Source organism: Mesorhizobium sp. WSM1343 (genome assembly GCF_055901535.1).
Window position 1 is genome coordinate 1123762 of record NZ_CM148370.1, and the last position, 113485, is coordinate 1237246.

Consider the following 113485-nt stretch of genomic DNA (forward strand, 5'->3'; position numbering starts at 1 on the left):
CTGCGCCGCGAACAGGACCGGCTCGATGCCTGGCTGGCGGAGCACTGAAACAGCGGCGGCCACAAGCCGGAACATCGGAAGGTCCGGTGCATTGCTAGTGAACGCCAACTCAACGCCTGCGGTACCGAAGTGCGACCCTCATTTGCAGATTCATGGCACCTGGTGCGTGAAAGCGTCGTCGGTTTCATCGACGACAATGCGCTCAGCCATGGTGCGGCGATGGCCTTTTATGCCGCCACCTCGCTGGCGCCGATCTTGCTGATCGTGGTTGCGATTGCTGGTCTCGTCTTCGGCCACGATGCCGCACAATTGGCCTTGTCCGCGCAGATATCAGGGCTGATGGGACCGGAAAGCGCCGATCTCCTCAAGACTGCGCTGGAAAGTGCATCCGGCAGGCTGTACGGCACCTGGGCCGCGATCATAGGGCTGGTCACCTTGCTGGTGGCCGCGTCTGGCGTCTTCGGCGAAATGCAGCAGTCGTTGAACACAATCTGGAAGATCGAACCGCAAGGCAATTCCCTGTCGCGTCTGGTGAGGGCACGGGCCGCCAGTCTGGGGTTGGTGGCCGCACTCGGGTTCCTGTTGCTGGTCTCTCTCATCGCAAGCGCCGCGATTTCGGCACTGGGCGCTTTCATCAACGCCCATCTGCCGTTCGGAACGATCATACTCAGCGGGATCAACGGCGTCGTTTCGTTTGCGCTTATCGCCGTGATGTTTGCCGCCATTTACAAGGTTTTGCCCGATCGAACCCTGGAATGGCGCGATGTGGCAATCGGCGCTGTCGGGACCGCGGCCCTGTTCACATTGGGAAAATCGCTTATCGGCTGGTATATCGGCACCAGCGCGATTGCGTCGTCGTATGGCGCCGCCGGCGGACTGCTCGTGATTTTGCTCTGGGTTTACTACTCGTCGGAGATTTTCCTCCTCGGCGCCGAGTTCACGCGCGCCTATTCCGTTCGCCACGGCAGCCGGTCCGATCTGAAAACCTTGGTTCACAGCCCTCTGCCCGCGCAGCACGACTCATTTCGCGCAGGGCAAAAATCCAACTCTGCCGGCGTTGTCGTGCTCGTGGCGGTGGCGTGCGCGAGCGCAACCTTGACCGCGCTTTTGCGAAGTGTTCGCCGGCCCTGATCTGACGTCGCCGGTATTCTACGCTCGATAGGCACGGGCGACTGTGCAAATGCACAGTCGCCCGTGCGCTTTGACCCGTATCGGCTCGTCGGGACCGCGCCTACGCTCTGCCCCAACAAGAAGACTGTATCGGGAAGCGCTCATGCCATTCGTCACCATGCGGAGTAGCACGGCTGTTCGCGCCGGGAGCCGATGATGTCGGTGCCGGCGCGTGCGCGTCATTCCGGTTTCGACGACGTCGTCGGCGATGCGACCATTGAGATGGTGGCGAGCGGCTTCGGCTTCCTCGAAGGGCCGGTCTGGCATCCCTATGAGAAATGGCTGGTCTTCTCCGACATTCCGGAAAGCCGGATGTATCGCCGCAGTGCCGAGGGCGAGATCGAGCTGTTCCGCGAGCCGAGCCACAAGGCCAATGGCAACACGCTGGACCGCCAGGGGCGGCTGGTCACCTGCGAGCACGCAACGAGCCGCGTGACCCGCGCCGAGCCCAACGGCAGCGTGACCGTGCTGGCTACGCATCATCAGGGCAAGCAGCTCAACAGCCCGAACGATATCGTCGTTGCCACCGGCGGATCGATCTACTTCACCGATCCGGCCTATGGCCGGAGGGAGTTCTATGGCGTGCCACGCCCGCAGGAGCTGCCGTTCCAGGGCGTCTACCGCATCGATGGCGACGGCGCCCGGCTGACATTGCTGGCCGACGATTTCGGGCAGCCGAACGGGCTGTGCTTTTCGCTGGACGAGTCGCGGCTGTTCATCAACGACACCGAACGCGGGCACATCAGGGTGTTCGGCGTCGAAGCCAATGGCGACCTCAATGGCGGCGCGGTGTGGGCAGTAACCGAGGGCGAGGGGCCGGGAGCGCCCGACGGCATGAAGATCGACAGCCGCGGCAATCTTTACTGTACCGGACCCGGCGGCATCCACATTTTCGACGGGTCGGGCACCATTCTTGGCGTCATCCGGACGCCTGAAGATTGCGCGAATTTCACCTTCGGCGACGACGATTTGCAAAGCCTCTACATTACCGCGTCGACGTCGCTGTACCGGCTCAGGGTGCGCGTGCCGGGATTGAGACTGTTTTGAGCTCGCGACAATCCGTGCTCAAATCAGAGTTGGGAGTGAGGCCGGGGTCAAAGCCGGTGGGAATGCAGCAGTCAACACATCTGGGAGGATAACGACATGAAGAAACTGTTCGTTCTGGGCGCTCTGGCGGCAATGCTCGCTTCGGGCACGGCGCTGGCCGACACCAGTGGCAAGAAGATTGCTTTTTCCAACAATTATGCCGGCAATTCCTGGCGGCAGGCGATGCTCGACAGCTATGGCATCGTCACCAAGAAGGCGGTCGCCGACAAGGTGGTCGGCGCGGCCGACATCTTCACCACCGCCGACAAGGAGGTGCCGACGCAAGCGGCGCAGGTGCAGAACCTGATCCTGCAGGGCTATGACGCGATCGTCATCAACGCTGCCTCGCCGGATGCGCTCAACGGCGCCATCAAGCAGGCCTGCGATGCCGGCATCACCGTCGTCTCCTTCGACGGCACCGTGACCGAGCCTTGCGCCTACCGTGTCGTCGTCGACTTCAAGGACATGGGCAAGCAGGAAGTCGAGCAGATGGCCAAGTTCCAGCCCAAGGGCGGCAATCTGCTTGAAATCCGCGGCCTTGCCGGCACCTCGATCGACGATGCCATCCATGCCGGCATCCTCGAAGGCGTCGCCGCCCATCCTGAGTTCAAGATCGTCGGTTCGGTGACCGGCGACTGGGACCAGACGACGGCGCAGAAGGCGGTGGCGACCATCCTGCCGTCGCTGCCCGACATCGTCGGCGTCGTCGATCAGGGCGGCGACGGTTACGGCGCCGCACAGGCCTTCGCCGCCGCCGGCAAGCCGCGCCCGACCATCATCATGGGCAACCGCCAGGACGAGCTGCAGTGGTGGAAGGAACAGAAGGAGAAGGACGGATACCAGACCTGGTCGGCATCAATCGCGCCCGGCGTGTCATCGCTCGCCTTCTGGGTGGCGCAGCAGGTGCTCGACGGCCGCACCGATATTCCGCACGACCTGCTGGTGCCGTATCTGGCCTTCACGCAGGACGATTTCGAGGCCGAGCTGCCAAAGATCCCCAAGGGCGGCGTCGCCAGCCACGAATACACGCAGGAAGACGCGATCGCGGCCATCAAAGCCAACATCAAGTGAGTGTCGGCCAAGCGTTGCCGTCCGTATCGCCAAGCGAGTATCGTTGAGCATGCCCAGGGGTAACGCTGACATCATCAGACTGAACGGCGCCGAAAAGCATTTCGGCGCCGTTCGCGCGCTGGGTGGCGTGGATTTTCACGTCGGACCCGGCGAATGCGTCGGGCTCGTCGGCCACAATGGCGCCGGCAAATCGACGCTGATGCACATGGTGGCGGGCACGCTGGTGCCCGACAGCGGGCAGATCGGCGTGCATGGCGACATCGAGGACAACTACTCGGTGTCGCGCGCGCAGCAGCTCGGCATACGCTGCGTCTTCCAGGAGCTGTCGCTGTGCCCCAATCTCAATGTCGCCGAGAACACACGCATCAACCACGCTTCGCTGCGTGGCTTCGGCTGGCGGCGCAAGGCGGCCGAGCTGATCGCCGCCAAGCTCGACGAGATCTTTCCGGGCCACAGCATCTCGGCGTCGGACATTGTCGGCGACCTGTCGATCGGCCGTCGCCAGATGGTCGAAGTGGCGCGCGCCTTCACCGTCACGCAGGATCGTCTCGACCTCGTCATCCTCGACGAGCCGACATCGTCGCTCGACGCGCATACGGCGGGCCAGTTGCTGGCCTTCGTGCGCCGCTTCGTCGCCGGCGGCAAAAGCTGCATCCTGATCTCGCATGTGCTGGGCGAGGTGCTGCGCAACGCCGACCGCATCGTGGTGATGCGCGACGGCAAGGTGGTTGTCGCCGACGCCGCCAGCGCCTTCGACCGTAACCGGCTGGTGACGGCGATGGGCGGCGCGGAAGCGCGCCAGAAGATCGCGGCGCAAATCGCTGCCGCCAAGCCCGCCGCCAGTCCGCTGAGGGTCCGGGCGCGGCCCGCCGCGCAGAAGGACGGCACCGACCTCGTCGCCTGCGCCGGGGAGATCATCGGCCTTGCCGGGCTGGCCGGACATGGCCAGACAGACCTGCTGCTGGCGATCTTTAGCGGGGCATCGCGCGCCCGGGCCGGCATCGAGGTGACAGCGCCGGTGGCGCTGGTCGCCGGCGACCGCCAGTCGGATGGCATCTTTCCGCAATGGTCGATTGCTGAGAACATCGGCATCCGCTCGCTGGCGCGGCTGCGCAGCGGGCTGCTGATCTCGCCGCAGCGTGAGGCCGAGCTTGCCGCATTTTGGCAGAAGAAGATCGGCATCCGTACGCCTGATATGAACAACAACATTTTCTCGCTATCGGGCGGCAACCAGCAGAAGGCGCTGTTTGCGCGTGCGCTCGGCTCGGATGCACAGATCGTGCTGATGGACGACCCGATGCGCGGCGTCGACATCGGCACCAAGCTGGAGGTCTACGACCTCGTGCGCGAGGAGGCTGCCCGCGGCCGTACCTTCCTCTGGTACACCACGGAAACCGAAGAGCTCGACAATTGCGACCACATCTATGTCTTCAAGAACGGCCGCATCGTCGCCAATCTGCGTCGCGACGAGTTGACCGAAGAGAAGATCATCCAGTCCTCCTTCGGCGATGCGGCCTGAGATGACGGCCGCCAGCCTCGACACCGCTGCCAGGACTTCCGCCGAGCGTGGCGCGCTGGCCCGCGCCCGCCTGCTGCGAGGACTGCTGCCGGCGCTGTCGCTGGCGCTGGTGCTGCTCGCCATCGCCTGGCTCAACCCGCGCGCCATCAGCTATTTCGGCTTCAGCCTGATGCTCAACCTGGCGATCCCGATCGCGCTGGCGACGATCGCGCAGATGTTCGTCATTGCCGGAAACGAGCTCGACCTGTCGATCGGCACTTTCGTCGGCTTCGTCGGCTGTGTCACCGCGACCTGGCTGAAGGACGCGCCGCTCATCGGCGCCGCCATCCTGCTCGGATCGATCGGCGTCTATGCGCTGCTCGGCGCACTGATCCATCTGCGCAACCTGCCGTCCATCGTGGTGACGCTCGGCATGAGCTTCGTCTGGCAGGGGCTCGCGATTCTCGTCCTGCCCAAACCGGGCGGCAAGGCGCCGGACTGGCTGCTCGGGCTGATGGCGTTCAAGCCGCCTTTTGTGCCGTTCCCGATCATTGCGGCGCTGCTGATCGGCCTCATCGTCCATTTCGGCCTGATGCGCACCTCCTACGGCGTGATCCTGCGCGGCTCGGGCGGCAATCCGGCGGCGCTCGGTCGCGCCGGCTGGTCGCTGCTCCGAACCAAGATCGTGCTGTTTGCGCTCGCCGGCCTGTTCGGCGTGCTGTCCGGTATGGCGCTGATCGGCATCACCACCTCGGCTGATGCCAATATCGGCAATGGCTACACGCTGCTGGCGATCGCCGGCGTCATCCTCGGCGGCGGCGAATTCGTCGGCGGCCGGGTGTCGCCGATCGGTGCGGTGATCGGCGCGCTGACGCTGGCGCTGGCCGCCTCGCCGCTGCTCACCTTCATGCACATCCCGCCCGACTGGCAGGTGGCCGCCAACGGCGCCATCCTGATCATCGTGCTGGCGGCGCGCGTGCTGATCAGCCGCAAGGAGAGGTGAGCGATGACATCGGTGAGACCGCTGCTTACCAAACCCTGGATCTGGTCGTTCCTCGGCGCGCTGCTGGTGTGGCTGGCGACGATCGCCTTCACCGGCGGCTATGGCGGGGGTGGCATGGTGACGGCAGCCCTTTCCCTGGCGGTATTCACCGTCATTGTCGGCGTCGGCCAGATGTTCGTCATCACGCTGGGACCAGGCAATGTCGACCTGTCGCTGCCGGCCAATATCGGCCTTGCCAGCGCCGTCGCGATGAAGGTGATGGACGGCAACGATTCCATGATCGCGGTTGGGCTTTTGGCGGCACTTGCCTGCGGGGCGGCGATCGGCGCCGCCAACTACCTGCTGATCTGGGCGCTGCGCATCCCGCCGATCATCGCCACGCTATCGGCCAGCTTCATCATCCAGTCGATCGACATCAGCTATGGCCGCGGGCTGCAGATCAAGCCGCCGCCGGGCTTCGCCGATTTTGCCAACTGGCAGGTGCTGGGCATTCCGGTGCTGGCGATCCTCACGGTATTGTTCACCGTCGGCGCGGCCATCGCGCTGCAGCGTATGATCTATGGCCGCTCGGTGCTGGCGATCGGCCAGAACATTCGCGCGGCGTGGCTGGCCGGCGTCAATGTCGGCCGCATCCGCTTCCTCACCTACACGCTGTCGGGCGCGCTCGGCGGCATCGACGGCGCGCTGCTCGCCGGCTATTTCCGCGGCGCCAATGTCGACATCGGCAACGAATATCTGCTGGCCTCGATCGCCGTCGTCGTCATTGGCGGCACGTCGGTCGCCGGCGGCAAGGCCAATGTCCCCGGCGTCTGGGGCGCGGCTTTGTTCCTGGTGCTGCTTTTGACCATGCTCAACACGTTTGGGGTGAGCGCCGGGGTGCGGTTGCTGCTGACGGGGCTGATCATCGTCGGGGTGATCACGGCGGCGGGCGGGCAGAAGGCGCTGCGGTAGCCTCCGCCTTCGTCGTCCCAGACACCTTCAAGGCCTGTAATCATTGTGCCAGGCCGACATCCGGTTCCCTTCGACGTTATGGCGCTGTAAATCCCGTTCGCGTGGCCGCGGCCGCTGAATAATGCTGGGAGGTTTGCGTGTCCGATTTTGTGAAGGTCAGCCGCGACGGCGACGTTGCCGTCGTCACCATCGACAATCCGCCGGTCAACGCGCTGAGCTTCCATGTCCGCGAACCGCTGATGCAGGCGCTGGTCGAATTGCGCGACGATGCGTCGGTTGCCGCCATCGTCATTGCATGCGCCGGCCGGACCTTTGTCGCCGGCGCCGACATCACCGAGTTCGGCAAGCCGATGCAGCAGCCCGAACTGCGCGCCATCGTGGCGACGCTGGAAACCATCGCCAAGCCGACGGTCGCAGCCATCCACGGCACCGCGCTCGGCGGCGGGCTGGAGCTGGCGCTGGGCTGCCATTTCCGTGTTGCCGATGCCGGCGCCAAGCTCGGCCTGCCGGAAGTCAAACTCGGCCTGCTGCCGGGTGGCGGTGGCACGGTACGGCTGCCGCGCCTTGTCGGCGCGGTGAAGGCGTTGAAGATGATCGTCTCAGGTGCGCCGATCGGCGCGACCGAGGCGCACGCCGCCGGTCTCGTCGATGCCGTCTTCGAAGGCGTTCTGACCACGCATGCCGTGAACTTCGCTGGGGAAATCGCCCGCAAGGGTGGTCCCTTCACGCCGGTGCGCGATCGCAATGATGGTCTCAAGCAGACTGATCTCGCGGCGTTCGACGCCGGGGCTGCGGATCTTGCCAGGAAAGCGCGCGGCCTCGAGGCGCCGATCGCTTGTGCGCAGTCGGTGCGCAATGCCGTCACGCTGCCGTTCGATGCGGCACTGGCGGCAGAGCGTGCGCTGTTCGTCAAGCTGGTCGCCAGCGACCAATCGCGGGCGCAGCGCCATCTGTTCTTCGCCGAACGTGAGGCGGCAAAGCTTCCAGGAAAAGACGTCGTCAAGCGCAGGATCGCCCGCGTCGGCGTCATCGGTGCCGGTACGATGGGCGGCGGCATTGCCATGGCCTTCGCCAATGGCGGATATCCCGTGACCTTGCTGGAAACCAGCCGTGAGGCATTGCAGCGCGGCTTGGCGACCATCGACAGGAACTACTCGGTTTCCGTCACGCGCGGTTCGCTCAGCGACGACGCCAAGCGGGAGCGGCTCGCCCAGTTCAAGGGCTCCACCGACTATGCCGATCTCGCCGATTGCGACCTGATCGTCGAGGCGGTGTTCGAGGACATGGCGGTCAAGAAGGAAGTGTTCGGCAAGCTCGAAGCCGTGGCGAAGCCCGGCGCGATCCTGGCCACCAACACCTCCTATCTCGACATCAACGAAATCGCTGCCTCGACCTCGCGGCCGCAGGATGTGCTCGGCCTGCATTTCTTTTCGCCGGCCAATGTCATGAAGCTCTTGGAGATCGTGCGCGCCGAGAAGACCGCGCCCGATGCGCTGGCGACATCAGTCGACCTGGCGAGGCGGATCGGCAAGGTGGCCGTCGTGGTCGGCGTCTGCCACGGCTTCGTCGGCAACCGCATGCTTGCCGCGCGGGGCTCGGAATCGGAAGCGCTTCTTCTGGAAGGCGCAACGCCCAGCCAGATCGACCAGGTGTTCACCGATTTCGGCTGGCCGATGGGGCCGTTCCAAATGGGCGATCTCGCCGGTCTCGATATTGGCTGGCGCAACCGCAAGGCACGCGGCCAGAAAGCCGTGATCGCCGACACGCTGTGCGAACAAGGACGCTTCGGCCAGAAGACCGGTCGGGGTTTTTATCTCTATGAGGCTGGCGCGCGCACGCCAGTGCCGGATCCCGAGGTTGAAGCGCTGATCCGCGACAAGGCCGCCGAGAAGGGTCTCGCACCGCGTGCGATCAGTGCGGAGGAAATCGTAGAGCGCACGCTTTACCCCCTGATCAACGAGGGCGCCAAGATCCTGGAGGAAGGCATAGCGGCCCGTGCGTCCGACATCGATGTCGTCTGGGTCAATGGCTACGGCTTTCCCATCGGCAAGGGCGGACCGATGTTCTGGGTTGGCCTTGAAGGTCCGGCCAGGATCATCGAGCGGCTCGAATACTGGCATCAACGGACGGGCAAGGATGTGTTCAAGCCGGCGCCGTTGCTGAAGCGGATGGCCGAGACCGGGTCGTGGGAAGCCGGCGGTTAGAGAGCCTACCGGATCCGTGCATCGATGATCTCGACGAAGCGCGCGAACAGGCCGGCCTGCGACTTGATCTTGAGCTTGCGGTAGATGTTGCGGCGATGGACCTTCACGGTTCCCGGCACGATGCGCATGGCGCGGGCGATCGACTCCGTCGAATGCCCCTGCAACACCAGGTCGACGACATGCTTTTCGCGCGGCGTCAGCGACAGGCTCTGCCAGATATGGGCGCGGTCGAATTCGTTGACCATAGCGGCCGTCTCGTCCTGCTTCGCTTCCGCCGTTTCGTCGGCCGGAAGAGCAGGCCAGCGCAACCTGATGAAGCTGATCACCGCGGGAGCCATGTCGCGCAGCAATCTGGCATCGGCGGTGCCGAAAGGGCCTGAAGCGCGCAGCCGCATCAGCGACAACACCAGCGCATCCTTGCCCGGCAGCGGCACGAAGAAGCCGACCTCCTCGGCCAGCCTGGTCTGGCTGTAATAGGAGCGGAAATACTCGCTGGCATAGAAACGGTCCGGCGCCAGCTCGCGCATGCGCCAGAACCCTTCCTTGCGCTCGACCGCAGCGTGATGGAACGGATCGAGCAGATACGGCCCTTCCTGATAGAGCGCGACGAACACATGGCTCTCGGTGGGCGAGAAGGTCTCGAACAGCAGCGGCGGGCGCGAGGCGCCGCGATAGCCGAAGATCACGCAGTGGTCGAATCTAACGTGCTGCCGCAGCCACTCGACCAGCGCCTGGCCAAAGAGATCGCCGCTGGTCTCCCGCGTCGTCGCGACGAGCGTGGCGAGCCGGCTGTATTCGTCGCTGCGGGACAATCCATACCCCCTTAAACGAGAAAATAGATCAGATATACCACCCGCGAGGTATATACTAGCCGGCATTGGCTCTGATAGCGTCTTGAAATCGCATCGCCCTGTCGCTGGAGCCATCAGCCTTGACCGCAGTGCCCGACATCGAGTTTCGCGGCGTCACCAAGCGCTATGGCGCGGTGACCGCGGTCAGCGGCATCGATCTCGCTGTCCCGCCCTCCGCCTTTGTCGCGCTGCTCGGTCCCTCCGGCTGCGGCAAGACCACCTGCCTGCGCATGATCGGCGGCTTCGAACAGCCGAGCGAAGGCCAGGTGTTCATTCGCGGCCAGGACATGGCCGGCACGCCGCCCTACCGGCGGCCGGTCAACATGGTGTTCCAGCAATACGCGCTGTTTCCGCATCTCGATGTCGAGGACAATGTCGCCTACGGGCTGCGCCAGGCGCGGCCAAGGCTGTCTTCGCGCGAGATCGCCTCGAGGGCGGGCGAGGCGCTCGAAATGGTGCGGCTCGCCGGCTATGGCCGCCGCAAGATCCACGAACTGTCGGGCGGCCAGCAGCAGCGTGTGGCGCTTGCCCGCGCCCTGGTCAACAAGCCGGCGGTGCTCTTGCTCGATGAGCCGCTGGCGGCGCTCGACAAGAAGCTGCGCACCGACATGCAGATCGAGCTGCAGAACCTGCAGCGCGAGATCGGCATCACCTTCGTGCTGGTCACGCACGACCAGGAGGAAGCGCTGTCGATGAGCGATTTCGTCTGCGTCATGAATGGCGGTCGCATCGTCCAGCTCGGGCAGCCGAGCGAGATCTATGACGAACCGGCCGACCTGTTTGTTGCCGATTTCGTCGGCAAGACCAATCTCTTGAGCGGTACTGTCGCCGGGCATTCGGGCGATCTGGTGGAGGTGGCGCTTGCCGACGGCACCGTCATTGCAGCGCGCAAACGGACCGCCCTGCAGCAGGGCGAGGTCGTTTCGGTCAGCCTGCGTCCTGAATCGCTCAGTCTCGGCGCCCAGGCAAGCGGCCCATTCAAGGGCATCGTCCGCAACCGGATATTCCTGGGCTCGACGGCGGAATACGCGATCGAGGTCAAGGGCATCGGAACGCTGCTGGCCAAAGCCGATCACCTGATCGGTCACGGCAATCTCTTCAAGCCGGGTGAACCCGTCGCCATCGGCTTTGCCTCCGGAACGCCGCTGGCGTTTGCGGAGACCAAGAACAACGGGGCCAACCAGAGGGTAGATAAACATGTCGAAATCATATCGTGACGGACTGCCGATAAGCCCCGAGAATTTCGTCGACCAGCTGATGCGTTTGAAGCGCGGCTCGATCGGCCGCCGCGACTTCCTCGGCCTCACTGGCCTTGGCATTGCCACGGCGGTGATGGCGCGCGAGATCGGCATCATGCCGACACCGGCCTTTGCCGCGGAAGGCCTTGGCGATCGCATGTCGATCGCCACCTGGCCGAACTATCATGACCCGGCGACCTTCGAGAACTTCAAGAAGGACACCGGCGTCGCCGTCGAGGTCAACGTGTTCGGCTCCAATGAGGAGATGCTGGCCAAGCTGCAGGCCGGGGCCTCGGGCTGGAGCCTGTTCGTGCCGACCAATTACACGATCTCGACCTACAAGAAGCTCGGCATCATCGAGCCGCTGGAGATGGCGAAGCTGCCGAATTTCGACGGCTCGCAAGAGGATCCGCGCTTCACCTCGGAGGGCACGATCGATGGGACGATCTACGCCGTGCCGAAGAACTGGGGCACCACCGGCTTTGCCGTCAACACCAAGAAGCTGACCAAGCCGATGACGAGCTGGAAGGAGTTCTGGGACACCGCCATGGCCGAAGGCGACAGCCGCACCATGGTGCATGACTACCAGCTGACCACGATCGGCAATGCACTGAAATATTACGGCTACTCGTTCAATTCGCTCAAGCAGGACGAACTGGCCAAGGCGGAGGAACTGCTGCTGAAGGTCAAGCCGCATCTGTTCGCGGTCTCCTCCGACTACCAGCCGGGGATGCGCGCCGGCGACGCGTGGATGACCATGTGCTGGACGAATGACGGCGCGCAGCTGCATCGCGACATTCCCGAGATCGCCTATGTGCTGGGCAAGGAAGGCGGCGAGATCTGGACCGATTTCTATGCCATTCCGAAAGACGCGCCGAACAAGCCCGCCGGTTACGCGCTGCTCAACTACCTGATGAATCCGCAGGTGGCGGTGAAGGAGCATTTGGCCAATGGTGCGCCGTCGACCGATGCGCGCGTCAACAAGCTGCTGCCCAAGGAGGTGCTCGACAACCCGATCCTCTATCCGGCAGCCGACCTGTTGACGCCGCTGGAATTCGGCGCGGCGGCAACGTTGACCGACCCCGGCCGTGCCGAACTGATGGCGCGCTTCAAGTCGGCCTGAGCCAGGCGGCCTCAAATTCGACTCAGATAATTTGACCGGCGGGTTTATGCCCGCCGGCACCGGGGCAATCTTTCCATGCAGGGCAGCCGTCTTCGTAGGAGTTTTCTGACCGCCATGCTGCTCGGTCCGGCGACCGCGTGGCTGGTGGTGTTCCTGGTGCTGCCGTTCATCGCCATCGCCGTGTTCAGCGTCGGCGAACGCGCACCGGAAGGCGGCTATCAGGCCGCCTTTACGCTGGCGCAATATGCCAATCTTCCGGCGCGGGCGACCGCCTTCTGGAACACCATGGTGCTGGCGCCGGTGGGAGCGCTCGCCTGCCTTCTCGTCGCTTATCCCGTTGCCTACTATCTCGCCTTGCGCGCGCCGCAGCGCTGGCGGCTGATCCTGCTGGCGCTGGTCGTCATTCCGTTCTGGACCAGCCTGCTGATGCGGACCTATGCCTGGATGTACATTCTGGGCGGGCGCGGCATTCCGGCGCTGCTCGCCTTTGTCGGCATCGAGGATGTCAGGCTGATCAACACGCCGGGCGCGGTGCTGCTCGGCATCGTCTATGGCTACCTGCCGCTGATGATCCTGCCGGTCTATGTCAGCCTCGAACGGCTTGACCGCAGGCTGCTGGAGGCCTCCGCCGATCTCGGCGCGACACCGCTTTCGACCTTCCTCGGCGTGACACTGAAACTGTCGCTGCCGGGCGTCATGACCGGCTTCTCGCTGGTCATGATCCTGCTGCTCGGCGAATATCTGATCCCGACGCTGCTTGGCGGCGGCAAGGTGTTCTTCATCGGCAATGCGCTGGTCGATCTGTTCCTGCAATCGCGCAACTGGCCGTTCGGATCGGCCATCGCCATCACGCTGGTGCTGGTCTCGGTGGTGGTGCTGATTGCCGCAAACCGCATTTCGACCCGGGTTTCGGGCGCGCGCCGGGTGGATCTGATCTGATGCGGGCTTTCGTCATTGCCGTCTTCGCTTTCCTCTATCTGCCGATCGCGCTGGTGGTGCTGTTTTCTTTCAACGCCGGCCACCATGCCAGCGAGTTCACCGGCTTTTCGGTGCAATGGTACGGCAAGGCACTGGCGAACCCGTTCCTGGTCGAAGCGCTGAAGAACAGCCTGTTCATCGCCACCACCAGCGCTTTGCTGGCGGCGCTGTGCGGCACCGCGGCGGCACTCGGCCTGGCGCGCGTCGGCGTGCGGACCCGCGCGGTCTTCGACGCACTTCTGGGCGCCGCGATCGTCGTTCCGGGCATCGTCATCGGCATTTCGACTCTGGTCGCGCTCGTCCAATTGTTCACCGTCGTCAATCCGTTCCTCGCCTCGATCTGGCCGGACGATCAGCCGCCGCGGCTGGCGCTCGGCTACGGTTCGATCATCGCGGCGCACGGGCTGTTCTCGATGGCGCTGGTGACGATGATCGTCGGCACGCGGCTCGGCAGCCTCGACCGCAATCTGGTCGAGGCGTCGAGCGATCTCTACGCGACGCCGTTGACGACGTTCCGCTCGATCGTGCTGCCGCAGATCATGCCGGCGGTCGTTGCCGGCTTCCTGCTCGCCTTCACCTTTTCCTTCGACGATTTCATCATCGCCTTCTTCGTCGCCGGCGCGCAGACGACGCTGCCGATCTATGTCTTCGCGTCGATCCGGCGCGGCGTGACGCCGGAGATCAACGCCATCGCGACGATCGTGCTCGTCGCTTCCGTGCTGCTCGTGGTGCTTGCCCAATGGCAGTTGCGCCATCGCAAGCCGTCGAACTGAAAGCCGCATCATGATCCTCAAAGACCGCATCGCCGTGGTGACAGGCGCCGGCTCCGGCATCGGGCGCGCCGGCGCCATGATCATGGGCAGGGAAGGCGCGATGGTCGTCATCGCCGACAGGGATCAGGCTGCCGGCGAAGCAACGGCTTCGGACATTCGGGCAGCGGGTGGACGGGCCGAGGCGATCAAGACCGATGTCGCTGATGATGCGGCGGTCGAACAGCTCATTGCCGGCACGCTCGACAGGCATGGGCGCATCGACATCCTGCACAATCACGCCGGCATCCAGATCGGCGGCACGCTGACCGAAGTGGAGGTCGGCGGCATGGATGCCTCGTGGCGGGTCAATGTGCGGGCGCAGTTCCTGGCGGCGAGACAGGTCATGCCCTCGATGATCGCGCAGGGCGGCGGGGTCATCCTCAACACCGCCTCCAATTCGGGCGTGTTCTACGACCGCGAGATGATTGCCTACGCAACTTCCAAACATGCGGTGGTGGCAATGACACGGCAGATGTCGCTCGACTATGCCCGGCACAATGTGCGCGTCAACGCGCTCTGTCCGGGATGGGTCGACACGCCGTTCAACGAACCGTTCATCGCCCAGATGGGCGGACGCGGGGCGATCGAAACCTATGTCCGCACCAAGATCCCGATGGGCCGCTGGGCCAGCGCCGATGAGATCGCCGAAGCGATCCTGTTTCTTGTCTCCGACCGTTCATCCTTCATGACCGGCCAGGCGCTGGTAATCGACGGCGGTGAAAGTATCGGCTGAGCCTTTTGCTTTCGCTATCAACTCCCCTGTTTTCAAAGCTTGTCCGATATACCACGCAAAGACTTTCACCCATGCCGCTGCTTGCCGGCAGGACTATAGTCCTGCCGGCATGGGACTTCAGTGCCATGGCCGTCCAAGAGCGTGAATTTGTGTTTGATATCAGTCAGTTAAGTTTCTGGCCGGGTGCCAGATCGCGTATTGAGACAGCATTTGTCTAAAGTTTACTCTGCACTATTAGCAATTCCTCATAGGACGGTCGCTTAGCGGTCGGGCCAGGGCGACGATTCCCGAGGAGATTACCATGACAAACCGGAAAACTCTGCTGTCGGCGCTTGCCGCATTGGCGCTCCTGGCATCTCCGGCGCTCGCCGGCAATGGGCACGGCGGTGGCGGTGGCAATGCCGGAGGCAACGGGCACGGCAACGGCGGTAGCAATGGCAACGGCGGCAATGGCAAGAGCGGCGCTTCGCACGGCAAGTCGTCGTCGGCCCCCGGCCAGGTGGCCAAAGCGGACGACACCACGGTCGACAAGACCACCAAGGTCTCGTCCGTGCCCAAAGGCAAGAACATCCACGCCAAGCTTGGCCGGGTGAGCTCGCTGAAGCGCAACATCAATGCCTATATGAACTCGAAGAGCAAGAAATTCGCCGCCCTTCAGGCATTCGTGACGCAGTCCGCCAAAGCCAAGGTCGCTCAGGCCGCCGCCGACGCAGCACAGGCTAAGCTGGATGCGCTGACGTCCCTGACACCCGATCAGATTGCCGCGATGTCGCCCGAAGATCAGGCGGCCCTGCCTGGGAAGATAGCTGCTCTGCAGGCCGAGGTCGCTGCCGACAACGCTGCTGCTGCTGCGGCCGCGGTCGGCACCGATGATGCATCGCTCGACGCGGCATTGGCGGATATGGCCAACAAGCCCGTCGACGCTGCGGTCACGTCCTGGGCTCAAGACGTCCTTGCCGGCAAGATCGACCAGACGGCTGCCGCGATGCAGACGGAAACGACGCCGTAACGAACCGCCGCCGAAACGGTAGTGGTCAGTCAAAGGCAATGCCGCCGGGTTTCACTCGGCGGCAATGCCTTTTCCCGCTCATGGTCGGGCTGGCTATCCAGGGATAGCCACCGAGCTGGCGTCAAGGGATAGCCAGGCTCGAAACACTCAGACATGCTTGCGGCCGCCGGTCTCGCGGAACCAGCTGTCGGGATAGGGATACCACCATTCCTGGATCGCAGGCTTGTGGTCGATGATCACCATTTTGGAGCGGCGGAAAGCGTCGAGCCCCTGGCGTCCGAGCTCGCGGCCAAGGCCCGAGGCCTTCCAGCCGCCGAACGGCAGGGCATCATTGTCGATCAGCGGGTTGTTGACCCAGACCATGCCGGCTTCGAGCCGTTCAGCCGCCTCGTGGGCTTCGGCCAGATCCGATGTGAACACCGAAGCGCCGAGCCCGAACGGGCTGTCATTGGCAAGCCGGATCGCCTCGTCGAAATCCCTGACCCGGCAGATGGCGGCGACGGGTCCAAAACACTCTTCGCGCACGATCGCCATATCAGGGGTGACGCCGGTCAGGATCGTCGGTTCGTAGAACCAGCCGACATTGTACGCAGGCGGGATGCGCCCGCCGGTGACTGCGACGGCGCCATGAGCGATCGCATCGTCGACAAGGCGCATGACTTTGGTCCGCGCGCTTTCGCTGACCAGCGGGCCGATCTCGGTCTTGTCCATGCCGTTGCCGATGCGCAGCGCCCGCGTCCTTTCGGCGAACAGCGCGACGAAGCGGTCATGCACGGAATCGACGACGAAGAAGCGCTCGGCCGAAGTGCAGACCTGGCCGGTGAGGTGGAAGGCGGCGGTGACGCTGCCGGCCGCCGCGATCTCGAGCGGGGCATGCTCGCTGATGATCAGCGGGTCGCTGCCGCCGGCTTCGATGACGCACGGCTTCATGCGTTCGGCGCAGGCCACCGCCACCGCCTGGCCTGCGGCGACCGAGCCGGTGAAGGCAACGGCATGGGTGCGGTCGGAGGCGATCAGCGCCTGCGCTGTGGCCGCTCCGCCGGGCAGGCAGGAGACCAGCCCCTCTGGCAGCGAGCGGAACACGGTCATGTAGTCCAGCGTCGACAGCGTCGTCGCCTCGGCCGGCTTGATGATGCAGGCATTGCCGGCGGCGAGCGATGCGGCGACCGTCCAGCACATCAGCAGGATCGGGAAATTGTAGGGCATGATGTGTACGGAGACGCCGTAAGGTTCGTAGCGCGCATACTGGAACGAACCGGCCTGCGTCGTGCCGGCGATCTTGCCGGCATCGTCGCGCGCCATCTCGGCATAGTAGCGGAAGATCGGCGCGCAATTGGCGATCTCGCCGATCGCTTCGGGGTAGGGTTTGCCCATCTCGCGCACCATCAGCTCGGCGCAACGCGTGAAGTCCGCCGCCTCGATGGCGTTGGCGACGGCATGCAGTTGCTTGGCCCGGCTCTTGGCGTCGAGCTTCTTCCAGGCGGCCTGCGCCCTGGTTGCCGCCGTGAGCACAGCGTCGATCTCGCCGTCGCTGGCGGCGGCAATGGCGCCGACGGTTTCCAGCGTCGCCGGATCGATCACCGGTTTTGCCGCGCCGGCCATCGGCCGGTAGTCCGGATTGACGAAGAAGGTTGGCCGGTCAGGAGAGAAATCCATTTTGTCCTTCTCCATTTATGGAGCCTTTTTGAGAATTCGTCCTGCCGAGGCAGATGGCGTGGCTTTCGAGAACCGGAGCGCAGCGGACATTTAGTCCGTGAGCACCGGAAGCGCAGAAAGCCGCGTCAGGTGTCCGGCAGGGCAGAATTATCGAGAAGGCTCAGCGGATCATGTAGACCTTCTTGATTGTCTCATGGACGGTGCAGACGCCCTTCCAGTCCTGCGGGAAGAACGCTGCCGTATCCGGCTCGATCTCGATGACCTCGCCGGATTCATGCACATAGGTGCAGCGCCCTTCGAGGAAGTGGCAGAACTCGTCGCGGGTGACATGGCAGTGCCATTTGCCCGGAGTGCATACCCAAAGCCCGCATTCGGAGCGGCCTTCCGGCCCCTTGTACAGCAGCTTGCCCGAGGTATGGGATTGGCCCTCGATCATGGTCGGGATGACGCCCCAGTCGACGAGGTCGGTAATGCTAAGCGGGGATTTCATGATGGGGGTTGTCATATCGATTCCTTGGAAATGGGTGCTCAGCGGCACATGAAGGCCTTGGTCAGCGTTTGCGTGATGATGGAGATGCCGGTCCAGCCGGCGGGGAAGAATACCAGCGTGCCGGCCTCGACCGCGATCTCCTCGCCGTCGTCATGGACATAGCTGCCGCGTCCCGACAGGAAGTGGCAGAATTCGTCGGCGCCAAAGGTGACCTTGCGCGTGCCCGGCGTGCACGCCCACAGGCCGCATTCGCTCGATCCGTCCGGGTTCTGCGCCAGGATCTTGCCCGAAGCGCGCGGCGAACCGGCGAGCGTGTGGCTGCCCGCGCCCCAGTCTTCCAATTTCACGGCCGAAGCCTTCGGCCAGTGCGGTGTCGACATGTCATCAAGCTCCGTGGTCACGCCAGCATGTAGACGTTGCGCATCGTCTCATGCACGGTGCATTCGCCGCTCCAGCCGGCAGGGAACATGACCACGGTGCCGGTGGAGACTTCTATCACCTCACCGACATCCGACCGGTAGGTCGCGCGGCCGGCGACGAAATGGCACAATTCGTCGCGCGGGATACTGAGGCGCCAGCGGCCTGGCGTGCAGACCCAGATGCCGGATTCCGGCTGGTTGTTTGGCCCTTTGTGCACGAGCCTGCCGGTGGAGCGCGAAGCGCCGTCCAGCGCGTCAGGTTGGACGCCCCAGTCGACGAGGTCGGTTCGGGTGGAGGCCTGGTGGAGGTGTGGGGCGGAGGAGGTCACAGCAACCCCTCCAGCAATCCTGCCGCCTTCTCCGGGCCATTCTGCGCGTGCATCTGCGCCGATGTCTTCGCCAGCTTGGCTTTCATCGCCGGGTCGGTCAGGCAGGTCTCGATCCTGGCAACCAGCTCGGCATCGGTCCAGTCGTAGCGCGGCATGCCGAAGCCGTGGCCAGTTTCCTCGACGCGGGTGGCGTTGTCGTGGCCGTCCCAGACATAGGGCATGATGATGGCCGGTTTGCCGAAATAGAGGCACTCGGTGAACGAGTTGTTGCCGCCATGGTGGATGACGGCATCGACCTGCGGGATGACCGAGGGCTGCGGAAACCAGCTGTCGACAATGACGTTGCCGGGCACGTCCGTGTACTGGTCCTTGTAGCCGCCGACATTGACCAGAGCCCTGTAGCGCGTCTTGCCCAATGTCGCGATGATGCGCTTCAGCAGCTCGACATCGCCGGCGCCCAGGCTGCCGAAGGAGACGTAGAGCAGCGGCCCGTCATTGTTCCTGGAGAAGGTCGGCACCGTGTACGGCTTTTCGTGCCGCACGCAGCCTTCGAGATACTGGAATTTTGCCGGGTCGAGCGGATGGCGGCGCTTGAATTTTGCCGCCTCGGGGTAGAGCAGCAGGTTCAAATGGGGCGAGGCTTCGAAGAACTGGCCGACCGGATAGGGCGCCTCGTGGTTGGCGGTGAGAAAGCCGTTGAAGTCGTCATGGATCGGCTTGATCACCGCATTGAAGTGGTCGCGGTAGCGCTGGTGGCCGGCATGGTCGTTCTCGCCGCAGCCGGAGAGATGGGGCGGGATGTCCTCGTCCTCGATCTCGTTTTCCGAGCAGGAGATGACGCGCACCCACGGCTTGCCGTACTGCTTGATGGCCGGGAACAGGATGACGTTGTCGACGCAGATCACATCCGGCTTGATGGCTGAGAGAACGCGCGGCAGATCCTTCTGCGCCCATTTGGCGCTGTCGACGATCGCCGTCCAGCAATCCTTGACGTAGTTGTCGACCTGGTCGTAGGGCGATTTGCGGAAGTTCGGGATATGGCCGTTGATGAAATCTTCCCAGAATTTCGCCATCTGCTCGGGCGGCATCGGCTCCGACAGGTTCACCGGATGCGCCTCGAAGCCGTAGCCCTTGTAGACATCGACGAAGCCGGGGTCGGACAGGAACACCGCCTTGTGGCCGCGCGCTTCGACTGCCTGGGCGATGCCGACGGAATTGAGCGCCGGGCCGTAGGCGGCTTCTGGAAAAAACGCGATCGTCTTCTGCGCCATCAGGCTTCTCCTGTCATTCTGCGAAAATTCTGACATCGGCGGCATCCCAGCCGAGTTCGACCTGGTCGCCCGACGAGACCGGCCGGCGGTCGGCGGCATCTGCGGTGACGCGCACCAGGAACGGCTTTGGCGACAGGGGCGTGCGGACATGCAGCTGCAGGTCAAGCCCGTGATAGGCCAGCGCGTCGACCGTGCCGGTGATGCGGTTGGCGGTTTCCACCGATGGGAATAGCCGGATGCGCTCAGGGCGCACCGAAGCGACAGCGGATGCGCCGGGCGAGAGCGTTGCCGGAACCTTGCCTGATATGCGTGCGCCATTCGTGGCCACAACGCCATCGGCGGCGGCTTGGCCCGGCACGAAATTCATCACGCCGATGAAGTCGGCGACGAAGCGATCGGCGGGGTGTTCGTAGATCGCGTGCGGCGTGTCGCATTGCAGCAATCTGCCGTCTTTCAGCACCGCCATGCGGTCGGCCATGACGAGCGATTCCTCCTGGTCATGGGTGACGATGACGAAGGTGATGCCGACCTCGTGCTGCAGGCGCTTCAATTCCAGCTGCATGGCGCCGCGCAGTTTCTTGTCGAGCGCGCCGAGCGGCTCGTCGAGCAGCAGCAGGCGAGGCCGCTTGACCAGCGCGCGGGCAAGCGCGACGCGCTGCTTCTGGCCGCCCGACAATTGCTCCGGCTTGCGGTCGGCGAAGGGGACGAGCTCGGTCGTCGCCAGGATGGCATCGACGCGGGAGCGGATTTCAGCTGCCGGCAAACGTTCCATCTCCAGGCCGTAGGAGACATTGGCGCGAACGCTCATATGCGGAAACAGCGCATAGGATTGGAACATGAGATTGACCGGCCGCTTGTTGGGCGGGGTTTTGGCGATGTCGCGTCCGTCGAGCAGGATGCGCCCGTCATTGGGCGTCTCGAAACCGGCCAGCATGCGCAAGAGCGTGGTCTTGCCGCAGCCGGACGGGCCGAGCAAAGCGAAGAACTCGTTCTCGCGGATGTCGAGCGAGATGCCGTCGACAGCCGTCACCCTGCCGAAATTCTTCGACACATGATCGATGGCCAGCAGAGTGCGGGGTTCGCTCATTGGCCGATGATCCCACGGTTGAGCCGCTGCGACAGGGTCAGCGCGGTGATCGAGACCGCCATGACGATGGTCGCCAGCGCGTTGATCTCCGGCGTGATGCCGAAGCGGATCATGGCGTAGATCTGCATCGGCAGCGTCGTCGAGGCGCGGCCGGCGCCAGCGGTGAAGAAGGCGATGATGAACTCGTCGACCGAGAGCGTGAAGGCGAGCAGCGCCCCTGCAATCACCGCCGGCGCGATGACCGGCAATGTCACCCGCCGGAAGGTGGTGAGCGCTGAGGCGCCGAGATCGGCGGAGGCCTCGACGATCGACCAGTCGAAACTCTTCAGCCGCGCGCGCACCACCGAGCAGACGAAGGCGAGGTTGAAGACGACATGGGCGAGGATGATGGTGTGCAGGCCCATCGTCAGGTTGAGCATGGAGAAGAACGAGAGCAGCGCGATCGCCAGCACGATGTCGGGAATGATCATCGGTGCGAAAATCAGCGCTTCGAGGGCCTTGCCGTATTGCCGGCGCATCTCGATGCCGATCGCCAGCAGCGTGCCGAGCAGAGTGGCGATCGCGGTCGAGACCAGCGCCACGATCAGCGTGTTGAGGGCCGCGGACAGGATCGCCGAATTGCCGGCCAGCGAGGCGTACCATTTCAGGGAGAAGCCCGACCACGCTGTCGGCAGCCCGCCTTCGTTGAAAGACAGCGCCACCAGCACGGCGATCGGGATGTAGAGGAAGGCGAAGACGAGGCTGAGCACGAACCAGAGCGTACGCCGCGTGCCGGGAGAGCGCTCAGCCATCGGTGTTACCGCCGGCTTGCGTGACGTGACCCGAGGCGCGATTGGCGGCCAGCGCTTGCGCCGTCAGTACCAGAAGCATGATGGCAATCAGCGCCATCGCCAGTGCCGCCCCGAAAGGCCAGTCGTTGGCGGTCAGGAACTGGTCGTAGACGAGGTTGCCGATCATCTGGAAGCGGCCGCCGCCGAGCAGCGCGGGCGTGACGAAATTACCGATCGACAGCACGAAGACGAAGACCGCGCCGGCGGCGATGCCCGGTACGGTCAGCGGCAGGACGACACGACGGAACGTGGTGGCTGCCGAAGCGCCGAGATCACGCGAGGCCTCGGCGAGTTCCGGGTTGAGACGCGACAACGGTGCGTAGCAGGCGAGGATGACGAAGGGCAGGTAGTTATAGACCAGGCCGGCGATGACGGCGCCTTCGGTGTAGAGCATCGACGGCGGCTCGCCGGTGTAGCCGAACCAGCGCAGCAGCTGGGTAATCAGGCCTTCGCGGTTGAGCAGCACGATCCAGGCATAGGTGCGGATCAGATAGTTGGACCAGAACGGCAGCACGGCGAAGAACAGGAACACTGGCTGCCACCGGCGCGGTGCCGCCGATATCGCGTAGGCGGCAGCATAGCCGATCACCACCGCGATCAGGGTCGCGGTGCCGGCGATGCGCGCCGAATTGAGGAAGATGCCGGCATAGAGCGGGTCGAAGACCAGGCCGAAATTCTCCAGCGTGAAGGTGTATTCGATGCCGCCATAGATGCCACGCCGGAAGAAGGCGAGCGCCAGTACCAGCGCGCACGGCACCACCATCAAGGCCGCGAGCCAGGCCAGCGCCGGGGCCATCAGCAAGGAGGAACGAAGTCTGGTTGAGGACACGATTGGGTACCGCATTCAGCGGCCGACGGCGGAAACCCGCCGTCGGCCGTGGTCTCTGATGTGCCGCCGCTTACTGCGCAGCCTTGATCTCGCTGACGATCTTCGAATAGTCGCGCTGGGCGTCGCCGACGTCACGCAACTGCTCGAATTTGACGAGATCGGCCACCGGCATCGCCATGTTGGGGAATTTTGCCAGAAAATCGGCCGGCAGGCTCTCCATGGCCGGCTTGTTCGGCACCTTGTAGTCGATGTTCTGCGCCGCCCAGGCGTGGTTCTTGGCGTCGAGCATGAAGTTGATGAACTGGAAGGCGGCGTCCTTGTTGGCGGAGGCCTTCATCACCACCATCGTGTCGACCCAGAGGTCCGAACCTTCCTTGGGAATGACGTATTTGATCTCCGGCTTTTCGGCGATGCCGTAATTGCACCAGCCGTCCCAGGCCTGCACCATCAGTGCCTCGCCGGACACCAGCTTGGAATAGAAGGTGGTGTCGTCATAGGCGAGCAGGGTCTTCTTGGCCGAGATCAGCAGATCCTTGACCTCGGCCATCTTGGCCGGGTCGGTTTCGTTGACCGAATAGCCCTTGTCGAGCTGGCCGGCGGCCAGCAGCCAGCGGTCGGTCGCCAGCATGGTGGTCTTGCCCTTCAATTCGTCGGAGGGCGCGAGCAGGTCGCTCCAGCTGGCCGGTGCGACCTTCATCAGATCCGAGCGATAGCAGAGGCCGGTGGTGCCCCAGGTGTAGGGCACCGAGAAGGCATTGCCGACATCGTGCGGCAGCTTGGCTGCTTCCGGATAGAGGTTGGCGAGGTTGGGGATCTTGGCGTGGTCGATCGGCTCGGTCAGGCCGAGCTTGTTCAGCACCTCGGCGAAGGGTGAGGAGACAAAGACCACGTCATAGCCCTTGCCGCCGGCGGCGATCAGCTTGCCCATGATCTCTTCATTGGTGGCATGCACCACCACTTCGCCCGAAACGCCGGTTGCGGTCTTGAAGGCGGCCATGGCGTCGGGTGCCATGTAGCCGTCCCAGTTGGAAATGACGAGGTCGGCAGCCGTCGCCGGCGCGGACAGCGCCAAGGCCAGGCCAAGTGCGATCGAAGATGTTTTCAGCGCACGGCGCCGCAGGCTGGTAGCGGTCATGACAGACTCCCATTCGGTTGATCGTCGAATTTCATTCGCCGGACCAACGCTTGCGACCCTTGCCGCTGCCTCGATCCTGTTCCCTCGGTCTTTTTCTCGCCGATTGTGTTGACAGTACTATTGCAGAAAAAAGTACGTCAATCCATAATTTGTCAAACGACCGAGGAAACTGGCCGATTGCGTCCGTTCGGGCGATCGGTCAAAGCAATGCGGTCATCCGTTTTCCGCTGGACCAGCCATGCAAGCCGCAGCCAGACGACCCCGCACCAACCATCTTGATCTGGCGCAGCGCATCCTGGATGTGGCGCGCCAGCGCGGCTTCGAGCCCGGCGCACGCTTGCCCGAGCAGCAGATCGCGTCGCTGTGCAATGTCTCGCGCACGCCGGTGCGGGCGGCACTCGGTCTGCTCGCGGAACGGGGCGTCGTGCGCTGGGAGGCGGAGTCCGGTTATCATCTGGCCATCGACCTCACCGCGCAGGCTTCGGTCGCCACGGAATTGCCCGCTGCCGAGGAGGACGAGTTGGCCGAGGCGATCCTGCGCGACCGCTCGGCGCGGCGACTGGACCAGACGGTGACCGTCGCGGGATTGATGCGGCGCTACAGTGCCGAGCGCAAGACGGTATTAAAAGCGTTGAACAAACTGACCGAAGAGAATCTGCTGGATCGCGCGCCTGGCCAGTCCTGGCTGTTTCGGCGCACGCCCGACGATCCGGAAGCGCAAGGCGACAGCTACGAGTTCCGCTTGCTGCTCGAGCCCGCGGCCATCCTGACGCCCGGCTTCAGGCTGGACGGCGCGCGGGCGGCGACGTTGCGCCAGGCTATGGAAGCGCTGGTGACGTTGCCGGACGCCGCCTTCGACACACGCGAGTTCCAGCGGCTGGACATCGATTTTCACGGCATGCTCGCCGAGGGCAGCGCCAACCGCTTCATCGCCGACGCGCTCGCCGATCACCTCAGGCTGCGGCGGCTGCCGGGCATCTATGCCGGCATCAACGTCTTCCGATTGCGGCAATCGCTGCGCGAACACCTTGTCATACTCGACCATCTTGAAAGCCTGCAGTATGAGGTGGCTGCCGATCTGCTTCGCATTCATCTGCGGCTCTCCCGCAACCAGCGACCGCAAGCGGCCAGCCGCGGGGCTCCCGCGCTGTTCGGCACGATCAGCCGGCCGGAATGACGAGGATTAATTGACGCGTAAAGCCAGCCCGACCATCGCGCTGTTTCCCGAAGCAAGCTTCGGCGCGGCGTTGAATTGCGTCGGCATCGCGCAGGCTCTGCGTGCGAAAGGCGCCCGGCCCGTCTTCATCTGCCATGCCGGTTTCTCCGGCGTCTTTGCCGATTATGGTTTCCAGGAATACCAGCTGCCAACCGACGAGCCGCTGAGCGAGAGCCAACGCCAGAGCTACTGGCAGGCTTTCGTGCGCCGGCACCTGCCGCATTTCAGGCTGAGCCCGATCGACCAGCTTGAGACCTATGTCGCTCCGACCTGGCAGGCCATCGTCGACACCGCGGTCAATGCCGAGGCGCCGCTGCGCCAATTGCTGGCACGGCTCAAGCCGGATGCCGTGGTGCTCGACAATGTCATCATGTTCCCGGCGATCGCCGCCGCCGGCTGTCCGTGGGTGCGCGTCGTCTCCTGCGCCGAGACCGAGCTGCCGGACGCCAATGTGCCGCCCTATCTGTCGGGGCTTGGCGTGGACGACCCGCAACGCGCGGCGTTCGAGGCCAGGTATCTGGCGGCTTGCGCGCCGGCGCATGACCGCTTCAACCGCTTTCGGGCGGATGCCGGACTGGGGCCGCTGCCGAAGGGTCAGTTCCTCGAGACGTCGCCCGATCTCAACCTGCTGCTGACGCCGACGATCGTGCGCCGCGAGCGTGCCGAGCCGCTCGACCCCGCGCGCTTCGTCTATCTCGAGGGCTGCGTGCGTTCTGAAGGGCCGTTCGAGGTGCCGGTGTTCCCGCGCAATGGCGGGCCGCTGGTCTATGTCAGCTTCGGCAGCCTGGGTGCCATGGATGTCGGCCTGATCGAGCGCATGCTGGTGGTGTTCGACAGGCTGCCGGCGCGCTTCATCGTCAATGCCGGCGGCCTGCGCGACGCTTACCGCGCGGTGCCGGACAATGTCTATCTCGACGCCTGGTTTCCGCAGCCCTCGGTGGTGGCGAAGTCGGATCTGTTCATCCATCACGGCGGCAACAACAGTTTTTGCGAAGCGCTGCGCTTCGGCGTGCCGTCGCTGATCATGCCCTATTGCTGGGATGGACACGACAACGCGCAACGCGCCGAAGAGACCGGCACCGGCGACCATATCGGCCGTGACGGCTGGACCGAAGGAGTGTTGGAGAAAGCCATTCTCGGCCTGCTGGCCGACGATGCCATGCGCGCCCGCCTCAAGCACAATGCAGCCCAAATGGCGCTGAAACCCGGAACGGATGCGGCCGCGCAAGCCATACTCTCTCTGATACGGATTTGAACGAAAATGCCTGACAACAACAAGAACATCTCGCTCTCCAGCGGCAACGATGCCAAGGCCTGGCTGGCCCGGCACGGCATCAACGAAGTCGAGTGCCTGGTGCCCGACATGAACGGCGTCCTGCGCGGCAAGGCCTTGCCGACGGCCAAATTCCTCCAGGCGCTTGAAGACCGCGCGCTCTATCTGCCGAGCAGCGCTTTCCTGGTCAGCATCGACGGCCGCTATTCCGGCTCGATCGACGAGGGTTTTGCCTATTCGGATCCGGACATGCGCATGGTGCCTGATGTATCGACGCTCTGCCTGGCGCCGGGTGCCGCTCCCGGCAAGGCCTATGTCTTTGCCGATGCCTTCCATATGGACGACCGGCCCTGGATGGCCTCGCCGCGCCATGTGCTGCGCGCCGTGCTCGACCTCTACGCCAAGCGCGGCTGGCGGGCAGTGGTGGCGCCCGAGGTGGAATTCTATCTCACCGCGCCCAATCCGGATCCCGACCGTCCGCTGACCGCCCCGGTCGGCGCCAATGGCCGCGCCGAGACCGTGCAGCATCCCTACGATATGGCCGGGCTCGAGGAGTTCGAGCCGGTGATCCGCCGCATTTACGATTATGCGGCGGCGGCCGGCCTGCCGCTCGACACGTTGATCCATGAGTCGGGAACCGCGCAGTTGGAGATCAACTTCCTGCATGGCGATGCGCTGCCGCTGGCCGACAAGGTGCTGCTGTTCAAGCGGCTGACGCGCCAGGCCGCGCAGCAAAGCGGCATGCACGCCACCTTCATGGCCAAGCCGATCGCCGCACAGGCCGGCAGCTCGATGCATCTGCACATGTCGGTCATCGACGAGGCCGGCAGGACTTTGTTTGCCGGCAGCGACGATGCCGACACCGCAATGTTCGGCCACTTCATCGGCGGCCTGCAGAAATATGTCCCCGAAATCATGCCGCTGTTCGCGCCCAACGTGAACTCGTTCCGCCGCATCAGGCCGAACCACAGCGCGCCGGCCAACATCGAATGGTCGCATGACAACCGCTCCTGCGGCCTGCGCGTGCCGGCCGGCGGCCGCGCGGCGCGGCGGGTGGAGAACCGGCTTCCGGGTGCGGATTCCAATCCTTACCTGGCGATCGCCGGCTCGCTGCTTGCCGGCTATCTCGGCGTCGAGCAGAAACTGGCGCGCTCGCCCGAGGCGTCGGGCAATGCCTACAAGATCAAGAGCACGCTGCCGAAGACGATGGAGGAGGCGCTCGATCGTTTCGAGGCTTGCGGCCCGGTGCGGGAACTGCTCGGCGAGGATTTCTTCCAGACTTATCTGCGCGTAAAGAGCGTCGAGCTCGACCTGTTCCAGGGCGTGGTGACGAGCTGGGAACGCGACCACCTTCTGCTGAAGGTGTGATCATGGCTTCCAGTTCAACGGGCTTCAATTCGGGCCTCGATATCGCAAAATCCTATTATGTCGCCACCGCCAATCCGGCGCCGGACCATCCGGCGCTGGTCGGCGACGTCGACACCGACCTGGTTGTCGTCGGCGGCGGCTGCACCGGCCTGTCGGCCGCCCTTCACGCCGCCGAGCGCGGGTTGAAGGTGGTGCTGCTCGAAGGCGGCAAGATCGGCTGGGGCGCATCGGGCCGCAATGGCGGCCAGATGATCCCCGGCTTGCGCAAGGGCGCCAAGGGCCTGGTCAAGCTCTACGGGCCGGAGCGGGCAAAGGTGCTGTTCGATCTTGCGTTCGAGGCGCGCGGGCTGGTGCTCGACATCATCGAGCGCCATGCCATCGATTGCGATCTCAAGCTGACCGGTCATCTGGTCGGCGCGGTCAACGGTTCCGACCTCAAGGATCTCGAGGAAGAGGCCAAGTGCCTTGAAAGCGTGATGAAATTCCGCGATGTCGAGATCCTGTCGGCGGCGCAGGCCCGAGCCAAGGTCGACACATTATATCATGGCGCGATGTATGAGCCGCTCGGCGGCCACATGCATCCGCTGAACTACACGCTCGGCCTTGCCCGCGCGGCGACTGCTGCCGGCGTCGTCATCCATGAGAATTCGGTGGCGGTGAAGCTGGAGCGTGAGCCTTCGATCCGGATCTCGACGGCAAAGGGATCGGTGCGTGCAAAACATGTCGTGCTGGCCGGTGACGCTCTGCTCGATGGGCTGGAGCCGCGCGTCAACAGCCGCATCATGCCGGTCGGCAACTACATCGTCGCCACCGAGCCGCTGGAGGGCAAGCGCAATGTCATCCCGGCCAATGTCGCGGTGTCCGACACACGCTTTGTCGTCAACTATTACCGGATGTCGGCGGACGGCCGGCTGCTGTTCGGCGGCGGCGAGCGCTACACGCCGTCACCGCCGGCCGATATCGCCGGCTTCGTGCGGCCGCATATGGAAGCCACCTTCCCGCAACTTCAGGGCTGCCGCATCGATCACGCCTGGGGCGGGCTGGTGTCGGTGACGACATCCAGGCTGCCGCATGTCGGGCACTATGGCGAAGTCTATTTCGCGCATGGCTATTCCGGCAAGGGCGTCATCCTGTCGACGTTGTCCGGCAAGCTCCTGGCCGAAGCGATCACCGGCGACGCCTCGCGGCTCGATTTGTTCTCGACGCTGACCCCGATGCCATTCCCCGGCGGCACGGCGCTGCGCGGTCCGCTCTATGTGCTGGGCATGCTGTGGTATGCCATGCGGGATCGCATCAAGCATTGAGGGTCGGCGGGGCGGCGGCGAATTGCAAAACGCCGCGATCCTTCGCGCCCCCCTCAGTCCTGCCGGACATCCCCCTCAAGGGGGGAGATTGGCAGATTGGTGGCTTCGCCCATTCCTGCGTCGTTGGAGATTGGCGAAAGCCGGCGTGACGTCCGATCTCCCCCCAAGAGGGGGGATGCCCGGCAGGGCAGAGGGGGGCGCTGTCCCGCCGACGGTGAAGGTTGTTGGAGAAGGCCTCTTAAACCACAAAAAAATCTTCAATCCGCTGCCTGGCCTCCAGCAACACCGGCAGAATCTCCCGTTCCATCTCCGCGACCGAAAACCGCGCCGACTGCGTCGAGACGTTGATGGCCGCGACCGTGCGTTCTGCGCGGTCGCGGATCGGCACGGCGATCGAGCGCAGGCCGAGTTCCAGTTCCTCGTCGACGATGGCAAAGCCGTCCGCTTTCGCCTTGCCGATGGCGTTGGCTAACAAACGCCTGTCGGTGATCGTCTTCGGCGTCCGTCTCTCGATCGTCGCCTGGCCGAGGAATGCGTCCAATTCCTGAGGCGTCAGACCGGCAAGCAGGATGCGTCCCATCGAGGTGCAATAGGCCGGCAGCCTGGTGCCGACATCGAGCGACACGCTGAGGATGCGGCGGCCGGGAATACGGGCGACATAGACGACATCGGCACCCGACAGGATCGCCGCCGAACAGGCCTCGTTCAGCTGTGCGGCGACAGCGCGCATGATGGGTGCGGCGAAGGCCCAGAGCGAGGCGCCGCCGAGCCAGGTGCGGGCGATCGTCAGCAAGCGTGGCGACAGCGAGAACACGCGGCCGGCTTGCGTTGCATAGCCGGTGGCGGTGAGCGTCAGCAGAAAGCGGCGGGCGCCGGCGCGGGTCAGGCCCGCTTCCTCGGCCATTTCGGTCAGCGTCATGCCCGAGGGATGCCGAGCCAGGATCTCCATGACGGCAAGGCCGCGCTCGAGCGAGCCGACATGATCACGGGAAGCGGCTTCTTCGTCCATCTCAACTCCGCGGGAACGGCATCGACGCCAGGATTGACTCCTCGCCCTCCCCCAGCGTAGAAAGTATCGCATATAAAACATATGTTCGCAATACGAACTTTTTGAACCCGGAGCCGATGCGATGGTCAAGTTCCTGCCGCTCAAACAGGCCGTTGCGGAGAATTTGAACGATGATGACACGGTCGCCTTCGAGGGTTTCACCCATCTGATCCCGACGGCGGCGGCGCATGAGGCGATCCGTCAGGGTTTTCGCGACCTGACCCTGGTCCGCATGACGCCGGACCTGATCTACGACCAGATGATCGGTATGGGCATGGCGAAGAAAATTGTCTTCTCCTATGTCGGCAATCCCGGCGTCGGCCTGCTGCGGCGCGCCCGCGACGCCATCGAGAACGGTTTCCCCAGATCGATCGAGATCGAGGAGCACAGCCATGCCGGCATGGCCAATGCCTATGAGGCGGGCGCGGCCGGTCTGCCCTGCGCGGTGTTTCGCGGCTATCGCGGTGCTGGCCTCGCGGCGGTCAATCCGAACATCAAGTCTGTCACCTGTCCGTTCACCGGCGAGGTGCTGGCGGCTGTTCCTTCGATCAGGCCTGACGTCACCTTCATCCATGCGCAGAAGGCCGACAGACAAGGCAATGTGCTGGTCGAAGGCATCATCGGCATCCAGAAGGAAGCGGTGCTGGCGGCCAAGCGAGCGGTGGTGACGGTGGAGGAAGTGGTCGATAATTTCGACGATCTGCACCCCAATCTGACCGTGCTGCCGCGCTGGACGATCGCGGCGATATCCGTCGTGCCAGGCGGCTCGCACCCGTCCTACGCACATGGCTATTATGCGCGTGACAATGCGGCCTATCTGGAATGGGACGAGATCGCCGCCGACCGTGACAAATTCCAGGCGTGGATGCAGGCCAATGTCTTGGAGAAGAGCGCCGGCGATTTCGCGGCCCGGGTCGAGCATTTGAGGAAAGCGGCATGAGCGACAATCCATTGGGTTTCACCCCCAACGAGATGATGACGATCGCTGCCAGCAGGGCGCTCAGGAATGACGATGTCTGCTTCGTCGGCATCGGCGCACCGTCCGCGGCCTGCAATGTGGCGCGGCTGACGCATGCGCCTGACATCACGCTGATCTACGAGAGCGGCACGATCGGCACCGCGCCCGACGTGCTGCCGCTGTCGATCGGCGATGGCGAATTGTGCGAGACCGCCGTCACCACCGTCGCGGTGCCGGAGATGTTCCGCTACTGGCTGCAGGGCGGCCGCATCTCGATCGGTTTTTTGGGGGCGGCGCAGCTCGACAAGTTCGGCAACATCAACACCACGGTCATCGGCGACTATTTCCATCCCAAGACCAGGCTGCCCGGCGGCGGCGGCGCGCCGGAGATCGCGACCTCGTCGAAGCAGATCTACATCACAATGGCGCAGACCAAGCGCGGCATGGTCGAGAAGATCGACTTCTTCACCTCCTTCGGCCATGGCGAGGGTGGCGATCATCGCAAGCGGCTTGGCATCGACACATCAGGTCCGACCTTGCTCATCACCGATCTCGCCATCTGGAAGCCGGATCCGGTGACCAAGGAATTCACCGTCGTGTCGTTGCATCCGGGCGTCACCCGCCAGCAGGTGCAGGAGAGCTGTGGCTGGGTGGTAAAGTTCGCGGAGGCGCTTGACGAAACACCGGCGCCAAGCGAACTCGAATTGAAGACATTGCGCGACCTGCAGGCCCGCACCAAGGCGGCGCATGAGGGAACCGGAAAAGCAAAGGCTGCATGACATGGCCGAGGCCTATATCTGCGACTACATCCGCACGCCGATCGGCCGCTTCGGTGGCTCGCTGTCTTCGGTGCGATCGGACGATCTTGGCGCGATACCGCTGAGGGCGCTGGCCGAGCGCAATCCGGGCATCGACTGGCAGGCGATCGACGATGTCGTCTATGGCTGCGCCAACCAGGCCGGCGAGGACAATCGCAACGTAGCGCGCATGGCGCTGCTGCTGGCCGGGCTGCCAAAGGAGGTCCCGGGCTCGACCGTCAATCGCCTGTGCGGCTCCGGCATGGATGCGCTGACCATTGCCGCCCGAGCCATCAAGGCCGGCGAGGCGGAGCTGATGATCGCGGGCGGCGTCGAATCGATGAGCCGGGCACCCTTCGTCATGCCCAAGGCCGACACGGCGTTCTCGCGCAATGCCGAGATTTACGACACCACCATCGGCTGGCGCTTCGTCAACCCGCTGATGAAGAAGCAGTATGGCGTCGATTCCATGCCGGAAACCGGCGAGAACGTCGCCGAGGATTTTTCGGTGTCGCGGGCCGACCAGGACGCCTTCGCAGTGCGCAGCCAGAACAAGGCCGTCGCCGCACAAGCCAATGGAAGATTGGCGAAGGAGATCACCCCAGTGACCATCCTGCAGCGCAAGGGCGATGCGCTCATTGTCAGCAAGGATGAACACCCCCGCGCAGGCTCAACGGTCGAGGCGCTGGCCAAGCTGCCGACGCCGTTCCGGCAGGGCGGCACGGTGACGGCCGGCAATGCTTCCGGCGTCAATGACGGCGCGGCGGCGCTGATCGTTGCCTCCGAGGCGGCGGTGAAAAAGTATGGGCTGACGCCGATCGCCCGCATCCTCGGCGTGGCTGCCGCCGGCGTGGCGCCGCGCATCATGGGCATCGGCCCGCTGCCGGCGACGCAAAAACTCTGCGCGCGGCTTGGCCTGACGCCAAAACAGTTCGACGTCATCGAGCTCAACGAGGCCTTTGCCTCGCAAGGCATCGCCGTGCTGCGCCAGCTCGGCATTGCCGAGGACGCCGAACACGTCAACCCGAATGGCGGCGCCATCGCGCTCGGCCATCCCCTGGGCATGTCGGGCGCCCGCATATCCGGCACGGCGGCGCTGGAGCTTCGCGAGCGCGGCGGCCGGTATGCGCTTGCCACCATGTGCATCGGCGTCGGCCAGGGCATCGCGATCGCACTGGAACGGGTCTGATCGGCAAGTCTCTCCGGCTGACTTCGAGAATCCGGTGCGGTCAAATTTGACCACGTGGACAAAAGTCCGGACCCGTTCCATAGTTCCTCGTCTGATTTTTAGAACAGCCGGCTCGACACGGCTGTCGAACAGAGGGGAATGCAATGGAAAACCGAAAGAACAGATTTCAATCCGCACGCGAAGGGCTTTCGCGACGCAATGTGCTGGAGTTGGGCGCGCTTGGCCTGGCTGCGGCAGTGCTGCCGGGTGCAGCCTTCGGCAAGGACAAGAAACTGAAGGTGGCGGCGATCTTCGCCACGCCGATCGAGGAGCCATGGGACAACCAGATCCATGTCGCCCTGCAGAAGGCCGAGAAGGAACTCGGCATCGAATACAAATGGTCGGAGAAGGTGCAGACCGCCGATTTCAGCCGCGTCATGCGCGAATACGCGCAAGGCGGCTACCAGCTGGTGCTGGGTGATGCCTTCGCCGCCGAGCGTGAATCGCGCCGCACCGCCAAGCAGTTCCCGAAGACCGCCTGGCTGTTCGGCTCCGGTGCTGGGCCCGCAGAACCGAATTTCGGCGTGTTCGACAACTGGATCCACGAGCCCGCCTATCTCTCCGGCATGATCGCCGGCAAGATGTCGAAGTCGGGCACGATCGGCGCCGTCGCGGCGATGGGCATTCCGGAAGTGAACCGGCTGGTCAACGCCTTCTTCGCCGGCGCCAAGGAGGTCAACCCGAACATCAAGAAGAAGGTCGCCTTCATCGGCTCGTTCTTCGATCCGCCCAAGGCCAAGGAAGCGGCGGTCGCGCAGATCGACGCCGGTGTCGACGTCATCTATGCCGAGCGCTTCGGTGTCATCGAAGCGGCGGTCGACAAGAAGATCCTTGCCATCTCCAACATGTCCGACCAATCGAGTCTCGGCCCGGATACGGTCATCACCGGCCCGGTCTGGGACATGTATCCGACGGTCGAACAGGCGATCAAGCTGGTCAAGGCCGGCGTCTTCACCGCGCAGGACTATGGCGACTTCTCGCGCATGGCCAAGGGCGGCTCGCATCTGGCGCCTTACCACAAGTTCGACAAGACGCTGCCGGCTGATGTGAAGGAGCTGGTCGAAAAGAAGAAAGCCGAGATCCTCGAAGGCAATTTCCGCGTCGACGTGGACGAGAACACGCCGGTTTCGGATTGAGTTCTGGTTTGAGGGGCTGGCGCTAGGCGCCCCCCTCTGTCCTGCCGGACATCTCCCCCTCAAGGAGGGAGATTAGCAGTTTCGGCGACGCGCTGTTCTTTCAAGAAAATTGGCGAAAGCCGATATGACATCCAATTTCCCCCTTGAGGGGGAGATGGCCGGCAGGCCAGAGGGGGGTGCAGCGTATTCCTCTCAATCAAAGCTGAATCGCAAAGCCCGTCCGTTCAGGAGCCCCCTTGTCCGCCCCCCTCATCGAAATGCGCGGCATCACCAAGAGCTTCGGCGTCGTCAAGGCGAACGAGGCCGTTGATCTCAGCGTCGCGCCCGGCGAAATCCTCGGGTTGCTGGGCGAGAACGGCGCCGGCAAGACGACGCTGATGAATGTGCTGTTCGGCGCCTATGCGCCCGACGCCGGCGAGATTCTCATCCAGGGCAGGCCGGTGCGGATCACAAGTTCCGCCGATGCGCTAGCCGCCGGCATCGGTATGGTGCACCAGCATTTTCATCTGGCGCCAAGGCTGACGGTGCTGGAGAACCTGCTGATAGGCATTCCCGGCAAGACAGGGCGGATCGACCGCGCCGGCGGGCTGGCGCGGCTGGCCGAGATCGGCCGCCAGCATGGGCTGACGCTTGATCCCGATCTTCCGGTCTCGGCGCTGTCGGTCGGCGAGCAGCAGCGGCTCGAAATCGTCAAGGCACTGTTTCGCGGCGCCAGGCTCTTGATCCTCGACGAGCCGACGGCGGTGCTGGCGCCGAGCGAGGTCGACGGGCTGTTTTCGGCGTTGCGGTCGATGGCGGCGCAAGGGCTCGGCATCATCTTCATCTCGCACAAGCTCAACGAGGTGCGGGCACTGACGCATCGCTGCACCGTGCTGCGGCATGGGCGCGTCGCCGGCCGCGTCGACGATCCCGCCAACACGACATCGTCCGCAATGGCGCAACTGATGTGCGGCCATGAGATCGTGCCGCCGGCGCGGGGACCATCGACGCCGGGTGCCGCTGTGCTCACCCTCAATGGCATTTCCACCTCGCGTCATTCGGGTACGGCGCTGCGCGACGTGTCGCTTGCCGTGCGTGCAGGCGAAATCCTCGGCATTGCCGGCGTGTCGGGCAATGGCCAGCGCGCGCTGGCGGAGGTCATCTCCGGCGTGCGCGTACCTGACGCCGGCCGGATGACGATCGCCGGCCAGAAAGTCTCACGCTTTTCGCCGCGCGAAGTGCAGGCGCTCGGTCTTGGCCGCATCCCGGAAGACCGTATGACGACGGGGCTGGTTACCAACCTGCCGCTTGCCGATTCGATGGTGTTGCCGCGCATCGGCACCGCGGCGTTCAGCAGCAAGGGCCTGCTCAAGCCGGATGCGATCCGCGCCTTCGCGGAAGAGCAGATCAAGGCCTATGATATCAGGTGCCCCGGGCCGATGACCCGCGCGGGAGCGCTGTCCGGCGGCAATCTGCAGAAGGCCCTTCTGGCGCGCGAACTCGCTTTCGACCCGAAGGTTCTGATCGTCTCGCAGCCGACGCGCGGCCTCGATATCGGCGCGGCGCGTTTCATCCACGAAAAGTTCCTCGACATGCGGGCCAAGGGCTGCGGCATCATCGTCATCGGCGAGGATCTGGAAGAGCTGCTGGTGCTCTGCGATCGCATCGCGGTGATGTATGAGGGCCGCATTGTCGGCACGCTCGACAGCGCCGATGCAACGATCGCACAGCTCGGCCTGATGATGACCGGGGCGGAGGGACACGCCTGATGTTTCGCCTGGAAGTCCGCACCTCGACGCCCGCCTGGTTCAACCTCGCTTTACCGCTGCTGGCTATCGGCGCGACGCTCGTCCTGTGCAGCGGTCTGATCGCGCTGGCCGGCGCCGGCGTGCTCAATGCGTATGGCGTGATGTTCACGGCCTCGCTGGGCGACAGCTATGCGATCACCGAAACGATGGTGCGCGCCGCGCCGATGATCTTCACCGGACTGGCGGTGGCGGTCGCCTTCCGGGCAAAATTCTGGAACATCGGCGCCGAGGGTCAATTGCTGGCCGGCGCGGTGGCCAGCTGCTTTGTCGGCGCCATCCCGATGCCGGGACCGCTCGCCATGGTGTTGATGGCGGTCGCAGGCGCTGCGGCCGGGGCCGCGGTCGCGCTGGTGCCGGCGACCCTCAGGGTAAAATTCAAGGTCGACGATGTCGTCAGTTCGCTGCTGCTCAACTCGGTCATCTACTACGCGCTGATGGCGCTGATCGAAGGACCGTGGAAGGACTCCTTCAGCGGCTATCCGATCTCGCCGCCGATAGAGGATTCGGCCAATTTCCCTGTGCTGATCGAAGGTACAAGGCTGCATCTCGGCGTTATCGTGGCGCTGCTGGCGGCACCGCTGATCTGGTTCCTGATCGTGCGCACCACGCTCGGCTTCAGGATAAGGGTCACCGGCGAAAACCCGGAAGCGGCCAGATATGGCGGCATCCATGTCGAGCGCGTGCTGATCTCGACAGCGCTGCTGTCCGGCGCGCTGGCCGGACTGGCCGGCGTCGGCGAGGTCGGCGGCGTGCATTTCCAGGTGATGAGCGACATCTCGCCGGGCTACGGCTATTCCGGCATCGTCGTTGCCATGCTGGCGCGGCTCAACCCGCTTGGCGTCGTGCCGGCGGCGATCTTCCTTGCCGCCGTGATGACCGGCGCCGAGGCGATGTCGCGGGCGACCGGCGTGCCGGCCTTCCTCAGCGATGTCATCCAGGGCACTGCACTGCTCGCCATGCTGGTGGCGCTGCTGTTCACCGCCTATCGCATCCGCCGCGTCGGGGTTGCCCGATGAGCGCGGTGTTCGAACAGATCTTCCAGGTCGGTTTTCTGGCCGCGATCATTCGTATCGCCACGCCGCTGGCTTTTGCAACGCTGGGCGAAATGTTCTCGGAACGGGCCGGCGTGCTCAATCTCGGCATCGAAGGCATCATGCTTTTGTCGGCGATGACAGGCTTCACCGCTGCCAGCCTCAGCGGCAGCCTGTGGCTCGGCGTGCTGGCGGCGGTGCTGACCGGCATGCTGATGGGTGCGCTGCATGCGTTGTTCACGGTGGTGCTCGGCCTCAGCCAGCATGTCTGCGGCATCGGCGTGACGCTGTTCTCGTCGGGCCTTGCCTATTTCCTCTACCGGCTGATCTTCGGCCAGCAGTCTGTGCCGCCCAACATCAATGGTTTTCAGACGCTGCCGATCCCGATCCTGGCCGACATTCCGGTGCTCGGGCCGGCGGTGTTCAACCAGTTCGCGCTGGTCTACATGGCGATCCTGGCCATTCCCTTGGCCGCTTTCATGCTCTACCGCACGCCATGGGGCCTGTCGGTGCGCATGGTCGGTGAAAATCCGCGTGCCGCGGATTCGGCCGGTGTCAGTGTCATCGCCACACGCTTTCAGGCGGTTGTCCTCGGCGGCGCGCTGATGGGGCTGGCCGGCGCCTTCCTGTCGATGGCGCAGTTCAACGCCTTCACCTTCGGCGTGGTGTCGGGGCGCGGCTGGGTGGCCATCGCGCTGGTCGTCTTCGGCCGCTGGGATCCATGGCGCTCGGCGGGTGCGGCACTTCTGTTCGCCTTCGTCGATGCCTTGCAGCTGCGCATGCAGGCGAGCGGGCTCGGACACATCCCCTACGAGGCGTTCCTGATGCTGCCGTTCATCTTCACCATCGTCGCCATGGCTGTGATGTCGCGCAACGCGGTGGCACCGTCGGCGCTGCTCAAGCCATTTAGACGGGAAGAGCGCTGACAGCCGGGCGGCTGTCGGCGTAGCTGTTCACATCGCGGTAAAACCGTTGTCGACGAACAGATGCGTGCCGTTGACGAAGCTCGACTCGTCGCTGGCGAGGTAAAGCGCCGCCCTCGCCACCTCTTCCGGCTCGCCGATGCGGCCCTGCTGCGCGGCCAGCGCTGCGTCCGAGACATCGATGCCGAGCCTGCCGAGGTCGGCAACCTCGCGCAGGCCGTGCGGCGTGCGGATGAAGCCCGGGCAGACGGCGTTGCAGCGGATGTTGCGGTCGCGGAACTCGACGGCGATGGCGCGGGCGAACATGTGGCAAGCGCCCTTGGTGGTGTCGTAGAGCACTTCGTTGGGAGTAGCCGCCACCGCCGAGATCGACGAGGTGCAGACGATCGAGCCGCCGCCCGCCGCAATCATGCCGGGCAAAACGGCGCGCGTCATCAGGAACATCGAGCGCACATTGACGGCATGCAGCCAATCCCATTCCTGCACCGTGGTCTCCAGGAAGGGCTTTATCACGATGGTGCCGGCGTGGTTGAACAGCACGGTGATGGGCCCGAGTTTTTCGATAGCACCCTTCACGGCGGCTTCGACCTGTGCCTCGTCGGAGACGTCGGCGACAAAATGCTCGGCGACATGGCCGCGTGCCCTGATTGTCGCTGCGGTTGCGGCGGCCGCCTCGCCGTTGCGGTCGATGATCGCCACCTTGGCGCCTTCGGCGGCGAACAGCTCCGAGGCTGCTCCACCCATTCCCGTCGCGCCGCCCGAAATGATGGCGACCTTGCCGGCCAGTCTCGTGCCCATTTTTTCTGCCCCTATGTGACGATTTCGCTTTGCTGGTTGGGCGATGCTACCGCGCCGGCGACGGGCGGCCAATCCACGAATTGAATGCCGCGAGGGCAAGGCCATAGGTCCATTCGGACGCAGACCCGAAAACGGACGCGCCATACGGATCGGCCGCCCGAGTGCCCCTGTAAGCAAGTGGCTACCAACTTCCCATCACCTAGGAGAAAATTATTCTAGATTCGACCGAAAAATAGCAATCGACAAAGTCTACAAGTTTTATAGATTAACCGACGAGACGGAGGTCGATATGTCCTATATCCAGAACGCCCAGACGGATCGCAGTGGTCAGCGGGCGGCCAATGCCCAGACCTTCCGCCCGGCCTATGCCGGGGCTTTCGCCTATCTCGTCTTTGCCCTTGCGTTCGTGTTCACCGGGGCCGTTGTTCTGGGTCTTATTCCCTGAGTCGTCAGATCGACCGGGGTTAGCCGCCCCCACCGCTTACAAGCAATCGGAGTTGAATGAACCGAATCCTCGGCGTGCTTTCGCGCGCCCGACACCACGGAGGACATGGCAATGCCGATCGAGTTCACGCATATTCCCGGCAAGACCGCCGATGCCGCGGTTCCCTTTTTCTACGACTTTGCCGAGACCGCGACCAAGCTCGGGCTGATCGAGGACGGCGGCTTCCGCAAGATCGTCGTCGACGATTCGGCCGGACTGCTGACCAACATGGATCTTGCGGCCCAGGTGCTCGATCGCACCTCGTCACTGGAAGTCGTGCTCACCCATTGGGCGGGCGTGGTCGAACCGACCGTGGCGGCCCGCCAACTGGCGTCGATCGACAGGCAAAGCGGCGGACGCCTGGCGCTGAGAATGATCAGCGAGCCGCTGAGCGATGCCGACGCCGAAACACGGCCGGTCGGGCACACCGTCATCTGGCAGCGAATAGACGAATATCTGGTGCTGCTGAAGCGGCTGTGGTCGAACGACCGGCCCTTCGACCACGAAGGAACGTTCTACAGCATCAAGGGCGGCTACGTGCCGCGCAAGGGACCGCACGGCGCCGACCTGGTCATCCGCATGGGCGGGCAGTCCGGAACGGCGCTCAAGGTGGCCGGCCGACATGCCGATGTCTTTGAACTGGCGCCGGGCTCGATCGACGAGATCCGGCAATTGATGGAGCGGGTGCGCCGCTCCGCCGCCGAACATGGCCGGGCCGGCAAGCTGCGCTTCGCGCTTCCGGTCGGGATTCACCAAGGTGCTTCCGCCTCCGGTCACAAGGCGGTCGATGTTGCCGGGCCGCCAGCCCAGGCCGCCCTGTCGCTGCTTGCCTATGCAGCCCTCGGGATCGATGAATTCATGATTGTCGGTGTCGACACGCCACGCGAGATCGCAACGCTCGGCCGGGAAACGATCGCCCTGCTGCGCAATTCGCTGGCGCGTCGCGAACACGAGGCATTCCAGCCTGGGGCATATGCGTCTCGTGCAGGATTGGAGACGCGCGCAACGGGCTGAAGTCCTTCAGCCTTTTGTTGCCTCTGGCCTGTCGCCAAGCCGCGACAGGCCTTCAATGACAGCGCCCGAATCCGCCAGCGCGCCGAAGACGCCATCTTCGACCGTCACCATATGAAGCGCGGCCTCGTGGGCTTGTTTGTCGCCGCTGGCGCAGGCGTCGGAAATCGTCAGGCATTGAAAGTTGCGGTCGCAGGCTTCGCGCAGCGTGGTGTGGACGCAGACATCCGTCGTGCATCCGGAAAACATGAGATGCGTGATGCCTTGCGCGCGGAGCACAAGCTCGAAATCCGTATAAATGAAGGCGCTGTTGCAGGTCTTGTCGACGATGATGTCGTGCGGTGCCACGTCGATCTCCGGAACGATCTGGAACCCCGTGCCCGAGCGCAGCAGGATATCGGTGCCGTCGAGACCGGAGCGCTTGCGGCGCCATTTTTCGTAAGGCGTCATATCGGCCATGTCGGCCCTATAGCCCTGCCTGGTATGGATGACCCTGACGCCGGCCTTGCGCGCGGCCGCGATCAGCCGGCTCACCGTCGGCAGGATCGCTCTCAGAGGCGACGGATCATAGCCCTGCCTGGCGAAGTAGCCCGTCGTCGACAGGAAATCCTGCTGCAGGTCGATGACGATCAGCGCGGTGTTTTCGGCCACCAGCCTGCCGTCAAAGGGAAAGTCGAAGGGCGTTGCCTTGATCATCCGGGGGCTCCCTGCTTGGCCGCTACCATAGTGGATCAACGCGATGACACCAGATGCTGGGCGTCGTGCAGGCGTCGATAGATGCCGCCGGCACGGATCAGTTCGCTGTGCGACCCCTGCTCGACGACGCCCGACTCCGAGACGACGACGATGCGGTCGGCGCCGCGGATCGTGGCCAGCCGGTGTGCGATGACCAGCGTGGTTCGGCCTTCGGCAAGTTCGGCCAGCGATTTCTGGATTTCGCGCTCGGTCTCGGTGTCGAGCGCCGACGTCGCCTCGTCGAGGATCAGGATCGGCGGGTTCTTCAAGAACATACGGGCAATCGCCAGCCGCTGCTTCTGGCCGCCGGACAGTTTTACGCCGCGCTCGCCGATGATCGTGTCGTAACCGGCCGGCAGGCCTGATATCATGCCGTCGAGCTGCGCCCGCCGCGCGGCATCGGCGATGGCGTCGTCGGAGGCGCCGAGACGGCCATAGGCAATGTTTTCGCGGATCGAGCCGCCGAACAGGAAGACATCCTGCTGGACGATGCCGATCTGGCCGCGCAGCGAAGCGAGCGTCATGTCCCTGATATCGATGCCGTCGATGCTGATCCGCCCGGCGCTGACTTCGTAGAACCGCGGCAGCAGCGAGCATATGGTGGTCTTGCCGGCACCTGACGGCCCGACGAAGGCGATGGTTTCGCCGGCGCGGATGGTGAGATCGATATCCTTCAGCACCGGCTTGCCGTCGCCGTAGCCGAAGCTCACACCGCGATATTCGATGGAGCCCTTGAGGCCGCTGGCGGTAACGGCACCGGGCCGGTCGGCGATGTCGGGTTCGGTGTCGAGCAACTCTGTGTAGCGGCGGAAGCCGGCAATGCCTTTTGGATAGGTCTCGATCACCGAATTGATCTTCTCGATCGGCCGCACGAAGACGCCGACCAAAAGCAGGAAGCCGACGAAGCCGCCATTGCTCAGGCCTCCCGTGATGACGAGGTAGCTGCCGGCAATCATGACCACGAGCTGGATCAGCCTTATACCCATGTAGTTCAGCGAATTGCTGGCCGACATGATGCGGTAGGCGTCGAGCTTGGTCTGGCGGTAGCGCTGGTTGTCATGCGCGAACAGCGTGCGCTCATGCTCCTCGTTGGCGAAGGCCTGGACGACGCGCATGCCGCCGACATTCTCCTCGATGCGGACGTTGAAATCGCCGACACGCCGGTAGAGCGCCTGCCAGTTGCGCTCCATGCGGTCGCCGTAGCGCATCGTCACCCAGGCGATCAGAGGCACGATCACCGCCGTGATCAGCGCCAGATGCATGTTGACCGTGAACATCAGCACGAAGGCGCCGGCGAACGTCATGATGGCGATGAACAGGTCCTCGGGGCCATGATGCGCGATCTCGCCGATCTCCTCGAGATCCTTGGTGACGCGACCGACGAGATGGCCGGTCTTGTGGTTGTCGTAGAAGCGGAACGACAGTTTCTGCAGATGATCGAAGCTCTTGCGCCGCATCTCGGTCTCGATGTTGATGCCAAGCATGTGGCCCCAATAGGTGACGACCGCCATCAGCACCGTGTTGAGCAGATAGATTACCAGCAGCCCGGACGAGGCGATGATGATCAGCGTCCAGTCCTGCCGTGGCAGGAGCTGGTCGACGAAGGTGCGGACCGCCATGGGAAAGCCGAGTTCGAGCAGGCCGGCCAGCACCGCGCAGGAGAAGTCGAGCGCGAACAGCCCCTTCCAGGGCGCGTAATAGGACAGGAAACGTCTGATCATCGAGGTGAACCGCAAGCTGTCTTGATGGACGCGGCGAGGGCACCGGCCGCCATCGATGGGCGCTGCTTACAATCGGCAGGGCAGGGCCGGCAATATGCCAGGGCCGACTTCATTGCCTGCTTTTCCACATCAGCGCCATGAAATAGGGACCGCCGACGAAGGCGGCGATGAGCCCGGCCGGCACCTGCCAGGGAAAGATCAGCGTCCGGCCTGCCCAGTCGGCGGCAACGAGGATCAGCCCGCCTGTCATGGCCGAGGCCAGAAGCTGCGGCACGGCACGGCGGAAGCCGAGCATGCGCGCGAGATGCGGCGCCATCAGGCCGACGAAGCTCAGCGGGCCGATGACCAATGTCGCGGTTGCGGTGGCCAGCGCGGTAAGTGCCAGCAGAATGGCGCGAACCCGTCCAAGCCGCAGGCCAAGGCCACGCGCGGCAGTTTCGCCGAGCGGCACTATATCGAGCCAGCGCGCCGTCAGCGGCGCCAGCGCGAGGACGGCGACCGCGACCGCAGCGGCAGTGAAGGCATCATTGGGCGTTGCGCGATAGGTCGATCCCGATAGCCAGGCGAGCAGGAAGCCCGTGCGCGGATCGCCGCTGGCCAGAAGCAGCGCGGCGAAGGCCGACGCGACCGTCGCCACGGCGACGCCGGCAAGCAGCAGCCGCGCCGGCGACAGTGCATTGCGCCGCCCGACCAGCACGACGATCGTCAGCGCCAGCAAGGCGCCCGCGAGTGCGGCGCCGAGCATTGCCGCGCGGTCGAAGCCGTCGCTGAGCAACAGCAGCGCCAGCACGCCGAAAGAGGCGCCGCCGGAAATGCCGAGCACTTCGGGTGCTGCCATCGGGTTGCCGGTCATGCGCTGCATCAGCGTGCCAGCGACCGCGAGCAGGACGCCCGCCGACAGGGCTACGACGACGCGAGGCGCGCGCAGGGCAAGCAGCTCGGTCAAATCCTCGGATGCGATCCAGTGCCAACCGCCTGCGCCACGGCCAAAGCCGATGGCGAGGACAACCGCGAGGATGAGCGCCAGCAGGCCCGCGATCAACGGCAGGCCGTTTGTCGGCAGGCGTATCGACGACACCATGTCGGCCTGCCTTTCGGGGGTGGTTCGCATTCGCGGCAACAGGAACAGCAGCAGCGGCGCGCCGAGCAAAGCGGTCGCGGTGCCGGCGGGGATTTCGCCGGCGAACGGCAGATGCTGCACCAGACGGTCGGTGAACCAGAGCAGGGCGCCGCCGACCAGCGGCGACCAGACCAGGCGGCGGCCAAGCGTGCGCGCTCCGGCCAGCCGCGCCAGCGCCGGGGCAGCGAGCGCCACGAACCCGATGACGCCGACCTCGGCGACGACCAACGCGCCAAGCGAGACGGCGACAGCCATGCCGGCAAGGCGGATGACGGCCGGGCGGGTGCCGAGCGATGCCGCGCCGTCGTCGCTGAGATCGAGCAGGCGTAGCGGTCGCCAGAGCAGGAACGCGGCGCAGATGCCGGCCAGCAGCCACGGCGCCAGAGCAACGACGGCCGCATCGCCATTCTGCACCAGCGAGCCGCTCTGCCAGATGAACAGCTCCTCGGTGTATTCGCGGTTGAGCGCCATCAGCAGCGCGCCGGCCGAACCGAAACTGAGGCTGACGACGAGGCCGGCGATGATGATCGACACTGGCGAAAAGCTGCGCCCGCGCGCCAGTGCGAAAACGGCTGATGTGGCGAGAGCGCCGCCAGCCAGCGCCACCCCTTCACGGCCGCCTTCCAGCAGCCATGGTGCGTAGAGGGTGGCGGCCGCCAAAGCGAGGCTTGCTCCGGCATTGGTGCCGATCGTGGTCGGCTCGGCCAGCGGGTTGCGCAGCACATGCTGCATGACGACACCGGCGAGACCGAGCGCCGCGCCGGCCAGCACGCTGACGGCGACACGTGGCAGGAAAGCATAGCGATACAGCAACTGCACTGGATCGGATGTGTCGGGGGCGGTGAGCGCCTGCCACCACAGGTGCGCCGGCAGAAGGTGGATGAGATCGATGACGCTCAGCACCAGCGCCAGACCCGCGGGCACGGCCACCAGCAGGATGAGCGCGCCGATGCCGTCGCGCTGTCGCGGCAGGGACATTGCCTGAGCGATCATGCCGCTGCCACGAATTCGGCGAAACGCGCGGCGGCAGTAAGACCGCCGAACGGCCAGACCGGCGGAATGGTCCGCACCTGGCCGTTCCGGACGCAGGGCAGATTGGCCCAGAGCGAGTTGCGGGCGATCCTGATCCTGACGTGCGGCGGGATCGGATCGAGCGAGATCAGTTGCGCCTCGCCGACGGCGACCAGTTCCTCGATGCCGACCGTCGAAAAACCCCATTCATTGGTGGCGCCAGTCCAGGCATTGACGAGGCCGAGCCGGTCGAGGACGTTCTGCAGCAGGCTGCCGGCGCCGTAGACGCGGACATGGCGATCGTCGAACATGCTGACGACGCAGACCGGTTTTTGCGCCGCCCGCTCCAGCCTGGCACGCGCTTGGGCGATCGAGGCTTCGGTGCGCCCGACAAGGTTTTCTGCTTCCGTCCCACGGCCAAGCATGTCGCCAAGCTGCAGCGTCACCTGCTGCGCCTGCGCGTAAGGTGGAGCCTTGCCGCTGTAGAACGGCACATTGAAGGTCGGCGCCAATCTGGTGAAGCTGTTCTCGTCCAAGCCATAGCCATAGGCGCCGACGATCAGGTCGGGCCGCAATTCCCGAAGCAGTTCGAGATTGGGCTCGCTGCGCGATCCCAGGTCGATGGTGGCCTGCGGCAGCGCCGGGCCCTGGACCCAGTCGCCATAACCCCTGGTGTCGCCGACGGCGAGCGGCGACACGCCGAGCGAGACCACCATTTCGGCCGATGTCCATTCCAGGCAGACGACGCGGGCAGGTGCCGCGCGTGCCGTGCCGCCCGGCAAAGCGAGGCCGGTCGCGGCGAGGCCGGCAAGATACTGGCGCCGTGTCAGCGCCGCCATTTTGGGCCGGCCCGCCACATTGCTTCTACCATGTGTATTTCACCGAACCGTTGATCCTGCGGCCCTCGCCGTAGAAGCAGCCGAAGCCCGAGGAGAAGCAGGAGGCGACGTAGCGTTTGTCGAACAGATTGCTGGCATTGAGGCTGAGCGTGGCGTTCTGCCAGGCGTAATGCACCGCCGCGTCGGCGAGCACGACCGACGGAACCTTGAAGCTGTTGGCGTCGTCGCCATAGGTCGAGCCGACATAGCGGACACCGGCGCCCAGGCCGAGACCTTCGAGCTTGCCGCTCATGAAGGTGTAATTGGCCCAAAGCGATGCGGAATGGGCCGGCACGCCGAAGGGCGTGTTGCCCTCGTTGCTGACCCAGACGCCGTTGACGTCTTCGACAGCGGTCGCCCTGGTGATCTTCGTGTCGAGATAGGTGTAGGCCGCTCTCAGGTCGAAGCCGGAATCGAGGCTGGCAACGGCCTCGAATTCCACGCCGCGCGAACGGATCTCACCGGTCTGGAACAGATCGTTGGGTGAGCCCTCATTACCGGAACGCACGACATTCTGTCGGGTCAGGTCGAAAACCGATGCCGTAATGAAGGAATTCCAGCCAGTCGGCTGGTACTTCAGGCCGATCTCGTACTGCCTGCCGGTCTCGGGCACGAACAGATTGCCGTCGCTATCGGCGCCGGCCACCGGCTGGAACGACTCGGAATAGCTGACATAGGGTGCCAGGCCGTTGTCTGCGAGATAGACCAGGCCGGCGCGGCTGGTGAAGGCGTTGTCCTTCTGCTCGGGAATGTAGCCGCCGGCCAGATTGCCGTAGACCTTGGCATCCGACCAATCCTGGCGGCCGCCAAGGGTCAGCCGCCAGTTGCCGAACTTGACCTGGTCCTGGGCATAGAGACCGACCTGCTGCTGGGTGGTGTCGGTATCGGTGTAGGGCGTCAGATCGGTGATCGGGTACCCGTAAACCGGATCGAAGATGTTGAAACCGTCCTCGACGGTCCCTTCCGAGGCATAGTCGCGGTAAGTGTAGCGTTTGTAGTCGAGGCCGACGAGCAGCGTGTGGGCAAGCGGCCCGGTGTCGAAATCGGCTTGTGCCTGGTTGTCGATGGTGACGCCGCTGAGTTTGGTGCCGCCGGCATCTGCGTAACGGTAGTAGTCGCCGCTTGAAGGTTCCAGGCCGTTCGAGTCCGTCAGTCCGCCACCAAAGACGCCCTCCTCGGTGTGGGTGAGGTGGACGTAGCGGGCATGCTGTCGCACCTGCCAAGTTTCGTTGAAACGGTGATCGAATTCGTAGCCGATCGAGGCCTGGTCGTTGTTGTAGGAATCGAAGCCGGGTTCGCCGACGAACATGCTGTTCGGCAGGTACTTGCCGTCCTTGCCCGGTATGACCGTGCCGTAGGCAGGCAGGTACTGCATCGCCCATCCCGAGCGGTCGCGCTGATAGTTGGCGAGGATGGTCAGGCTGGTGTCGGCATCGGGCTGCCAGGTGATCGCCGGCGCGATGAAGATGCGATCGTCCTTGACGAAATTGGTCTGCGTGTCGCCCATGTGAGCGGCACCGGTGAGGCGAAACAGCAGCGACTTGTCGGCGTTCACGGCACCGCTGAAATCGAACTTGCCTTCATAGCGATTGAAGCTGCCGCCACCGAGTTCGATCTCGCGCAGGTTTTCCTCGGTCGGCCGCTTGCTGACATAGTTGATGATGCCGCCGGGGCTAGCCTGGCCGTAGAGCACCGACGCTGGTCCGCGCAGCACCTCGTAGCGTTCCGCGCCATAGGAATCGAGTGCGGTGAACAGGGTGAAATTGCTCTCCTTGAGCTGCAGCCCGTCCCTGTAGAAGACGCCGTTGGCGTTCGAAATGCCGCGCAATTGCAGGCCGAGGCCGCGATTGTCGGTGCCGTAGAGATCGCCGGTGGCGCCGGGCGTGTAGCGCAGAACGCCGCCGAGGTTGTCGATCGCCTGTGCTTCCATCTGGTCCTTGGTGATCACCGATATCGACTGGGGCGTCTCGATCAGCGGCGTGTCGGTCTTGGTGCCGGTGGAGCCCTTGGTGGCCACGTAGCCCTTGACCGGCCCGAAGGCGCTTTCGACACGTTCCTGGACGTTGATCGGGTCCAGGGTGGTGGTGACCGTCTCCTGGGCCAGGGCATGGCCGCAGCCAAGCAGGGCCGGCACCGACACCGCTGCCATCAGCAAGCGCTTTCGCGCCATCCGGTCCTGCCAAATCAGTCCACGTCCCGAGATCATCCTGCCCCCCTTTTCCAAATTTCATGTCGATATTGCCGGTCGCGACGATTTGTTGATCGTTGCAGTCATCTTCAATGTTGACTAGTAAGGTCATGTTTCATAGTCAACCGGGCATGAGCCGTTGAAAGCCGGAATCTGGAAATGCGGGCGGCCGCACTGGAGAAAAGCCATGAGCATGGCTGGAATTGATGCCCAGACTGCCTTCCATATCGACGCGGTGCGCTTTGCCGTCGGCGAGCGGACGCTGCTCGGTCCGGTCTCGCTCGAACTGCAGCGCTCGCGGGTCTATGGGCTGATCGGCCACAATGGTTCGGGCAAGTCGACGCTGATCAAGCTCATGGCGCGCCAGCAGCCGGCGAGTTCAGGCGCCATCACTTTCGCCAAGCGTCCGCTGCCGCAATGGGGCGCCCGCGAATTTGCCCGCGCGCTTGCCTATCTGCCGCAGACGACACCGGCGGCGACTGGCCTGACCGTGCGCGAACTGGCGACGTTGGGACGCTATCCCTGGCACGGCGCGCTTGGCCGTTTCCGCGCGCAGGACAGGCAGCATGTCGAGGAGGCGCTGGCCCTGACCGACATGGAAGGTTTTGCCGACCGGCTGGTGGACGAATTGTCGGGCGGCGAGCGCCAGCGCGCCTGGCTCGCCATGCTGGTGGCGCAGAACGCCGGCGTCATGCTGCTCGACGAGCCGATCTCGGCACTCGACATCGCCCATCAGGTCGAGGTGCTCGGGCTGGTCAAGGAGCTCAGCCGCAAACGCGACCTGTGCGTCGTCGTCGTGCTGCACGATCCCAACATGGCGGCGCGCTACTGCGACGAGCTGATCGCGCTCAAGGACGGCAAGCTGCTGACGCGCGGCACACCCGGCGAGATCATGCGCAGCGATGTGCTGAAAGGCATTTTCGGCGTGGAGATGGGCGTGTTCGCGCACCCCGTCACCGGCCAGCCTGTCGGCTATGTGCAGTGACGAGATCTGGTGCGGCGGCGGGAAATAGAAGGCGGCTGGCCGCTGTGAGAACAAGGAAGAAGCTGTTGTCGAGAACTGGTTTGTTGGCGGCGTTGGTCGCATCCGTCATCCTGTCGGCCGGCAGCGCGATGGCCCAGGAGCAACCGGCCGGTGCCGCGCCGGCGATTGATGCCCCCACCCCGGTTGCTCCCACGGCCCCAGCGCCGATTGCGCCGGCGCCCGCCGCACCGGCAGTCGCTCCGCCGGCCACGATGGCGCCTTCGCAGCCGGGCACCCAGCCGAACACGGCCGCGCCAGCCGAGGCCGGACCTTCGACGGCGATGGAATTGACCTTGCCGCATGACCTGTCGCCATGGGGCATGTTCATGGCGGCCGATATCGTCGTCAAGGCGGTGATGATCGGGCTGGCCTTTGCCTCCCTCGTCACCTGGACGATATGGCTGGCCAAGTCGCTGGAGCTTTTCGGCGGCAAGCTGCGCATCCGTCGCGCCGTGCGGGCGATCGGCAAGGCCGCCACGCTGAAGCAGGCCAGCAGTACCCTCGACCGCAGCGGCGGCCCGGGCGCGCTGCTGGTGCGGGCGGCCGAGGAGGAGACCGCACTCTCAGCCGGCGCCCTCGATCATGTCTCAGGCGATGGCCTCAAGGAACGGGTTACGTCGCGCCTGTCGCGCATCGAGGCGGCGGCGGCGCGGCGCATGTCACGCGGCACCGGCGTGCTGGCGACGATCGGCTCGACGGCGCCCTTCGTCGGCCTGTTCGGCACGGTCTGGGGCATCATGAACGCCTTCATCGGCATCTCGCAGGCGCAGACCACCAATCTCGCCGTGGTCGCGCCGGGCATCGCCGAAGCGCTGCTGGCCACCGCGATGGGCCTGGTCGCGGCCATACCGGCCGTCGTCATCTATAACGTCTTCGCCCGCTCGATAGCCGGCTATCGGCAGATCCTCGCCGATGCCTCGGCAGGGGTCGAACGACTGGTCAGCCGCGACCTCGACTTCCGCACCGTCGCGCCGGCCGCGCCACTGGCAGCGGAGTAGCGCCATGGGAAGCAGAATCCGACAGACCATGGATGACGATCTCGAGGAAAGCCACGAGATCAACGTCACCCCGTTCATCGATGTCATCCTGGTGCTGTTGATCATCTTCATGGTCGCGGCACCGCTGGCCACGGTGGATGTCAATGTCGATCTGCCGGGTTCGACCGCAACGCCCGCGCCGAGGCCCGAGACACCGCTGTTCCTGACGCTGAAGGACGATCTGACGCTGGCGATCGGCAATGACGGCGTGCCACGCCCGGCTTTCGCCGCGACGCTGGACGCCAAGACCAAGGGCGACAAGCAGACGCGCATCTTCCTGCGCGCCGACAAGGCGGTCGCCTATGGCGACCTGATGGAGGCGATGAACCTGTTGCGCGGCGCCGGCTATCTGAAGATCGCGCTGGTCGGCCTGGAGACGGCTCCCGCGTCCAATGCCCCCGCGCCCACAGCCACCGGTGCGGCGGCGCCATGACGCAAGCGGTCGCCGTGCCCTCGGTCCAGATGTCGCGCTTCGGCTGGCGCGACCTTGGCTTGTGGGCCGGTGCTGCCGCGCTGGTCCTCGGAGCCCATGTCGCGGTCGCCTATGCAGTGCAGAATCTCACCATGGTCACCGAAGCGGACGGCGGTCCGCCACCGGCCCAGGTGATCGAGATGGCGCCGATGGTGGTGATGCCGGTCGTACAAGAACAGGTCGCCGCGCTGGACGCGGTGACGCCAGATCAGACCGAACCGACACCGACGACCGAGCCGACACCTGAAGAACCGGTCGAAAAGGCGGAGCCGGTTGTCGAGCCGCCGGAAGCGGTCGCGCCCGACGAGGCCGAACCCAACCGGACCGAAACGGCTGAACAGGCCGATCAGCCGCCGCCGGATGAGGTCATCCCGGATGTTGTCGAGGCTGTCACGCCAGACGTCGTCATTCCCTTGCCGCAGCCGAAACCGGTCGAAATTGTCAAAGACAAGAAACCGGTCGAGGCCAAGGCGAAAAAACCTGTCGAGAAGCCCAAGCCGCGGCTTAAGAAGGAGAAGGCGGCTCCGCCGAAGACGGCAACCGTCGCCAGCGCCGACGCACGGCCCGCGGCCAGGACCGCCGCGCCGAAGGCAGCGGAATCGACGTCGCGCTCCGGCGACTCCAGCAAATGGGACTCCCGTCTGGGTGCCTGGATCAAGCGGCACACGCGCTATCCCAGTTCTGCCAAGGCCCGAGGCGCGGAAGGCAGGCCGTATGTCGCCTTCACGGTCGACTCGTCCGGCCGGGTCCTGTCTGCCAGGCTCTCTCGTTCCTCAGGGGATGCGGATCTGGACCGTGCGGCGCTCGCCGTGCTGCAAGGCGCCACGGTGCCGGCACCGCCGCCGGAACTCGGTTCGCGTCTGAGCCGTACAGCGCCGTTCGTGTTCAGCCTGCGCAACTAGGATCGAATTTGATCGAAGCGGCCTGTCAGTAGGCCAGCGACAGGCTCAGGGCCTCGACCTGTTCGAGATAGAAACGGCATTTCGTGCGCAACAGCCCGAGGCCCGGGGCATCGGCGCCGTTGATTTCGATGGTCTGCATCATGAAGTCGAAATGGGCGTGGAAGGCGTCCACTGTACCCCAGAGACTGTCGGCCTGGCAGCTGTCGGCAATCGCCATCGAGACGAGTTGGCGGGCCTCGATTCGCGCGGCGTCAGGCGATGGCGGCCGCCTGATGATCAAGACGTCGAGCCGGCTGAAAATGCTTTCCCTGGCATCGACGCTTCTGATGTTGGCTATCATGTTCATGTGCAGGTCCCCCTTGGCATTCCAGACGCGCAATAGGTTCCGGTCTGAAATTGAAAAACTGGTGAGCAGAGCATTTTCAGCGGCGCCAATGAGCGCGTGGCGTTTTGGCGGGCGACATGCATCAAGCTAGCGCGACCGGATGCCGGTCCTGCGGGCAGGATGCAATCAGGGCCGGGATTGCGGTTGCATCGGAGGGGTGGCCCCTGATGATGTTGGCGACCTCGGCATCTGCCTGCTCGAACCAGTAGACCATGTCGGCGCGGCGCAGGTCCGTCGCGGCTTTCTTCAGGAGCGGCAGCAGGCTTTGCAATGCGCACAGCGTCTCCCAGCGGTTTGGCCGCGAGGTCGAGCCGGCCACCGCGCATGCTGACGATTGCATCTCGTTAGGCTCTCCGTGGCTGGGCGGCGCGATTGTCTTTTGCCTGCGCCTTGGGGTGCAGCGGGTTGCCGCTGAGCTGCGCGTGTCTGGCTGGCCGTGCGCCGCGAAGAACGTCGAAGGCCTCTGCATAGGCCATGCCCAGCAGGTAGGAGATCATCGGAAAACGGCTTGCTTCGGCCATTTGCACGAGCTCATTGGTCATCGACGAAATATATTGAAGACTATCGATTTCCGACTGGCGTAAGGATTGATTTGGCACGTGCTGCTCCTGTCTCTGGTTATACCCTGGGAACGCGTTACTGGCCGAATACACATTGTTGGTCGACTAATTGATGGATTGGCCCGCGGTGGAGGGATCTCTTTCCGGGGTCGAGAGGGTCAAGGCATAGATCGGTGCGTCGGTGAGGCTGTCGAGACCAAGCAGCCGCTTGATCGCGGAATGACTGAGCGCGGCTGTCGGGCATGCCGACAGGCCATGATTGGTCGCCGCCAGCATGATGTTCTGGCCGATATGGCCGGCCTCGATCAGCACGACACGATAGGCGTTGGCGTCCTCATATTTCCACATCGTGCGGTCGAGCCTGGCGCAAAGCAGGATCAGGCACGGCATGGCGTCAGCCCACTCCTGTCCGCCGACCAGTTCGGAGATCTTCGGCAGATGGTTCGCGGAAATCCTGCCAAGGTCGTGATCGGCGGCGGAATAGTGATAGACACCGGGTTCGAGGCCATCGACGCCGAGCGCGACCACATAGGCCTCATAGGGATTTCGCGCGCCGCCGGAAGGGGTCATGCCAAGCGGCAGGGTGCCGACGCAATTGGCGGTCTCACCGATGATGCCGAGCCCGGCGAACAGGCAATCGGAAAGCTGTTTGGCCGTGATGGTGGGCTGAGCCGCCGTGCGGTTGGTGCGGCGCCGCGCCATCAAGCCAAGAAGTTCGTTGTCTTCCAGTGCATTCGGCAGCTGGATGGCGCCGGCGGAATTCTTGAGCAGGAGGTCCGGCTGCGGCGTATAGCCGGCGCGTTCCATCTGCCGCTCTTCCGCTTGCTCGATGGTCATGTATTCGCTGTCCTGGACGCAGAAATGCATCAGCGCCGTCGGAAGCCCCCAACTCCATTGTCCCGAAAACTGTTCCTCCTGCTCGGCGAGAGGCGATCCGGCGGTGACCAGGGCGGAAAAATCGAGCAACTGGGGAACGACAGCTTTCAGCTCGGACTTCGACCAGCCATGGGCGCGGGCAATGTCCGCCGTCGATGCCCATTTGTCCCACGATGCGAGAAGGCCGACCATATCAGGGCTGCATTCAAATACGCTTCTGGTCAGGAAGTTGCATGCCGTGACCTTGTTCGGGCCAGGGTAGAAAACAAGCGTTTTCGAAGAGCGCATTTTCATGAAGCTGGATGCCATCTGCGGAGCCGAGGCGCCGACAAGCGAACCGCTCGTCGGCGCAGAACGGCTTCAGCGCTTGTTGTAGTGCATGCCCTGCGAAAAGAAGACGGTCTGCGTGCCGGCGGCAATCGTCAGCTTCGGAGTATTGGTCACTTTCTTGGCCATTTTTATCCCTTTCCTGACCCCAATCTGGGATCCGTTGAAGGACCCCCGGAACGGGATCCGCGCGAAGAAAGGTAAGGTCGGAAGAGTTAATGGTTTGTTAAAATTATAGTAAAACCACGAGTCGAAGGCGGATGCGTGGATTATCTTTCTTGGTACCAAAGTGTAAAATATCGATTTTATTCAGATACAGAGTAGACAATCGTTGGCGTACGCTTTATCGGCGTACGCTTATTCTTAATTGGCGTAAGACACGGCGATCCGAGGGATTAGCCTAACCCGTCCCGGGTGAGGCTGACAACCAGTTGGTCGACGCCCGGATCGTCGAGACTGATGACATGCGCCATGCTGATGGCATCCCTTGCGTGGATGTTGGCAATGTCGCGCCGCATGATGACGGACACGAATGCCGGGCCGGCCTCCGTCAGAAGCATGGCCTTGCCCATCAGCACCGGTTCGGAGATGGGAGCCCATTGCACGGAGATCAGCGACGGCTCTCCGGTCTGGCGGCGATTGATGCCGCTGAAATAAATCCAGTTCAGCCGCGAGATCGCCACGCCATAGTGATTGCCGCGCGCTCGTGCCCAGGTCGATCCCCGGCGCTCCGACCACCCGGTGACCCGTCGAAAGGTGACCAGTTCGGCTTCGCGCCGCACGAAGGTCACCGAGCGCACCAGGAGGTCGAGGCGGCCCGGGATCGAGAAATAGGTGAAATAGGTGCCGCCCGCGATCGAAGGGCTGGGAGGGCGGATCATCTGGTTGAACAGGCTCTCGGACACCGGCGGCAGGCCGCGCATCACTGGCTCGGGTGTGCCGGGATCCTGGTACAGTTCCGCCTCGTCGATCCGAAAGTAATCGCATATCAGCTTGGCTGTGGCCTTGTTGGGAACGGTCTGCCCTTGCAGGTAGCGTTCGAACTGGGTGCGATTGATGTGCAGCTCACGGCATACCGCGCTTACGGAGGCATGGTCCTTGCACAGCCGTCTAAGGTTTGCAGCGAGATTCTCGCGAATTGACACGTCTTTGCTTCCGCAGGCGGATTTTTCATTTCGACTCGAAATCCATATAGCGTCTCCGGTCGCCCCCGCCGAAACGCCTTGGCCACAACGCACAGAAAAAACTGATTTGGTAACGTCAATTTAGTGGGGCGGTTTGCAAAAAAAACGGAAACAATCGACGAGCGCTTCCGCCATAAGTCCAATTGACAAAAGTCTTGCCGGAGATTGCGAAAACAGGCGGCGCGGCGCGCGGCCTTTTAGGCACGCCGGCGCGGCAAATGCCAACCGTGGAGGCAAGCCCGGACGAGCGTCGCGGACTGCAGATGGCGCGGAGAGCGAGGAATTAATCCGCTGGTGGAGCTGAGGAGGATCGACGCCTGTGACACTTATGCTGTTGAAATCCTTCTAAGTCAGTGCCATAGACCCCCGGAACGTGGGCCAAATGCGTGGGCCAAACCGGGGGTCTTTCTATGCCGAAGCAGCGGAACAGTGCCAGACGTCATCTCGAGTTGAAGCGCCGTATATGGTGGTTCAAGATCGGCGTTCCGGTCGCCATGCGCAGCCACTTCGGCGGCAGAACCCACCACCGGGAGAACCTCCAGACCAGCGACATGCGCGTGGCTATGGAGCGCCGGGACCAAGCCGAGCGTGACACCCGAAGCCTGTTTAGGGACATCGCAGCGGGTAAGGTGATCAGCGCTGCCACGCTGTCTGCACGGGAACACGGCACAGTTTGGCGGGAGACATTGACCGACCTCAGGGTCGCCGATGACGACGCCCGAAATGAGTTTGGTTGGAGCCCGTTGGACATCGCCGTGAGCGTTGCCGAGGAAGCGACCGAGCGTCTTCGTGGGAAAGACCGCAAAGAGTTTGAAGACGCCTTCACTGGCAAGGTGCCTGTTGACGAGCATCTTGAAGCGTATCTGAAGGCGATAGCTCTCGCAGACAAGACCACCAACGAGCGGCGCGGACTGGTGAGGAGGTTTGCACGGTGGTGTGACCAAGAGGCTCTGAAGCTGCCCGACATCGACCGCAAGGTTGTGGGCCGGTACGTCACCGCGATCATTGAGCCAATGGACCGCAGGACCGCCAAGAAGCACATGACGGCGCTGCGCGGCTATTGGGATTACCTCACCCTGCGCGGCCATGTCGAAGGCAAGGTGATGGATGGCAAGGCGGTCGATAGTCCGTGGCTGGGGCAGACGCTCCCCGACAACAAGCGCCGGGTCGAGCGCGGCGACAGGAACAGCGGGGAGAGGGCATTTGACGAGAAGGAACTGAAGGCGCTCCTCTATGGTGCCTACCCTGAGGAGGTGGGGGCCGAGTTCCGGCAGCAGATCGAGGACGCCCTGCGCATCTCATGCTTGTCGGGGATGCGGCTTGCGGAGGTGGTGACGCTTTGGGTTGAAGAGGTCCATGACGAGGTGTTCGACATCCAGCAGGGCAAGACCCGGAGCGCAGCCCGAAAGGTGCCGATACACCCCGACCTGAAGGGTATCGTTGAGCGGCGCACCAAGGACAAGAAGCCGAAGGAATGGCTCTTCCATGAGCTGGCGGGTGAGCGCGACCCGGGCGACACCTTCGGGAAGCGCTTCAATCGTTACCGCAAGGCCCTGAAGGTCGATGATGTGCGCGACGGGAAGCGCAGGAGCGCGGTGAACTTCCATTCGGCAAGGCGCTGGTTCATCACCCAGGCGCGCCACGCTGGTCACGCTAAGGAGACAATCAAGGACATCGTAGGGCATGTGCCGGGCGAGAAGGACATAACCTTCGGCACGTATACGCAGGGCGCATCGGAGGAACAGAACAGGGCCTGTGTCGAGGCCGTGAAGTTGCCGAAGCGCGCTTAAGCGGTCGATGGTTTGGATTGGGACTGGAATAACGCCCACCATGCAAATACATATATGTGACGTTGGGGTAGGAGGCTGAATTGGACCTTGTTTCGCCGGAGGACTATGCGTCTCTCCCAGTTGAGTTGGGGCAGAAGTTCGTTGCTTTCGAGGAAATCTGCCGGCGCAACCTGAACAGCTTCATCACGAGTGAAACGACGCCCAATTTTGATCAGCTGATCAGACTGCAGTACATGAGTATGGTGGCTGCTGCTGCCGCAGAGTGTGGCGTTGACGGGCTTGAGTTTCCTTGGAACTTGGATGAGCCGTATGACGGCTTTCAAAGCTTCCTCCTGAAGGCGGCAGGCGTGGCCACCCGGTTTCGGCTGCGGGGTGTCGGCAAACCCGATGAATACTCTGTCCGTCTCGCGAACAAGACCCGAGGGCGCATTGAACAGCAGATTACGAAGTTGCGCGACATCATCGTCAACAGTGATTTGCCCGAGGGTCAGCGCAAGGGGTTGCTGGACAAGTTGAATGAACTTTCGGTCGAACTGTCACAGTCGCGCGTTGGGTTCGGCAAAGTCATGGCCATTTTGGCTATTGTCAGCGCGACATTAGTTGGAACGACCTCGTTTCTTTCCGACGCCCCGAACGCCATTGCCACGATCACCAGCCTGCTTGGTGCCGACAAGGTTGCGGAAGACGCTGAGACCGAGAGGCTTGGCCCCCCGCCACAGCCAAAGTCGCTGCCGCCAAAGCCGCGCGCCCTTCCCGCACCGGATTTCGGCCTACCTCCAGAGCGGAAGCACCGGGAGCTTGATGACGAAATTCCGTTCTAAGGGCGGCGACTCTGAGCCTTTTCCGCGCGGGCGGGATTGGTCTTCCGTTGGGGTGATTTTGCCGTAGCCCACGAGCGCAGCTTAAGACTGGCGCCTATCATCCCTTCCAACAAACCCCACCGTCAATTCGCACGGAATGTTTGTTGGAAAAATCCGCCTGACCCATCAGATATAGGGCAGCGCGGGATCACCCCCCGTACCCCCTTCAGTTCCACCATAGGCCACCCTCAGGACTTCTGGACGGCACCGCTTTGCCCCGCAGAGGCTTCGCCCAGTCGCATCGAGCGCTGCGGCTGAGGCTTCACCCATGACGGCACCGGACGGGGCGGGCGCAGGCCTTGACGTTGTACCTAATTCTCAGGTACAAGGTACAGATAGCGGGCCGAATGGCTTGCACCACAAGGGACAGGACCGCAGAGAATGACCACGGCAGTTGCATACCTTCGGACCTCCTCACGGACCAATGTCGACGGCGACAGCGCGCCACGGCAGCAGCAGGCTATCGACGCCTATGCTAAGCGGCACGGGATCAAGGTGGTCGAGGAGTTCCACGACGCGGCTGTGAGCGGGGCTGACCCGATTGACACACGGCCGGGCTTCCAAGACCTCCTTGAGTACATGGCGGGCAATGGCGCGCGGGTGATCCTGATCGAGAACGCCAGCCGGTTCGCCCGTGACCTTGCGGTGCAGATAGCGGGTCACAAACTCCTGCAGGGTCTCGGCTATGAACTGATCCCCGTCGACGCGCCAGACAGCTTCACGAACGACACGCCGACCGCTGCCATGGTGCGGCAGATACTGGGTGCCGTCTCACAGTTTGAGAAGGCGCAGCTTGTGGCGAAGCTCAGGGGCGCTCGTGATCGGGCTTCTAAGGCCGCTGGGAGGCGCGTGGAGGGGAACCACGGTTACCGCGTGTCCAATCCCGAGGTGATCCGCGCGGCGAAGCGTCTGGCGCGCAAGAGCCCGAAGACTGGCAAGGCCCGGAGCCTGCGTGAGATTGCGACTGAGCTTGCGCAACTTGGCCACATGACAGCGAAGGGGCAGCCGTTCTCTGCGTCTCAGGTGCAGCGGCTGGTGGACGCGGGTTAAGGACAACAGTGGCACTACGAGACCGAAGTGGCCCCAAATCCCATGGGGACACCACTAGCTATACCGAGCCGATGAGGCATCGATCCCATAGGGCCTCCACTAGCTCCACGAAGCCGAAACGGCCCGAAATCCGATAGGGTGACCACTAGCACTATCGAACGCCTTTCTCCCAAGCCGGGCCACCACCCCATACCCGCCACACTAGCACTACGCAGCCGAAAGCCTCACGCGCTCGTCTGCTCGTCTATGTGTTTCGTGGCGACAGCCGCACCACCCCTCTCACCGCACCCCAAGTCGACCCCAACGGCACCGTAAGGCAGCCTGAGGCGATATTTTGCGGAAGCGACAGTCGGCACTTTGTCAGGACGTCCTGACAAACTCACACCCACCCAGAAGGGACACCTTGGAATACACCTCAGAAACCGTCGACAGCGCCACAGGTGAAGTCGTCCAGGCACCGATTGGCTCTTGGATCACCATCACCAAATATGGCGAGACCAAAGGCGTCGGTCGTAAACAGGTCCGTGATGTCCTGTCTCGGCTGGGCATTCTCCAGAATGAGACCGAAGACCACACCCCCAAGCATGCCTCGTTCGCTGAGCGGAAGCTGATCACACGGCGACGGCTGACCACCAAGTCAGTCAGGTCAGGTCTGGGGAAACGCATCTTCTCAATCGTCGGCCGTCCGTTCGATGTCATATCGCCCAAAGGGCAGGCATGGATCGACCAGCGATGGGCGGATGCTGTCCTGACAATCAAGACCGACATCACGTCCAGCCCGGTGGCGGTTGCTGCTCAGGTGGCGCTTCGCGAGTTCATGGTCGGCCGGCGACACAAGTTAGACGCTGAGGGTCAGGTCAGATGGCTTCTCGACCATTTCCCAAATGTCGCTCAGGCTGACATGAGCAGGATCACGGGAGCGTCCACTCGGATGGTCTCTCACTATGTCGGCAATCGAACTGACCAGATCAGCAAAGCCCAAGCTCGGCTCAGGGTCTCGCTTAAGGGTCACCTCAAGGTGTCGTATGAGGCCGATATGGTCGACCTAACAGGTTGATTAGACACAGGAGCGGACGGAAGTCCCTCCCTCTGATGTCTCAGCCTTCAGGCTACCTTCTGATGAACACCTCAGCTCCGTGGTCTGACACCTTAGAGCGATGGCCAGAAGTGAACCTGAAGGTGGGATGATAGGGGGAGGCTTCCGCCTCTTTCTTCTGGTGGTCTCAGTCTGATGTCTCCAGCTCAGGGTGAACCCTCAGGGCGAACCTTAAGTGTCGTTACAAGGTACCTATTACACATGACGTTACATCAGCTGAAAATGACCCTGCCAGCCTCCCCTTTTCCAAGCGACAACCGAGAGGAAACTGCATGACATGACCGAAGATGCACGACCGTTCGACAGGGCTCTATTCCTGCATGAGCGAGAAACCACGCCTGATGTCCATGACGACGACATCAGCGCCCTTACCATGGCCACAGCCACAGCCACAGCCAAGCGGCTGGCCAAGACAGCCCTGAGGGCATCCCAAGGCGACCGTACCAACTGGAAGCAGCACCTCATCAATGCCCTCGGCTACCGCAACGTCCCCGATACCAAGCTCTCATTTCGGACCAAGCAGGCCCGCACCCACTCAATCAAGGCGGCTGCAGATCGACGTGACAAGCGGCGCGAGCTGGGTGTTGCCATCCACTACGGCCAGTTTGCATGGAAGCGGCTGGGGCAGGCCAAGCGTGACGAGTTCGACCTCAGCCGCAAGGCGCTGGCTTGGATTGGTCCGAGGTGGGACGCCAACCGCGACTTTGGCTGGTACGATGACGAGTGGCACCTCGACCACCTGTTCCGGTTCGGCACTGCCAAGGCCCATGCCAAGACGCCATGGCTCCAGCACCACAGGGAGGGCCAATGAGCCAGTTCCTCCCGGCCCTTGCAGATTGGCCGACCCGAGAACAGGCCCTCGCCATCATCTCAGCGTTGGGCAGGATGGAGGAAGGGCAGCCATCCGAACTGGACCGGCTTTCCGGCATCCCTGACGCCCTAATCGTCGCTAGGCGATGCTACGCCGTCTACGGCTACCGCGAGCTTGAAGGCGGGAACATGATGCGGCGAATGGCCGAACTGTACATGCGGCCCCGCACGGCCAGCCTAAGCCCTACCGTAGCGCCGCCAGCGGTGGATGACACTCCAGCACTACCAATCCACAGCTACGGGCTTCAGCCGCGCCGCTGAGGCCCTAACACCATCCCCCATCCCTACCAGAACCTTGCAGCAGCCCGCTGGGAGGACCATCACCATTGAAGGAACTAACCATGTCTAACGATAGATACAGCGACGACCAGATGAGCGGCAGAGACAGCGATAAGCCGATGTCAGCCACCGAGCAGGCATTCGCCAACATGACCCCAGAGCAGCGGAGTGAGTTCGTCGAGCGGGCTCAACACGCCTCAGCCAAGGCCGCTCACGATGAGAAGGCGGCGAAGTTGCGGGCACAGGTTGCAGCGGCAACTGAGGCCTCATTAGCTGGCAACCAGTGGTATCAAGCACAGCAGCGCGGCACCCTCAGCCAGCGTGTCAGCATCTCGAACGGCGTGACCAAGGTCGAGCAGTTGAACGCACCGGCCCCTGAGAGTGACAGCAGTGCATTTGCAGTGCCGCCTAGGGCTCTTGTCGACACCATCCCGGTGACGGTTGGTGGCATCCAGCTAGGCCCCAAGCAGGCCCGTGAGATGTACGAGCGCGGCGAGATTAGCGCCAACGACTACGGTGCAGGACTTGACGAAGCCCTGAGACCATACGGCTACCGTTTTCGGTAACCCAGTCCGACCTTGAACAGCCTTCGGAGGGAGAAATCCCTTCGGAGGTGTCGGATTGGGGTGATGACGAAATTGACCTCGATAGCCTGAACCCGGAAGACTACGAGATCAAAGACGACCAAGACGCCATCGCCAACCCCGAAGCCGCTGACCTCGAAGCCCTTGACGCCGAGCTGAAGGCCATGGACGTGGAGGAGCTTCAATCGAAGACCAACGAAACCCTCGATAACCTTCGGGAGACCCACACCGAGGACCAGCAGAAGTTCCTTGCAGATGCTTTCGTCGACCTTGGAGAAATCCCTGTCGGGGAGCAGTTCGGGATCACTGAGGCCCAGGCTATGGTTGTCGAGGCGGGCTTCATTGCAACTCTCAATCGAGATGTGTTCAGCCAGTACGGGATCGACCATGCCACATGGATGGATCACGTTGACGAGCAGGACCTCCCGACGTTCCGCAAGGCGGCGTTGAAGGGTGATTTCTCGATCTTCCACCAGCACTGTGTCGAGGTGTCTAAGATGCGTCTCGACCTAGGCATATAGCAGCACCACCCGCAGGCCATTCGTGGCCGAGGACCACTCACACCACCACAGCCTTCCCCGGAGAGGGTCAGGTCGCCATCCCGGTGAACCATTGCCCCAAGCTCAAAGCCCTCTCCGGGCTCTCCCTAACACCCACCCCAGACACCATCAGAACGCTGTGCGGTACGACCCGCCAGAGCGTGTTCACGGTCTCGCCGGTACGATCTACCGTCCAGAGACAAACGCCCCTCAGCGGGCAAGACTGCAAAGGAGCCAATGCTACATATCGAATATCGAGGATCACTCACTGCCGCCACCACTCTACGGGGCGAGGAAATCGAGAAGACCACGACGCGCAAGGACCCGGTTCCGGTCTTGTGCCGGGAACTTATAAAGCGCGGCGTCGACCCCAGCGAACTTGTCAAGGTCATCATAGGCGGCATGCCAATGTGGAAGCGGGATCGCACCATAGGCGCATGGGCGGGGATTGATGTCGTGGAAAGTGACGCGACCGGGTTGCGGGTTGTGAAGCACCGACCATTCCCGTCCACTCACCAGTTCATAGGCCCATAAGGCTGCGCGGTAGCGTGGTGCGAGAGGCGCTAAGGTTTCCCCGCGACCATCTGAGGGGGCGACCTTGGCGGCCTCTGGCGCAGCATTCTACCCGCTGCCGGGATCGTCCCTTTCGAGGGATGAATATTAGTGGTTTGTCATGTGACGGCAGCGCCCGTATGCCTCACTCGCCAATCATGGCACGGGGTCATACAATGCACACGAAGATCGATTTCTCCCGCCTAGAAGCTGACGCGGCGACGTGGCTTAAGCGACACCTTGACGATGTCCGCGACACCTTCGGGGAAGGTCAGGCTTACGCGGTGGCGGTGGAATTGGAGGATGACCCTTGGACCGTCCTGCAGTTGTACGTGGAGGACGTGAGGGGTGCGGCGCGGGTGGCATAGCTGAAACGTGGGCCAAACGCGTGGGCCAAACAAAAGAGGCCCTTTCAGCTATCCAGTTGATTTCATTGGAGGATATGCCTTCTAAATTCCGCTGGTGGAGCTGAGGAGGATCGAACTCCTGACCTCGTCATTGCGAACGACGCGCTCTCCCAGCTGAGCTACAGCCCCGTCCAGCGGATGGGCGCATTTATCGGGCGCCGCGGTTTCCTGTCAAGGCGGAGGTTTGCCGAAATCCAGTGGCCTGGCAGCCGTACCGGCGCACCGTGGCAGGCGGCCCTTGCCGGTTTCGCGTGCAATGGCTACATGTCGGCAACAATTGGAGACCGGCATGCTCGCCCTCATTCAGACAATCGTCATGGCGCTCGACCTCTACTGGTGGATCATTATCGCATCGGCGATCTTTTCCTGGCTTTACGCCTTCAACGTCGTCAACTCGCGCAATCAGTTCGTCGGTTCCATCGGCAACATGCTCTATCGGCTGACCGAACCGGCGTTGCGGCCGATCCGCCGTTTCATGCCGGACCTTGGCGGCATCGACATCTCGCCGATCATCCTGCTTCTGATCCTGTTCTTCCTGCGGCAGTTCATATTGACCAGTGTGGCGCCTCTGGTCCTGTGAGGCCGATGATCGTATGAGCGCGCCGTTTCGCCTGCGCGATGATGGCGTCGAGCTGTTTGTCCGGCTGACGCCGAAGGCTGCGCTGGACAGGCTCGAAGGCATCGAGACCACGGCGGACGAGCGAAGCCATCTGAAAGCGCGCGTCCGCGCCGTGCCGGAAAACGGCGCCGCCAATCATGCGCTCGAAAAGCTGATTGCCAAGGCGATTGGCGTGCCGGGGTCCGCCGTCTCGGTTGTCGCCGGCGGCACGGCGCGGCTGAAGACCGTGCGCATTGAAGGCGATCCGGAGACGTTGGCGAAAAGCATCGAGGCGCTCGGCCATCAGGCCTGATGTCCTTGCCGGAGGGTCAATCCCCCAGCGGCAAACGCGGATCGTCAACTTTCAACGTGTTGACGCTCTGCTTGATGCGGCGCAGATTTTCCAGAACCCTTGGTCCGCGCGTCTCGGCGACCGAGGTGACGATCATGTCGACGATCGACAGCAGCGCATAGCGCGACGATGTCGGCTTATAGATATTGCCGTCTTCCAGCGACTGGAAATGGATGACCGTGTCGGCGACCTTGGCGAGCGCGGAGTCCGGCGGGGTGATGGCGATCGTCGTGGCGCCATATTGCTGGGCGACCTGCACCGCATCGATGACCGATCGTGCATAGCCGGAGACGGAGAAGGCGATCAGCGTGGTGTCGGGGGTGGCGACGGCGGCGTACATGCGTTGCAACTGTCCGTCGATTTGCGCCAGCACCGACACGCCGAGCCTGAACAGCCGGTTCTGAATTTCGGTCGCCATCATCGACGAAATGCCACCGGAGCCGATGCACAGCACATTGCCGGAAACCGCGATGCGTGCGGCGACGGCGACCAGCGTCGTCATGTCGAGGTTTTCGCTGGCGCGCTGGATGGCCGATATCGCCGCTTCGGTGATGGCGGAAGCGATGCGCTGTTCGCGGGCATCGCGGCTCAACGGCTCCGGCGACAGATACTGGCCGCCGATGGCGATGGCTTGCGCCAGATAGAATTTGAAGTCGCGCAGGCCCTCGCAGCCGAGGTTACGGCAGAACCGCGTCACCGTCGGCTCGCTGACACCGACGCGCGCGGCAATTTCCGAAATCGCCGCCTTGGAAACGAAGTCGAGGTCTGCCAGCACGAAGCCGGCCAGCTTGCGATCCGACTTCGTTCCGTCCTGCGACATCAGCTGCAGGCGCGTGATGATGTCGGCCGGCGTCTTCATGCTGATATTTTCATAGAGGCAGGCCCGTCGCCTTGTCGAACAGATGGATGTTGCCGGGATCGACCGAGACCGGCAGCAGGTCTCCCGGCCTGACCGGCACCCTGTCACGGAACACGGCGCGTACCGTATCAGCACCGATAGCGCCATAGACATGTGTTTCGGAGCCGGTGGGCTCGACGACATCCACCCTGATCGCCATCGCGTCGACAGCCTCGCCGATGACAAAATGCTCGGGCCGGATGCCGGCCTCCACCGCGCTGTCCGCCGGCACCTGTTTGCCGGCAAGCGCCAGCCGCCCGCCACCGGCCGATTCGAACCAGGTTTTCTCAAGCGTCGTCTTGAGCGAACCAGAGACGAAACTCATCGACGGCGAGCCGAGGAAGGAGGCGACGAACTTGTTGGCCGGCCTGTCATAGAGCTCCAGCGGCGCCCCGACCTGCTGGATCCTGCCGCGATCCATCACGACGATGCGGTCGGCCATGGTCATAGCCTCGATCTGGTCGTGGGTGACGTAGACGATCGTCGACTTCAGCCGCTGGTGCAGCGCCTTGATCTCGACGCGCATCTGCACGCGCAATTGTGCGTCGAGATTGGACAGCGGTTCGTCAAACAGGAACACAGACGGTTCGCGCACGATGGCGCGGCCCATGGCGACGCGCTGGCGCTGGCCGCCCGACAGCTGGCGGGGATAGCGGTCGAGATAGGAGAAGAGATTGAGGACCCCGGACGCCTTCTTGACCTTCTCATCGATTACCGTGCGCGTCTCGCCGCGTATCTTCGGGCCGAAACCGATATTGTCTGATGCCTTCAGATGCGGAAACAGCGCATAGGACTGGAACACCATGGCGATGTTGCGCTGCTGCGGCGGCAGCGCGTTGGCGCGCACGCCGCCGATCAACAGATCGCCGGAAGTGATCGTCTCCAGGCCGGCGAGCATGCGCAGCAAGGTCGACTTGCCGCAGCCGGACGGCCCGACCAGGACGACGAACTCGCCGCTCCTGATATCGAGGCTGATGTTCTCGAGGATCTTGTGCTGCCCGAAGGATTTCGACAGGTCGCGGAACTCGACGTCGGTCATGCTCACGCTCTCAATATGTCGTCGATGAAGGGCAGGCAACCGGCGGTCAGTCCCGCGTCCACGGGCATCACCACGCCTGTTACTCCCGATGCGCGATCGGACGCAAGGAAAGCGACGGCTTCCGCCACTTCCGCAGCGTTGACGATGCGACCGAGCGGATAGAGCCGCTGCAATTTGCCGAGGATTTCGGGATCCTTGGCAAGGCGGTGGTCCCAGGCGGCGGTGCGGATCGATCCGGGGCAGACGACATTGGCGCGCAGGCCGCTGCGGCCGAGCTCGACGGCGATCGCCTTGGCATAGGCGTTGATGCCGGCCTTGGCCGCGGCATAGGCGGGATTGCCGAAATGCGCGATGGCGTTGACCGAGGAGATGAAGACGACGCTGCCGGAGCCACGGCTGGCCATCGCCTTGACCAGCGGATCGGCGAAATTCATCACGCCGGTCAGGTTGAGGTCGAGTTCCTGCTCAATCCTGTCGGGGTTGAGCGCGGGGAGCGTCTCGGCGCGCGTCCAGCCGGCATTGTTGATGAGAATGTCGGGCACACCGTCCCGGTCGAGGATGGCGGCGATCGCCGTGGCTATCGACGCCTTGTCGAGAAGATCGAAGACGTGGCGGGCGGCAAAATACGGGCTCTTCAACGCCTCGCTCGACTGGTCGCAGCCTACGACCCTGGCGCCCCTTTGCGCCATCAGCGCCACGATGGCCGTGCCGAGGCCGCCGCCCGCACCCGTCACAACGACAGTCTTGCCCTCGAATTCGGCCCTGCCTTCGAGTTCCGTTTGCGAAACCACCGTGCGTCATCCTCCGGGATCTTCGACAGGTCGGATCAGGCCTAGTCCACAAAATGTAATTAAGCAACAGAATAATCTGCTTGCAAGCCTTCCAATCCCCGATAATGTAGGAAAGTCACATAAATCTTCTGCTTGGGTAACGAAGAGGCGCGCAGGCGCAAAAATCAAAATGGGAGAGTTCAAATGAGTCTTGCAAAATGGACTGTCGGCCTGATGGCCGGAATGAGCATGCTGGCAATTGCGGCGCAGGCGGATGCGGGCGAGGTGCGGGTCACCGTGGCCGAGTACAGCGCCAAGACTGGCCCTTATTTCGACAGCGTCAAGAAGGAATTCGAGGCGGCGAACCCCGGCATCACGGTCAAGTTCGAAGTGGTGCCGTGGGATGTGCTGCTGCAGAAGCTGACCACCGACATCACCGCCGGCACCAATGCCGATCTGTCGATCATCGGCACGCGCTGGCTGATCGACTTCGTCCAGCAGGATGTCGCCGAACCGCTCGACGGCTACATCAAGCCCGACTTCAAGGACCGCTTCATCGACACCTTCCTGTCGCCCTCGATCATGGATGGCAAGACCTACGGCCTGCCGATCGCTGCCTCGGCGCGCGCCATGTATTACAACAAGGAGCTGTTCGAGAAGGCCGGCATCGCCAAGCCACCGGCAAACTGGACCGAGCTGCAGGAAGATGCGCGCAAGATCAAGGCTCTGGGGTCGGGCACGTTCGGCTTCGGCCTGCAGGGCAAGGAGATCGAGACCGACGTCTATTACTACTATGCGATGTGGTCCTACGGCACGGAAATCCTCAACAAGGACGGCACTTCGGGCCTGAGCACGCCCGGCGCGCTTGAAGCCGCCAAACTCTACAAGTCGATGATCGACGAAGGCCTGACCGAACCCGGCGTCACCTCCAACAACCGCGAGGACGTGCAGAACCTGTTCAAGCAGGGCAAGGTCGGCATGATGATCACCGCACCCTTCCTGTCCAACCAGATCAAGGACGAGGCGCCGAACCTGAAATACGGCGTTGCGGCCATTCCCGCCGGACCGACCGGCGCGCGCGGCACCTATGGCGTCACCGATTCCATCATCATGTTCAAGAACTCCAAGAACAAGGACGAGGCCTGGAAGCTGCTCGATTTCCTGTTCACCACGGAGCAGCGTGCCAAGTTCACACAGGGCGAAGGCTTCCTGCCGGTGAACAAGGAAGAGGCCAAGATGGACTACTACGTCAACAATGCCGATCTGGCCGCGTTCACCGCTCTGCTGCCCGACGCCCGCTTCGCGCCGGTCATCCCGGGCTGGGAAGAGGTCGCCCAGATCACGTCGGACGCCATGCAGAAGATCTATCTCGGCGGCGACCCCGAGGCAGGCCTGAAGGACGCGGCGGCCAAGGCCAATGCGGTGCTGAAGAAGTAGGGGCAGTGCTGAAGGAATAGGGCGTATCTCCCTGCGCCCGTGGCGCGCCCCAGATTCAGGCGGGGCGCGCCACATCTTGCAGCCTCGAGCAGAAAGATAGTTCGTCGATGTCAACGCCGCCCAGCCAGGCTCCTTTCCTCTCCCACCGGAGGGGGGAGAGGTGGCTCGGCGAAGCCGAGACGGAGTGGGGGAACCACCTGGCAGCCACCGCGAACGGATATAGGAAGAGCACCAGGCGCAAGCCTCGCCTTGCGCCCAAGGGGTCGACCCCCACTCCGTCGAGCTTCGCTCGACACCTCTCCCCGATCGACGGGCGAGAGGAAAGGGGCCCTTCCGCAACTGCTGCGGAGAACGGACGAGCAGGTGAGGGCAGCGCCGACGGTTGCAAGGAATCCTGAAGCGGTGCCCTGAGAAGAATGAGGCCGGACCAAGTCAATCTGTTAAGCCAGCGAAATCCAATCTCCCCGCAACGCGGTACAAAGCCAGCCGATGCAAAATCGTTTCTTGCCCTATCTCCTGACCTTGCCCAGCCTGTTTCTGGCGGCGGTGGTCATCTTCTGGCCGGTCTGGGACCTGATCCAGATCTCGACGCATGACGTCAGCCGCTTCGGCCAGCTTCGTGACTTCAACGACTTCGCCAATTTCGCGGCACTCGCTGCCGATCCCGATTTCACGGCCGCGCTTTGGCGCACCGGCCAATGGACGGTGATGGTGGTCGGCGGCGCGCTTCTCTTGTCGATCCCGGTGGCGATGATCCTCAACACCGATTTCTATGGCCGCGGCATTGCCCGCGTCATCATCATGCTGCCCTGGGCGGTGTCGCTGACCATGACTGCGGTGGTCTGGCGCTGGGCGCTGAGCGGCGAAAGTGGCATGCTCAATTCGGCGCTGATCGGCCTCGGCCTCATCGATCACAACATCCAGTGGCTGGCGAGTGCCGAAACCGCCTTTCCGATGCAAGTGCTGATCGGCATCCTGGTGACGGTGCCGTTCACGACGACGATCTTCCTCGGCGGGCTGTCGTCGATCCCGGACGATCTCTACGAGGCGGCGGCGCTTGAAGGGGCGACGCCGCTGCAGCAGTTCCGCGAAATTACCTTTCCGCTCCTGAAACCGTTCATCAACATCGCCATCGTGCTCAACACCATCTACGTCTTCAATTCCTTCCCGATCATCTGGGTGATGACGCAGGGCGGGCCGGCCAACTCGACCGATATCCTGGTCACCCATCTCTACAAGCTGGCCTTCCGCATCGGCAAGCTGGGCGAAGCATCGGCGGTGTCGCTGGTGATGTTCGCCATCTTGCTGGTCTTCACCATGATCTATGTGCGGCTGGCGATGCGGGAGCAACGCGCATGACGAGCAAGCTCAAGCGTTCGATCATCGCCTGGCTGCTGCTGGCGCCGCTGATCGTGGTGACGCTCTTTCCCTTCGCGGTGATGTTCCTGACCGCAGTCAAGCCGAGACAGGAAGTGCTGTCGCCGACCTGGTGGCCGAGCGAATTCCGCTGGTCGAATTTTTCCGACATGTGGGTGGCGACCGGCTTCGGCCAGGCGTTGCTCAATTCGCTCTACGTGTCTGTGATCGCCACCGTCGGCGCCATCCTGATCTCGGTTCCGGCGGCCTATGCGATGTCGCGCTTCCGCTTTGCCGGCTACGGCGCCTTGCGACAGTTCCTGCTGATTTCGCAGATGATCTCGCCGATCGTGCTGGTGCTCGGCCTGTTCCGGCTGATGGCCGCCTGGGGCCTGGTCGAGAGCACGACGGCGCTCGGCTTCATCTACATGGCCTTCAACGTCGCCTTCACGGTGTGGATGCTGCAGAGCTATTTCGACACCATCCCCCGCGATCTCGAGGAAGCCGCCTGGATGGAGGGCGCCGGCCGCTGGCTGACCTTGCGCAAGGTGTTCCTGCCGCTCTGCCTGCCGGCGATCGCGGTGACGGCGATCTTCACCTTCATCAACGCCTGGAACGAGTTCGTCGTGGCGCTCACCATGCTGCGCAGCCAGGAAAGCTACACACTGCCGATCCAGGTGTTTTCGCTGGTCGCCGGCCGCTACACCATCGAATGGCATCACGTCATGGCCGCGACGCTGCTGGCGACCTTGCCGGTGGCCATCCTGTTCATCTGGCTGCAGCGCTACCTCGTCAGAGGCCTGGCGCTCGGGGCGGTCAAATAGCGCCTATTCACGGACGGAGCTTTCATGCGCATTTTCACCGCCTCGCTGGCGACGGAAACCAACACCTTCTCGCCGGTGCCGACCGATAGGGCTTCGTTCGAGATGGCCTTCTATGCCGGGCCCGGCAAGCATCCGGAAACGCCGACGCTGTGCTCCTCGCCGATGGTGGCGCTACGCCGGCGTGCGGTAGCCGAAGGCCTCGACGTCATCGAAGGCACCGCCACCTGGGCGGAGCCGGGCGGGCTGGTGCAGCGGCAGACCTATGAGGCTCTGCGCGACGAGATTCTGGGCCAGCTCAAGGCGGCGCTGCCGGTCGATGCTGTCATCCTCGGCCTGCATGGCGCCATGGTGGCGCAAGGCTATGACGATTGCGAAGGCGATCTGCTCGAACGGGTTCGCGCAATGGTCGGGCCGGAGGTGGTGATCGCCGTGGAACTCGATCCGCACAGCCATCTGACACCGAAGCGCGTCGCGGCCTCCGACATTCTCGCCTATTTCCTCGAATTTCCGCACACCGATTTCTACGAGCGCGGCGAACATGTCGTCGAGCTTGGCCTGGCAGCAGTGCGTGGTGAGATCAACCCTGTCATTTCGACCTTCGACTGCCGCATGATCCAGGTGCTGCCGACCAGCCGCGAGCCGATGCGGTCCTTCGTCGATCGCATCAAGGCGCTGCACGGCAAGGACGGCGTGCTGTCGGTCTCCGTCATCCACGGCTTCATGGCGGCCGATGTGCCCGAGATGGGCACGCGCATCCTGGTCGTCACCGACAATGACAAGGCCCAGGGCGACGCGCTGGCGGAACGGCTCGGGCGGGAACTCTACGCGCTGCGCGAAAAGACCGCGATGACGATGCTGAGTGCTGCCGACGGCATCGATCGGGCGCTGGCCGTGCGCACAGAAAATCCGGGCAAGCCGGTGGTCATCGCCGATATCTGGGACAATCCCGGCGGCGGTGTGCCCGGCGACGGCACCTTCGTGCTGCGCCAGATGCTGGCGCGTGGCCTGGACAGGTTCGCCGTCGCGACCATCTGGGATCCGATCGCGGTCACCTTCTGCCTGGCGGCGGGCGAGGGCGCAGTCATCGACCTGCGCTTCGGCGGCAAGGCCGGGCCGCAAGCCGGCGAGCCGATCGATGCGCGCGTGCGCGTGCTGAAGGCGGTTGCGGAGGGCTGGCAGAGTTTCGGGCCAAGCCGGGTGACGCTTGGGCCGACGGCGCTGGTCCGCCTCGAAGGCACCGAGGTCGACATCATCCTCAACACCAACCGCACGCAGACTTTCGAGCCGGATATCTTTTCCAACATCGGCGTCGATCCGCTAGCCAAGGACATGCTGCTGATCAAGTCGACCAATCATTTCTACGCCGGCTTCGAGCCGATCGCCGCCGAGATCATCTATGTCTCGGCGCCGAGTTCGTATCCCAGCAATCCGGCGGTGACCGATTACAAGAAGCTGACAAGGCCGGTGTGGCCGAGGGTTGCGGATCCGTGGAAAGTGTAGGGTTCTCCCTTCTCTCCTTGTGGGAGGAGGTGGCCTCGCGAAGCGAGGTCGGATGAGGGGTGTTCCAGCGGAGTGAGGCGTTGGCATTTCCTGGAACACCCCTCATCCGTCTCGGCGCTACGCGCCGATCCACCTTCCCCCACAAGGGGGGAAGGGAAAGCCAATCACGCCAGCCCGCGCTTGGCCATCATCGCTTCCGGCGACGGCATCTTGCCGCGAAATGCGGTGTAGAGTTCTTCCGGATCCTTCGAGCCGCCGGCGGCGTAGATGTTCTTGCGCAGCCGCTCGGCGAGCGCCGGGTTGAAGGGGTCGCCGGTTTCCTCGAAGGCGGCAAAAGCATCGGCATCGAGCACTTCCGACCACATGTAGGAATAGTAGCCGGCCGAATAGCCTTCGCCGGAAAAGACATGGCCGAAATGCGGCGTGCGGTGACGCATGGCTATGGTGTCCGGCATATGCAGTTCTGCAAGCGTTTCGGCTTCGAAACGAAGCGGCGCTTCAGGCGCCTCCGCCCGCGCGTGATAGGCCATGTCCATCAAGGCGGAGGCGGTGAATTCGACCGTGGCGAAGCCGGCGCCGAAGGTGCGCGCGGCCAGCATCTTGTCGAGCAGCGCCTTGGGCATCGGCTTGCCGGTCTTGACGTGCAGCGCGTGCTTCTCCAGCACTGCCGGCACGGTCAGCCAGTGCTCGTAGAGCTGCGAGGGCAATTCGACGAAATCACGGCTGACCGAAGTGCCCGAAACCGAGGGCCAGGTGACGTCGGTCAGCATGCCGTGCAGCGCATGGCCGAATTCGTGGAACAGCGTTTTGGCCTCGTCGACCGACAGCAGAGCCGGCTCGCCCACCGGCGGCTTGGCGAAGTTCATGATGTTGTAGATGACCGGGCTTGCACCGTGGCCGAGCCTATAGCCGGATTGCAACGCGCTCATCCAGGCGCCGGATCGCTTTGACGGCCGGGCGAAATAGTCGGCCAGGAACAGGCCGCGCTCGCTGCCGTCGGCATTCTTCACCACGAAGACGCGGGCGTCCGGATGCCAGGCCGCGATGCCCTTTTTCTCTTCGAAGGTGATGCCGAACAGCCGTGTCGCCACGTCGAAGCAAGCGTCGATGATCCGGTCGAGCTGCAGATAAGGTTTCAGTTCCGCCTCGTCGAAGGCGAATTTCTCCGCGCGCAGCTTCTCCTGGTAGAAGCGCCAGTCCCAGGCAGCGAATTTTTCGTTGCTGCCGGCTGCGGTGGCCAGGCGCTGCAATTCGATCTGGTCGCTTGCTGCCTTCTCAAGCGCCTTTTCCCACACCGGATCGAGCAGCGCGTGCACGGCCTTCGGCGTCTTGGCCATGGTGTCGTCGAGCTTCAGCGCGGCGAAAGAGGCGTAGCCGAGCAGCTTTGCCTTTTCGGCCCGCAGGCGCAGCATGTCGCGCACCACGTTCGTGTTGTCGGTGGCGCCGCCATTCTGGCCGCGCATGGTGAAGGCGCGGAAGGCGATCTCGCGCAGATCGCGGCGTTCGGAGAAGGTCGAGAACGGCTCATAGATCGAGCGCGACAGAGTGACGGCATAGCGGCCCTTCTGCCCACGCATTTCGGCGGCCTCGGCCATGGAGCTTTTCACGAAGTCCGGCAGGCCGGCAAGGTCGGCTTCATCGAGGAACAGCGCCCAGTCGCGCTCGTCGGCCAGAACATTCTGGCCGAAAGCTGTGCCGAGCGAGGACAATTCCTCGCTGATGCTTGCCAGCCGCTTCTTGCCGTCGGCGTCGAGCTTGGCGCCGGAACGGACGAAGCCCTTCCAGGTCTTTTCCAGCACCCGCAAGGTCTCTGCGTCGAGCTTCAGGCTCTCACGGCGCTGGTAGAGATCGTCGATGCGGGCAAACAGCCGCTCATTCATTGAAATCGCCGAGAAATGCCTGGACATTTTCGGCGAGATGTCGCGCTCCAGCGCCTGGATCGTCTCGTTGGTGTAGGCGCCGGCGCGGCACCAGAAGATCGACGAGACACGATCGAGCGCTTCGCCGCCGAGTTCCAGCGCGGCAAGCGTGTTCTCGACGGTCGGCGCATCCTTGTTGCCGGCGATCGCCTCGATCTCGGCCTCGTGCGCCTTCAGCGCCGCGTCGAAGACCGGGGAGAAGTCGCCGTCGCCAATGCGCGTGAAATCGGGCAGGCCGAGCGGCCCCTGCCACGCGGTCAGCGGATGGGCGGCGAGGTCGACGGCTTTCGTGGAAGGCATGGACAGTCTTTCGTTGGTGGGGCAGGCAGGCGGGTCGTACCCGATGTAGGGCGCGGCCGGCGGACCCGCAATATGCGGATTTGGCCGATATCGCCCTCAAAAGCCGTCGCAGTTTTCGGCGATCGCCGCTTGTGAACTGGCGGTGATGCGGTTGTCGGTGACCGCGAAAGTTTCCTGCATCAGCATGTCGTTGTTGGGGAAATCGTAGCAGGCGACCACCGTGGTGACGCCGCCTTCGCTTTTCTCGATCCGGTGCCGGATCGCAGCACCGGCAACGGCACCTTTCCATTCGTCGATCGAAGCGATGAATTCCTGCTTGCTTTGCACGATGCCGAGGTCGTCCAGCTTGATGCGGACATCGTCGGCGAGCAGGTCGGACAGTTCCGTGCGGTCGGCGACCAGCAGCGCCGAATACCAGCGGCTGATGAGGGCACGATCATCGGCGCGGGCGGCAATAATCGCCAGCAGCAGTGCGGCCGCCACAAAAGCGACCGACCTGATGTTCACCAGCTTGCGCGCCGCCGCGTTCATCCCAGCTCCGGCCGTTCGAAATCGCCAGTCTCCTTGTTCATCGTCCAGAGTTCGCCGGTCGAGATATCGAACCAGGCCCCATGCAGCGACAGCCGTCCCTTGCCTTCGAGAATCGAGACGCAGGGAAAGGTTCTGAGGTTGGCGATGGAATAGCGGATCGAGATGCGCTCCAGCGCGGTCTGGCGCTCCGAGGCGGTCATGAAGGTGCTGGAGGAGACGGTTTCGGCCGCCGGCGCGATCAGGCTCATCCACTTGCCGATGAAGTCGCCCGGCGACAGCGGCGCGGAATTGCTGTCGAGCGCCGCCCGGATGCCGCCGCAGCGGCCATGGCCCATGACGACGATGTTCTTGACCTTGAGGCTCTGTACGGCGAATTCAAGCGCCGCCGAGGTCGAATGGAACTCGCCGTCGGGTGCATAGGGCGGCACCAGATTGCCGACATTGCGCAGAACGAAGAGTTCGCCCGGCCCAGCGTCGAAGATCGCCTCGGGCGCCGAACGCGAATCGCAGCAGGCAACGATCATCGTCTCCGGCGCCTGGCCTTCGCGAGCGAGATCGCGATAGCGCCCGCTCTCGGTGAGATAGCGGCCATTCATGAAATTGCGATAGCCGGCGAGAAGATGTTCAGGGAGATGGGACATGGGCGGCGTCTGGAGCCTTTCCGGGTTGGATGCGGCAGCTCGTTGCGGTCTAGAGAGGCTCTAGCGGCAAAAGCCGGTCGCGAGCAATGCAGAATTATGAGGGCTGGCTAGAAATGCCATGCATCGAGCGCAACCGTGGCCAACAGCGTCACGCCCAGATGGCGACGGGAATGCCAAAGCTGTCGCGGCCCGGCGGGTCGGGAAACGGCCGCGCCTCACCGCCGACGATGCGACCGGCGATCAGCGTCATCGCGGCTGCGTCGAGGAAGTCATCAGCGGCGGCACCGCGGGGCGGCGGCTGGTCGAGAAAGCCCTTATCATAGCCGTGCCGGCAGAGCAGCGCCTTGCGTTCCGCCATGCCGGCCGGATTGATGCTGCCCTTGATCTTCTTCGGCAGTTGCATGGCTTGATTGCCGTTCAAGCGGCAGAAAGCGACTTCCGGGTGCGATTCAAACACGCGGCTGCGCAAATCGGGCCGCGCGATCAGCAGGGCGTCGATCTCGCGGATCTTGGCAAAAATGCCGAACGCCTGGATCGAGACGCCGCGCGGCGGATCGGATGTGGTCAGGGCCACCGCGCTTGCCCTGACGTGCGCGGCATACCAGGCTTCGATGGTGGTGAAGCCGTTGGTGTCGGCATAGAGCGCGGCACGGGACGGGATCGAGAAGACACTGGACTGGCGTGCCCCGAGCAGCGGCCGCACCAGCGCTTCGGGGCCGCGACCGCCCTTGCCCGAAAAGCCGGGCAGGCCGATCGGCATGTCGACGGCGATGACAGCGTCTTCGGGAAGGGATGCGAGCAGGGCAGTGAAGGTTGCAAAGACACCGACCGACGGTGCCATGCCAAAAGTTCGTCGGACGGCGATCCAGCCGGCCTTGCAGCCATCGACGCCGACAAGTACGGCCTCAGTCGATGTCACGCCCGGCGGCCCCGCCCTGGATGTGTGAGGTGGCGAAGCTGGACCATCGCCATCGGATGCGACAGGCTCTGCGCATCGGTTTCGAGCTGCAGTTCGTCGCCGCCGCGCTTGGCGGTGCGTGCCAGGATCTCGTAGACCGCCGCCGTCGTCGATTGCAGCGCCTTGATCGGCGGCTGGCCGGACAGGATGCGTGCCAGGTAGACGGCCGCCGTCAGATCGCCCAGGCCATTCGGCGGCTTGTCGATCAGGCGATGTTCGGCGAGCAGCGCCTGGCTGTTATCGAGCAGGAGGTTGCCGGTGCCGCCCGTCATCATCGACGGCGCCGAGGTGACCAGCATGGTCGATGGTCCGGCGTGCAGCGCCGCCGCGATCACCGATTTCATGTCTGGCAACGCGGCGCCGGCCATCCATTCCAGTTCGTAGCGGTTAGGGGTGGCTATGTCGGCGATCGGCATCAGCCGGTCGCGCATGGCGATGGCGGTCGGTTCGGGCACATAGAGGCCGCCCGAATCACCCATCACCGGATCGCAGATATAGACGGCGCCGGGCGTCCTTGCCTTGACCGCGGCGACCAGCGAGGCGACGGCCTCGGCCTGGCCCGCCTCGCCGAGATAGCCGGACAGCACGGCGCCGACCTCACCCAGCCATGGCGCCCGCTCGAGATCGGCCATCAGAGCCTTGAACTCGTCGAGCGGCGGCACGATGCGCGTCGCGCGCCCATGGCCGGGATGCCAGGGCAAGATGACGGTCGGCACCGCCCAGACCGGGAAACCCAGGGTCTCCAGCGCAAAGACGGCGGCACGGTTGCCGACCGAGCCACGCGCGACATGGCTGGAAATGACGATGACCGCACGCGGCGCGTCGGTTTGTTCGGCGCTCATTGTCGTTTGATTCCTAACTGCCCCGGATGACGTAAAGCACGAGCCAGACCATCAGGCCCAGCGCCAGCAGCAGGCCCAGCGTGCGGCCAAAGCGGGTGCCCCAGACTTCGATCGGATCGGCACGATCGGCATCGGCCGCGGTGACGTGATCGTGCATGCCTTTCGCTGCCCGCGCTACAAACGAGTTGCCGGCCGGATCCGTCTCGCGCGCAATGCGCTCGAGGATACGGCGCGATTCCTTGTCGCTGTCCTGGCGTTCCGCCATGATGATGTCCCGTTTTGCCGGACCTTATCGCGTTCGCACGGCCAATCACAGAGCCTTGCAGCGGCACCGGGCGTGCCAGCCGAGGGGCTGCCGGCGCGGGCGGTTTTCTTGCGCGCTGATTGTGGTAATGCTTCGCGTGCAACTTCTACCGAGGGACCCCATCATGTTTGCCCAGCGCCTTGCCTTGCCGTCCACGTTCCGCACGCTGCCCGCCTTCCTGATGATGGCGATCGTGCTGCCGCTGCTTGCAGGCTGCGGCTATAACACCATCCCGACGGCGGAAGAAAATGCCAGGGCGGCATGGAGCGAGGTGCTGAACCAGTATCAGCGCCGCGCCGACCTCATCCCCAACCTGGTCGAGACGGTCAAGGGCTATGCCTCGCATGAAAAGGATACGCTCGACGCGGTGGTCGAGGCGCGCGCCAAGGCAACGCAGATCACGGTAACACCGGAAACGCTGAAGGATCCCGAAGCCCTCAAGAAGTTTCAGGATGCCCAGGCGGGGCTGACCAGCGCGCTGTCGCGGCTGATCGCGGTCTCGGAGGCCTATCCCGACCTCAAGGCCAATCAGAACTTCCTGGCGCTGCAGGCGCAGCTCGAAGGCACCGAGAACCGCATCGCGGTGTCGCGGCGCGATTACATCCAGGCGGTCAGGGACTACAATCTGACGCTGAGGACGTTCCCCTCGGTGCTGTGGGCGACCTTCTGGTTCCGCGGCAACGAGCCCTTCGCCAATTTCACCGTCGCCGAAGACAAGATGCAGCCGCCGAAGGTCGATTTCGGCACGAAGCAGGGCGGGTGAACGTCCACTGTCATCGGAATAAATCCCGCGAAATGACGGGCTGCTGGCGTGCAAACACCCCCCTCTGTCCTACCGGACATCTCCCCCTCAAGGGGGGAGATTGGCAGCTTCGGCGCTGACGCCCATCTTGCGACGTTGAAAATTGGTGAAAGTGGAGATGGCGGCCAATCTCCCCACTTGAGGGGGAGATGCCCGGCAGGGCAGAGGGGGGCGCTCCGGAACGCAAGCCTAGGGTTCCTTTTCGCTCTTCTAAGCCTCCTCTTCCTCCCCTTCACCGCCCTCGCGGCCGATCTCCCGGCGCTGACCGGCCGTGTCGTCGACGATGCCGGCATCATCGACGCCGCGACCAGGGCGGCGCTGACCCAAAAACTCGCCGATTTCGAGACAAAAGGCTCCGACCAGATCGTCGTCGCGACGATTCCCAGCCTCGATGGCGAGGAGATCGAGCCTTACGCCAACCGGCTGTTCCGCTTCTGGAAGCTCGGCCAAGCGAAGGAAAACAATGGCGTCCTGCTGCTGGTGGCCCCGAACGACCGCAAGATGCGCATCGAGGTCGGCTATGGGCTGGAAGGCACGCTGACCGACCTGCACACCAAGCTGATCATCGAAAATGACATGGTGCCGGCCTTCCGCGCCGGGGACTTCTCGGGCGGTATCAGCAAGGCCGTCGACGACATGGTCATGGTGCTGGAAGGCAATCCGGAGGAGCTGGAGGCGCGCGGCGAGCGCAACCAGCAAGCGCCTTTCGATTCCGACGACCTGTTCTTCGCCGTCTTCATCAGCATCTGGGCGATCATCTTCTTCGGCAGCATTGCGGCTTCCGTGCTGCCGCCGATCTTCGGCCAGAAGCTTGGCCCCGGCCGCTACCGCTGGCTTGGCATGACCTTCGAGCCAAGCCGGCGATCCTCCAGTGGCGGCTGGTCGTCGGGGAGTTCCGGCGGCGGCTGGTCTTCGGGGTCAAGCAGCGGTGGAGGCTTTTCCGGCGGCGGCGGTTCGTCCGGCGGCGGCGGCTCGTCGGGAAGCTGGTGATGGCATGATGGTATCCAGCATCAGCCTGTCGAAACGCGACCGCCTCGCCTCGGCCGTCCTGATTGCTGCGGTCGTGCTGTTCTCCTGCGTCATGGCCTACGCGGCCGACCTGCCGGCGCTGACCGGCCGTGTCGTCGACAATGCCGGCATCATCGACGCCGCGACCAGGGCGGCGCTGACCCAAAAACTCGCCGATTTCGAGACGAAAGGCTCCGACCAGATCGTCGTCGCGACGATTCCCAGCCTCGATGGCGAGGAGATCGAGCCTTACGCCAACCGGCTGTTCCGCTTCTGGAAGCTCGGCCAGGCGAAGGAAAACAATGGCGTCCTGCTGCTGGTGGCCCCGAACGACCGCAAGATGCGCATCGAGGTCGGCTATGGGCTGGAAGGCACGCTGACCGACCTGCACACCAAGCTGATCATCGAAAATGACATGGTGCCGGCCTTCCGCGCCGGGGACTTCTCCGGCGGCATCAGCAAAGCCGTCGATGACATGGTCATGGTGCTGGAGGGCAATCCCGAAGAACTGGAAGCGCGGGGCAAGCGCAATCCCGCCGATGACGGCACGTCCATCGATCCGATCTTTGCCGTGTTCCTGATCCTGTGGGCGACGATGTTCTTCGGCGGGATGGCGATGGCGTTCCTGCCGCCGATGTTCGGCACGAAACTGTCGCCGGGCGTGTACAAATGGCTGGGCATGACGTTTCGTTATGGCCGCGGGCCGAGCGGGTACTCGGGCAGTGGCTGGACAACCGGTTCGTCGTCGGGCGGCGGCTGGTCTTCGGGTTCGGGCAGTGGCTGGTCCTCGGGGTCAAGCGGCGGTGGCGGGTTTTCCGGTGGCGGCGGCTCGTCGGGTGGTGGCGGTTCTTCAGGAGGCTGGTGAGACAGATCATGGCAACACGACCAATCAGCCCGCAGGATCATGAGCGCATCGCAACCGCGATCCGCGCCGCCGAGGAGAAAACCGACGGCGAAATCTACTGTGTCGTGGCGCATGGCAGCGACGGCTATTTCTTCCCGGCCGCCTTCATGGCGACCGTGTGCATGCTGTTCGTCAGCCTGGTGGTCGGCTACGGTCTGGAGGCCTGGTGGCTGTCGATCCGGCTGCCGCATTTCGTCCTCGCCCAGCTCCTGGCGCTTGCCTGCGTGCTGGCCTTGTTGTGGGCGCTGCCTGGTATGCGCATCCACCTGGTGCCGAGGCGGCTGCGCTACCAGGCGGCGCACGCCAACGCGATCAAGCAGTTCCTCGCCCGCAACGTCCACCGCACCACGGCGCGCACCGGCGTGCTGGTCTTCGTCTCGATCGCCGAGCGCTATGCCGAGGTGGTTGCCGATTCGGGTATCGACGCCAAGGTCGGCCAGCATGTCTGGGACGGCGTCGTGCGCGACCTTACCGCGCATGCCGGCGACGACCGGCTTGCCGACGGCTTCGTCAAGGCGATCGAGTTGGTGGGTGCGGTGCTGGCCGAGCATTTCCCGGTCACTGCGGGCGACAGCAACGAGCTCGACGACCATCTTGTCGAGATTTGAGCCTTTCCACAGAAGTCTTGAAGGCCCCTCACCAGGGCGGTGATCGCCTGTGAGAAAGCAGCCGGCTGGCCGCCCGGACCCTTGCAATCGGGCGATGCGGGTTTATGGTTAACAAATCATGAATACGCTGACGATCGACATCCGGAAAGCCGACCCGCGCGATGCCAGTGCCATCGCCGAGGTGCATCTGGAAGCCTGGCGCGGCGCCTATTCCGGCATCATTCCGCACCGGACCCTGACATCGATGATCAACCGTCGAGGCGCCGACTGGTGGGCGAATGCGATTCGCCGCGCCGCCACCGTTCTGGTCGTCGAAATCGGCGGCAAGATCGCCGGCTATGCGACGATCGGCAAGAACCGCGCCCGTGAACTGCGCCAGCAGGGCGAAATCTACGAATTGTACCTGCGCCCGGAATATCAGGGCATCGGGCTCGGCAGCCGCCTGTTTTCGGCGGCCAAGGCGCGGCTGGCCGATCACGGGCTGAAAGGCATGGTCGTGTGGGCGCTGGAGGACAACCAGAACGCGCTTGCCTTCTATGCCGGCGCCGGTGGCCGCGATGTCGCCGAGGGCGTCGAGATCTTCGAGCAGAAGGCGCTGAAGAAGGTCGCTTTCGTCTGGGAATGACAACCCGGCCTTTCGGCAATTGGGCGTTCCATTCGCACCCAGCACCATTCGCCGCATTGCACCATGACGCGCCGCCCGCTATCGATCGTCCATCGAGAGAGGGATTTAAGCCATGCGCATTGAAGCCATAGCCAGCGGAAAGAATCCGCCTGAGGACGTCAACGTCATCATCGAGGTGCCGATCGGCGGCGAGCCGATCAAGTACGAGATGGACAAGGAGGCCGGCACGCTGTTCGTCGACCGCTTCCTGCACACCTCGATGCGCTACCCCGGCAATTACGGCTTCGTGCCGCACACGCTGTCGGGCGACGGCGATCCGATCGACGTGCTGGTCTGCAACACGCGCGCGCTGGTGCCGGGCTGCGTCATCAACGTGCGGCCGATCGGGGTGCTGATCATGGAAGACAATGCCGGCCAGGATGAGAAGATCATCGCCGTGCCGTCGCCAAAACTGACGCTGCGTTACGAGAACGTCACCGAATACACTCAGCTGCCCGACATTACGCGCCAGCAGGTGCAGCACTTCTTCGAGCACTACAAGGATCTCGAGCCCGGCAAATGGGTCAAGATCGAAGGCTGGCACGATTCCAAATACGCCAAGAAGATGATCGTCGACGCGATCGAGCGGGCCAAGGCGAGCAAGTAGCCCGACCGGTCAGTTGTCGACCCGGCCGAAGGCCGGCACTTTGCCGATGACGGTGTGTCTGTCCTTGCCGCAGGCGAAGGTGCGTGCCTTGTCGTCGGCAAGCTTGCGCGCCTGGTCGTTGGCGACGGGATTGCCGGTGGCCAGCACCAGGCCGACGGTGCAGCCGTCGCGGGCGTCCATCTGGCCGACCTTGGCGACGAGCAGCACCTCGGTCGGCTTTTTCTCGTCCTCGGGATTGCTGATCGAGCGGCGATGGATGACGGCATAGGGCACTGCCGTGTCGCCCTTGGTTTCGATGCGCCATTCGACTTTGGCTCCGGACGAATTGAGGCCGGAAAAGCTTTCCCAGACCGTCGTCATGTCGCCGCCGGGCGGAAAACCGTAGAACAGCGATTCACGGGCGTCGTCATAGGCGATCAGTACGGGATAGCCGCGATAGCCTGAACAGGCGAGTTCGGCCCAGTCGCCGTCGCCTTCTTCTGCCTGCGCGTAGGTCACGCAGTCCGTTTTCGAATCCAGATCGGTGTAGGCGCTGGAAATGCCGTCGGCTTGCGCCGCCTGACCGAGACCGACCAGGACAAGCGGGATCAGAATGGCACGCATGGCGGTCAATCTCCGTTGCAAGCCGCCGCAGCGTAGCGCCAAACGCTATTTCTTCAAGCTGGCTTCGATCAGCAGGTCGGCATTGCGGGCAACCGCTTGCGCCGGACCGCCGAGGCCGAACAACTGGCCGCTGATATAGGCGCCCTCGATCAGCAGCAGCAGGCCGTCGCCGAGCGTGTCTGGGTCTTGCGCGCCCATCGCAGCCGCCATGGCGCGCAGGCGGCGGCGCAGTTCCTGCTTGTTGGCCTCGCTGACCACGCGGGCCGGATGGCTGTGGTCGGGATATTCGACCGCCGCATTGGTCATGCCGCAGCCGCGATAGTCCGCCACCTGCGTGCGCTTGCCGATGCGGGTCAGGAAAGCCTTGATCTGAGCGCGCGGGTCGCCGGGATGAGCGGCGACCGCTTCGTCGAAGCGCTCCCAGTATTCACGGTCATATTGCCTGAGATAGGAAGCGGCCAGTTCGTCCTTTGACGGAAAGCTGCGGTAGAGGCTGGGCTTGGTGACGCCGGCACGCTTGACGATCTCGTCGACGCCGATCGCCCTGATGCCGCGCCGGTAGAACAGGTCATAGGCCACATCGAGGATCTTCTTGGCGGCTTTCGGCGGAGCGGATGCATGACCGTCGCTGATGGTCAGTTCAATATTTTTGTCGGTTGGCATCGTGTGACTCGATTGACAATGTTACCGATCGGTACGTATACATGTTCCCACCCTGCAACGTACCGGTCAGTAACATGATAACTCAATCTCGCCCCTTTGGCCAGCGCTACGCTTTCGTCGTGGTCGGCGTCATCTTCCTCAGCCTGCTGGTCGCGGCTGGCCTGCGCTCCGCACCCTCGGTCATGATGCTGCCACTCGAGAACAGTTTCGGCTGGCGCCGCGGCGTCATCTCCCTGGCCGCCGGTGTCGGCATTCTGCTTTACGGTTTGACGGGGCCATTTGCCGCAGCCCTGATGGAGCGCATCGGGCTGCGCCGCACGCTGCTCGCCTCGCTGGTGGTGATGTCGGGCTCGACCATGCTCAGCCTGCTGATGACCAAGCCGTGGCATCTGTTCATCACCTGGGGCGTGTTCTCGGGCATTGGTTCCGGTGCTGTCGCCAGCGTGCTCGGCGCGACCATCGTCAATCGCTGGTTCAAGACCAATCGCGGCCTTGTCATGGGATTGATGTCGGCCTCCAGTGCCTCGGGCATGCTGGTGTTCCTGCCGCTGATCGCCGCTCTGGCACAGTCGGGCGGCTGGCAGCCGGTTGTCATTGCGGTCGCGATCGCGACCGCTGCCCTGATACCGCTGGTCTGGCTGCTGGTGCCGGAGCGGCCGGCATCGATCGGCATGGTGCGCTATGGCGCCGAGGCTGACGATGTGCCGCCGACCCCGCCTGCGTCACAGGGCAACTTTCTGGCGCATACGTTCTCGACGCTGCGCCGTGCTGCCGGCACGCGGGTGTTCTGGTATCTGTTCGCCACCTTCTTCGTCTGCGGCTTCACCACCAACGGGCTGGTCGGCACGCATCTGATCGCGTTTTGCGGCGACATGGGCATTGGCGAGGTGCAGGCCGCCGGCCTGCTGTCGATGATGGGCATTTTCGATCTGATCGGCACGACATTGTCGGGCTGGCTCACCGACCGTTTCGACCCGCGCAAGCTGCTCGGCGTCTATTACGGCATCCGTGGCCTGTCGCTGATCTACCTGCCCTATTCCGGCTTCTCAGCGACCAGCCTGATCATCTTCGCCGTGCTCTACGGTCTCGACTGGATCGCCACCGTGCCGCCGACTCTGAGGCTCGCCAATGAGGCGTTCGGCGATCGCAGTGGGCCGATCGTGTTCGGCTGGATCGTCGCCGGCCACCAGATCGGTGCGGCGACCGCCGCCGCCTTTGGTGGCACCATGCGCGAGTTGCAGGGCAATTACGAACTGGCCTTCCTGATCGCCGGCATGACGGCAATAGCCGCTGCCTGTATCTCGCTGCTGATCAACACCAGCAAGCCGGCATTCGAGCCGGAGCCGCAGGCGGCGTAGGGAGAGACGCTACCGGCCAAGCTGCCATCTCCCCCACACGGAGGAAGATCGGCAGCTTCGCCGTCCGCGCAAACGCCCACCCGCCTGTTGATCGTCAGAAAAACTTCATGATCCCGAGATGTCCCTGAAACATTGACGCTGGATTTTGGTGGCACCGTTCAAGCCATCCAGGAGACAGCCGTGAACAAGCTTTCGATGACTCGCCGCGCTTTCGTCACCTCCGCCAGCGCCGTTGGCCTGGCCGGCGTCTCGAGCCTGGCGCTGCCCTACTATTCGCGCGCCAGTCAGCGGCCGGCCTTCACCCATGGCGTCCAGTCCGGCGATGTCGACGCAACCAGCGGCATGGTGTGGACGCGCACCGATCGCCCGTCGCGCGTCATGTTCGAAGTGTCGTCGACGGAGAATTTCGCCAATGCGACACGCCTGGCGCCGCTCGATACGTCGCCGGCCAGCGACTACACCGTCAAGCGGCTGCTCACCGACCTCGCTTCGGACCAGGATATCTTCTATCGCATGACGGCAGCCGATCTCGCCGACATCAACGCCGTTTCCGAGCCGATCACCGGGCGCTTCAGGACGGCGCCGGCCTCGAAGCGCGACATCCGCTTTGCCTGGTCGGGCGACACCGCCGGCCAGGGCTGGGGCATCGATGAGACCGGCATGAAGACCTACGCCACGATCGGCAAGCACACGCCCGACTTCTTCCTGCATTCGGGCGACACCATCTATGCCGACGGCGCCATGAAGGACGAGGTCGACCTGCCCGGCGGCGGCAAGTGGAAGAACGTCGTGCTGATCGACGGCAAGCGCAAGGTTGCCGAGACGCTGGACGAATACCGGGACCAGTGGAAATACAACATGATGGACAGGAACGTGCTCGGTCTCAGCGCCATCTGCCCGACTTTCTACCAGTGGGATGACCATGAAGTCCTGAACAACTGGTCGGATTCGAAGGATCTCAGCGCCGACAGCCGCTATTCGGAAAAATCCATCCACGTGCTGGCGGCCCGTGCGGCGCGGGCTTTCCACGAGATGACGACGATCCGCTACGAACCTTCCGAGCCCGGCCGCGTGTATCGCAAGATCGCCTACGGGCCGCTGCTCGACGTGTTCTTCCTCGACATGCGCTCCTATCGCGGCCCCAATGGTCCCGACATGCAGGATGAGATGACGCCGCAATCGCGCATGCTCGGCGAACAGCAGACGAAATGGCTGAAGCGCGAACTGGCGAATTCGAAGGCGACCTGGAAAATCATCGCCGCCGACATGCCGCTCGGCCTCGTCGTCTGGGACGACGGCACCAAGAAGGTTGGTGCCGAAGCAGTCAGCAATGGCGACAATGGCTTGCCAAAAGGGCGTGAGCTCGAGATCGCCGACCTGCTGCGTTTCATCAAGAATGCCGGCATCAGCAACACCGTCTGGCTCACCGCCGACGTGCATTACACGGCCGCGCATTATTACAACCCGGACAAGGCGCAGTTCCAGGATTTCAATCCGTTCTGGGAATTCGTTTCGGGTCCGATCCATGCCGGAACGTTCGGGCCGAACGATTTCGACATGACGTTCGGTCCGGAGCTGAAGTTCATCAAGGCGCCGACCGCCGAACAGGGACAGAACCTACCGCCGTCGGCAGGTCTGCAATTCTTCGGGCTGGTCGATATTTCAGGCGCCAGCGAGCAGATGACGGTGCGGCTGATGGATCGCGACGACAACGAACTCTACAAGGTGACGCTCGACCCGGTGCGGTCGGCATAAGCGCGCGCTGATGGAAAGGTGTCGCGCGTCTAGGGCGCGCGATGTCTTAGTCCGGGTAGCAGACCATAGGAATATTCGGCCAGACGGCGCTGTCGCAGTTGGCGGCGTCCTGCCGCTGCTTGAAGGCGGCGCTAACCGGGCCGGTCACCACCGGGTCGACGCCGTCGGGCGCGTCGGCGAAAATCTGCTCGGCCGACTGTGCCTCTGACGGCAAGGCAGGCCGTGATTCCTTCGTCGTCGCGGCCGACTGCGCGGCGTTGGCCGCCAGCAGGACGGCGAAGGCAACAGAGGCGATGAGCGGCCAGAATCGGTTGAGTTTATCGGTCATGATGTTCGAACTGCCCGGGCCCCGAAGGGTTCCCGCCTTGGTTAACAAAATCATCTCACACGCAGATGCTTAAGATTTGATGAGTATTTGGTGACGCGCCTCCTCTTTCGCAACTGCGAAAAACCCTGTATGAGCCGCGCAACCGAAAGAGGCAGCGCCTTTTGGCCTGCTGCCTGCAACGCTTCCGAGACCAGAACATGAAAATCCGTAATATCGCGATCATCGCGCACGTCGACCATGGAAAGACCACCCTGGTCGACCAGCTTTTGAAGCAGTCCGGCTCCTTCCGAGACAATCAGCGCGTGGCCGAGCGCGCCATGGATTCCAACGACCTCGAAAAGGAGCGCGGCATCACCATCCTGGCCAAAGCGACCTCGGTCGACTGGAAGGATACCCGCATCAACATCGTCGACACCCCCGGCCACGCCGATTTCGGTGGCGAGGTCGAACGCATCCTGTCGATGGTGGACTCAGCCATCGTGCTGGTCGATGCCGCCGAAGGGCCGATGCCGCAGACCAAATTCGTCGTCGGCAAGGCGCTCAAGGTCGGCCTGAAGCCGATCGTCGTCATCAACAAGATCGATCGCCCGGACGCCCGTCATGTCGAGGTGGTCAACGAGGTGTTCGACCTCTTCGCAGCGCTCGACGCCACCGACGAGCAGCTCGACTTCCCGATTCTGTACGGCTCAGGCCGCGATGGCTGGGTTTCGGAAAATCCGGAAGGACCGAAGGACCAGCAGTTGGCGCCGCTGTTCGACCTCGTCATCAAGCATGTGCCGGAGCCGACCGTTCATCCCGGTCCGTTCCGCATGATCGGCACCATCCTGGAAGCCAATCCGTTTCTCGGCCGCATCATCACCGGCCGCATCGAGAGCGGCACGCTGAAGGCCAACCAGCCGGTCAAGGTGCTGCACCATGACGGTACCCAGATCGAAACCGGCCGTATTTCCAAGATACTGGCCTTCCGCGGCCTTGAGCGCCAGCCGATCGAAGAAGCGCAGGCGGGCGACATCGTCGCCATTGCCGGCTTGTCGAAGGGCACCGTCGCGGACACGTTCTGCGACCCGAGCGTGAGCGAACCGCTGCATGCGCAGCCGATCGATCCGCCGACCGTGACCATGTCGTTCCTGGTCAACGACAGTCCGCTGGCCGGCACCGAAGGCGACAAGGTGACCAGCCGCGTCATCCGCGACCGCCTGCTGCGCGAAGCCGAAGGCAATGTCGCGCTGAAGATCGAGGAATCGCCTGACAAGGATTCGTTCTTCGTCTCCGGCCGCGGCGAATTGCAGCTGGCCGTGCTGATCGAGACGATGCGGCGCGAAGGCTTTGAAATCGCCGTGTCGCGTCCGCGCGTCGTCATGCAGAAGGGCGAGAATGGCGAATTGCTGGAGCCGGTCGAAGAAGTCGTCATCGACGTCGACGAGGAGCATGCCGGCGTCGTCGTGCAGAAGATGTCCGAGCGCAAGGCCGAGATGGTCGAACTGCGCCCATCCGGCGGCAATCGTCAGCGCATTGTCTTCCATGCGCCGACCCGTGGCCTGATCGGCTACCAGTCGGAGCTTTTGACCGACACGCGCGGCACCGCCGTGATGAACCGGCTTTTCCATGCCTATGAGCCCTACAAGGGCGAGCTGCCAGGCCGCACCAATGGCGTGCTGATTTCCAACGAACAGGGCGAATCGGTCGCCTACGCCATGTGGAACCTGGAAGATCGCGGCCCGATGGTCATCGATCCGGGCGTCAAGGTGTATCAGGGCATGATCATCGGCATCCATAGCCGCGACAATGACCTTGAAGTGAACGTGCTCAAGGGCAAGAAGCTGACCAACATCCGTGCCGCCGGCAAGGACGAGGCGGTCAAGCTGACCCCGCCGATCCGCATGACGCTGGAACGCGCGCTGGCCTGGATCCAGGACGACGAGCTGGTCGAAGTGACGCCGAAGACCATTCGACTGCGCAAGCTCTATCTCGATCCGAACGAGCGCAAGCGGTTCGAGAAGTCGTCCAAGGTGGTCGGCGCGGCGTAAGCTCTCTGTTTTCCGATAATCGAGAGGGGCGGAGCAACCAGTGTTCCGCCCCTTTTTCGTTCATCCACCGGCAGCCGCGATGATGGCCTGCCGATCGGCCTCGCCGGCCAGATCGATGCAGATCGTGTTTCCCGCACGGGCCGGCTTGCGCAGGGCCTTTGCTCCATCCGGGTCAACGATGAGCAGCCGCTTCTCCTCCAGCGCCTGAAGCCGTGATCGCGAGATGCAGAGTTCGCTTGCGAGCAGCCGGTCGAGCCGCAGCGATGTCGGCATTTCGAGCCCGAGCTGGAGTTCCAACACGGTCGCGGCTTCCCTGGTGTCGCCGAGCCTGCGCTTGTGAACGCTGACATCGGAGAACTCCTCGACGCGCCCGATCCGGTTGCGCAACGCCACCGCATCGAAGGCATGACGGTGAGCGAGTGCAGGATCGTTGCTTTCGAGCGCCGCCAGCAGCGCCGGGTCGATGTCGCGGCGGTTGCAGCGTTCGAAAATGCCGAAATTCCAGGAATTGTCGCAGTCGATGCAGCGATAGATCAGCCACACGTCGATGCGTTTGCCATTGGCGTTGACGCGGAACTTTCCGCTGCTGCAATAGGCCCTCACGGTGCCGCAGCGGTTGCAATTGATGAGCGGTCGAGGTGCGGTCTTGGGCGCGATTGCCCAGTGGATACGCAGAAGTCCAGACATGCCGATAAGCCCTTCCCGTCGGGAAGTTCATCAGGCCGGCGATGTCGAGATGCCCATGCGGGCGCGGCGTGGCGGTCGCTTGCTATGATCGGAAATCGGATGTCACGGGCGGCAGCGCGCAACAACGGTTCAGCAGTGCCAAACCGGTCTCGAACCGCCGCCCAGAAGAACACATGAAAATGAAAACAGATACCGCAAATGCGGTGTCATGCAGTGTGTCGGGGGAGTTGGCGAGACCGGCGGTTACGTAGGCAAAGTGAAGCTCAAAATTGTTTCGCGATGGCCTTTCTAGCCGCGACATGCCGGACCGACAAGGGTCTTTTGTCGGTGCTACCGCAGCCGAGCCACTTGCGTTAATATCCGAAATCGAAGGTTTTCAACCAGAGACCCGGTTATGCACCCCACCTCGCTCCTGATTTTCGCCGCCGCTCTGTTCGTTGCCGCGGGCTCGCCTGGGCCATCGATCGCGGCGCTTGTCGCCCGCGTCATCTCGAAAGGGTTTCGCGACGTGTTCCCGTTTCTGCTCGCCATGTGGATCGGCGAGGGCATCTGGCTATCGCTGGCGGTGTTCGGGCTGGCTGTCGTGGCGCAGACCTTCCATTTCGCCTTCGTCGTGGTGAAATGGGTCGGCGTTGCCTATCTCGCTTACCTCGCCTGGAAGATGTGGACCGCGCCTGTCGATGCAAAAGAGGGCGAGATGCCGCGCGAGGATTCGGCGATAAAACTGTTCTTCGCCGGCATGGCGGTGACGCTCGGCAATCCCAAGATCATGATGTTCTACCTGGCGCTGCTGCCGACCATCATCGACCTCGCTTCGGTCAGCATCGTCGGCTGGGTCGAGCTGACGGCGACCATGGCCGTGGTGCTGGTCGCCATCGATCTCGCCTGGGTGCTCGCCACATCACAGGCGCGCAAGCTTTTGAAGAGCAAGCGCGCCATGAAGATCGCCAATCGCATCAGCGCCACGACGATGGCCGGTGCGGCGGCCGCCATAGCGACGCGGTCCTGAGCCGGCGCGTCACATCACTTCAATGATCGGCGCGATCTCGACGCTGAAGGCCGGGTTCATCAGGATCGGGCAGTCCTTGGCCTTGGCGACGGCATCGTCGATGTCTTTCGCTTCGACGATCGTGTAGCCGGCGGCCGGATTGCTGCCGCCATTGTTCTCGACCTTGCCGCCGGGCAGCACCATCTTCGACATGCCGACCGGATTGCCGCCGTCGACCACGGCCGAGCCGAGCTTGCCGTACCAGCCGTTCCAGGCGTCCATTGCGGCCTTCCGCTCGGCCTCGTCGGTCGGCATCTTGCCCGAGCCATGATAGACGTAGAGATATTTCGCCATGTTCTCCTCCCTTGGTGAGCGGCATCGAACCGGCATGCGGTCATGCCGCCTGCCGATCATCGGACCAAACCGGCAAACAAGCAACGAGAATGCGACACTGCTAATATAACGCCCCGGTCTCGCCCCTGCCGCAATCCGTCACCTTGCCATGGCGTGGTATTCGTCGTTCGGCCGCATATCGATTGCCGCAGCCACTCGGTTCGACATGTTGAAGAAGGCAGCGGTCGAGGCGATGTCCCAGATGTCGCGATCGGTGAAGCCGGCCTGACGCAGCGCGCCCCGGTCGGCCTCGACGATCTTGGCCGGCTCTTGCGTCAGCTTGACGGCGAATTCGAGCATTGCCGTCTGCCTGGGCGAAAGATCGGCGGCGCGGAAATTCATCACCATCATTTCGCCGAGCGCCGGATCGCCGGAGAGCTGGCGCACCGCCGCGCCGTGCGCGGTCAGGCAATAGTAGCAATGATTGATCGAGGAGACGGCGACCGCGATCATTTCGCGCTCCAGCTTCGACAGGCCGGACTCACCCAGCATCAAATCGTTGTACATGTCGGTGAAGGCGCGCAGCTTCTTGTCGTCGAAGGCATAGGCCCTGAGCACGTTGGGGACGAGGCCGAGCTTCTCCTCGCATTTGGCGAAATAGGTTTTTGTCGCCTCGCTCAGCTCTCCCTGGCCAAGATCAAGCGCGCTGATTTTGCCGGTCATGGGTCATTTCTCCTCGTTGCGCGGCATCTTGTCGCCAAATTCCGATAATTCTTGGCAAGCCGTCAAACCTTTGTCGCCAAACAGCGGTCATCTGCTACCATAGTCGTAAAAGCATTCGACGGGAGGGACGTGCGTCATGGCCAGCGTGAAATCCGCGAGCAAGCCGAAGAAAAAAGCCACGGCAGCGCTTAAAGCGGAGGAAAGGCCAGCCAGGCTTGCAGACTATCTGCTCGCCCGCGCGCCAGCTGAAGACATTGCTCCCTACGATGTGGCCGACCTGGAGCGGGCTGCCGATCTCGCCGGCCAGGCAGTCGCCACTCACAGGAAAGGCGAGTGCGTCGTCGCCGTCGATGCCGATTCGGGCGTTGTGCGAGACGGCCGCCCGATGACGGTTGTCACGGTCGTCAACGACAACATGCCGTTCCTGTTCGATTCCATCCTCGGCGAGATCACCGAGACATCGGGCGAACCGACCCTGGTCACCCATCCGGTTATCGTGGTGCGCCACGGCAAGGGCGGCGTGGAAGAAATCCTCGGCGACGGCAATTTCGCCAAGGACGATGGCAGCCACGACCGGCTGAGCGTCATCCATGTCCACATCCCGCGGCTGACATCCGAGCAGGCGAGCGGATTGAGCGAGCGGCTGCGCAAGATCCTTGGCCAGGTTCATGCCGCCGTTCACGACTGGAGGCCAATGCTGGCCCGCCTCGATCAGGCGATCTCGGAATTCCGCTATACGGCCGTGCCGCTCGACAAGAAGAGCGTTGCCGAGGCTCTCGCCTTCCTGGAGTGGCTGCGCGACGACAATTTCACCTTCCTTGGCATGCGCGAGTTCAAATACACCGGCGGCGAGGAAAGCGGCACGCTGGAGCGCGCTGAAAAGCCTGGCCTTGGCATCCTGTCCGATCCCGACGTGCTGGTGCTCAGGCGCGGCACCGAAGCGGTAACGACGACGCCGGAGATCCGCGCCTTCCTGCATGGGCCGGAGCCGCTGATCGTCACCAAGGCCAATGCCAAGTCGTCCGTGCACCGCCGCATCTATCTCGATTACATCGGCATCAAGACCTACACCGCCAAGGGTACGCTCGCGGGCGAATTGCGCATCGTCGGCCTGTTCACCTCGACCGCCTACACGCGCTCGGTGATGAAGATCCCGTATCTGAGGTCAAAAGCCGAAACCATCATCGCCAAGTCCGGCTTCGACCGGCACGATCATTCCGGCAAAGCGCTGATCAACGTGCTGGAAAGCTATCCGCGCGACGAGCTGTTCCAGGTGCCGGTGCCGATCCTGCGCAAACATGCCGCCGCCATTCTGGGCCTGGTCGAGCGGCCACGCGTGCGGGCGCTGGTGCGCGCCGACCAGTTCGACCGTTTCGTGTCGATCCTCGTCTTCGTGCCGCGCGACCGTTACGACAGCGTCGTGCGCGAGAAGATTGGCTCCTATCTGAAAACCGTATTCGAAGGCCGGCTGTCGGCCTACTACCCGGCCTTTCCCGAGGGCGGGCTGGCGCGCGTGCACTTCATCATCGGCCGCTCCGGCGGCAAGACGCCGAAGGTCGAGCAAGCGACGATAGAGGCGGCGATCCGCGACATCGTGCGTACCTGGGAGGACGCCCTTTCCGATGCGGCCGAGGCCAGTGGCGGCGACCAGGCTTTGAAGGCGATCGCCGCGCGGCTGCCGGAAAGCTACCGCGATTCGTTCAGCGCGGCGGTGGCGCTGGCCGATGCCGGGCGCATTGCCAAGATCAGCGCCGGCAATCCGATCGCCATCGACTATTATCGCCATGCCGAGCAGAAGCCGCACCAGGCATCGCTGAAAATCTATCACCATGGCAGCCCGGTGGCGCTGTCGCGCCGCGTGCCGGTGCTGGAAAACATCGGCTTCCGCGTCATCAGCGAGCGCACTTTCGAGGTCGGCGACGACCAGGTCGGCACGATCAATAGTGATCGGCCCGGCTTAGTCTTTATTCATGACATGGAGCTTGAGAACAGCTACGGCCAGCCGATCGACCTGACCGATGGCGGCGCGCTGTTCGAAGATGCGTTCCTCTCCGTCTGGCGCGGCGACGTCGATAATGACGGCTATAACGGCCTCGCCCAGACCGCCGGCCTGTGGTCTGGCGAGATCACCATCCTGCGCGCCTATGGCCGTTATCTGCAGCAGGTCGGCATTCCGCAAAGCCAGGATTTCATCGCCGCCGCGCTCAACCGCTATCCCGACATAGCGCGTGGCCTGCATGCGCTGTTCATCGCCCGGCTTGGTCCGACAGCCGAGAACGAAGGCGTGGTGGCCGCAAAGCATCTCAAGGCCAAGATCAAGGATGCGTTGGAGGATGTGCCGAACATCGACGACGACACCATCATCCGGCGCTACCTCAATCTGATCGAAGCCACGCTGCGCACCAATCATTTCGTTGCCGATACGAAAGAAAAGGGCCAGTCGCTGGCGATCAAGCTGGACTCGCACGCGGTCGAGGGCTTGCCGGCGCCGCGGCCGTGGCGGGAGATCTTCGTCTACGGCTCCGAGGTCGAAGGTCTGCATCTGCGCTTCGGTCCGGTGGCGCGCGGCGGCCTGCGCTGGTCCGACCGCGCCCAGGACTACCGCACCGAGGTGCTCGGCCTGGTCAAGGCACAGCAGGTCAAGAATGCCGTCATCGTGCCGGTGGGCGCCAAGGGGGGCTTCTATCCGAAGAAGCTGCCGATGAGCGCCGGCCGCGACGCGATCTTCGAGGCCGGTACTTCGGCCTACAAGAACTTCGTCTCCAGCCTGCTGTCGATCACCGACAATATCGGCCTCGACGGCGTCATCCCGCCGGCCGGCGTTATCAGACGCGACCCGGACGATCCGTATTTCGTCGTTGCCGCCGACAAGGGCACGGCGACCTTCTCCGATACCGCTAACGCGATCTCGGAGAAGCACGGCTTCTGGCTCGACGACGCCTTCGCCAGCGGCGGCTCGGCCGGCTATGACCACAAGAAGATGGGCATCACCGCCAAGGGCGCCTGGGAAGCGGTCAAGCGGCATTTCCGCGAGATCAACCGCGACATCCAGACCTCGTCCTTCACCGTCGTTGGGGTCGGCGACATGTCAGGCGACGTGTTCGGCAACGGCATGCTTTTGTCGCCGAAAACCCGGCTGATCGCGGCCTTCGACCATCGCGACATCTTCATCGATCCCGATCCCGACATGGCAGCCTCGATGGCCGAGCGCGAGCGCATGTTCGCGCTGCCGCGTTCGAGCTGGCAGGACTACGACAAGACGAAACTGTCGGAAGGCGGCATCATCGTCTCGCGCAACCAGAAATCGATCACCTTGCCGGCGGCGGCGGCGGCGGCGATCGGCCTGGCCAAGACCACCGCCACGCCGGTCGAGATCATGACCGCCATCCTCAAGGCGCCGGTCGATCTCCTCTGGTTCGGCGGCATCGGCACGTATCTCAGGGCATCGACCGAGACCAATGCCGAGGTCGGCGACCGCGCCAACGATGCCATTCGCATCACCGCGCTCGACGTCCGGGCGAAAGTGATCGGCGAGGGCGCCAATCTCGGCGTCACGCAGCGGGCGCGCATCGAGTTCGGCATGAATGGCGGCCGCTGCAACTCCGACGCCATCGACAATTCGGGCGGCGTCAACTGCTCCGACGTCGAGGTCAACATCAAGATCGCGCTGGCTTCCGCCATGCGCAAGGGGTCGTTGACACGCCCGGCACGCAACAAGCTGCTGGCCGAGATGACCGAGGAGGTCGGCTCGCTGGTGCTGTCCAACAACTACCAGCAGACGCTGGCGCTTTCGATCGCCCGCAAGCGCGGCCTTGCCGACATCGCGCATCAGAGCCGTTTCATGACGGCGCTGGAGGCGCGCGGCCTGCTCGACCGTGCCGTCGAGACGCTGCCGTCGCCGGCAGCGCTGGCCGAGCGCGAAGCGCGTGGCGAACCGCTGACCAGAGCGGAACTCGGCGTGCTGCTCGCCTATGCCAAGATTGTGCTGTTTTCCGACATCGTCGCCAGCGACGTGCCTGATGACGCGCATTTCGACCGCGACCTGATGGGCTATTTCCCCGACCGGATGGCGAAGAAATACGCCGCCGAGATCCATGGCCACAGGCTGCGCCGCGAGATCATCACACGGGTCGTCGCCAACGATCTGGTCAATCGCGGCGGCCCATCCTTCGTCAACCGGCTGCAGGAGGCCACCGGGCGCACCGCCGGCGACGTGGTGCGGACCTTCGCGGTGGTGCGTGACGGTTTTGCCTTGCCGGCGCTCTATCGCGAGATCGACGCGCTCGACAACCAGATCGACGGCCAGGTGCAGCTCGATCTCTATCAGATGGTCAGCCGGCTGATGTATGTGACCAGCGGCTGGTATCTGAAGAACGATGCCGGCACGGCACCCCTCAGCCAGCGCATTGCCGAGTTGCAGGAAGCCCGCAAGGCGCTGGAGCCCAAGCTCGTTTCGCTGCTGCCGGCCTTTTCACGCGAGCGCATCGAGGAGAAGCGGCATGGGCTGTTCAAGGCCGGCGCGCCGGAAAGCTTGGCCGGGCAGCTGGCACTGAGCGAGGTGGCGGAACTCATCCCCGACATCGCGCTGACGGCGCGCACCGCCGGCGCCGATATCGTCGCCGCGGCCAAGGCGTTCTTCGCCGTCAGCGATGCCTTCCGCATTCCGCGTGTCGAGGATGCCGCACGCTCGATCACGCCATCGGACTACTACGATCAGCTGGCGCTTTCGCGCGCCACCGACACGATCGATGCGGCACGGCGCGGCATCGCGGTGGCGGCGCTCACCGGCCACGCCAAGACGGCCGATCCGGTGGCTGCCTGGCTGGACGCCGGCGGCGAGCGGGTGGCGCGCATCCGCGAGCGGCTGCAGGCGTTGACCGAGGGCGGCGACATCACCGTGTCGCGGCTGTCGGTGGCGTCGGGGCTGATGAGCGATCTGACGGGGATGTGAACCGTCGATGATTGCCACACGCATTGTCGGGTGCGTGTGGCGCCTTTTCCAATGTTATCGGCGCTTGGCGTTCAGCAAGCTCACCAGGAATGTTTGAGGGTGCCGACGATTTTCAGCCGGTCGCCGTAGAATTCGGTCCCGTAATAGCTGGTTGTCAGATACTTCCGGTCGAACAGGTTCGTTGCGTTCAAGGCCAACGTCACGTCCTTGGTCATCTTGTAGCTAATCGCCGCATCCACCAGTGCGTAGCCGCCAATCGAAATGGTGTTCGCGTCATCCCCGTAGGTTTGTCCGATATAGCGCACGCCACCGCCGATGGTCAGGTCGCCACGCGGTCCTTCCTCGGGAAGCGTATAGTCAACCCAGGCTGACGCCAGGTGGCGAGGAACGCGCTGCGGCCGATTGCCGGCATTCCCGCCAATGCCGTCTTCCAGGATCTCGGCATCCCAGTAGGAATAGGCAAGCGTCAGGTTCAGGTTTTCCGCGATGGCGGCCTTACCCTCGAGTTCGATGCCGCGGACGCCAACCTTGCCGATCTGCTGCTGGACAACAGGCGTGACATAGGTCGGAACATTGGTTTGGGTAAGGTCGAAGACCGCGGCTGTGAACAGGCCGTCGAAGCCGTCGGGCTTGTACTTGATGCCTGCCTCATACTGTTTGCCCTCCTGAGGCTTCAACGAGCCCGAGACCGCATACCCGTTGGCGCTTGGCGACACGAGCGGCTGGAAGCTTTCCGAATAGTTGGCGTAGACCGCGAGGTTCGGCGTGAATTTGTAGGTCAGGCCGGCGCGCTTGGTGAAGGCCGATGCGGTGTCGTCGTCCTGCGTTCCCAGATCGAGATAGTCCGCCGTCGTATGGACACGGTCCCAGCGCCCGCCCAGGGTGACGATCCAGCGGTCGTCAAACGTCAATTGCTCCTGGGCATAGACACCGACCGCCTGCTGCTTGACCCGCCAGTTCACATAGGGACCGAGGTTGATGCAGGACAGACCGCAATAGGTCGGGTTGTCGATGTCGATGGGGCCGGCGGTGCCGAAGAGGATGTTTTCGCGGGTCTTGTCGTTGGCGTAGTCGACGCCGACAAGCGTCTTGCTGGCGACCCGGTCCCAGCCCGTATCGTATTGCAACTGATTGTCGAAGGCATAGCGGTTGGACAGGCCGCCGACGGAAAATGCCGTGCGGTCCGCCGTGGGGTCAAGCGACGCGCCGTAGACCTCGGCGTAGTCGAGGCTCAAATGCGTGTAGCGGGCATTGGAGCGGAAGGTGAGATTCTCGTTGAATTCATGTTCGAACTGGTAGCCGATATCGACCTGCTCGGTGTTGAAGCGGTTGAAATCCGGCTCGCCCAGGAAGGTGCCGATGTCGATATTGGCGCCGGCGGGGGTGCCGCGTGCGCCTGTGCCATCTCGCTTGTAATAGTCAGTCAGGATGGTGAGCGAGGTTCCTTCCTCGGGCTTGATGGTCAACGCGGGTGCGATGTAAAGCCGGTCGTCGTTGGAATAATCCCATCCTTGATCGCCATCCTTGGCCAGCCCGGTAAGCCGATAGGTCCACACGCCATCGGCGTCGATCGGCCCGCCAAAATCAACGCCAATCTCCTTGGTGCCGTCGCCATAGGACGTGTAAATCTCCCCCTGCTTCTGGTCCAGCGGCCGCTTGGTGATGGCGTTCACCAGTCCGCCAGGACCGTTGAGACCAAATAGCGTCGATGTCGATCCCTTCAGGACCTCCACGCGCTGGAGTCCGTAAGGTTCGAGACGGCTGGCCGTGAACCAAGCGGGGATGCGCGCCGTCAGGCCGTCGCGATAGGTACCGAGCGATGTCTGGTCGAAACCGCGGATGCGAATATAGTCGTATCGGTCATCGTTGCCGAACTCGTCGGTGAGGACGCTGGATGTGTAGGCCACGGCCTGCTGGAGGCTTTCGACATGGCGCGCCTCCAGTTCCTTTTGGGTTACAACTGAAACCGAGGCGGGAACGTCGACGATCGGCATATCGGTCTTGGTGGCGGTCGCCGTATCCTTGGCGACGATCGTTTGATCGGGCCCGCCAACGCGGTCCGACTTGCCGGTGACGACGATCGTTTCCAGTTGAGTTGCATCGTCCGGCGAAACGTCCTGGGCCCGGCCGGTCCCCACCATTCCAAAAGATGCCGCTATCAAGGCACTGCTCGCAATCAATCGCCTTGCCTGAATGCGCAGCAATGCCTGTCGACCAATCGTCATCTCTTATTCCCTGTCAGACCAATTTCGAGCAATTCGGCCGGTCACCGTTCCGGCCCTGCGCGAGCGCAATTAGTCAAAGCGGACAAAAAGAGTCAACTTAATAATCAAGAAATCCACGCCGGCGACAATCGTTGCGAAGCAGGGGGTGGAGGACGGCGCCGGACCTACGGTCCGACTTCCCCCACGAGAAAAATACGGGCTTGGTTCGCGAAGCGGACGAAAGCGAGTTGCATGGCTTTCGAACAGTGAACGCCCGGCAGCGTCAAGGGTACGGCACCGAGCTTCGTTCATTGCATGAGCGCATGAAACATGCAGACATGGCGCCCGACACGGAACCGGTGCCGAGGGATCATGATGACGGTAGAGACAGTGCAGCGTGCGTCCGGGCGCGGCATCTGGGGATGGATGCTGTTCGACTGGGCGGCGCAGCCGTTCTTCACGGTCGTGACGACCTTCATCTTCGGACCTTACTTCGTCTCGCGCATGGCGAGCGATCCGGAGACCGGCCAGGCGGCCTGGGGCTACGGCATTGCCGCGGCCGGTCTTGTCATCGCCGTGCTGTCGCCTATCCTCGGCTCGATTGCCGACCAGACCGGCCCGCGCAAGCCCTGGATCGCATTCTTTGCCGCGGTCAAGGTCACCTGCCTTTGCATGCTTTGGTTCGCGGCCCCCGGTTCGAACCTTTTCCTGGTCGTGCTGTTCTTTTCGCTGGCGTCGGTCGCGGCCGAGTTTTCGACCGTGTTCAACGATTCGATGATGCCGCGCCTGGTGCCGAAGAGCGAGATCGGCCGAATCTCCAACATGGCCTGGGGCCTTGGTTATCTCGGCGGCATGATCGCGCTGATCTTCGTCGTCGCTTGCTTGGCCGGTTCGCCGGAGACCGGCAAGACGATCATCGGCACCGACCCGCTCTTTGGGCTCGACCCGAAGCTCGGCGAGGACGCGCGCGCAACCGGGCCTTTGTCAGCCGGCTGGTACTTCCTGTTCATCCTGCCGATGTTCTTTTTCACCCCCGATGCCATCAAGGGCCTGCCGATCGGCCCTGCGGTGCGAGAGGGGTTGGCGGAGCTGAAAGTGACGCTGGGCGAGGTGCGCAAGCGCAGCGGCATCTTCCGCTTCCTTGTCGCCCGCATGATCTATCAGGACGGTGTCAATGCGGTGCTGGCGCTGGGGGGCACTTTCGCAGCAGCGATGTTCCACTGGTCGATCACCGAAATCGGTATTTTCGGCATCATTCTCAATGTCGTCGCCATCTTCGGCTGCCTGGTTGCGGCCCGTCTCGACACGGCGCTTGGCTCAAAAACCATCGTCATGATCTCGCTGGTCCTGCTCAGCATCGCCACGATCGGCATCGTCTCGACCGGACCGGGCTATACTTTGTTCGGCCTCTGGATGATGCCTGGACCGGACAGTGGCGGCCTGTTCGGCACCGCAGCGGAAAAGGCCTACATCTTCTTCGGCCTGTTGATCGGTGTGGCTTTCGGGCCGGTGCAGGCGTCGTCGCGATCCTACATGGCGCGCAGCGTCACGGCGGCAGAATCCGGCCGCTATTTCGGCATTTATGCGCTGGCCGGACGGGCGACCAGTTTCCTGGCGCCGTTCATGGTCGCGTCCGTCACCCTGGCCAGCGGCTCGGCACGGCTCGGCATGGCGGTGATCGTGCTGTTCCTCGGGATCGGCATGGCGATCCTGGTCAAGACGCCCTATCCGGCGGACCGGCCGGCGGATTGAGTTCTTTCTTCCTTCTCCCCTGTGGGGTGAGCGGCCGGTTCGCGAAGCGAATTCATCGTGCCAGTGGCACGATGAAAGGCTGGCGAACGCCGGGACGCTGCGGAGCAGCGGGGACCCGGCAGGGCGGATCGTCTACCGCCCGGCCCTTCGCAGGCTCAGGGCGTTCGAAGCTCGAAAAGCCAGGCAATTGGCTTTTTCGTTCGCTGCGCGAACCGCTTCTCACCCCGCAAGGGGAGAAGGAAGAAGTGCGTCAATGCCTGAAATGCCGGACGCCCGTAAACACCATGGCGATGCCGTGCTCGTCGGCGGCGGCGATGACGTCCTTGTCGTTCATCGAGCCACCCGGCTGGATAACGGCAGTGGCGCCGGCGGCGATCGCCGACAGCAATCCGTCGGCGAAGGGGAAGAAGGCGTCGGAGGCGACGACCGAGCCCTTGGTCAGCGGTTCGGCAAGGCCGGCGGCCTCGGCGGCGTCGAGTGCCTTGCGGGCAGCGATGCGTGAGGAGTCGACCCGGCTCATCTGGCCGGCGCCGATACCGACGGTGGCGCCGTCCCTGACGTAGACGATGGCGTTGGACTTGACGTGCTTGGCGATGCGGAAGGCGAATTTCAGGTCGGCCATTTCGACCGGCGTCGGCGCCCTCTTGGTCACCACTTTCAGTTCGAGGTCGTCGACGACAGCGTTGTCCCGGCCCTGGATGAGCAGACCGCCGGCGACGGATTTGACCGTCGTGCCCGGCGTGCGCGGATCCGGCAGCCCACCGGTGACCAGCAGGCGCAAATTCTTCTTCGCCGCGACGATGGCCGCTGCCTCGTCAGTGGCGCCGGGCGCTATGATGACTTCGGTGAAGGTTTTTACGATCTCTTCCGCCGCCTCGGCGTCGAGGGTGCGGTTGACCGCGATGATGCCGCCGAAGGCCGAAACCGGGTCGCAGGCGAGCGCCTTGGCGTAGGCGGCTTTTAGCGAGGTGCCTTCGGCAACGCCGCACGGGTTGGCGTGCTTGATGATGGCGACGGCGGCGGAACGCGCCGGATCGAACTCGCCGACCAGCTCGAAGGCGGCGTCGGTGTCGTTGATGTTGTTGTAGGACAGCTGCTTGCCCTGCAACTGACGCGCCGTGGCGACGCCCGGCCGCTTGTCGCCATCGATATAGAAGCCGGCGCTCTGATGCGGGTTCTCGCCATAGCGCATCACCTCGACCAGCCTGCCGCCAAAGGCACGCCACGTCGGGTGTTCGATCTCGAGCGCTTCGGCGAACCAGCCGGAGATCGCCGCGTCATAGCTGGCGGTGCGGGCGAAGGCCTTGGCGGCCAGCTTCTTGCGGAAATCCAGCGACAGCGAGCCGATGTTCATCTCCAGCGCGTTCAGCACCGAGGCATAGTCGCCGGGATCGGTGACGATGGCGACATAGGCGTGGTTCTTGGCCGAGGCGCGGATCATGGCCGGGCCGCCAATGTCGATGTTCTCGACGATCGATGCGTAGTCGGCGCCGGAGCGGCGGACCTCCTCGAACGGATAGAGATTGGAGACGACGAGATCGATCGGCTCGATGCCGTATTTGCGCATTGCCGCTGAATGCTCCGGATCGTCGCGCACGCCAAGCAGCGCGCCATGCACGCCGGGATGCAAGGTCTTGACGCGGCCATCCATGATCTCGGGAAAGCCGGTGAGCTCGGAGACGTCGCGCACCGGAAGGCCCGCGTCAGAGATCGCCTTTGCCGTGCCGCCGGTCGAGACCAGCTCGACGCCTGCGGCTGCCAGCGCCTTGGCGAAATCGATGAGGCCGGTTTTGTCGAAAACGGAGAGCAGGGCGCGGCGCACGGGAACCAGGTCTGGTGCGGGAATGTTCTTGGCGGCGACGGCCATGGGCTGGCGGCCTTTCACGACTGGTGTGGTGGATGCCCGCGCCCGTAGCACATGCCGCCCGGAAATCAAACCGGCGGTCAGGTAGGTCAGTTGTTTTCCGGATAACCGGCGATGCTGGTGCGGGTCAGCTGCCAGTGGACTTCGGCGATTTCCGAGGCCTTGAAGGCAAGCACGATCTGGCGGCTGCGGCGCGGGCCGCCAAGACCGGCGAAATAGATCGATTCCTCGACCTCCGGCACCACTTCGGCCGATGTGAACACCCAGGTGTCGGCCTGATCGGCGGCCAGCACCAGGCGGTCATGCTCGTCCTGCAAAAGGTTGACATCGGGATGAACGTGGAAGCGGACGGTGACGAAGTCGCGGCCATTGTTGCGGATCGCGGCACTGCCGGGGCGCTGGAAGCGGTCCCGGCCGGCCAGCACATTGCCGTTCGACGACAGCTTCAGCTCGCGCTCATGCAGGAAACCAAAGCGCGCGACATAGCCGTCATGGCGGGCGATGAAACCCTGAACGCCTTTCTGATCGGTGCGCTTGCACTGCACATGCTGCGGGCCGCCGATCAACGGCGAACCGAGCAGGTCGTTGACGCGCAACGAGTGGCTGAAGCGCGCCGACGAGGTGTCGTTGATGGTGGCGGTCGAGTGCGCGGCGGTGGCGCGCGCCAGCGGCCGGAATTCAGCCGCGCCGTAGGTGTCGATGCCGGCATTGACGATGTAGTGCTGGCGCCCGGACGACAGTTCGAAGGCAAGGCAGCTGGCATGTGCGGCATTGGACACGTCGACCGGCGGCGGCGGGCCGGTGTCGGCGATGACCGTGGTGCCGCCCATAGACAGGCGCTCATAGCCGGAATGCGGCGCATGCAGCAGCGGCGCGCCAGCGGTGTCGTCGTGGCGCAGGATGGTGGCGATGCGGTCGTGGATGGTGGCGCCCATGCCGTTGAAGCGGGCGAGGCTGCCATCCTGATGGCGGAAGAAGCGCAGCGCCGGCAGCATGCGGTCGATGGCGCCGATCAGCGCCTGCGGCGGCGTTTCCGCCTGGTTGGCATAGGTCTGGCGCAGTGGCAGAAGGTCGGCGAGGATTTCCAGGACGACCATCGGATTGCGCGAAATGTGCCCGCCATCGGCGAGGATCTGGCGGTCGAGTTCCTCGGCAAGATTGCGGGTCGCGCCACGCAGCGCCGATGCCGGCGCCGGCAGGGACAAGGCAGCGAAGGCGAGCGCGATGCGGGCCCGCAGCCTGTCCTTGCCGTCGGGCATTTCGCGCGCCATCGACCTGAGGTAGCGGATCTGCATGGCAACCGATTTCAGGAAGGCGCGGTAAAATGGGAACTCGGCGCCCTGCAATACGACCGAGGAGTGCTGCAACCAGGCGATGATGCGCTTGGCCGTCGTGCCGGGCTCCCAGGCGATGCCGGAAATATGGCTGCCATGCATGGTGATCCAATCGGAGACCAGGGCGCGGGCATTGGCAGCGGCAAGCTCGGTGCCGGCGGCGCGCATATGGCGCAGCCAGCGAAAGCCGTGCAGCGTCTTCTGCCACCCGTGATTGGGCACGTTGATCTGGAAAGGCGACTTGCCGCCGGTCTCGACCAGATGCCCCGACAGGGGATAGCGGCCGTAATAGATCTCGAGTGCGATCTGCGGGTCGGCGAGGCGCAGGTCCGGCGGTGCGATCAGCACACGTTCCGGCGTGCGGCCGGAATAGCGCCAGCGATAGACAGGCCCGGCGCGCAGGCGCCGGCGCGTTTTGCGCCAGAACTCCTTCGCGACAAGCGTCCACAGACGCGTCGTGCTGCTGGCAGCCAGTGCCAAAACCCCTCCTGATGTCCTCTACCCCGGCGCCGAGTCTACATGATTGCACGATTCGTGCGAAGGCGAATTCCACGAGCCCGGGCCGGTTCACCTGCTTCTGCCCCCGGTCCTGCCTAAAAAAGGCAGCAAATCCGGCAGTTCAAGCCCTAGCCGGCTCGCCGCATGCGAGCGGCGAAGAAGCCGTCGAGGCCTGAGCGTTCCGGCGCGCCGAGGTCCAGGTCGGCGGGCGTGGTGCGCAGCGTGCCTTGCGGCGTCAGGAATGGATCGATGCCGGCGATCTCGCCTTGCAGCAGCGGATCATTGGTGATTTCAGGCGTGCCGGCGAGAAAGGCGCGACAGAGATCCTCGCCTTCGAGCGGATCGAGCGAACAGTTGGAAAAGACGATCCTGCCGCCGGGCTTCACCAGCGTCACAGTGCGGGCGAGCAGCCTGCGCTGCAGGTCGGCCAGTTTTTCGACATCGGCAGAAGTCTTGGTCCATGGCACGTCGGGGTGCCGCCGCACCGTGCCGGTCGACGAGCAGGGCGCGTCGAGGAGAACGGCGTCGAACAATTCCTTCGGCTCGAATTTGAGCAGGTCGGCCTGGACGATCTCGGCGGACAGGCCGAGGCGCTCGAGATTCTGCGTCAGCCGCGCAAGCCGGTTTTTTGACGTGTCGACGGCGGTGACCTTCGCGCCGGCAACGATCAGCTGCGCGGTCTTGCCGCCGGGCGCGGCGCAGAGATCGGCAACCCGCAATCCCGTGACATCGCCGAACAGTCGGGCGGGCAGGCTGGCCGCGGCGTCCTGGACCCACCAGGCGCCCTCGGCAAAGCCAGGCAATTCGGTGACAGGACCGACAAGATTCTCGACCCGCACCGTGCCGGTCGGCAGGACGATGCCGCCGAGTTTTTCGGCCCAGAGTCCGGGATCGGCCTTGACCGAGAAGTCGACCGGCGCCTCAACGCGGTGCGCTTCGAGGATCTGTCTGGCCTTTTCGTTGCCGTAGGTAGTCTTCAGCCTGTCGGAAAACCATTCGGGCGCCTCGTCGGTGGCGGCAAGGGCGGCAGGCAATTCCGTTTCCTTGGCCCGTGCCAGTGTGCGCAGCACGCCATTGACGAGGCCGGAGAACCGCACCGTGCGCGGATCGGACTTGGCATGGGTCACCGCAATGTCGACGGCGGCGCTGTCGGGAATATCGAGGAACAGGATCTGTGCGGCCGCCACATGCAATATGTGCGACAGCGCCGTGGCATTGGGCGGCAGCGGCTTTTCCAGGCGCCGCGCCAAGAGCCCCGATATGGTCATGCGATAGCGCAGCGCGGTGACCAGAATGGCGCGGACAAGGCCGCGATCGCGCAAATCGAGCGCCTTGTATTGCGGGTGGCCGTTCTCGTGATCGGTCAGCCCGTCAAGCGGTGTCCTGGCATCGATGACGGCGGCCAGCAGGCGGGCCGCTGCCTTGCGCGCGGCGAGACCGGCGACGAAGTCGCCGCCGTCCCTGTGTTCCTGATCACCTGAAACCGTGCGTCGAGGTCCTCTGTCCGCCACGCTCACGACCACCGGCCCCTGGGCCCGGTCGGATTGCGACCCCATGGGTTGGATTTGGGCTTGGCGGGCTCCGCCGGCTGCTCGGGCCGTGCTGTCTGATCCCACGGGCCGGATGGCCGCAGTTCGTCCGCCTGGCGTGGCGTTGGGGCCTGGCGCGGTGCAGCCCGGGTTTCGCTGCCGGCCATGTCGCGCGCCATCGCCTGCAAGGCTGCAATGCGGTTCTCAGTGGCGGGGTGGGTGGAGAACAGGCTGTCCATGCGCTCGCCGTGAAGGGGATTGATGATGAAGAGATGCGCGGTCGCGGGATTGCGCTCGGCATCGGGGTTGCGGATGCGTTCGGCGCCGCGGGCGATCTTGTCAAGCGCCGATGCCAGCCAGAGCGGGTGTCCACAGATTTCGGCGCCACGTCGGTCGGCCTCGTATTCGCGGGTGCGGCTGACCGCCATCTGCACGACCATCGCGGCAAAGGGCGCTACGATCATCGCCGCCAGCACGCCGACAAAGCCGAACGGATTGTTGTCGCGATTGCCACTGAAAAAGAAGGCGAAATTGCCGAGCATCGAAATGGCACCGGCAAAGGTGGCGACGATCGTCATGGTCAGCGTGTCGCGGTGCTGCACATGGGCGAGTTCGTGCGCCATGACGGCTGCGACCTCTTCAGGCGTCAGCGCCTGCAACAGGCCGGTGGAGGCAGCGACCGCCGCGTTCTGCGGGTTGCGGCCGGTGGCAAAGGCGTTCGGCTGCGGATTGTCGATCAGGTAGGTCTTCGGCATGGGCAGGCCGGCCTGTTTGGCGAGCGACTGGACGATGGCGTAATATTCGGGCGCGTTCTTCTCGTCGACCTCGACGGCACGGTTCATCGACAGCACCATCTTGTCGGCATTCCAGTAGCTGAACAGATTGGTGCCGGCGGCGATCAGCAGCGCGATCATCATGCCGCCGGTTCCGCCGATCAAAAAGCCGACGCCCATGAACAGCGCGGTCATCGCGGCAAGAAGCATGGCGGTGCGAAGTGTGTTCATCGTCTGCTCCTGTCCAGGTGATAGCGAAAAGGGGTCGATCCGCTTCGTCTCATCGCTATATGATGGGAAACACCAGTTCCCGTTTCAATCCGCTGGAAATATCGCATGAACGACGAAGCCAGTAAAACCGATGCCGAGCTTGCCCATGATGTCGAGCCAAAGGCGCTGACGCCGGAAGCCAGACGTGCGCTCGCGGAAGCCGAAGCAAGGCGTGTAAAGTACCTGGAAAAGGAAGCCTCGGCGCCGAAGGAAATCGGCGGCCGCGGCGGCAAGGAGCCCGGCCGCTACGGCGACTGGGAGGTAAAGGGCCTGACCAGCGATTTCTAGACGCGGCCTAGGCGGCGTTGCGCTGCGGCTCGAGCGCGATCCAGCCACGCTCGTCGACGGTGATGCCCACCATGTCGTAGCCCGCGATCGCGGCGTGTTGCGTTGGCAAGGGGTGCTTGTGCGTGGCGCTGATGACCATGACCGCCGCGCCCGCCGCTTCGGCTGCCGCTATGCCGGCCGGGGCATCCTCGAACACGAGGCAGTCGCGCGCGTCGAAGCCGAGCCGTTCCGCGCCAAGCCGGAAGCAATCGGGCGCCGGCTTGCCGCGGGAGACATCTTCCGCTGCGACGATGACGGCCGGGACGGGGATGCCCGCGGCCTTCATGCGCAACAGCGCCAGCTCACGTGGGGCGGAGGTTACGATCGCCCAGCGTTCGGGCGGCAGCGAATCGAGAAATGCCACGGCGCCGGCGATCTGGATAATGCCTTCGAGATCGGCCGCCTCGGCCTTCAGCAGCAGATCAGCCTCGTGTGCCGGGTCGACGCCCGGCAGCGCCAGGCCGGTGATGGTCTCGATCGCGCGTACGCCATGGATCGTCGGCAGGAAGGCAGCGACGTCGAGGCCCTGGCGGCGTGCCCAATCGCTCCACACCCGTTCCGCCGAGGCGATGGAATTGATGAGCGTGCCGTCCATGTCGAAGAGGAAGGCCGCGAATTTTCTGCTTGAATACATGATTTTCCTTGAGTCCGGGGAGCGCTGGTGGGGTTGCCGAACCTAACGTCTCGACCGCGGCAGGGGAAGACACGGGGTGGGCTTTTCGATCGGCCCAGGGAACCACGGTATCCTCCGGGCGTTTGGGAAGGACTGCTTCTCACAAGATCGAAGGGGGGACCAACGATGCTGATCCGGCTCGGCTATGAAATCGCCATCGAATGCGTAGCCGCCACGCCGGTGATTTCAGTGCTCGAGATCCATCGGGACAGGCAGGCTGATATCAAGCGGCAGACGCGGGTGCTGACCTCGCCCGCGGTGCCGACAAGGCTGTACCACGATCTGCATGGCAATGCCTGCCGGCGCTTCACAGCGCCCGCCGGTGGTTTTCGCATCCTGTACGACGCGGTCGTCGAGGACAGCGGCGAGACGGACGAGGTAAACACCCTGGCCAGGGAAGTGCCGGTGGCGGACCTGCCGGACGAAGTTCTCGGTTATCTCCTGGGCAGCCGCTATTGCGAGACGGATCATCTGAGCAGCCTGGCCTGGCAGCTCTTCGGCGACATTCCGTCCGGCTGGGCGCGCGTGCAGGCGATCGTCGACTATGTCCACAACCGGCTGTCGTTCGGCTATGGCTATGCGCGCTCGACCCGCACGGCGGCTCAGGCGCATGAGGAACGCGTCGGGGTCTGCCGCGACTTCGCTCATCTGGCGATCACGCTTTGCCGCTGCATGAATATTCCGGCACGCTATGTGAACGGCTATCTCGGTGATATCGGCGTGCCAGCCGATCCGGCACCGATGGACTTTTCGGCGTGGCTGGAAGTGTTCCTCGACGGCAAATGGTACACGTTCGATCCTCGCCACAACACGCCAAGAATCGGCCGCATCGTCATCGCCCGCGGCCGCGACGCCACCGACGTGCCGCTGCTGCATAGTTTCGGCGCCCACCGGCTCAGCCTGTTCAAGGTATGGACCTATGAACAGGAAGGCAATCTGTTCAACCCGCCCTACCACGGTATCGACAGGACCGTCGGCGCACAGATGCTGGCCTAAAGGTATGTCGATTCAGGTGAGGCCGGTCTGCAAATGACGGCTTTCTGAGCTTCCGGTGCTCACGGACCAAATGTCCGCTCCGCTCCGGTTCTCGAAAGCCATCATTTTCGACTTGGCCTTACCTGAATCTCAACACCCTCTTGAGGCGCGGCCAAAAGCGGCCCTGGTTTTCAAACGTGATGGCGCTTTGGTCTTTCGACGGCCGGAGGCGTTGGATCCGATCATTTCGCGCCTTGCAGTCTCGGGACAACTGGCCCGCTTCGGCACACGGACCCTGTCCCGCAACAGGACGTCATCGGGATTCCGTGATTGCTTCGTCTTGAGCATGGTAACCGGCTCGTAAACGCAGCCGCGGCCGCGCTTTTCTGTTTACCAGTCATTCACCTTTGCGGAGCTTGAAGCCGAACAAAAACAATGATTTGGCGGCAAGCGGCCGGCCTTCTGCCAGCCAGCGGCGTCATCCGGCGGGAATCCTGCATTGCCCTGTCCGCGGCGACGAGGCCGAGGCGAATGGAGGCTGTAGGATGCGGAATTACGGGGGTCTTGTTCACGCGGTCGGCGGGTTCGCCAGGGATCGCGGTGGAAATTTCGCAATCCTGTTCGGCCTCAGCGCCTCGGTCTTGGCGCTGGCTGTTGGCTTCTCGGTCAACGTATCGCAGCTCTACAATGCCAGATCGAGCCTCCAAGGCGTCGTCGACGCCGCGGTCACATCGACGGCACGCGACCTAACGACCGGCGCCATCAAGGAAGCCGATGCCAACAAATCGGTGCAGGCCTTTCTCGACGCCAACAGCCAGGCAGGCATTCTGCAGGCCGACCAGATCGTACTCGACAGGCTGATCGTCAACAGGACCGCCAAGACGGTCCAGGCTGACGCCCATGTCGATGTCGGGCTGTATTTCCCGATTTTTGGCACGGGCGACATGAAACGCGTCGCCGCCTCCACGACGGCGCTCTATTCGGACAAGACCGTCGAAGTGGCGATGATGCTCGACATAACGGGGTCGATGGCCAAGCGCGGCAAGGTCGACAAAATCGGCGATCTGAAAACAGCTGCAAAAAACGCCGTCCAGACGATGCTGCAGAAACAGGATCCGCAGAACCCCCGCATCCGCGTCGCGATTGTGCCTTACGCATCTGGCGTCAACGCCGGCAAGCTGGCGGAAAACGTCTATGCCGAAAAACAAGCCAGCACTGAGCTCCCACCCGTCGCCGGCAGTCCGCTTCTCGTCGCCAAGACGGGCAAAAATCTGCTGCCGTCGTTCAGCGACTACATCTCCATTGTCGGCGCGGCGATGCCACGCCCCGACAATTGCGCCACCGAGCGCAAAGACAAGAACGGCAACGCGGATATGAGCGCCGACGGCCCGGATACTGTTCGCACCGACGGGAACGGCAAGAAATTCTATGCCCTGGTCAACCGGGACGATCATCTCGGTGACGGGGACATGAACAGGTGTCCTGATGCGAAAGTGATCCCGCTGACCGCCGATTCCGATGCCTTGCTTGAATCGATCGAGGACTTCCGGGCCAATGGGTTTACGGCCGGCGCGATCGCCATTCAGTGGACCTATTATATGCTGTCGCCGCAATGGCGCACTGCGATCAGGAATGCCGGTCTTGGCAAGGGTGCCTCGGATGCCGATCCGAAGAAGATCGCCAAGGTCGCGATCCTGATGACCGATGGCCAGTTCAATACGGCCTTCGCCGGTGCTGGGGACAGCTACAACAGGCAGGGCAATCTTGCGCGCGGCAACGCCGAAACGCTGTGCGACAACATGAAAAACGACGGCATCGAGATTTTCACCATCGGCTTCGATCTGGACGACAAGGATATGTCGACAACCGAGCGGGACCAGGCAAAGGCGGTGCTGAAGGATTGTTCGTCGAAGGATACCTCCGGCGCCAAGAGGCATTTCTTCGACGTGTCCACCGGAGCCGAATTGGACGACGCCTTTCAGGAAATCATTCGCAACACCGAAAAGGTCGCATTGACTCAGTAGTCTGGTCCGCAAACGGAAAAGGCCGCCGCTTCTTTCGAAGCCGGCGGCCTTCCGTGTTTCCGTCCGTGGCGCGGCCCATGGCGATGACCTATCAGGTCAGCCGCCGCGCATTTCGCGCCTTAACGGGAAGACTGCTTCCCGAAAGTGCAATCCGCTGAGGCCACGTTCTGGAAAACGAAATCACTCGACATCGGATCACCTCCTTTCGATTTGTTGAACACATACTCATGATGGGGTGCATTGCAGCAAAAGACAAGGTGCAGGTCTGAAATTAACCAACGGGCGGGCCTGGTGCGGGCCGGCTTGCGATTGCCAGGCCGACCGGGCAAACTTCTGCCCCGGAGCCAGCATTCGGAGGAATCGCATGGAGGCAGCCGAAAAGGCCGCTCGCATCGTTCGGACGGTGATCGAAACATTGAAGCCGGGTTTTGCGGTCAGGCTGTGGACCGGGGAGCGGATCGGCCCCGCCACTGGTCCGGTGCTCACCATCAACGACCAGGACATCGTCTGGCAGATCGTGAAGCGACCGTCCCTGTCGACGCTGATCGAGATGTGGATTTCTAAGACGATCGACATCGAAGACGGGACGATCTTCGATTTTTATGCCCTGCCGTCGCAAGGCAAGCTCAGAACCAAGCTCAAGTCGCTGCCGAAAATGGCGATCCTGCGCGACCTGCCTTCCGTGCTTTTGGCACGCAAGCAGATGGGCGCGCGGACCGATCTGTCGGGGCGCAATCCCTATGTCAGCGGTTCGAGCCAGGAGGCGATCCAGCATCACTATGACATCTCGAACGCCTTCTACCGGCTCTTTCTCGACGAGCGCATGGTCTATAGCTGCGGCTACTTCAAGGATTTCGCCAATGGCATCGACGAGGCCCAGGTCGACAAGCTCGACCACATCTGCCGCAAGCTCCGGCTGAAACCGGGCGAACGACTGCTCGACATCGGTTGCGGCTGGGGCGCCATGCTGATCCATGCGGCGAAGAACTACGGCGTCGTCGGCCACGGTGTGTCGCTGTCGCAGGCGCAGACCGAGCTGGCCCGCGAACGCATTCGCGCCGAGGGGCTGGAGGACCGCATCACCATCGAGATCAAATCCTATGCGGAACTCACCGGCAGCTTCGACAAGATCTCGTCGATCGGCATGTTCGAACATCTCGGGCTCGCCAACCATGCGACTTATTTCAAGACCATTCATCGCCTGCTGAAGCCGGGCGGCATCTATCTGCACCACGCCATCACCCGGCGCAGCAAGGGCGACATCAAGAAGACCTTGCGCAAGGGGCCGGAGTTCAAGGCGCTGCTCAAATATATCTTTCCCGGCGGCGAACTCGACACCATCGGCATGACAACAGGCAATCTCGAGGCGCATGGTTTTCTCGTCTACGATGTCGAGAACCTGCGCGAGCACTATGCCCGCACCTGCAGGTTGTGGGCGGAGCGACTCAACGAAAGGTTCGACGAGGCTATCGCCGAGGTGGGCGAGGCCAGGGCGCGGCTATGGCTGCTTTACCTGACGGGCTGTTCGATCACCTTCGAGCGAGCCTCGGCACAGATTTTCCAGACCGTCGTGACCAAGCGCGCGCGCGGTCCAAGCGGCCTGCCGCCGACACGGGCGGATCTGTATCGATAGCTTACAGGAAGCGCATCGCGTCGCCGACTTCGACGCGCGCCGGCCTGTCGACCGTGCAATAGACGCCGAGATTGTGGGCGTTGTGGCGGACCAGGTTGCGCAGGATCGCCGGATCATGGTCGAAGCCATCCTGGGCGACGATGGTGAAACCGCAGCGGCGGCAGGGTTCCGAGATGGTCAGCAGGAGATCGCCGACGGCAAGCTTGCGGCCGATCCATTCCGTTTCGGGAAACGAGCCTTCGATCGCCGCCATGTCGACAACGATGTTGGGGCGGAAGCGGCGCGGGTCGGCGACCCCTTCCGGGTGCAATGCTTTCAGGCGTGCCAGCGAAGCCGTGGTCAACAGATGAATCGGCGCCTTGCGGTAGCGCTCCGCGGTCAGCGGGCCGGCATAGTCAGGCCCGGTATTCTCGCGGCGAAACGGACGGAGCGAGGCCTCGAAGCCGAGATAGGCCGACACCGCGCGGTCGCTCTCGATGCTTGGCGCGGCCAGCCAGTCGCCCTCGGGAACGGCAATCTCGAGTTCCAGGGTCGGCGACAGCCGGGTGCGGATGCGCGGCACCTTGTGCCATTTCGCGTCGCGGTCCGGTCGTGCGATCTCGTTGTCGGACACGTCGACAAGGCCGAACAGGCGGTCGCCGTCGATGCTCTCGACGTCGACCGAGATTGTTTTCAGGCGCTCGCCGGCAAGCGAACTCGCCGGATAGCGCCAGAGTTCGCTGACAGTGCCCAGCGCGGCCTGCATCAGCTCTTCTTGTTCTGCCGGTTGGCGACCAGATCATCGACGACGGCCGGGTCGGCCAGCGTCGAGGTGTCACCCAGGGCAGAAAAATCGTCCTCGGCGATCTTGCGCAGGATGCGACGCATGATCTTGCCGGAACGCGTCTTCGGCAGGCCCGGCGCGAACTGGATCTTGTCGGGCGAAGCAATGGCGCCGATCTCCTTGCGGACATGGGCAACAAGCTCCTTGCGCAGCTCTTCGGTCGGTTCGGCACCCTTCATCAAGGTGACGTAGCTGTAGATGCCCTGGCCCTTGATGTCGTGCGGATAGCCCACGACCGCGGCCTCGGAAACCTTCTCATGGCTGACCAGCGCCGATTCGACTTCGGCCGTGCCCATGCGGTGGCCGGAAACGTTGATGACGTCGTCGACGCGGCCGGTGATCCAGTAATAGCCGTCGGCGTCGCGGCGGCAGCCGTCACCGGTGAAGTACTTGCCCTTGTAGGTCGAAAAATAGGTCTGCACGAAGCGGTCGTGATCGCCATAGACGGTGCGCATCTGGCCCGGCCAGGAATCGGTGATGCACAGATTGCCGTCGGCCGCACCTTCCAGCACCTTGCCCTCGCCGTCGACCAGCTGCGGCTTGATGCCGAAGAAAGGCCGCGTCGCCGAACCCGCCTTGAGGTCGGTCGCACCTGGCAGCGGCGTGATCAGGATGCCGCCGGTCTCGGTCTGCCACCAGGTGTCGACGATCGGCACCTTGCCGTTGCCGACGACGTTGAAATACCACTCCCAGGCTTCCGGGTTGATCGGCTCGCCGACCGAACCCAGCACGCGCAGCGACTTGCGCGACGTCTTCTTCACGTGCGCATCGCCGGCGCCCATCAGCGCGCGCAACGCCGTCGGCGCGGTGTAGAAGATATTGACCTTGTGCTTGTCGATGACTTCCCAGAAGCGCGACTGCGACGGATAGTTCGGCACGCCTTCGAACATCAGCGTGGTGGCGCCGTTGGCGAGCGGGCCGTAGACGATGTAGCTGTGGCCGGTGA

The 113485-nt window shown here is 63.6% G+C and carries 105 protein-coding genes and 1 tRNA gene (2 of these 106 running past the window's edge); 60 read left to right on the top strand and 46 right to left on the bottom strand.

All coding sequences use genetic code 11. The features are described from left to right. The 8 genes from AC0NIL_RS05400 to AC0NIL_RS05435 all read left to right on the top strand — a co-directional run. Positions 1 to 48, top strand: the 3' portion of a protein-coding gene (locus AC0NIL_RS05400) for a response regulator transcription factor (RefSeq protein ID WP_127218946.1). The gene continues 675 nt to the left of window position 1, outside the view; 48 of the gene's 723 nt are visible here — the last part of the coding sequence; the start codon falls outside the window, past its left edge; it ends in the stop codon at positions 46 to 48. A gap of 114 nt (positions 49 to 162) precedes the next feature. Further along, positions 163 to 1131: a YihY/virulence factor BrkB family protein gene (locus AC0NIL_RS05405; protein ID WP_245267617.1), complete on the top strand. Its 969-nt coding sequence runs from the start codon at positions 163 to 165 to the stop codon at positions 1129 to 1131. 192 nt (positions 1132 to 1323) lie between these two features. Beyond that, on the top strand, positions 1324 to 2217 hold the full coding sequence (locus AC0NIL_RS05410; RefSeq protein WP_474048443.1) for an SMP-30/gluconolactonase/LRE family protein: 894 nt from the start codon (positions 1324 to 1326) through the stop codon (positions 2215 to 2217). Positions 2218 to 2313: 96 nt separating this feature from the next. Further along, positions 2314 to 3327 (top strand): ABC transporter substrate-binding protein, encoded by a 1014-nt coding sequence (locus AC0NIL_RS05415; protein WP_127371241.1) that lies wholly within the window; start codon positions 2314 to 2316, stop codon positions 3325 to 3327. A 49-nt stretch (positions 3328 to 3376) separates the two neighbouring features. Then, a complete protein-coding gene (locus AC0NIL_RS05420) occupies positions 3377 to 4846 on the top strand; it encodes a sugar ABC transporter ATP-binding protein (RefSeq protein ID WP_275953452.1) in 1470 nt (489 codons plus the stop codon). Position 4847: 1 nt separating this feature from the next. Further along, complete coding sequence (locus tag AC0NIL_RS05425; RefSeq protein WP_024504757.1) at positions 4848 to 5828, top strand: ABC transporter permease; 981 nt, start codon at positions 4848 to 4850, stop codon at positions 5826 to 5828. 3 nt (positions 5829 to 5831) lie between these two features. Then, positions 5832 to 6779, top strand: coding sequence for an ABC transporter permease (locus AC0NIL_RS05430; protein WP_275953453.1), 948 nt, complete (start codon positions 5832 to 5834; stop codon positions 6777 to 6779). A gap of 137 nt (positions 6780 to 6916) precedes the next feature. Continuing rightward, the gene (locus AC0NIL_RS05435) at positions 6917 to 8983 is read left to right on the top strand and encodes a 3-hydroxyacyl-CoA dehydrogenase NAD-binding domain-containing protein (RefSeq protein ID WP_275953454.1); all 2067 of its coding nucleotides are present in this window, start codon (positions 6917 to 6919) and stop codon (positions 8981 to 8983) included. 5 nt (positions 8984 to 8988) lie between these two features. On the opposite strand, the gene AC0NIL_RS05440 is transcribed toward AC0NIL_RS05435, so the two are convergent. Next, a complete protein-coding gene (locus AC0NIL_RS05440; protein ID WP_024504754.1) occupies positions 8989 to 9795 on the bottom strand; it encodes a response regulator transcription factor in 807 nt (268 codons plus the stop codon). 119 nt (positions 9796 to 9914) lie between these two features. On the opposite strand from AC0NIL_RS05440, the gene AC0NIL_RS05445 reads away from it, so the two are divergent. From AC0NIL_RS05445 to AC0NIL_RS05470, 6 genes are all read left to right on the top strand, one after another. After that, entirely contained in the window at positions 9915 to 11051 is a 1137-nt protein-coding gene (locus AC0NIL_RS05445) for an ABC transporter ATP-binding protein (RefSeq protein WP_013528932.1), read from the top strand. Further along, on the top strand, positions 11032 to 12195 hold the full coding sequence (locus AC0NIL_RS05450) for an ABC transporter substrate-binding protein (RefSeq protein WP_063173327.1): 1164 nt from the start codon (positions 11032 to 11034) through the stop codon (positions 12193 to 12195). Before AC0NIL_RS05445 ends, AC0NIL_RS05450 begins: the two co-directional genes overlap by 20 nt. Before the next feature lie 75 nt (positions 12196 to 12270). Continuing rightward, the gene (locus AC0NIL_RS05455) at positions 12271 to 13134 is read left to right on the top strand and encodes an ABC transporter permease (RefSeq protein ID WP_473572862.1); all 864 of its coding nucleotides are present in this window, start codon (positions 12271 to 12273) and stop codon (positions 13132 to 13134) included. After that, positions 13134 to 13946 carry an ABC transporter permease gene (locus AC0NIL_RS05460; protein ID WP_473572863.1) on the top strand — a complete coding sequence of 271 codons (813 nt, stop codon included), beginning with the start codon at positions 13134 to 13136 and terminating at the stop codon, positions 13944 to 13946. Before AC0NIL_RS05455 ends, AC0NIL_RS05460 begins: the two co-directional genes overlap by 1 nt. A gap of 10 nt (positions 13947 to 13956) precedes the next feature. Next, positions 13957 to 14718, top strand: a complete 762-nt coding sequence (locus AC0NIL_RS05465) for an SDR family NAD(P)-dependent oxidoreductase (RefSeq protein WP_473572864.1) — start codon at positions 13957 to 13959, stop codon at positions 14716 to 14718. Between the two features lie 301 nt (positions 14719 to 15019). After that, positions 15020 to 15727: a hypothetical protein gene (locus AC0NIL_RS05470; protein ID WP_473572866.1), complete on the top strand. Its 708-nt coding sequence runs from the start codon at positions 15020 to 15022 to the stop codon at positions 15725 to 15727. A gap of 147 nt (positions 15728 to 15874) precedes the next feature. Here the strand turns inward: AC0NIL_RS05470 and AC0NIL_RS05475 are convergent, their stop codons facing one another. From AC0NIL_RS05475 to AC0NIL_RS05515, 9 genes are all read right to left on the bottom strand, one after another. Continuing rightward, positions 15875 to 17383: an aldehyde dehydrogenase family protein gene (locus tag AC0NIL_RS05475; protein ID WP_473572867.1), complete on the bottom strand. Its 1509-nt coding sequence runs from the start codon at positions 17381 to 17383 to the stop codon at positions 15875 to 15877. Between the two features lie 160 nt (positions 17384 to 17543). Then, positions 17544 to 17888 carry a cupin domain-containing protein gene (locus AC0NIL_RS05480; protein ID WP_473572869.1) on the bottom strand — a complete coding sequence of 115 codons (345 nt, stop codon included), beginning with the start codon at positions 17886 to 17888 and terminating at the stop codon, positions 17544 to 17546. Between the two features lie 23 nt (positions 17889 to 17911). Then, complete coding sequence (locus AC0NIL_RS05485) at positions 17912 to 18253, bottom strand: cupin domain-containing protein (RefSeq protein ID WP_473572870.1); 342 nt, start codon at positions 18251 to 18253, stop codon at positions 17912 to 17914. A gap of 17 nt (positions 18254 to 18270) precedes the next feature. Next, positions 18271 to 18621, bottom strand: a complete 351-nt coding sequence (locus AC0NIL_RS05490; RefSeq protein WP_473572871.1) for a cupin domain-containing protein — start codon at positions 18619 to 18621, stop codon at positions 18271 to 18273. Further along, the gene (locus tag AC0NIL_RS05495; protein WP_013528942.1) at positions 18618 to 19892 is read right to left on the bottom strand and encodes a glycosyltransferase; all 1275 of its coding nucleotides are present in this window, start codon (positions 19890 to 19892) and stop codon (positions 18618 to 18620) included. The genes AC0NIL_RS05490 and AC0NIL_RS05495 overlap by 4 nt, the downstream gene beginning before the upstream one ends. Positions 19893 to 19905: 13 nt before the next feature. Then, complete coding sequence (locus AC0NIL_RS05500; protein WP_013528943.1) at positions 19906 to 20979, bottom strand: ABC transporter ATP-binding protein; 1074 nt, start codon at positions 20977 to 20979, stop codon at positions 19906 to 19908. Beyond that, a complete protein-coding gene (locus tag AC0NIL_RS05505) occupies positions 20976 to 21770 on the bottom strand; it encodes an ABC transporter permease (protein ID WP_013528944.1) in 795 nt (264 codons plus the stop codon). Before AC0NIL_RS05505 ends, AC0NIL_RS05500 begins: the two co-directional genes overlap by 4 nt. Next, positions 21763 to 22605: an ABC transporter permease gene (locus AC0NIL_RS05510; RefSeq protein WP_013528945.1), complete on the bottom strand. Its 843-nt coding sequence runs from the start codon at positions 22603 to 22605 to the stop codon at positions 21763 to 21765. Before AC0NIL_RS05510 ends, AC0NIL_RS05505 begins: the two co-directional genes overlap by 8 nt. 103 nt (positions 22606 to 22708) lie before the next feature. Next, on the bottom strand, positions 22709 to 23773 hold the full coding sequence (locus AC0NIL_RS05515) for a polyamine ABC transporter substrate-binding protein (RefSeq protein WP_063169495.1): 1065 nt from the start codon (positions 23771 to 23773) through the stop codon (positions 22709 to 22711). A 238-nt stretch (positions 23774 to 24011) separates the two neighbouring features. Between AC0NIL_RS05515 and AC0NIL_RS05520 the strand changes: the two genes are divergently transcribed. Genes AC0NIL_RS05520 through AC0NIL_RS05535 form a run of 4 tightly spaced genes read left to right on the top strand, consistent with a single transcriptional unit; the run spans position 24012 to position 28934 of the window. Continuing rightward, on the top strand, positions 24012 to 24950 hold the full coding sequence (locus AC0NIL_RS05520; RefSeq protein ID WP_127367740.1) for a GntR family transcriptional regulator: 939 nt from the start codon (positions 24012 to 24014) through the stop codon (positions 24948 to 24950). A 10-nt stretch (positions 24951 to 24960) separates the two neighbouring features. Continuing rightward, positions 24961 to 26244 carry a nucleotide disphospho-sugar-binding domain-containing protein gene (locus AC0NIL_RS05525; RefSeq protein ID WP_473572874.1) on the top strand — a complete coding sequence of 428 codons (1284 nt, stop codon included), beginning with the start codon at positions 24961 to 24963 and terminating at the stop codon, positions 26242 to 26244. Between the two features lie 6 nt (positions 26245 to 26250). After that, on the top strand, positions 26251 to 27630 hold the full coding sequence (locus AC0NIL_RS05530) for a glutamine synthetase family protein (RefSeq protein WP_473572875.1): 1380 nt from the start codon (positions 26251 to 26253) through the stop codon (positions 27628 to 27630). A 2-nt stretch (positions 27631 to 27632) separates the two neighbouring features. Then, positions 27633 to 28934 (top strand): NAD(P)/FAD-dependent oxidoreductase, encoded by a 1302-nt coding sequence (locus AC0NIL_RS05535; RefSeq protein WP_473572877.1) that lies wholly within the window; start codon positions 27633 to 27635, stop codon positions 28932 to 28934. A gap of 238 nt (positions 28935 to 29172) precedes the next feature. Here AC0NIL_RS05535 and AC0NIL_RS05540 read toward each other — a convergent pair whose 3' ends face one another. Next, a complete protein-coding gene (locus tag AC0NIL_RS05540) occupies positions 29173 to 29943 on the bottom strand; it encodes an IclR family transcriptional regulator domain-containing protein (RefSeq protein WP_127366787.1) in 771 nt (256 codons plus the stop codon). Between the two features lie 121 nt (positions 29944 to 30064). On the opposite strand from AC0NIL_RS05540, the gene AC0NIL_RS05545 reads away from it, so the two are divergent. The 7 genes from AC0NIL_RS05545 (at position 30065) to AC0NIL_RS05575 (ending at position 37845) form a co-directional block, all read left to right on the top strand. Beyond that, positions 30065 to 30922: a CoA transferase subunit A gene (locus tag AC0NIL_RS05545; RefSeq protein ID WP_063173322.1), complete on the top strand. Its 858-nt coding sequence runs from the start codon at positions 30065 to 30067 to the stop codon at positions 30920 to 30922. After that, a complete protein-coding gene (locus AC0NIL_RS05550; protein WP_275953466.1) occupies positions 30919 to 31719 on the top strand; it encodes a CoA-transferase subunit beta in 801 nt (266 codons plus the stop codon). The genes AC0NIL_RS05545 and AC0NIL_RS05550 overlap by 4 nt, the downstream gene beginning before the upstream one ends. 1 nt (position 31720) lies before the next feature. Beyond that, positions 31721 to 32926, top strand: coding sequence for a 3-oxoadipyl-CoA thiolase (pcaF, locus tag AC0NIL_RS05555; protein ID WP_275953467.1), 1206 nt, complete (start codon positions 31721 to 31723; stop codon positions 32924 to 32926). A 143-nt stretch (positions 32927 to 33069) separates the two neighbouring features. Next, positions 33070 to 34101: a BMP family protein gene (locus AC0NIL_RS05560; protein ID WP_275953468.1), complete on the top strand. Its 1032-nt coding sequence runs from the start codon at positions 33070 to 33072 to the stop codon at positions 34099 to 34101. Positions 34102 to 34337: 236 nt separating this feature from the next. Then, the gene (locus AC0NIL_RS05565; protein WP_473572879.1) at positions 34338 to 35849 is read left to right on the top strand and encodes an ABC transporter ATP-binding protein; all 1512 of its coding nucleotides are present in this window, start codon (positions 34338 to 34340) and stop codon (positions 35847 to 35849) included. Next, on the top strand, positions 35849 to 36904 hold the full coding sequence (locus tag AC0NIL_RS05570) for an ABC transporter permease (RefSeq protein WP_024504732.1): 1056 nt from the start codon (positions 35849 to 35851) through the stop codon (positions 36902 to 36904). Before AC0NIL_RS05565 ends, AC0NIL_RS05570 begins: the two co-directional genes overlap by 1 nt. After that, on the top strand, positions 36901 to 37845 hold the full coding sequence (locus tag AC0NIL_RS05575; protein ID WP_473572880.1) for an ABC transporter permease: 945 nt from the start codon (positions 36901 to 36903) through the stop codon (positions 37843 to 37845). The genes AC0NIL_RS05570 and AC0NIL_RS05575 overlap by 4 nt, the downstream gene beginning before the upstream one ends. 27 nt (positions 37846 to 37872) lie before the next feature. Here the strand turns inward: AC0NIL_RS05575 and AC0NIL_RS05580 are convergent, their stop codons facing one another. Continuing rightward, positions 37873 to 38640 carry an SDR family NAD(P)-dependent oxidoreductase gene (locus AC0NIL_RS05580; RefSeq protein WP_473572881.1) on the bottom strand — a complete coding sequence of 256 codons (768 nt, stop codon included), beginning with the start codon at positions 38638 to 38640 and terminating at the stop codon, positions 37873 to 37875. Between the two features lie 289 nt (positions 38641 to 38929). Here AC0NIL_RS05580 and AC0NIL_RS05585 point away from each other — a divergent pair, with 289 nt between their 5' ends. Next, positions 38930 to 39085 carry a hypothetical protein gene (locus tag AC0NIL_RS05585; protein ID WP_013528960.1) on the top strand — a complete coding sequence of 52 codons (156 nt, stop codon included), beginning with the start codon at positions 38930 to 38932 and terminating at the stop codon, positions 39083 to 39085. 111 nt (positions 39086 to 39196) lie between these two features. Continuing rightward, positions 39197 to 40138, top strand: coding sequence for an LLM class flavin-dependent oxidoreductase (locus AC0NIL_RS05590; protein WP_013528961.1), 942 nt, complete (start codon positions 39197 to 39199; stop codon positions 40136 to 40138). Between the two features lie 6 nt (positions 40139 to 40144). Here the strand turns inward: AC0NIL_RS05590 and AC0NIL_RS05595 are convergent, their stop codons facing one another. From AC0NIL_RS05595 to AC0NIL_RS05615, 5 genes are all read right to left on the bottom strand, one after another. After that, positions 40145 to 40831, bottom strand: coding sequence for a cysteine hydrolase family protein (locus AC0NIL_RS05595; RefSeq protein WP_013528962.1), 687 nt, complete (start codon positions 40829 to 40831; stop codon positions 40145 to 40147). A gap of 35 nt (positions 40832 to 40866) precedes the next feature. Next, positions 40867 to 42591, bottom strand: coding sequence for an ABC transporter ATP-binding protein (locus tag AC0NIL_RS05600; RefSeq protein ID WP_473572883.1), 1725 nt, complete (start codon positions 42589 to 42591; stop codon positions 40867 to 40869). Between the two features lie 109 nt (positions 42592 to 42700). Next, a complete protein-coding gene (gene fhuB, locus AC0NIL_RS05605; protein WP_473572884.1) occupies positions 42701 to 44704 on the bottom strand; it encodes a Fe(3+)-hydroxamate ABC transporter permease FhuB in 2004 nt (667 codons plus the stop codon). Beyond that, positions 44701 to 45561, bottom strand: coding sequence for an ABC transporter substrate-binding protein (locus AC0NIL_RS05610; protein ID WP_473572886.1), 861 nt, complete (start codon positions 45559 to 45561; stop codon positions 44701 to 44703). Before AC0NIL_RS05610 ends, fhuB begins: the two co-directional genes overlap by 4 nt. 25 nt (positions 45562 to 45586) lie before the next feature. Then, entirely contained in the window at positions 45587 to 47770 is a 2184-nt protein-coding gene (locus AC0NIL_RS05615; RefSeq protein ID WP_473572887.1) for a TonB-dependent siderophore receptor, read from the bottom strand. Between the two features lie 211 nt (positions 47771 to 47981). Here AC0NIL_RS05615 and AC0NIL_RS05620 point away from each other — a divergent pair, with 211 nt between their 5' ends. The 4 genes from AC0NIL_RS05620 to AC0NIL_RS05635 all read left to right on the top strand — a co-directional run bounded on the left by AC0NIL_RS05620 (position 47982) and on the right by AC0NIL_RS05635 (position 51223). Further along, positions 47982 to 48773 carry an ATP-binding cassette domain-containing protein gene (locus AC0NIL_RS05620; RefSeq protein WP_027163015.1) on the top strand — a complete coding sequence of 264 codons (792 nt, stop codon included), beginning with the start codon at positions 47982 to 47984 and terminating at the stop codon, positions 48771 to 48773. 65 nt (positions 48774 to 48838) lie between these two features. Then, entirely contained in the window at positions 48839 to 49810 is a 972-nt protein-coding gene (exbB, locus tag AC0NIL_RS05625; RefSeq protein ID WP_473572888.1) for a tonB-system energizer ExbB, read from the top strand. Positions 49811 to 49814: 4 nt separating this feature from the next. Next, the gene (gene exbD / locus AC0NIL_RS05630) at positions 49815 to 50282 is read left to right on the top strand and encodes a TonB system transport protein ExbD (RefSeq protein WP_013528969.1); all 468 of its coding nucleotides are present in this window, start codon (positions 49815 to 49817) and stop codon (positions 50280 to 50282) included. Continuing rightward, positions 50279 to 51223 (top strand): TonB family protein, encoded by a 945-nt coding sequence (locus AC0NIL_RS05635; RefSeq protein WP_473572890.1) that lies wholly within the window; start codon positions 50279 to 50281, stop codon positions 51221 to 51223. The genes exbD and AC0NIL_RS05635 overlap by 4 nt, the downstream gene beginning before the upstream one ends. A 25-nt stretch (positions 51224 to 51248) precedes the next feature. On the opposite strand, the gene AC0NIL_RS05640 is transcribed toward AC0NIL_RS05635, so the two are convergent. The 5 genes from AC0NIL_RS05640 to AC0NIL_RS05660 all read right to left on the bottom strand — a co-directional run bounded on the left by AC0NIL_RS05640 (position 51249) and on the right by AC0NIL_RS05660 (position 54516). Then, on the bottom strand, positions 51249 to 51569 hold the full coding sequence (locus AC0NIL_RS05640; RefSeq protein WP_275953478.1) for a hypothetical protein: 321 nt from the start codon (positions 51567 to 51569) through the stop codon (positions 51249 to 51251). Between the two features lie 121 nt (positions 51570 to 51690). Further along, positions 51691 to 51948: a LuxR family transcriptional regulator gene (locus tag AC0NIL_RS05645; RefSeq protein ID WP_013528972.1), complete on the bottom strand. Its 258-nt coding sequence runs from the start codon at positions 51946 to 51948 to the stop codon at positions 51691 to 51693. 4 nt (positions 51949 to 51952) lie between these two features. Continuing rightward, on the bottom strand, positions 51953 to 52207 hold the full coding sequence (locus AC0NIL_RS05650; protein ID WP_013528973.1) for a hypothetical protein: 255 nt from the start codon (positions 52205 to 52207) through the stop codon (positions 51953 to 51955). A 66-nt stretch (positions 52208 to 52273) separates the two neighbouring features. Next, positions 52274 to 53236, bottom strand: coding sequence for a SagB/ThcOx family dehydrogenase (locus AC0NIL_RS05655; RefSeq protein WP_275953479.1), 963 nt, complete (start codon positions 53234 to 53236; stop codon positions 52274 to 52276). Positions 53237 to 53766: 530 nt separating this feature from the next. Continuing rightward, on the bottom strand, positions 53767 to 54516 hold the full coding sequence (locus AC0NIL_RS05660) for a helix-turn-helix domain-containing protein (protein ID WP_013528976.1): 750 nt from the start codon (positions 54514 to 54516) through the stop codon (positions 53767 to 53769). A 449-nt stretch (positions 54517 to 54965) separates the two neighbouring features. Here AC0NIL_RS05660 and AC0NIL_RS05665 point away from each other — a divergent pair, with 449 nt between their 5' ends. The 7 genes from AC0NIL_RS05665 (at position 54966) to AC0NIL_RS05695 (ending at position 61605) form a co-directional block, all read left to right on the top strand. Beyond that, positions 54966 to 56345, top strand: a complete 1380-nt coding sequence (locus tag AC0NIL_RS05665; protein WP_473572891.1) for a tyrosine-type recombinase/integrase — start codon at positions 54966 to 54968, stop codon at positions 56343 to 56345. Positions 56346 to 56425: 80 nt separating this feature from the next. Continuing rightward, entirely contained in the window at positions 56426 to 57166 is a 741-nt protein-coding gene (locus AC0NIL_RS05670) for a hypothetical protein (protein WP_473572893.1), read from the top strand. 420 nt (positions 57167 to 57586) lie between these two features. Continuing rightward, on the top strand, positions 57587 to 58255 hold the full coding sequence (locus tag AC0NIL_RS05675; RefSeq protein WP_473572894.1) for a recombinase family protein: 669 nt from the start codon (positions 57587 to 57589) through the stop codon (positions 58253 to 58255). 403 nt (positions 58256 to 58658) lie between these two features. Continuing rightward, entirely contained in the window at positions 58659 to 59312 is a 654-nt protein-coding gene (locus AC0NIL_RS05680) for a hypothetical protein (RefSeq protein WP_473572896.1), read from the top strand. A 316-nt stretch (positions 59313 to 59628) separates the two neighbouring features. Continuing rightward, positions 59629 to 60162 carry a hypothetical protein gene (locus AC0NIL_RS05685; protein WP_473572898.1) on the top strand — a complete coding sequence of 178 codons (534 nt, stop codon included), beginning with the start codon at positions 59629 to 59631 and terminating at the stop codon, positions 60160 to 60162. A gap of 385 nt (positions 60163 to 60547) precedes the next feature. Further along, the gene (locus tag AC0NIL_RS05690; protein ID WP_473572900.1) at positions 60548 to 61066 is read left to right on the top strand and encodes a hypothetical protein; all 519 of its coding nucleotides are present in this window, start codon (positions 60548 to 60550) and stop codon (positions 61064 to 61066) included. 47 nt (positions 61067 to 61113) lie between these two features. Continuing rightward, positions 61114 to 61605, top strand: coding sequence for a hypothetical protein (locus tag AC0NIL_RS05695; RefSeq protein ID WP_473572902.1), 492 nt, complete (start codon positions 61114 to 61116; stop codon positions 61603 to 61605). 1030 nt (positions 61606 to 62635) lie between these two features. Here AC0NIL_RS05695 and AC0NIL_RS05700 read toward each other — a convergent pair. After that, positions 62636 to 62711, bottom strand: a tRNA-Ala gene (locus AC0NIL_RS05700). Between the two features lie 160 nt (positions 62712 to 62871). Here AC0NIL_RS05700 and AC0NIL_RS05705 point away from each other — a divergent pair. Together AC0NIL_RS05705 and AC0NIL_RS05710 are read left to right on the top strand one after the other, a co-directional pair. Further along, entirely contained in the window at positions 62872 to 63162 is a 291-nt protein-coding gene (locus tag AC0NIL_RS05705) for a YggT family protein (RefSeq protein WP_013528977.1), read from the top strand. A gap of 13 nt (positions 63163 to 63175) precedes the next feature. Beyond that, on the top strand, positions 63176 to 63493 hold the full coding sequence (locus tag AC0NIL_RS05710; protein ID WP_013528978.1) for a DUF167 domain-containing protein: 318 nt from the start codon (positions 63176 to 63178) through the stop codon (positions 63491 to 63493). Between the two features lie 16 nt (positions 63494 to 63509). On the opposite strand, the gene AC0NIL_RS05715 is transcribed toward AC0NIL_RS05710, so the two are convergent. Genes AC0NIL_RS05715 through AC0NIL_RS05725 form a run of 3 tightly spaced genes read right to left on the bottom strand, consistent with a single transcriptional unit; the run spans position 63510 to position 66260 of the window. After that, entirely contained in the window at positions 63510 to 64391 is an 882-nt protein-coding gene (locus tag AC0NIL_RS05715) for a MurR/RpiR family transcriptional regulator (protein WP_473572903.1), read from the bottom strand. Positions 64392 to 64401: 10 nt separating this feature from the next. Next, positions 64402 to 65469: an ABC transporter ATP-binding protein gene (locus AC0NIL_RS05720; RefSeq protein WP_473572904.1), complete on the bottom strand. Its 1068-nt coding sequence runs from the start codon at positions 65467 to 65469 to the stop codon at positions 64402 to 64404. 2 nt (positions 65470 to 65471) lie between these two features. Next, positions 65472 to 66260: an SDR family oxidoreductase gene (locus AC0NIL_RS05725; RefSeq protein WP_275953480.1), complete on the bottom strand. Its 789-nt coding sequence runs from the start codon at positions 66258 to 66260 to the stop codon at positions 65472 to 65474. A 183-nt stretch (positions 66261 to 66443) separates the two neighbouring features. Between AC0NIL_RS05725 and AC0NIL_RS05730 the strand changes: the two genes are divergently transcribed. From AC0NIL_RS05730 to AC0NIL_RS05745, 4 genes are all read left to right on the top strand, one after another. Further along, the gene (locus AC0NIL_RS05730) at positions 66444 to 67676 is read left to right on the top strand and encodes an ABC transporter substrate-binding protein (RefSeq protein WP_013528982.1); all 1233 of its coding nucleotides are present in this window, start codon (positions 66444 to 66446) and stop codon (positions 67674 to 67676) included. A 489-nt stretch (positions 67677 to 68165) separates the two neighbouring features. Further along, positions 68166 to 69035, top strand: a complete 870-nt coding sequence (locus AC0NIL_RS05735) for a carbohydrate ABC transporter permease (RefSeq protein ID WP_024504714.1) — start codon at positions 68166 to 68168, stop codon at positions 69033 to 69035. Continuing rightward, positions 69032 to 69856 carry a carbohydrate ABC transporter permease gene (locus AC0NIL_RS05740; RefSeq protein ID WP_013528984.1) on the top strand — a complete coding sequence of 275 codons (825 nt, stop codon included), beginning with the start codon at positions 69032 to 69034 and terminating at the stop codon, positions 69854 to 69856. The genes AC0NIL_RS05735 and AC0NIL_RS05740 overlap by 4 nt, the downstream gene beginning before the upstream one ends. 24 nt (positions 69857 to 69880) lie before the next feature. Continuing rightward, positions 69881 to 71356, top strand: a complete 1476-nt coding sequence (locus tag AC0NIL_RS05745) for a M81 family metallopeptidase (protein ID WP_473572905.1) — start codon at positions 69881 to 69883, stop codon at positions 71354 to 71356. A gap of 164 nt (positions 71357 to 71520) precedes the next feature. On the opposite strand, the gene AC0NIL_RS05750 is transcribed toward AC0NIL_RS05745, so the two are convergent. From AC0NIL_RS05750 to AC0NIL_RS05775, 6 genes are all read right to left on the bottom strand, one after another. Further along, positions 71521 to 73575, bottom strand: coding sequence for a M3 family metallopeptidase (locus tag AC0NIL_RS05750; RefSeq protein WP_063173308.1), 2055 nt, complete (start codon positions 73573 to 73575; stop codon positions 71521 to 71523). Positions 73576 to 73671: 96 nt separating this feature from the next. Beyond that, positions 73672 to 74106 (bottom strand): hypothetical protein, encoded by a 435-nt coding sequence (locus tag AC0NIL_RS05755; RefSeq protein ID WP_013528987.1) that lies wholly within the window; start codon positions 74104 to 74106, stop codon positions 73672 to 73674. Next, positions 74103 to 74747 (bottom strand): carbonic anhydrase, encoded by a 645-nt coding sequence (locus AC0NIL_RS05760; protein WP_027037320.1) that lies wholly within the window; start codon positions 74745 to 74747, stop codon positions 74103 to 74105. Before AC0NIL_RS05760 ends, AC0NIL_RS05755 begins: the two co-directional genes overlap by 4 nt. A gap of 148 nt (positions 74748 to 74895) precedes the next feature. Next, on the bottom strand, positions 74896 to 75666 hold the full coding sequence (locus AC0NIL_RS05765; RefSeq protein ID WP_473572906.1) for a DUF429 domain-containing protein: 771 nt from the start codon (positions 75664 to 75666) through the stop codon (positions 74896 to 74898). Further along, positions 75663 to 76547, bottom strand: coding sequence for a pyridoxal kinase PdxY (gene pdxY / locus AC0NIL_RS05770; RefSeq protein ID WP_063169475.1), 885 nt, complete (start codon positions 76545 to 76547; stop codon positions 75663 to 75665). The genes AC0NIL_RS05765 and pdxY overlap by 4 nt, the downstream gene beginning before the upstream one ends. Positions 76548 to 76560: 13 nt before the next feature. Next, positions 76561 to 76812: a hypothetical protein gene (locus tag AC0NIL_RS05775; RefSeq protein ID WP_013528991.1), complete on the bottom strand. Its 252-nt coding sequence runs from the start codon at positions 76810 to 76812 to the stop codon at positions 76561 to 76563. 163 nt (positions 76813 to 76975) lie between these two features. Between AC0NIL_RS05775 and AC0NIL_RS05780 the strand changes: the two genes are divergently transcribed. The 6 genes from AC0NIL_RS05780 (at position 76976) to ppa (ending at position 81444) form a co-directional block, all read left to right on the top strand. After that, positions 76976 to 77614 (top strand): LemA family protein, encoded by a 639-nt coding sequence (locus AC0NIL_RS05780; protein WP_024504707.1) that lies wholly within the window; start codon positions 76976 to 76978, stop codon positions 77612 to 77614. 177 nt (positions 77615 to 77791) lie between these two features. Further along, positions 77792 to 78643 carry a TPM domain-containing protein gene (locus tag AC0NIL_RS05785; RefSeq protein WP_063173306.1) on the top strand — a complete coding sequence of 284 codons (852 nt, stop codon included), beginning with the start codon at positions 77792 to 77794 and terminating at the stop codon, positions 78641 to 78643. Between the two features lie 4 nt (positions 78644 to 78647). Beyond that, positions 78648 to 79526: a TPM domain-containing protein gene (locus tag AC0NIL_RS05790; protein WP_366212836.1), complete on the top strand. Its 879-nt coding sequence runs from the start codon at positions 78648 to 78650 to the stop codon at positions 79524 to 79526. Between the two features lie 8 nt (positions 79527 to 79534). Beyond that, complete coding sequence (locus tag AC0NIL_RS05795; RefSeq protein ID WP_473572909.1) at positions 79535 to 80173, top strand: TPM domain-containing protein; 639 nt, start codon at positions 79535 to 79537, stop codon at positions 80171 to 80173. A gap of 118 nt (positions 80174 to 80291) precedes the next feature. Then, positions 80292 to 80798, top strand: a complete 507-nt coding sequence (locus AC0NIL_RS05800) for a GNAT family N-acetyltransferase (RefSeq protein WP_013528996.1) — start codon at positions 80292 to 80294, stop codon at positions 80796 to 80798. Positions 80799 to 80910: 112 nt separating this feature from the next. Then, positions 80911 to 81444: an inorganic diphosphatase gene (gene ppa, locus AC0NIL_RS05805; protein WP_013528997.1), complete on the top strand. Its 534-nt coding sequence runs from the start codon at positions 80911 to 80913 to the stop codon at positions 81442 to 81444. A gap of 9 nt (positions 81445 to 81453) precedes the next feature. On the opposite strand, the gene AC0NIL_RS05810 is transcribed toward ppa, so the two are convergent. After that, positions 81454 to 82047: a hypothetical protein gene (locus AC0NIL_RS05810; protein ID WP_013528998.1), complete on the bottom strand. Its 594-nt coding sequence runs from the start codon at positions 82045 to 82047 to the stop codon at positions 81454 to 81456. A gap of 45 nt (positions 82048 to 82092) precedes the next feature. Continuing rightward, complete coding sequence (locus AC0NIL_RS05815; RefSeq protein WP_013528999.1) at positions 82093 to 82710, bottom strand: TetR/AcrR family transcriptional regulator; 618 nt, start codon at positions 82708 to 82710, stop codon at positions 82093 to 82095. A gap of 74 nt (positions 82711 to 82784) precedes the next feature. On the opposite strand from AC0NIL_RS05815, the gene AC0NIL_RS05820 reads away from it, so the two are divergent. Together AC0NIL_RS05820 and AC0NIL_RS05825 are read left to right on the top strand one after the other, a co-directional pair. Beyond that, on the top strand, positions 82785 to 84068 hold the full coding sequence (locus AC0NIL_RS05820; protein WP_473572911.1) for an MFS transporter: 1284 nt from the start codon (positions 82785 to 82787) through the stop codon (positions 84066 to 84068). 195 nt (positions 84069 to 84263) lie between these two features. Beyond that, positions 84264 to 85823, top strand: a complete 1560-nt coding sequence (locus AC0NIL_RS05825; RefSeq protein ID WP_473573015.1) for an alkaline phosphatase D family protein — start codon at positions 84264 to 84266, stop codon at positions 85821 to 85823. 46 nt (positions 85824 to 85869) lie between these two features. Here the strand turns inward: AC0NIL_RS05825 and AC0NIL_RS05830 are convergent, their stop codons facing one another. Beyond that, positions 85870 to 86151, bottom strand: a complete 282-nt coding sequence (locus AC0NIL_RS05830) for a hypothetical protein (protein ID WP_224618852.1) — start codon at positions 86149 to 86151, stop codon at positions 85870 to 85872. A gap of 197 nt (positions 86152 to 86348) precedes the next feature. Here AC0NIL_RS05830 and typA point away from each other — a divergent pair, with 197 nt between their 5' ends. Next, positions 86349 to 88178: a translational GTPase TypA gene (typA, locus tag AC0NIL_RS05835; RefSeq protein WP_013529003.1), complete on the top strand. Its 1830-nt coding sequence runs from the start codon at positions 86349 to 86351 to the stop codon at positions 88176 to 88178. A gap of 60 nt (positions 88179 to 88238) precedes the next feature. Here the strand turns inward: typA and AC0NIL_RS05840 are convergent, their stop codons facing one another. Further along, positions 88239 to 88865, bottom strand: a complete 627-nt coding sequence (locus tag AC0NIL_RS05840; RefSeq protein ID WP_275953495.1) for a DUF1062 domain-containing protein — start codon at positions 88863 to 88865, stop codon at positions 88239 to 88241. Positions 88866 to 89259: 394 nt separating this feature from the next. Here AC0NIL_RS05840 and AC0NIL_RS05845 point away from each other — a divergent pair, with 394 nt between their 5' ends. After that, complete coding sequence (locus tag AC0NIL_RS05845; protein WP_275953496.1) at positions 89260 to 89874, top strand: LysE family translocator; 615 nt, start codon at positions 89260 to 89262, stop codon at positions 89872 to 89874. Positions 89875 to 89883: 9 nt separating this feature from the next. Here AC0NIL_RS05845 and AC0NIL_RS05850 read toward each other — a convergent pair whose 3' ends face one another. Together AC0NIL_RS05850 and AC0NIL_RS05855 are read right to left on the bottom strand one after the other, a co-directional pair. Further along, the gene (locus AC0NIL_RS05850; protein WP_013529006.1) at positions 89884 to 90207 is read right to left on the bottom strand and encodes a YciI family protein; all 324 of its coding nucleotides are present in this window, start codon (positions 90205 to 90207) and stop codon (positions 89884 to 89886) included. A gap of 138 nt (positions 90208 to 90345) precedes the next feature. Beyond that, complete coding sequence (locus tag AC0NIL_RS05855) at positions 90346 to 90909, bottom strand: peroxidase-related enzyme (protein ID WP_063169467.1); 564 nt, start codon at positions 90907 to 90909, stop codon at positions 90346 to 90348. 136 nt (positions 90910 to 91045) lie between these two features. Here AC0NIL_RS05855 and AC0NIL_RS05860 point away from each other — a divergent pair, with 136 nt between their 5' ends. Continuing rightward, complete coding sequence (locus AC0NIL_RS05860) at positions 91046 to 95860, top strand: NAD-glutamate dehydrogenase (protein WP_473572913.1); 4815 nt, start codon at positions 91046 to 91048, stop codon at positions 95858 to 95860. 80 nt (positions 95861 to 95940) lie between these two features. Here the strand turns inward: AC0NIL_RS05860 and AC0NIL_RS05865 are convergent, their stop codons facing one another. Next, the gene (locus AC0NIL_RS05865) at positions 95941 to 98085 is read right to left on the bottom strand and encodes a TonB-dependent siderophore receptor (RefSeq protein ID WP_473572914.1); all 2145 of its coding nucleotides are present in this window, start codon (positions 98083 to 98085) and stop codon (positions 95941 to 95943) included. A 354-nt stretch (positions 98086 to 98439) separates the two neighbouring features. Between AC0NIL_RS05865 and AC0NIL_RS05870 the strand changes: the two genes are divergently transcribed. Next, positions 98440 to 99816 carry an MFS transporter gene (locus AC0NIL_RS05870; RefSeq protein WP_013529010.1) on the top strand — a complete coding sequence of 459 codons (1377 nt, stop codon included), beginning with the start codon at positions 98440 to 98442 and terminating at the stop codon, positions 99814 to 99816. A gap of 250 nt (positions 99817 to 100066) precedes the next feature. Here the strand turns inward: AC0NIL_RS05870 and purH are convergent, their stop codons facing one another. The 4 genes from purH to htpX all read right to left on the bottom strand — a co-directional run bounded on the left by purH (position 100067) and on the right by htpX (position 106045). Beyond that, entirely contained in the window at positions 100067 to 101683 is a 1617-nt protein-coding gene (gene purH, locus AC0NIL_RS05875) for a bifunctional phosphoribosylaminoimidazolecarboxamide formyltransferase/IMP cyclohydrolase (RefSeq protein WP_473572916.1), read from the bottom strand. 86 nt (positions 101684 to 101769) lie between these two features. After that, complete coding sequence (locus tag AC0NIL_RS05880) at positions 101770 to 103494, bottom strand: heparinase II/III family protein (RefSeq protein ID WP_013529012.1); 1725 nt, start codon at positions 103492 to 103494, stop codon at positions 101770 to 101772. 146 nt (positions 103495 to 103640) lie between these two features. Further along, positions 103641 to 105068 (bottom strand): RsmB/NOP family class I SAM-dependent RNA methyltransferase, encoded by a 1428-nt coding sequence (locus AC0NIL_RS05885; protein ID WP_224618842.1) that lies wholly within the window; start codon positions 105066 to 105068, stop codon positions 103641 to 103643. After that, a complete protein-coding gene (htpX, locus tag AC0NIL_RS05890) occupies positions 105026 to 106045 on the bottom strand; it encodes a zinc metalloprotease HtpX (RefSeq protein ID WP_024504208.1) in 1020 nt (339 codons plus the stop codon). Before htpX ends, AC0NIL_RS05885 begins: the two co-directional genes overlap by 43 nt. 105 nt (positions 106046 to 106150) lie before the next feature. Between htpX and AC0NIL_RS05895 the strand changes: the two genes are divergently transcribed. After that, positions 106151 to 106372: a DUF1674 domain-containing protein gene (locus AC0NIL_RS05895; protein ID WP_024504209.1), complete on the top strand. Its 222-nt coding sequence runs from the start codon at positions 106151 to 106153 to the stop codon at positions 106370 to 106372. A 7-nt stretch (positions 106373 to 106379) separates the two neighbouring features. Here AC0NIL_RS05895 and AC0NIL_RS05900 read toward each other — a convergent pair whose 3' ends face one another. Beyond that, entirely contained in the window at positions 106380 to 107045 is a 666-nt protein-coding gene (locus tag AC0NIL_RS05900; RefSeq protein WP_063169463.1) for an HAD-IA family hydrolase, read from the bottom strand. A 165-nt stretch (positions 107046 to 107210) separates the two neighbouring features. On the opposite strand from AC0NIL_RS05900, the gene AC0NIL_RS05905 reads away from it, so the two are divergent. The 3 genes from AC0NIL_RS05905 to AC0NIL_RS05915 all read left to right on the top strand — a co-directional run bounded on the left by AC0NIL_RS05905 (position 107211) and on the right by AC0NIL_RS05915 (position 111716). Beyond that, entirely contained in the window at positions 107211 to 108080 is an 870-nt protein-coding gene (locus AC0NIL_RS05905; RefSeq protein ID WP_013529017.1) for a transglutaminase-like domain-containing protein, read from the top strand. Between the two features lie 524 nt (positions 108081 to 108604). Then, positions 108605 to 110083 (top strand): TadE/TadG family type IV pilus assembly protein, encoded by a 1479-nt coding sequence (locus AC0NIL_RS05910; RefSeq protein WP_275953499.1) that lies wholly within the window; start codon positions 108605 to 108607, stop codon positions 110081 to 110083. A 364-nt stretch (positions 110084 to 110447) separates the two neighbouring features. Next, positions 110448 to 111716 (top strand): class I SAM-dependent methyltransferase, encoded by a 1269-nt coding sequence (locus tag AC0NIL_RS05915; protein ID WP_473572918.1) that lies wholly within the window; start codon positions 110448 to 110450, stop codon positions 111714 to 111716. A gap of 1 nt (position 111717) precedes the next feature. Here the strand turns inward: AC0NIL_RS05915 and AC0NIL_RS05920 are convergent, their stop codons facing one another. Next, positions 111718 to 112461, bottom strand: coding sequence for an MOSC domain-containing protein (locus AC0NIL_RS05920; RefSeq protein ID WP_024504213.1), 744 nt, complete (start codon positions 112459 to 112461; stop codon positions 111718 to 111720). Next, positions 112461 to 113485, bottom strand: partial view of an acetate--CoA ligase gene (gene acs / locus AC0NIL_RS05925; RefSeq protein ID WP_013529021.1) — the 3' portion only. 931 nt of this gene lie beyond the right edge of the window; the window shows 1025 of its 1956 coding nt (coding positions 932-1956); its start codon lies off the right edge, out of view; it ends in the stop codon at positions 112461 to 112463. Before acs ends, AC0NIL_RS05920 begins: the two co-directional genes overlap by 1 nt.

Bases quoted from the DNA above. Each gene is read 5' to 3' on its own strand.
- AC0NIL_RS05410 (WP_474048443.1), top strand. From the start codon at position 1,324: ATGATGTCGGTGCCGGCGCGTGCGCGTCATTCCGGTTTCGACGACGTC.
- AC0NIL_RS05415 (WP_127371241.1), top strand. From the start codon at position 2,314: ATGAAGAAACTGTTCGTTCTGGGCGCTCTGGCGGCAATGCTCGCTTCG.
- AC0NIL_RS05420 (WP_275953452.1), top strand. From the start codon at position 3,377: ATGCCCAGGGGTAACGCTGACATCATCAGACTGAACGGCGCCGAAAAG.
- AC0NIL_RS05425 (WP_024504757.1), top strand. From the start codon at position 4,848: ATGACGGCCGCCAGCCTCGACACCGCTGCCAGGACTTCCGCCGAGCGT.
- AC0NIL_RS05430 (WP_275953453.1), top strand. From the start codon at position 5,832: ATGACATCGGTGAGACCGCTGCTTACCAAACCCTGGATCTGGTCGTTC.
- AC0NIL_RS05450 (WP_063173327.1), top strand. From the start codon at position 11,032: ATGTCGAAATCATATCGTGACGGACTGCCGATAAGCCCCGAGAATTTC.
- AC0NIL_RS05455 (WP_473572862.1), top strand. From the start codon at position 12,271: ATGCAGGGCAGCCGTCTTCGTAGGAGTTTTCTGACCGCCATGCTGCTC.
- AC0NIL_RS05460 (WP_473572863.1), top strand. From the start codon at position 13,134: ATGCGGGCTTTCGTCATTGCCGTCTTCGCTTTCCTCTATCTGCCGATC.
- AC0NIL_RS05465 (WP_473572864.1), top strand. From the start codon at position 13,957: ATGATCCTCAAAGACCGCATCGCCGTGGTGACAGGCGCCGGCTCCGGC.
- AC0NIL_RS05470 (WP_473572866.1), top strand. From the start codon at position 15,020: ATGACAAACCGGAAAACTCTGCTGTCGGCGCTTGCCGCATTGGCGCTC.
- AC0NIL_RS05475 (WP_473572867.1), bottom strand. From the start codon at position 17,383: ATGGATTTCTCTCCTGACCGGCCAACCTTCTTCGTCAATCCGGACTAC.
- AC0NIL_RS05480 (WP_473572869.1), bottom strand. From the start codon at position 17,888: ATGACAACCCCCATCATGAAATCCCCGCTTAGCATTACCGACCTCGTC.
- AC0NIL_RS05485 (WP_473572870.1), bottom strand. From the start codon at position 18,253: ATGTCGACACCGCACTGGCCGAAGGCTTCGGCCGTGAAATTGGAAGAC.
- AC0NIL_RS05495 (WP_013528942.1), bottom strand. From the start codon at position 19,892: ATGGCGCAGAAGACGATCGCGTTTTTTCCAGAAGCCGCCTACGGCCCG.
- AC0NIL_RS05500 (WP_013528943.1), bottom strand. From the start codon at position 20,979: ATGAGCGAACCCCGCACTCTGCTGGCCATCGATCATGTGTCGAAGAAT.
- AC0NIL_RS05505 (WP_013528944.1), bottom strand. From the start codon at position 21,770: ATGGCTGAGCGCTCTCCCGGCACGCGGCGTACGCTCTGGTTCGTGCTC.
- AC0NIL_RS05510 (WP_013528945.1), bottom strand. From the start codon at position 22,605: ATGGCCCCGGCGCTGGCCTGGCTCGCGGCCTTGATGGTGGTGCCGTGC.
- AC0NIL_RS05515 (WP_063169495.1), bottom strand. From the start codon at position 23,773: ATGACCGCTACCAGCCTGCGGCGCCGTGCGCTGAAAACATCTTCGATC.
- AC0NIL_RS05520 (WP_127367740.1), top strand. From the start codon at position 24,012: ATGCAAGCCGCAGCCAGACGACCCCGCACCAACCATCTTGATCTGGCG.
- AC0NIL_RS05530 (WP_473572875.1), top strand. From the start codon at position 26,251: ATGCCTGACAACAACAAGAACATCTCGCTCTCCAGCGGCAACGATGCC.
- AC0NIL_RS05535 (WP_473572877.1), top strand. From the start codon at position 27,633: ATGGCTTCCAGTTCAACGGGCTTCAATTCGGGCCTCGATATCGCAAAA.
- AC0NIL_RS05540 (WP_127366787.1), bottom strand. From the start codon at position 29,943: ATGGACGAAGAAGCCGCTTCCCGTGATCATGTCGGCTCGCTCGAGCGC.
- AC0NIL_RS05545 (WP_063173322.1), top strand. From the start codon at position 30,065: ATGGTCAAGTTCCTGCCGCTCAAACAGGCCGTTGCGGAGAATTTGAAC.
- AC0NIL_RS05550 (WP_275953466.1), top strand. From the start codon at position 30,919: ATGAGCGACAATCCATTGGGTTTCACCCCCAACGAGATGATGACGATC.
- pcaF (WP_275953467.1), top strand. From the start codon at position 31,721: ATGGCCGAGGCCTATATCTGCGACTACATCCGCACGCCGATCGGCCGC.
- AC0NIL_RS05560 (WP_275953468.1), top strand. From the start codon at position 33,070: ATGGAAAACCGAAAGAACAGATTTCAATCCGCACGCGAAGGGCTTTCG.
- AC0NIL_RS05570 (WP_024504732.1), top strand. From the start codon at position 35,849: ATGTTTCGCCTGGAAGTCCGCACCTCGACGCCCGCCTGGTTCAACCTC.
- AC0NIL_RS05575 (WP_473572880.1), top strand. From the start codon at position 36,901: ATGAGCGCGGTGTTCGAACAGATCTTCCAGGTCGGTTTTCTGGCCGCG.
- AC0NIL_RS05580 (WP_473572881.1), bottom strand. From the start codon at position 38,640: ATGGGCACGAGACTGGCCGGCAAGGTCGCCATCATTTCGGGCGGCGCG.
- AC0NIL_RS05585 (WP_013528960.1), top strand. From the start codon at position 38,930: ATGTCCTATATCCAGAACGCCCAGACGGATCGCAGTGGTCAGCGGGCG.
- AC0NIL_RS05590 (WP_013528961.1), top strand. From the start codon at position 39,197: ATGCCGATCGAGTTCACGCATATTCCCGGCAAGACCGCCGATGCCGCG.
- AC0NIL_RS05595 (WP_013528962.1), bottom strand. From the start codon at position 40,831: ATGATCAAGGCAACGCCCTTCGACTTTCCCTTTGACGGCAGGCTGGTG.
- AC0NIL_RS05600 (WP_473572883.1), bottom strand. From the start codon at position 42,591: ATGATCAGACGTTTCCTGTCCTATTACGCGCCCTGGAAGGGGCTGTTC.
- fhuB (WP_473572884.1), bottom strand. From the start codon at position 44,704: ATGATCGCTCAGGCAATGTCCCTGCCGCGACAGCGCGACGGCATCGGC.
- AC0NIL_RS05610 (WP_473572886.1), bottom strand. From the start codon at position 45,561: ATGGCGGCGCTGACACGGCGCCAGTATCTTGCCGGCCTCGCCGCGACC.
- AC0NIL_RS05615 (WP_473572887.1), bottom strand. From the start codon at position 47,770: ATGGCGCGAAAGCGCTTGCTGATGGCAGCGGTGTCGGTGCCGGCCCTG.
- AC0NIL_RS05620 (WP_027163015.1), top strand. From the start codon at position 47,982: ATGGCTGGAATTGATGCCCAGACTGCCTTCCATATCGACGCGGTGCGC.
- exbD (WP_013528969.1), top strand. From the start codon at position 49,815: ATGGGAAGCAGAATCCGACAGACCATGGATGACGATCTCGAGGAAAGC.
- AC0NIL_RS05635 (WP_473572890.1), top strand. From the start codon at position 50,279: ATGACGCAAGCGGTCGCCGTGCCCTCGGTCCAGATGTCGCGCTTCGGC.
- AC0NIL_RS05640 (WP_275953478.1), bottom strand. From the start codon at position 51,569: ATGAACATGATAGCCAACATCAGAAGCGTCGATGCCAGGGAAAGCATT.
- AC0NIL_RS05645 (WP_013528972.1), bottom strand. From the start codon at position 51,948: ATGCAATCGTCAGCATGCGCGGTGGCCGGCTCGACCTCGCGGCCAAAC.
- AC0NIL_RS05655 (WP_275953479.1), bottom strand. From the start codon at position 53,236: ATGGTCGGCCTTCTCGCATCGTGGGACAAATGGGCATCGACGGCGGAC.
- AC0NIL_RS05665 (WP_473572891.1), top strand. From the start codon at position 54,966: ATGCCGAAGCAGCGGAACAGTGCCAGACGTCATCTCGAGTTGAAGCGC.
- AC0NIL_RS05675 (WP_473572894.1), top strand. From the start codon at position 57,587: ATGACCACGGCAGTTGCATACCTTCGGACCTCCTCACGGACCAATGTC.
- AC0NIL_RS05685 (WP_473572898.1), top strand. From the start codon at position 59,629: ATGACCGAAGATGCACGACCGTTCGACAGGGCTCTATTCCTGCATGAG.
- AC0NIL_RS05705 (WP_013528977.1), top strand. From the start codon at position 62,872: ATGCTCGCCCTCATTCAGACAATCGTCATGGCGCTCGACCTCTACTGG.
- AC0NIL_RS05710 (WP_013528978.1), top strand. From the start codon at position 63,176: ATGAGCGCGCCGTTTCGCCTGCGCGATGATGGCGTCGAGCTGTTTGTC.
- AC0NIL_RS05715 (WP_473572903.1), bottom strand. From the start codon at position 64,391: ATGAAGACGCCGGCCGACATCATCACGCGCCTGCAGCTGATGTCGCAG.
- AC0NIL_RS05720 (WP_473572904.1), bottom strand. From the start codon at position 65,469: ATGACCGACGTCGAGTTCCGCGACCTGTCGAAATCCTTCGGGCAGCAC.
- AC0NIL_RS05730 (WP_013528982.1), top strand. From the start codon at position 66,444: ATGAGTCTTGCAAAATGGACTGTCGGCCTGATGGCCGGAATGAGCATG.
- AC0NIL_RS05735 (WP_024504714.1), top strand. From the start codon at position 68,166: ATGCAAAATCGTTTCTTGCCCTATCTCCTGACCTTGCCCAGCCTGTTT.
- AC0NIL_RS05740 (WP_013528984.1), top strand. From the start codon at position 69,032: ATGACGAGCAAGCTCAAGCGTTCGATCATCGCCTGGCTGCTGCTGGCG.
- AC0NIL_RS05745 (WP_473572905.1), top strand. From the start codon at position 69,881: ATGCGCATTTTCACCGCCTCGCTGGCGACGGAAACCAACACCTTCTCG.
- AC0NIL_RS05750 (WP_063173308.1), bottom strand. From the start codon at position 73,575: ATGCCTTCCACGAAAGCCGTCGACCTCGCCGCCCATCCGCTGACCGCG.
- AC0NIL_RS05755 (WP_013528987.1), bottom strand. From the start codon at position 74,106: ATGAACGCGGCGGCGCGCAAGCTGGTGAACATCAGGTCGGTCGCTTTT.
- AC0NIL_RS05760 (WP_027037320.1), bottom strand. From the start codon at position 74,747: ATGTCCCATCTCCCTGAACATCTTCTCGCCGGCTATCGCAATTTCATG.
- pdxY (WP_063169475.1), bottom strand. From the start codon at position 76,547: ATGAGCGCCGAACAAACCGACGCGCCGCGTGCGGTCATCGTCATTTCC.
- AC0NIL_RS05775 (WP_013528991.1), bottom strand. From the start codon at position 76,812: ATGGCGGAACGCCAGGACAGCGACAAGGAATCGCGCCGTATCCTCGAG.
- AC0NIL_RS05780 (WP_024504707.1), top strand. From the start codon at position 76,976: ATGTTTGCCCAGCGCCTTGCCTTGCCGTCCACGTTCCGCACGCTGCCC.
- AC0NIL_RS05790 (WP_366212836.1), top strand. From the start codon at position 78,648: ATGATGGTATCCAGCATCAGCCTGTCGAAACGCGACCGCCTCGCCTCG.
- AC0NIL_RS05795 (WP_473572909.1), top strand. From the start codon at position 79,535: ATGGCAACACGACCAATCAGCCCGCAGGATCATGAGCGCATCGCAACC.
- AC0NIL_RS05800 (WP_013528996.1), top strand. From the start codon at position 80,292: ATGAATACGCTGACGATCGACATCCGGAAAGCCGACCCGCGCGATGCC.
- ppa (WP_013528997.1), top strand. From the start codon at position 80,911: ATGCGCATTGAAGCCATAGCCAGCGGAAAGAATCCGCCTGAGGACGTC.
- AC0NIL_RS05810 (WP_013528998.1), bottom strand. From the start codon at position 82,047: ATGCGTGCCATTCTGATCCCGCTTGTCCTGGTCGGTCTCGGTCAGGCG.
- AC0NIL_RS05815 (WP_013528999.1), bottom strand. From the start codon at position 82,710: ATGCCAACCGACAAAAATATTGAACTGACCATCAGCGACGGTCATGCA.
- AC0NIL_RS05820 (WP_473572911.1), top strand. From the start codon at position 82,785: ATGATAACTCAATCTCGCCCCTTTGGCCAGCGCTACGCTTTCGTCGTG.
- AC0NIL_RS05825 (WP_473573015.1), top strand. From the start codon at position 84,264: ATGACTCGCCGCGCTTTCGTCACCTCCGCCAGCGCCGTTGGCCTGGCC.
- AC0NIL_RS05830 (WP_224618852.1), bottom strand. From the start codon at position 86,151: ATGACCGATAAACTCAACCGATTCTGGCCGCTCATCGCCTCTGTTGCC.
- typA (WP_013529003.1), top strand. From the start codon at position 86,349: ATGAAAATCCGTAATATCGCGATCATCGCGCACGTCGACCATGGAAAG.
- AC0NIL_RS05840 (WP_275953495.1), bottom strand. From the start codon at position 88,865: ATGTCTGGACTTCTGCGTATCCACTGGGCAATCGCGCCCAAGACCGCA.
- AC0NIL_RS05845 (WP_275953496.1), top strand. From the start codon at position 89,260: ATGCACCCCACCTCGCTCCTGATTTTCGCCGCCGCTCTGTTCGTTGCC.
- AC0NIL_RS05850 (WP_013529006.1), bottom strand. From the start codon at position 90,207: ATGGCGAAATATCTCTACGTCTATCATGGCTCGGGCAAGATGCCGACC.
- AC0NIL_RS05855 (WP_063169467.1), bottom strand. From the start codon at position 90,909: ATGACCGGCAAAATCAGCGCGCTTGATCTTGGCCAGGGAGAGCTGAGC.
- AC0NIL_RS05860 (WP_473572913.1), top strand. From the start codon at position 91,046: ATGGCCAGCGTGAAATCCGCGAGCAAGCCGAAGAAAAAAGCCACGGCA.
- AC0NIL_RS05865 (WP_473572914.1), bottom strand. From the start codon at position 98,085: ATGACGATTGGTCGACAGGCATTGCTGCGCATTCAGGCAAGGCGATTG.
- AC0NIL_RS05870 (WP_013529010.1), top strand. From the start codon at position 98,440: ATGACGGTAGAGACAGTGCAGCGTGCGTCCGGGCGCGGCATCTGGGGA.
- purH (WP_473572916.1), bottom strand. From the start codon at position 101,683: ATGGCCGTCGCCGCCAAGAACATTCCCGCACCAGACCTGGTTCCCGTG.
- AC0NIL_RS05885 (WP_224618842.1), bottom strand. From the start codon at position 105,068: ATGGGGTCGCAATCCGACCGGGCCCAGGGGCCGGTGGTCGTGAGCGTG.
- htpX (WP_024504208.1), bottom strand. From the start codon at position 106,045: ATGAACACACTTCGCACCGCCATGCTTCTTGCCGCGATGACCGCGCTG.
- AC0NIL_RS05895 (WP_024504209.1), top strand. From the start codon at position 106,151: ATGAACGACGAAGCCAGTAAAACCGATGCCGAGCTTGCCCATGATGTC.
- AC0NIL_RS05900 (WP_063169463.1), bottom strand. From the start codon at position 107,045: ATGTATTCAAGCAGAAAATTCGCGGCCTTCCTCTTCGACATGGACGGC.
- AC0NIL_RS05905 (WP_013529017.1), top strand. From the start codon at position 107,211: ATGCTGATCCGGCTCGGCTATGAAATCGCCATCGAATGCGTAGCCGCC.
- AC0NIL_RS05910 (WP_275953499.1), top strand. From the start codon at position 108,605: ATGCGGAATTACGGGGGTCTTGTTCACGCGGTCGGCGGGTTCGCCAGG.
- AC0NIL_RS05915 (WP_473572918.1), top strand. From the start codon at position 110,448: ATGGAGGCAGCCGAAAAGGCCGCTCGCATCGTTCGGACGGTGATCGAA.
- AC0NIL_RS05920 (WP_024504213.1), bottom strand. From the start codon at position 112,461: ATGCAGGCCGCGCTGGGCACTGTCAGCGAACTCTGGCGCTATCCGGCG.